At 55.7% G+C, this 112,265-nt stretch carries 114 protein-coding genes, 2 tRNA genes and 1 riboswitch (1 of these 117 running past the window's edge); of the genes, 85 read left to right on the forward strand and 31 right to left on the reverse strand.

Translation table 11 applies throughout. The annotated features are described in order from the left end of the window. Window positions 1-555: 555 nt before the first annotated feature. From rsmD to AB8996_RS05790, 16 genes are all read left to right on the forward strand, one after another. Window positions 556-1,101 (forward strand): 16S rRNA (guanine(966)-N(2))-methyltransferase RsmD, encoded by a 546-nt coding sequence (rsmD, locus tag AB8996_RS05715; protein WP_369298012.1) that lies wholly within the window; start codon window positions 556-558, stop codon window positions 1,099-1,101. Window positions 1,102-1,137: 36 nt separating this feature from the next. Beyond that, window positions 1,138-1,635, forward strand: coding sequence for a pantetheine-phosphate adenylyltransferase (gene coaD / locus AB8996_RS05720; protein ID WP_369298013.1), 498 nt, complete (start codon window positions 1,138-1,140; stop codon window positions 1,633-1,635). Between the two features lie 83 nt (window positions 1,636-1,718). Then, window positions 1,719-2,198 (forward strand): ATPase, encoded by a 480-nt coding sequence (locus AB8996_RS05725; RefSeq protein ID WP_369298014.1) that lies wholly within the window; start codon window positions 1,719-1,721, stop codon window positions 2,196-2,198. 320 nt (window positions 2,199-2,518) lie between these two features. Beyond that, window positions 2,519-2,938, forward strand: a complete 420-nt coding sequence (gene mraZ / locus AB8996_RS05730; protein ID WP_369298015.1) for a division/cell wall cluster transcriptional repressor MraZ — start codon at window positions 2,519-2,521, stop codon at window positions 2,936-2,938. A gap of 2 nt (window positions 2,939-2,940) precedes the next feature. Continuing rightward, window positions 2,941-3,876 (forward strand): 16S rRNA (cytosine(1402)-N(4))-methyltransferase RsmH, encoded by a 936-nt coding sequence (gene rsmH, locus AB8996_RS05735; RefSeq protein ID WP_369298016.1) that lies wholly within the window; start codon window positions 2,941-2,943, stop codon window positions 3,874-3,876. 114 nt (window positions 3,877-3,990) lie between these two features. Beyond that, window positions 3,991-4,509 (forward strand): hypothetical protein, encoded by a 519-nt coding sequence (locus AB8996_RS05740; RefSeq protein ID WP_369298017.1) that lies wholly within the window; start codon window positions 3,991-3,993, stop codon window positions 4,507-4,509. A gap of 155 nt (window positions 4,510-4,664) precedes the next feature. After that, on the forward strand, window positions 4,665-6,938 hold the full coding sequence (locus tag AB8996_RS05745; RefSeq protein WP_369298018.1) for a penicillin-binding transpeptidase domain-containing protein: 2,274 nt from the start codon (window positions 4,665-4,667) through the stop codon (window positions 6,936-6,938). 48 nt (window positions 6,939-6,986) lie between these two features. Continuing rightward, a complete protein-coding gene (gene mraY, locus AB8996_RS05750; protein ID WP_369298019.1) occupies window positions 6,987-7,988 on the forward strand; it encodes a phospho-N-acetylmuramoyl-pentapeptide-transferase in 1,002 nt (333 codons plus the stop codon). Window positions 7,989-8,157: 169 nt separating this feature from the next. Next, on the forward strand, window positions 8,158-9,435 hold the full coding sequence (locus tag AB8996_RS05755) for an FtsW/RodA/SpoVE family cell cycle protein (RefSeq protein ID WP_369298020.1): 1,278 nt from the start codon (window positions 8,158-8,160) through the stop codon (window positions 9,433-9,435). A gap of 33 nt (window positions 9,436-9,468) precedes the next feature. Beyond that, on the forward strand, window positions 9,469-10,602 hold the full coding sequence (gene murG, locus AB8996_RS05760; protein ID WP_369298021.1) for an undecaprenyldiphospho-muramoylpentapeptide beta-N-acetylglucosaminyltransferase: 1,134 nt from the start codon (window positions 9,469-9,471) through the stop codon (window positions 10,600-10,602). A gap of 125 nt (window positions 10,603-10,727) precedes the next feature. Beyond that, a complete protein-coding gene (gene murA, locus AB8996_RS05765) occupies window positions 10,728-11,975 on the forward strand; it encodes a UDP-N-acetylglucosamine 1-carboxyvinyltransferase (protein WP_369298022.1) in 1,248 nt (415 codons plus the stop codon). A gap of 24 nt (window positions 11,976-11,999) precedes the next feature. Further along, window positions 12,000-13,358 carry an FtsQ-type POTRA domain-containing protein gene (locus AB8996_RS05770; protein WP_369298023.1) on the forward strand — a complete coding sequence of 453 codons (1,359 nt, stop codon included), beginning with the start codon at window positions 12,000-12,002 and terminating at the stop codon, window positions 13,356-13,358. 278 nt (window positions 13,359-13,636) lie between these two features. Continuing rightward, window positions 13,637-14,785, forward strand: coding sequence for a cell division protein FtsZ (gene ftsZ, locus AB8996_RS05775; protein ID WP_369298024.1), 1,149 nt, complete (start codon window positions 13,637-13,639; stop codon window positions 14,783-14,785). A gap of 183 nt (window positions 14,786-14,968) precedes the next feature. Then, on the forward strand, window positions 14,969-15,367 hold the full coding sequence (locus AB8996_RS05780) for a VOC family protein (protein ID WP_369298025.1): 399 nt from the start codon (window positions 14,969-14,971) through the stop codon (window positions 15,365-15,367). Window positions 15,368-15,457: 90 nt separating this feature from the next. After that, window positions 15,458-15,985: a Fe-S-containing hydro-lyase gene (locus AB8996_RS05785; protein WP_369298026.1), complete on the forward strand. Its 528-nt coding sequence runs from the start codon at window positions 15,458-15,460 to the stop codon at window positions 15,983-15,985. Between the two features lie 165 nt (window positions 15,986-16,150). Further along, the gene (locus tag AB8996_RS05790; RefSeq protein ID WP_369298027.1) at window positions 16,151-17,320 is read left to right on the forward strand and encodes a cation diffusion facilitator family transporter; all 1,170 of its coding nucleotides are present in this window, start codon (window positions 16,151-16,153) and stop codon (window positions 17,318-17,320) included. A gap of 221 nt (window positions 17,321-17,541) precedes the next feature. On the opposite strand, the gene AB8996_RS05795 is transcribed toward AB8996_RS05790, so the two are convergent. From AB8996_RS05795 to mscL, 4 genes are all read right to left on the reverse strand, one after another. Beyond that, window positions 17,542-17,964 carry a VOC family protein gene (locus AB8996_RS05795; protein WP_369298028.1) on the reverse strand — a complete coding sequence of 141 codons (423 nt, stop codon included), beginning with the start codon at window positions 17,962-17,964 and terminating at the stop codon, window positions 17,542-17,544. A gap of 460 nt (window positions 17,965-18,424) precedes the next feature. After that, window positions 18,425-19,876 carry a TrkH family potassium uptake protein gene (locus AB8996_RS05800; protein ID WP_369298029.1) on the reverse strand — a complete coding sequence of 484 codons (1,452 nt, stop codon included), beginning with the start codon at window positions 19,874-19,876 and terminating at the stop codon, window positions 18,425-18,427. A gap of 40 nt (window positions 19,877-19,916) precedes the next feature. After that, complete coding sequence (trkA, locus tag AB8996_RS05805; RefSeq protein WP_369298030.1) at window positions 19,917-21,281, reverse strand: Trk system potassium transporter TrkA; 1,365 nt, start codon at window positions 21,279-21,281, stop codon at window positions 19,917-19,919. Window positions 21,282-21,430: 149 nt separating this feature from the next. After that, a complete protein-coding gene (gene mscL, locus AB8996_RS05810) occupies window positions 21,431-21,838 on the reverse strand; it encodes a large conductance mechanosensitive channel protein MscL (RefSeq protein WP_369298031.1) in 408 nt (135 codons plus the stop codon). Between the two features lie 146 nt (window positions 21,839-21,984). Here mscL and AB8996_RS05815 point away from each other — a divergent pair, with 146 nt between their 5' ends. Both AB8996_RS05815 and AB8996_RS05820 read left to right on the forward strand, forming a co-directional pair. Then, the gene (locus tag AB8996_RS05815) at window positions 21,985-22,158 is read left to right on the forward strand and encodes a hypothetical protein (protein WP_369298032.1); all 174 of its coding nucleotides are present in this window, start codon (window positions 21,985-21,987) and stop codon (window positions 22,156-22,158) included. A 16-nt stretch (window positions 22,159-22,174) separates the two neighbouring features. Then, the gene (locus AB8996_RS05820; protein WP_369298033.1) at window positions 22,175-22,426 is read left to right on the forward strand and encodes a spore coat protein; all 252 of its coding nucleotides are present in this window, start codon (window positions 22,175-22,177) and stop codon (window positions 22,424-22,426) included. A gap of 68 nt (window positions 22,427-22,494) precedes the next feature. Here AB8996_RS05820 and AB8996_RS05825 read toward each other — a convergent pair whose 3' ends face one another. Further along, entirely contained in the window at window positions 22,495-23,154 is a 660-nt protein-coding gene (locus AB8996_RS05825) for a sugar O-acetyltransferase (RefSeq protein ID WP_369298034.1), read from the reverse strand. A 250-nt stretch (window positions 23,155-23,404) separates the two neighbouring features. Here AB8996_RS05825 and AB8996_RS05830 point away from each other — a divergent pair, with 250 nt between their 5' ends. From AB8996_RS05830 to AB8996_RS05855, 6 genes are all read left to right on the forward strand, one after another. Continuing rightward, on the forward strand, window positions 23,405-23,884 hold the full coding sequence (locus AB8996_RS05830) for a DUF2975 domain-containing protein (RefSeq protein ID WP_369298035.1): 480 nt from the start codon (window positions 23,405-23,407) through the stop codon (window positions 23,882-23,884). Between the two features lie 41 nt (window positions 23,885-23,925). Beyond that, window positions 23,926-24,147, forward strand: coding sequence for a helix-turn-helix domain-containing protein (locus AB8996_RS05835; protein WP_369298036.1), 222 nt, complete (start codon window positions 23,926-23,928; stop codon window positions 24,145-24,147). Between the two features lie 17 nt (window positions 24,148-24,164). Then, window positions 24,165-24,332 carry a hypothetical protein gene (locus AB8996_RS05840; protein ID WP_369298037.1) on the forward strand — a complete coding sequence of 56 codons (168 nt, stop codon included), beginning with the start codon at window positions 24,165-24,167 and terminating at the stop codon, window positions 24,330-24,332. A 174-nt stretch (window positions 24,333-24,506) separates the two neighbouring features. After that, complete coding sequence (locus AB8996_RS05845) at window positions 24,507-27,089, forward strand: FAD-dependent oxidoreductase (protein ID WP_369298038.1); 2,583 nt, start codon at window positions 24,507-24,509, stop codon at window positions 27,087-27,089. A gap of 54 nt (window positions 27,090-27,143) precedes the next feature. Further along, a complete protein-coding gene (gene proC, locus AB8996_RS05850; RefSeq protein ID WP_369298039.1) occupies window positions 27,144-27,935 on the forward strand; it encodes a pyrroline-5-carboxylate reductase in 792 nt (263 codons plus the stop codon). 126 nt (window positions 27,936-28,061) lie between these two features. Next, entirely contained in the window at window positions 28,062-28,475 is a 414-nt protein-coding gene (locus tag AB8996_RS05855) for an EamA family transporter (RefSeq protein ID WP_369298226.1), read from the forward strand. Between the two features lie 279 nt (window positions 28,476-28,754). Here the strand turns inward: AB8996_RS05855 and pdxT are convergent, their stop codons facing one another. Together pdxT and pdxS are read right to left on the reverse strand one after the other, a co-directional pair. Next, the gene (gene pdxT / locus AB8996_RS05860; protein ID WP_369298040.1) at window positions 28,755-29,336 is read right to left on the reverse strand and encodes a pyridoxal 5'-phosphate synthase glutaminase subunit PdxT; all 582 of its coding nucleotides are present in this window, start codon (window positions 29,334-29,336) and stop codon (window positions 28,755-28,757) included. Continuing rightward, the gene (gene pdxS, locus AB8996_RS05865) at window positions 29,333-30,205 is read right to left on the reverse strand and encodes a pyridoxal 5'-phosphate synthase lyase subunit PdxS (protein ID WP_369298041.1); all 873 of its coding nucleotides are present in this window, start codon (window positions 30,203-30,205) and stop codon (window positions 29,333-29,335) included. Before pdxS ends, pdxT begins: the two co-directional genes overlap by 4 nt. A gap of 119 nt (window positions 30,206-30,324) precedes the next feature. Here pdxS and AB8996_RS05870 point away from each other — a divergent pair, with 119 nt between their 5' ends. The 10 genes from AB8996_RS05870 to AB8996_RS05915 all read left to right on the forward strand — a co-directional run bounded on the left by AB8996_RS05870 (window position 30,325) and on the right by AB8996_RS05915 (window position 38,303). After that, window positions 30,325-31,740 carry a PLP-dependent aminotransferase family protein gene (locus AB8996_RS05870; RefSeq protein ID WP_369298042.1) on the forward strand — a complete coding sequence of 472 codons (1,416 nt, stop codon included), beginning with the start codon at window positions 30,325-30,327 and terminating at the stop codon, window positions 31,738-31,740. 61 nt (window positions 31,741-31,801) lie between these two features. Continuing rightward, window positions 31,802-32,536, forward strand: a complete 735-nt coding sequence (locus tag AB8996_RS05875; RefSeq protein WP_369298043.1) for a YwaF family protein — start codon at window positions 31,802-31,804, stop codon at window positions 32,534-32,536. A gap of 55 nt (window positions 32,537-32,591) precedes the next feature. Next, window positions 32,592-33,122, forward strand: a complete 531-nt coding sequence (locus tag AB8996_RS05880; protein WP_369298044.1) for a GNAT family N-acetyltransferase — start codon at window positions 32,592-32,594, stop codon at window positions 33,120-33,122. Between the two features lie 38 nt (window positions 33,123-33,160). Beyond that, a complete protein-coding gene (locus tag AB8996_RS05885) occupies window positions 33,161-33,493 on the forward strand; it encodes a hypothetical protein (protein WP_369298045.1) in 333 nt (110 codons plus the stop codon). Beyond that, a complete protein-coding gene (locus AB8996_RS05890) occupies window positions 33,490-33,945 on the forward strand; it encodes an RNHCP domain-containing protein (protein ID WP_369298046.1) in 456 nt (151 codons plus the stop codon). Before AB8996_RS05885 ends, AB8996_RS05890 begins: the two co-directional genes overlap by 4 nt. Further along, complete coding sequence (locus tag AB8996_RS05895) at window positions 33,942-34,673, forward strand: histidine phosphatase family protein (protein WP_369298047.1); 732 nt, start codon at window positions 33,942-33,944, stop codon at window positions 34,671-34,673. The genes AB8996_RS05890 and AB8996_RS05895 overlap by 4 nt, the downstream gene beginning before the upstream one ends. 263 nt (window positions 34,674-34,936) lie before the next feature. Further along, window positions 34,937-35,146, forward strand: coding sequence for a ferrous iron transport protein A (locus tag AB8996_RS05900; protein ID WP_369298048.1), 210 nt, complete (start codon window positions 34,937-34,939; stop codon window positions 35,144-35,146). Window positions 35,147-35,254: 108 nt separating this feature from the next. Further along, window positions 35,255-35,482, forward strand: a complete 228-nt coding sequence (locus AB8996_RS05905; protein WP_369298049.1) for a ferrous iron transport protein A — start codon at window positions 35,255-35,257, stop codon at window positions 35,480-35,482. An 89-nt stretch (window positions 35,483-35,571) separates the two neighbouring features. Beyond that, window positions 35,572-38,070, forward strand: a complete 2,499-nt coding sequence (gene feoB / locus AB8996_RS05910) for a ferrous iron transport protein B (protein ID WP_369298050.1) — start codon at window positions 35,572-35,574, stop codon at window positions 38,068-38,070. A 23-nt stretch (window positions 38,071-38,093) separates the two neighbouring features. Then, the gene (locus AB8996_RS05915; protein ID WP_369298051.1) at window positions 38,094-38,303 is read left to right on the forward strand and encodes a FeoB-associated Cys-rich membrane protein; all 210 of its coding nucleotides are present in this window, start codon (window positions 38,094-38,096) and stop codon (window positions 38,301-38,303) included. Window positions 38,304-38,422: 119 nt separating this feature from the next. On the opposite strand, the gene AB8996_RS05920 is transcribed toward AB8996_RS05915, so the two are convergent. Beyond that, window positions 38,423-38,986, reverse strand: coding sequence for an N-acetylmuramoyl-L-alanine amidase (locus tag AB8996_RS05920; RefSeq protein WP_369298052.1), 564 nt, complete (start codon window positions 38,984-38,986; stop codon window positions 38,423-38,425). 123 nt (window positions 38,987-39,109) lie between these two features. Between AB8996_RS05920 and AB8996_RS05925 the strand changes: the two genes are divergently transcribed. From AB8996_RS05925 to dnaJ, 10 genes are all read left to right on the forward strand, one after another. Continuing rightward, window positions 39,110-39,781 carry a hypothetical protein gene (locus AB8996_RS05925; RefSeq protein ID WP_369298053.1) on the forward strand — a complete coding sequence of 224 codons (672 nt, stop codon included), beginning with the start codon at window positions 39,110-39,112 and terminating at the stop codon, window positions 39,779-39,781. 211 nt (window positions 39,782-39,992) lie between these two features. Then, window positions 39,993-40,067 (forward strand) — tRNA-Arg (locus tag AB8996_RS05930). A 511-nt stretch (window positions 40,068-40,578) separates the two neighbouring features. Next, window positions 40,579-41,337 carry a hypothetical protein gene (locus tag AB8996_RS05935; RefSeq protein ID WP_369298054.1) on the forward strand — a complete coding sequence of 253 codons (759 nt, stop codon included), beginning with the start codon at window positions 40,579-40,581 and terminating at the stop codon, window positions 41,335-41,337. 88 nt (window positions 41,338-41,425) lie between these two features. Continuing rightward, complete coding sequence (gene rpsT, locus AB8996_RS05940; RefSeq protein WP_369298055.1) at window positions 41,426-41,686, forward strand: 30S ribosomal protein S20; 261 nt, start codon at window positions 41,426-41,428, stop codon at window positions 41,684-41,686. Window positions 41,687-41,881: 195 nt separating this feature from the next. Next, window positions 41,882-42,031 carry a hypothetical protein gene (locus AB8996_RS05945; RefSeq protein WP_369298056.1) on the forward strand — a complete coding sequence of 50 codons (150 nt, stop codon included), beginning with the start codon at window positions 41,882-41,884 and terminating at the stop codon, window positions 42,029-42,031. 128 nt (window positions 42,032-42,159) lie between these two features. Next, window positions 42,160-43,077, forward strand: a complete 918-nt coding sequence (locus AB8996_RS05950; RefSeq protein ID WP_369298057.1) for an aldo/keto reductase family oxidoreductase — start codon at window positions 42,160-42,162, stop codon at window positions 43,075-43,077. Between the two features lie 342 nt (window positions 43,078-43,419). After that, window positions 43,420-44,436 carry a heat-inducible transcriptional repressor HrcA gene (gene hrcA / locus AB8996_RS05955; RefSeq protein WP_369298058.1) on the forward strand — a complete coding sequence of 339 codons (1,017 nt, stop codon included), beginning with the start codon at window positions 43,420-43,422 and terminating at the stop codon, window positions 44,434-44,436. A gap of 66 nt (window positions 44,437-44,502) precedes the next feature. Beyond that, the gene (gene grpE / locus AB8996_RS05960; protein WP_369298059.1) at window positions 44,503-45,060 is read left to right on the forward strand and encodes a nucleotide exchange factor GrpE; all 558 of its coding nucleotides are present in this window, start codon (window positions 44,503-44,505) and stop codon (window positions 45,058-45,060) included. A gap of 142 nt (window positions 45,061-45,202) precedes the next feature. Beyond that, a complete protein-coding gene (gene dnaK / locus AB8996_RS05965; protein ID WP_369298060.1) occupies window positions 45,203-47,047 on the forward strand; it encodes a molecular chaperone DnaK in 1,845 nt (614 codons plus the stop codon). Between the two features lie 125 nt (window positions 47,048-47,172). Continuing rightward, window positions 47,173-48,309, forward strand: a complete 1,137-nt coding sequence (dnaJ, locus tag AB8996_RS05970; protein ID WP_369298061.1) for a molecular chaperone DnaJ — start codon at window positions 47,173-47,175, stop codon at window positions 48,307-48,309. Between the two features lie 101 nt (window positions 48,310-48,410). Here the strand turns inward: dnaJ and AB8996_RS05975 are convergent, their stop codons facing one another. The 11 genes from AB8996_RS05975 to AB8996_RS06025 form a co-directional block, all read right to left on the reverse strand. After that, window positions 48,411-48,602, reverse strand: a complete 192-nt coding sequence (locus AB8996_RS05975) for an alpha/beta-type small acid-soluble spore protein (RefSeq protein ID WP_369298062.1) — start codon at window positions 48,600-48,602, stop codon at window positions 48,411-48,413. A gap of 188 nt (window positions 48,603-48,790) precedes the next feature. After that, window positions 48,791-49,627: a deoxyribonuclease IV gene (locus tag AB8996_RS05980; protein ID WP_369298063.1), complete on the reverse strand. Its 837-nt coding sequence runs from the start codon at window positions 49,625-49,627 to the stop codon at window positions 48,791-48,793. A 4-nt stretch (window positions 49,628-49,631) separates the two neighbouring features. Continuing rightward, a complete protein-coding gene (locus AB8996_RS05985) occupies window positions 49,632-50,018 on the reverse strand; it encodes an MmcQ/YjbR family DNA-binding protein (RefSeq protein ID WP_369298064.1) in 387 nt (128 codons plus the stop codon). Beyond that, window positions 49,997-50,491, reverse strand: a complete 495-nt coding sequence (locus tag AB8996_RS05990) for an NUDIX domain-containing protein (protein ID WP_369298065.1) — start codon at window positions 50,489-50,491, stop codon at window positions 49,997-49,999. The genes AB8996_RS05985 and AB8996_RS05990 overlap by 22 nt, the downstream gene beginning before the upstream one ends. Then, window positions 50,491-51,222: a glycerophosphodiester phosphodiesterase gene (locus AB8996_RS05995; RefSeq protein ID WP_369298066.1), complete on the reverse strand. Its 732-nt coding sequence runs from the start codon at window positions 51,220-51,222 to the stop codon at window positions 50,491-50,493. Before AB8996_RS05995 ends, AB8996_RS05990 begins: the two co-directional genes overlap by 1 nt. Window positions 51,223-51,280: 58 nt before the next feature. Further along, complete coding sequence (locus AB8996_RS06000) at window positions 51,281-51,820, reverse strand: hypothetical protein (RefSeq protein WP_369298067.1); 540 nt, start codon at window positions 51,818-51,820, stop codon at window positions 51,281-51,283. A gap of 161 nt (window positions 51,821-51,981) precedes the next feature. Then, complete coding sequence (locus AB8996_RS06005; protein WP_369298068.1) at window positions 51,982-52,818, reverse strand: hypothetical protein; 837 nt, start codon at window positions 52,816-52,818, stop codon at window positions 51,982-51,984. A 132-nt stretch (window positions 52,819-52,950) separates the two neighbouring features. Then, window positions 52,951-54,318 carry a 23S rRNA (uracil(1939)-C(5))-methyltransferase RlmD gene (rlmD, locus tag AB8996_RS06010; protein WP_369298069.1) on the reverse strand — a complete coding sequence of 456 codons (1,368 nt, stop codon included), beginning with the start codon at window positions 54,316-54,318 and terminating at the stop codon, window positions 52,951-52,953. A gap of 71 nt (window positions 54,319-54,389) precedes the next feature. Next, the gene (locus AB8996_RS06015) at window positions 54,390-54,716 is read right to left on the reverse strand and encodes a nucleotide pyrophosphohydrolase (protein WP_369298070.1); all 327 of its coding nucleotides are present in this window, start codon (window positions 54,714-54,716) and stop codon (window positions 54,390-54,392) included. Continuing rightward, window positions 54,713-56,110, reverse strand: a complete 1,398-nt coding sequence (locus AB8996_RS06020) for an MATE family efflux transporter (RefSeq protein ID WP_369298071.1) — start codon at window positions 56,108-56,110, stop codon at window positions 54,713-54,715. The genes AB8996_RS06015 and AB8996_RS06020 overlap by 4 nt, the downstream gene beginning before the upstream one ends. A gap of 36 nt (window positions 56,111-56,146) precedes the next feature. After that, on the reverse strand, window positions 56,147-57,490 hold the full coding sequence (locus AB8996_RS06025; protein ID WP_369298072.1) for a hemolysin family protein: 1,344 nt from the start codon (window positions 57,488-57,490) through the stop codon (window positions 56,147-56,149). Between the two features lie 148 nt (window positions 57,491-57,638). On the opposite strand from AB8996_RS06025, the gene AB8996_RS06030 reads away from it, so the two are divergent. From AB8996_RS06030 to AB8996_RS06060, 7 genes are all read left to right on the forward strand, one after another. Next, window positions 57,639-57,794, forward strand: coding sequence for a hypothetical protein (locus AB8996_RS06030; protein WP_369298073.1), 156 nt, complete (start codon window positions 57,639-57,641; stop codon window positions 57,792-57,794). A 4-nt stretch (window positions 57,795-57,798) separates the two neighbouring features. Continuing rightward, window positions 57,799-61,329 (forward strand): pyruvate:ferredoxin (flavodoxin) oxidoreductase, encoded by a 3,531-nt coding sequence (gene nifJ / locus AB8996_RS06035; RefSeq protein ID WP_369298074.1) that lies wholly within the window; start codon window positions 57,799-57,801, stop codon window positions 61,327-61,329. Window positions 61,330-61,523: 194 nt separating this feature from the next. Beyond that, a complete protein-coding gene (locus AB8996_RS06040; protein WP_369298075.1) occupies window positions 61,524-62,222 on the forward strand; it encodes a gamma-glutamyl-gamma-aminobutyrate hydrolase family protein in 699 nt (232 codons plus the stop codon). A 99-nt stretch (window positions 62,223-62,321) separates the two neighbouring features. Next, on the forward strand, window positions 62,322-63,392 hold the full coding sequence (locus AB8996_RS06045; protein ID WP_369298076.1) for a branched-chain amino acid aminotransferase: 1,071 nt from the start codon (window positions 62,322-62,324) through the stop codon (window positions 63,390-63,392). A gap of 184 nt (window positions 63,393-63,576) precedes the next feature. After that, a complete protein-coding gene (gene malQ / locus AB8996_RS06050) occupies window positions 63,577-65,079 on the forward strand; it encodes a 4-alpha-glucanotransferase (RefSeq protein ID WP_369298077.1) in 1,503 nt (500 codons plus the stop codon). A gap of 23 nt (window positions 65,080-65,102) precedes the next feature. Further along, window positions 65,103-67,379 carry a glycogen/starch/alpha-glucan phosphorylase gene (locus AB8996_RS06055; protein WP_369298078.1) on the forward strand — a complete coding sequence of 759 codons (2,277 nt, stop codon included), beginning with the start codon at window positions 65,103-65,105 and terminating at the stop codon, window positions 67,377-67,379. Window positions 67,380-67,430: 51 nt separating this feature from the next. Then, window positions 67,431-67,994, forward strand: coding sequence for a manganese efflux pump MntP family protein (locus AB8996_RS06060; RefSeq protein WP_369298079.1), 564 nt, complete (start codon window positions 67,431-67,433; stop codon window positions 67,992-67,994). A gap of 153 nt (window positions 67,995-68,147) precedes the next feature. Here the strand turns inward: AB8996_RS06060 and AB8996_RS06065 are convergent, their stop codons facing one another. After that, window positions 68,148-69,002, reverse strand: a complete 855-nt coding sequence (locus AB8996_RS06065; RefSeq protein WP_369298080.1) for a hypothetical protein — start codon at window positions 69,000-69,002, stop codon at window positions 68,148-68,150. Window positions 69,003-69,420: 418 nt separating this feature from the next. Here AB8996_RS06065 and AB8996_RS06070 point away from each other — a divergent pair, with 418 nt between their 5' ends. From AB8996_RS06070 to AB8996_RS06090, 5 genes are all read left to right on the forward strand, one after another. After that, window positions 69,421-70,167: a YebC/PmpR family DNA-binding transcriptional regulator gene (locus AB8996_RS06070; RefSeq protein ID WP_369298081.1), complete on the forward strand. Its 747-nt coding sequence runs from the start codon at window positions 69,421-69,423 to the stop codon at window positions 70,165-70,167. A 61-nt stretch (window positions 70,168-70,228) separates the two neighbouring features. Then, the gene (pyrB, locus tag AB8996_RS06075; RefSeq protein WP_369298082.1) at window positions 70,229-71,167 is read left to right on the forward strand and encodes an aspartate carbamoyltransferase; all 939 of its coding nucleotides are present in this window, start codon (window positions 70,229-70,231) and stop codon (window positions 71,165-71,167) included. 3 nt (window positions 71,168-71,170) lie between these two features. Beyond that, complete coding sequence (locus tag AB8996_RS06080) at window positions 71,171-71,590, forward strand: aspartate carbamoyltransferase regulatory subunit (protein ID WP_369298083.1); 420 nt, start codon at window positions 71,171-71,173, stop codon at window positions 71,588-71,590. A gap of 21 nt (window positions 71,591-71,611) precedes the next feature. Next, entirely contained in the window at window positions 71,612-72,493 is an 882-nt protein-coding gene (locus tag AB8996_RS06085; RefSeq protein ID WP_369298084.1) for an NAD-dependent epimerase/dehydratase family protein, read from the forward strand. A gap of 16 nt (window positions 72,494-72,509) precedes the next feature. Then, window positions 72,510-72,734 (forward strand): hypothetical protein, encoded by a 225-nt coding sequence (locus tag AB8996_RS06090; RefSeq protein ID WP_369298085.1) that lies wholly within the window; start codon window positions 72,510-72,512, stop codon window positions 72,732-72,734. 80 nt (window positions 72,735-72,814) lie between these two features. Here AB8996_RS06090 and AB8996_RS06095 read toward each other — a convergent pair whose 3' ends face one another. From AB8996_RS06095 to AB8996_RS06105, 3 genes are read right to left on the reverse strand one after another with little or no spacing between them, the layout of a single operon-like run. Next, complete coding sequence (locus tag AB8996_RS06095) at window positions 72,815-73,777, reverse strand: RluA family pseudouridine synthase (RefSeq protein WP_369298227.1); 963 nt, start codon at window positions 73,775-73,777, stop codon at window positions 72,815-72,817. Window positions 73,778-73,797: 20 nt separating this feature from the next. After that, a complete protein-coding gene (locus AB8996_RS06100; RefSeq protein ID WP_369298086.1) occupies window positions 73,798-74,277 on the reverse strand; it encodes a threonine/serine exporter family protein in 480 nt (159 codons plus the stop codon). Then, window positions 74,274-75,059 (reverse strand): threonine/serine exporter ThrE family protein, encoded by a 786-nt coding sequence (locus AB8996_RS06105; RefSeq protein WP_369298087.1) that lies wholly within the window; start codon window positions 75,057-75,059, stop codon window positions 74,274-74,276. Before AB8996_RS06105 ends, AB8996_RS06100 begins: the two co-directional genes overlap by 4 nt. Before the next feature lie 459 nt (window positions 75,060-75,518). On the opposite strand from AB8996_RS06105, the gene AB8996_RS06110 reads away from it, so the two are divergent. From AB8996_RS06110 to AB8996_RS06120, 3 genes are all read left to right on the forward strand, one after another. Then, window positions 75,519-75,734: a hypothetical protein gene (locus AB8996_RS06110; RefSeq protein ID WP_369298088.1), complete on the forward strand. Its 216-nt coding sequence runs from the start codon at window positions 75,519-75,521 to the stop codon at window positions 75,732-75,734. A 133-nt stretch (window positions 75,735-75,867) separates the two neighbouring features. After that, a complete protein-coding gene (locus AB8996_RS06115; RefSeq protein ID WP_369298089.1) occupies window positions 75,868-77,334 on the forward strand; it encodes a hypothetical protein in 1,467 nt (488 codons plus the stop codon). A gap of 465 nt (window positions 77,335-77,799) precedes the next feature. Further along, complete coding sequence (locus AB8996_RS06120; protein WP_369298090.1) at window positions 77,800-79,176, forward strand: hypothetical protein; 1,377 nt, start codon at window positions 77,800-77,802, stop codon at window positions 79,174-79,176. Window positions 79,177-79,235: 59 nt separating this feature from the next. On the opposite strand, the gene AB8996_RS06125 is transcribed toward AB8996_RS06120, so the two are convergent. Continuing rightward, entirely contained in the window at window positions 79,236-80,225 is a 990-nt protein-coding gene (locus AB8996_RS06125) for an ATP-binding protein (RefSeq protein ID WP_369298091.1), read from the reverse strand. Continuing rightward, on the reverse strand, window positions 80,226-81,236 hold the full coding sequence (locus AB8996_RS06130) for a DnaD domain protein (protein ID WP_369298092.1): 1,011 nt from the start codon (window positions 81,234-81,236) through the stop codon (window positions 80,226-80,228). Window positions 81,237-81,412: 176 nt separating this feature from the next. Between AB8996_RS06130 and AB8996_RS06135 the strand changes: the two genes are divergently transcribed. Continuing rightward, window positions 81,413-81,488 (forward strand) — tRNA-Thr (locus tag AB8996_RS06135). 125 nt (window positions 81,489-81,613) lie between these two features. Next, entirely contained in the window at window positions 81,614-82,120 is a 507-nt protein-coding gene (locus tag AB8996_RS06140; RefSeq protein ID WP_369298093.1) for a 2'-5' RNA ligase family protein, read from the forward strand. A 167-nt stretch (window positions 82,121-82,287) separates the two neighbouring features. Here AB8996_RS06140 and AB8996_RS06145 read toward each other — a convergent pair whose 3' ends face one another. After that, window positions 82,288-82,761, reverse strand: coding sequence for a BofC C-terminal domain-containing protein (locus AB8996_RS06145; RefSeq protein ID WP_369298094.1), 474 nt, complete (start codon window positions 82,759-82,761; stop codon window positions 82,288-82,290). Window positions 82,762-82,934: 173 nt separating this feature from the next. On the opposite strand from AB8996_RS06145, the gene AB8996_RS06150 reads away from it, so the two are divergent. The 7 genes from AB8996_RS06150 (at window position 82,935) to AB8996_RS06180 (ending at window position 90,546) form a co-directional block, all read left to right on the forward strand. Next, window positions 82,935-85,460, forward strand: coding sequence for a transglycosylase domain-containing protein (locus AB8996_RS06150; protein WP_369298095.1), 2,526 nt, complete (start codon window positions 82,935-82,937; stop codon window positions 85,458-85,460). 172 nt (window positions 85,461-85,632) lie between these two features. Next, window positions 85,633-86,073 (forward strand): ACT domain-containing protein, encoded by a 441-nt coding sequence (locus tag AB8996_RS06155; protein ID WP_369298096.1) that lies wholly within the window; start codon window positions 85,633-85,635, stop codon window positions 86,071-86,073. A gap of 73 nt (window positions 86,074-86,146) precedes the next feature. Beyond that, window positions 86,147-87,394: a homoserine dehydrogenase gene (locus AB8996_RS06160; protein ID WP_369298097.1), complete on the forward strand. Its 1,248-nt coding sequence runs from the start codon at window positions 86,147-86,149 to the stop codon at window positions 87,392-87,394. Between the two features lie 32 nt (window positions 87,395-87,426). Further along, window positions 87,427-88,323: a homoserine kinase gene (gene thrB / locus AB8996_RS06165; RefSeq protein ID WP_369298098.1), complete on the forward strand. Its 897-nt coding sequence runs from the start codon at window positions 87,427-87,429 to the stop codon at window positions 88,321-88,323. 14 nt (window positions 88,324-88,337) lie between these two features. Continuing rightward, complete coding sequence (locus AB8996_RS06170; RefSeq protein WP_369298099.1) at window positions 88,338-88,886, forward strand: dihydrofolate reductase family protein; 549 nt, start codon at window positions 88,338-88,340, stop codon at window positions 88,884-88,886. Between the two features lie 76 nt (window positions 88,887-88,962). Next, window positions 88,963-90,174: an aspartate kinase gene (locus tag AB8996_RS06175; RefSeq protein WP_369298100.1), complete on the forward strand. Its 1,212-nt coding sequence runs from the start codon at window positions 88,963-88,965 to the stop codon at window positions 90,172-90,174. A 165-nt stretch (window positions 90,175-90,339) separates the two neighbouring features. Further along, window positions 90,340-90,546 (forward strand): hypothetical protein, encoded by a 207-nt coding sequence (locus AB8996_RS06180; RefSeq protein WP_369298101.1) that lies wholly within the window; start codon window positions 90,340-90,342, stop codon window positions 90,544-90,546. Between the two features lie 44 nt (window positions 90,547-90,590). Here AB8996_RS06180 and AB8996_RS06185 read toward each other — a convergent pair whose 3' ends face one another. Continuing rightward, window positions 90,591-91,073 carry an AAA family ATPase gene (locus AB8996_RS06185; RefSeq protein WP_369298102.1) on the reverse strand — a complete coding sequence of 161 codons (483 nt, stop codon included), beginning with the start codon at window positions 91,071-91,073 and terminating at the stop codon, window positions 90,591-90,593. A gap of 6 nt (window positions 91,074-91,079) precedes the next feature. Continuing rightward, on the reverse strand, window positions 91,080-91,937 hold the full coding sequence (locus AB8996_RS06190; protein WP_369298103.1) for a patatin family protein: 858 nt from the start codon (window positions 91,935-91,937) through the stop codon (window positions 91,080-91,082). Between the two features lie 135 nt (window positions 91,938-92,072). Between AB8996_RS06190 and trmB the strand changes: the two genes are divergently transcribed. Next, window positions 92,073-92,723, forward strand: a complete 651-nt coding sequence (gene trmB / locus AB8996_RS06195; RefSeq protein ID WP_369298104.1) for a tRNA (guanosine(46)-N7)-methyltransferase TrmB — start codon at window positions 92,073-92,075, stop codon at window positions 92,721-92,723. A gap of 67 nt (window positions 92,724-92,790) precedes the next feature. Here trmB and AB8996_RS06200 read toward each other — a convergent pair whose 3' ends face one another. Continuing rightward, window positions 92,791-93,018, reverse strand: coding sequence for a hypothetical protein (locus AB8996_RS06200; RefSeq protein ID WP_369298105.1), 228 nt, complete (start codon window positions 93,016-93,018; stop codon window positions 92,791-92,793). Window positions 93,019-93,116: 98 nt separating this feature from the next. Next, window positions 93,117-94,268 (reverse strand): hypothetical protein, encoded by a 1,152-nt coding sequence (locus AB8996_RS06205; protein WP_369298106.1) that lies wholly within the window; start codon window positions 94,266-94,268, stop codon window positions 93,117-93,119. 87 nt (window positions 94,269-94,355) lie between these two features. Here AB8996_RS06205 and AB8996_RS06210 point away from each other — a divergent pair, with 87 nt between their 5' ends. The 10 genes from AB8996_RS06210 (at window position 94,356) to rhaM (ending at window position 103,660) form a co-directional block, all read left to right on the forward strand. Further along, complete coding sequence (locus tag AB8996_RS06210) at window positions 94,356-94,586, forward strand: YabP/YqfC family sporulation protein (RefSeq protein WP_369298107.1); 231 nt, start codon at window positions 94,356-94,358, stop codon at window positions 94,584-94,586. Between the two features lie 11 nt (window positions 94,587-94,597). Then, complete coding sequence (locus tag AB8996_RS06215) at window positions 94,598-95,836, forward strand: sporulation protein YqfD (RefSeq protein WP_369298108.1); 1,239 nt, start codon at window positions 94,598-94,600, stop codon at window positions 95,834-95,836. Window positions 95,837-96,137: 301 nt separating this feature from the next. After that, on the forward strand, window positions 96,138-97,067 hold the full coding sequence (locus AB8996_RS06220; RefSeq protein ID WP_369298228.1) for a PhoH family protein: 930 nt from the start codon (window positions 96,138-96,140) through the stop codon (window positions 97,065-97,067). Window positions 97,068-97,105: 38 nt separating this feature from the next. Continuing rightward, on the forward strand, window positions 97,106-97,609 hold the full coding sequence (gene ybeY / locus AB8996_RS06225) for an rRNA maturation RNase YbeY (RefSeq protein WP_369298109.1): 504 nt from the start codon (window positions 97,106-97,108) through the stop codon (window positions 97,607-97,609). Further along, complete coding sequence (locus tag AB8996_RS06230) at window positions 97,599-98,108, forward strand: diacylglycerol kinase family protein (RefSeq protein ID WP_369298110.1); 510 nt, start codon at window positions 97,599-97,601, stop codon at window positions 98,106-98,108. The genes ybeY and AB8996_RS06230 overlap by 11 nt, the downstream gene beginning before the upstream one ends. Before the next feature lie 141 nt (window positions 98,109-98,249). Beyond that, the gene (gene era / locus AB8996_RS06235) at window positions 98,250-99,170 is read left to right on the forward strand and encodes a GTPase Era (RefSeq protein ID WP_369298111.1); all 921 of its coding nucleotides are present in this window, start codon (window positions 98,250-98,252) and stop codon (window positions 99,168-99,170) included. A 258-nt stretch (window positions 99,171-99,428) separates the two neighbouring features. Continuing rightward, window positions 99,429-100,172, forward strand: coding sequence for a DNA repair protein RecO (gene recO, locus AB8996_RS06240; protein ID WP_369298112.1), 744 nt, complete (start codon window positions 99,429-99,431; stop codon window positions 100,170-100,172). 55 nt (window positions 100,173-100,227) lie between these two features. After that, on the forward strand, window positions 100,228-102,579 hold the full coding sequence (locus AB8996_RS06245; RefSeq protein ID WP_369298113.1) for an endonuclease MutS2: 2,352 nt from the start codon (window positions 100,228-100,230) through the stop codon (window positions 102,577-102,579). 52 nt (window positions 102,580-102,631) lie between these two features. Beyond that, window positions 102,632-103,306: an HD domain-containing protein gene (locus AB8996_RS06250; RefSeq protein WP_369298114.1), complete on the forward strand. Its 675-nt coding sequence runs from the start codon at window positions 102,632-102,634 to the stop codon at window positions 103,304-103,306. Window positions 103,307-103,348: 42 nt separating this feature from the next. After that, on the forward strand, window positions 103,349-103,660 hold the full coding sequence (gene rhaM, locus AB8996_RS06255) for an L-rhamnose mutarotase (protein ID WP_369298115.1): 312 nt from the start codon (window positions 103,349-103,351) through the stop codon (window positions 103,658-103,660). 50 nt (window positions 103,661-103,710) lie between these two features. Here rhaM and AB8996_RS06260 read toward each other — a convergent pair whose 3' ends face one another. Then, window positions 103,711-104,898, reverse strand: a complete 1,188-nt coding sequence (locus AB8996_RS06260; RefSeq protein ID WP_369298116.1) for an S-layer homology domain-containing protein — start codon at window positions 104,896-104,898, stop codon at window positions 103,711-103,713. Window positions 104,899-105,083: 185 nt separating this feature from the next. On the opposite strand from AB8996_RS06260, the gene AB8996_RS06265 reads away from it, so the two are divergent. From AB8996_RS06265 to AB8996_RS06290, 6 genes are all read left to right on the forward strand, one after another. After that, complete coding sequence (locus AB8996_RS06265; protein WP_369298117.1) at window positions 105,084-107,096, forward strand: FtsX-like permease family protein; 2,013 nt, start codon at window positions 105,084-105,086, stop codon at window positions 107,094-107,096. 202 nt (window positions 107,097-107,298) lie between these two features. Then, window positions 107,299-109,191 (forward strand): molecular chaperone HtpG, encoded by a 1,893-nt coding sequence (gene htpG, locus AB8996_RS06270; RefSeq protein WP_369298118.1) that lies wholly within the window; start codon window positions 107,299-107,301, stop codon window positions 109,189-109,191. A gap of 24 nt (window positions 109,192-109,215) precedes the next feature. Continuing rightward, window positions 109,216-110,493 (forward strand): CPBP family glutamic-type intramembrane protease, encoded by a 1,278-nt coding sequence (locus AB8996_RS06275; RefSeq protein WP_369298119.1) that lies wholly within the window; start codon window positions 109,216-109,218, stop codon window positions 110,491-110,493. Between the two features lie 7 nt (window positions 110,494-110,500). Then, window positions 110,501-110,962 carry a nucleoside deaminase gene (locus AB8996_RS06280; protein ID WP_369298120.1) on the forward strand — a complete coding sequence of 154 codons (462 nt, stop codon included), beginning with the start codon at window positions 110,501-110,503 and terminating at the stop codon, window positions 110,960-110,962. A 96-nt stretch (window positions 110,963-111,058) separates the two neighbouring features. Beyond that, window positions 111,059-111,291: riboswitch (cobalamin riboswitch) on the forward strand. A gap of 155 nt (window positions 111,292-111,446) precedes the next feature. Then, entirely contained in the window at window positions 111,447-111,893 is a 447-nt protein-coding gene (locus tag AB8996_RS06285) for a DUF4430 domain-containing protein (RefSeq protein WP_369298121.1), read from the forward strand. After that, a protein-coding gene (locus AB8996_RS06290; RefSeq protein WP_369298122.1) for a hypothetical protein crosses the window boundary here: on the forward strand, window positions 111,893-112,265 show its 5' portion. Its footprint extends 140 nt past the window's final position; the window shows 373 of its 513 coding nt (coding positions 1-373); it begins with the start codon at window positions 111,893-111,895; its stop codon lies beyond the right edge, outside the window. The genes AB8996_RS06285 and AB8996_RS06290 overlap by 1 nt, the downstream gene beginning before the upstream one ends.

Raw genomic sequence — 112,265 nt, forward strand, 5'->3', positions numbered from 1 at the left:
TCCAGACCGTCACCGCCATCAGCGAAGCCGACCTGAAAGAATTGGAGGAGGCTCCGGGCATGACGAAGCCTGCCGCCTTGTGTGTGTATCGGTATTTCCATGAGGATTTTGCCGAAAATCAGGAAAATTCAGGAGAAATTGCGCCGAACAGTTGACAGATTGCCGGAAAGATGGGATAATGTTCGCAAGCGATCATCCAGAAGAAAGGCTGAGGTGTGAAACACCTCTCTTTTCTCGCAAGTTCGAAAAGCACCGCCTTTCTTCCAAGTGGCTTTCAGGATAATGATTGTAAGCAATCATCTTAGCCGTTAGATATTAGTTGTTAGTCGTTAGATGTTAGATGTTTAGAAAGGGCAAAAAGCTGCGGTCGGGTGATTTTCCTGTGGTTTGTACAGAGAGGCTTCACGAGTGCCCACGGTGCAACCGCGGTCGGGTCGCAAGGTTATTTCCTGTACAGAGAGGGTTCGCGAGTAAAAAGAGGTTTCTCGATTGCCGCACAGTTGCGGTCGGGTCGCAAGGTTATTTCCTGCACAGAGAGGTTTCACGAGTAAAAATATGAGGATCATTACGGGAACGAAACGGGGAAAAAAGCTGATCGCTCTGGAAGGAATGCAGGTGCGCCCTACTACCGACCGGGTAAAGGAAGCGCTGTTCGACATCGTGCAGTTTTCCGTGGAGGGCAGCAGGTTTTTAGACCTTTTTGCCGGTTCTGGTCAGATCGGGCTGGAGGCGCTTAGCCGCGGCGCGGCGGAAGCCGTGTTCGTGGACGTGCTGCGGGATTCTATCAGGGTGGTGGAAAAGAATGTGACCGCCACCGGGTTTTCCGACAGGGCAAAGGTGGTGCAGGCGGACTTTGCTGCCTTTCTCAGCAGGGAGCGCGGCGTTTTCGACATCGCTTTTCTTGACCCGCCCTATGAAACCGGGCTGCTGCAGCAGGCGCTGCCGCTGACAGCGGAGCATATGTCGCCGGAGGGCGTCATCTTCTGCGAGCACCCCCTCCGGGAAGAACTGCCCGATACGGCGGGCGGGTTTTCTAAAAGCAGGGAGTACCGTTATGGAAAGATCCTTCTCACGGCGTACCGCAGGGAGCGTACCGCGTAGCGCCGGGAGCAAATTTGCCGGAAAGGGAGAACCAGTATGAGGATCGCAGTGTGTCCGGGCAGCTTTGACCCTGTCACCTTGGGACATCTGGATATCATCAGCCGTGCCTGCCGCATTTTTGACAAGGTCATTGTGGCTGTGCCGGTGAACCCCAGTAAGACGGCAAGCTTCTCTGTGGAGGAGCGCATGGAGCTGCTGCGCATTGTGTGTGAGGAAGAACATCTCGACAATGTGGAGATCGACCGGGTCACAGGGCTTTTGGCGGACTATGCCAGGGAAAAAGGCGCTATGACCATTATCAAGGGGCTTCGAGCCATGTCGGACTTTGAGTACGAGTTCCAGCAGGCTCTGACCAATAAAAAGCTGAATCCGGAGCTGGAAACCATGTTTATGGCGACCAGCGCGGAGAATATGTTCTTGAGCTCCAGCATGGTGAAGCAGGTAGCGGGTTTCGGCGGGGATATTTCCCATTTTGTGCCGTCCTGTATCCTGCAAACCATCAAAGACCGACTCTGTGTCCACAGAGAATTTTAAGATTCCCGCCTGTCAACAGGGGCGGAGCATCGCCGCGGCGAAGGGAAAATCGGCACGGCGAAAGAAAGGAACGGGTTTTGAGTATGAGCAATAATCAATCCACCATCGAAGACCTGATCGAGGAAATGTACGACGTGCTGGATAAGGGCTGGAAAATGCCTTTGTCCGCCGGAAAGGTGTTTGTCGATGGGGAAGAGGTCCGTCAGATATTGGACGAGATCAAGGAAGAGATCCCCACAGAGGTGCGCAAGGCAAAGGCTATCGTCGCGGACCGCACCCAGATTATCGAGGAAGCCCATCGGGAAGCCGATTCCATTCTGCGCGTTGCCCAGGAAAAGGCGGACGCTCTCATAGAGCAGGACGAGATCGTGCGCCAGGCGCAGGTCAAGGCAAACGAGTTGTTGGCGCAGGCTCAGGCAAAGTTCAAGGAAATGCGGAAGGCAAGCAACGATTATGTGGAGGATCTGATGCGCAGAACAGATGAATCCCTGTCGGAAAGTCTCGCAGAACTGCGAAAAACCAGACAAAATATCAAAGCTTCTCAGAGAAATTCACAAATTTAATTCATAATTTTTGTTGAATCCTCACAAACCAAAAACAAACAGATGTTTTCCCCACACAAGATATTGTGTGGGGAATTTTTGTTCCCTTTGAAGTAGTAGCGAACATAGATTCTGCCTGGCTTTTCCGCCCATTCCCCAAAGTATTTTTCGGTTGCTTTTCCCCGGGGGGTGGGCTATAATAATGCTGTCAAGTGGTGGAAAGTGGGTAAAAGTTCCACATAGTGGTTAAAAAGTGGTGGAAACGGACTGGTAAGACGCCCGGTTCCCCCAAAAGTGACCTTCCGCCGGTTGAACTCTATTCGGAAAAGGACAAGCGCTTTATGTTGATGGGTGAATATCAACATAATATGGACTTAAAAGGGCGCGTGACCGTGCCCTCAAAGTTCCGGGAAGACCTTGGTGACAGGTTCTATGTCAGCAGGGGCTTAGACGGTTGCCTTTTCGTGTTTTCCGCTCAGCAGTGGGAGCGCATGATGGAGAAGATCGCCGCCATGCCGCTGGTACAGGGCAAAAGCATTCAGCGGTACTTTTTCTCCGGCGCTGCCGAGGTAGAGCCGGACAAGCAGGGACGTATCCTCATTCCCCAGAGCCTGCGGGAGCATGCCGCGCTGGAAAAAGACGTGACCGTGATCGGCGCAGCCACCAGGGCGGAAATATGGGATACCGCCCGTTGGAACGAGTACAACGCCCAGCAGACGGAGGAGGATGTGGAAGCCTCCATGAATTTCCTGGAGTTCTAAGCATGGAATTTTATCACAAGCCGGTGCTGTTTCAGGAAACCATTGATTCTCTCAATATCCGTCCCGATGGGCTGTACATCGACGGCACGATGGGCGGGGGCGGTCATTCGGAAGCCATTTTGCGGCGATTGACTACAGGGACGCTTCTCTCTATCGACCAGGACCCGGACGCCATCAAAGCCGCGGGGGAAAGATTAAAGCCCTATCCCAATTCCCGTATCGTGCAGGGCAATTTCTGCCGTATGGACAAGCTGGCGAGACGGCAGGGAATGGACATGGTAGACGGCATACTGCTGGATATCGGGGTTTCCTCCTATCAGCTGGACGCCCCGGAGCGGGGCTTTTCCTACCATAACGACGCGCCGCTGGATATGCGCATGAGCCGGGAGGGCGTCAGCGCCAGGGATTTGGTCAATACCCTGTCTCAGAAAGAACTGGCGAGTATCATCTTTCGGTACGGCGAAGACAAAAACGCAAACAGGATCGCAGGCGGCATCTGCCGGGCACGTGAGGAAACTCCCATCGAAACCACCGGGCAGCTTGCCGAGATCATAAAGACCTCCGTTCCCGCGGCGGTGCGGCGGGAGCAGGGGCACCCCGCAAGGAAGACTTTCCAGGCGCTGCGCATCGCCGTCAACGGCGAGCTGGACAGACTGCAGGAGGGGCTGGCAGCCGGGTTCTCTATCTTGAAGCCCGGAGGGCGCTTTGCCGTGATCACCTTCCATTCCCTGGAGGACAGGATCGTCAAGCAGCAGATGAACGATTGGTGCCAGGGCTGTATCTGCCCCAAGGATTTCCCGGTCTGTGTCTGCGGCAGAAAACCACAGGGAAAGCTTTTGTACAAGCGTGGGCTGACCCCCTCGCCGGAGGAGCTGGAAGAAAATCCCAGAGCCAGAAGCGCCAGACTGCGGGTCATTGAAAAACTTCAAACAAGCTAAGATGGTTTTCCGGGGAAGCGAGCTTCGGCGGGCAGCCGAAGCAGCCGGGTAGCGCCGGACGCTTCCCCGGAGAACAGACCAAAATAGATCACAGGAAAGAAAGGGGAACTCTCTATGGCAAGCCGTGCGGAAGCTTACGATTTTTCTTTGTTCGAGCCTCGATATGACAATACGGTGCCTGCCAGGGAGCCTCGGCGGGAGCAGCCGGTAAAAGCGCCCAATGTGGTGGAGCTTCCCAAAAAGGAACTGGAAAAAAACGCGAAACCCAAGCGCCACCCTCTCCGGGCGGCAATGATGGTCCTGAGCTTTTCCGCTTTTATGGTGATCGCCGTCGCCATGGTGTACAGCCAGGAACAGCTCGCCATGCTGACGGAGCAGATCAATTCCGCCACACAGGAGCTGGCGGAAAGCCAGAGTTTAGAAGTGCAGCTCAACATGCGGGCTGCCCGGAAAATGAATGATTCCGAGGTGGAAAAATACGCCGCCGATGAGCTGGGACTCAGCAAGATATCCAGCCGTCAGATCAGCTATATCAACGTTGCCCAGCAGGACAAGGGAAAGGTCATGCAGAATATCGAGGGCGGCTCGATTCTCGACAGGCTTTTGTCCGCTATCCGCAGCTGGTTCGCGTGAATACAAAAGGGAAACCACGATCCGCCTTTCCGGGTGGAGGCGGTTTTTCTTTGATTTTACAGGGTTCTTTTCCTGCGGCTTTCCCGCATATAAATACCAGAAACTTGGACCGCGCCCGTGCTGCGCGGAGACCTTTCACAGATTAGGAGACGATCATGGCAAAAGGCAATATGGAAAAAATGACAAAGCGTACCAAATGGCTGACGGGGCTGATGATCTTCGTGGGCTTTGGCTTTGTTTTGGTCAATTTGTTCCGCTGGCAGATCGTCCGGGGAGAGGAGCTCAGCGCCCGCGCCATCGACCAGAGCCTGCAAAGCACCTCTGTCCCCGCCATGCGCGGCACGATCTACGACGCCACCGGCACGAAAATCTTGGCGCAGAGCGCCAGTGTGTGGACGGTCGTGCTGGAACCCAACTATTTGAAGGACGACGAACAGCTTCGGCGCACAGTGTCCTCCGGGCTGGCGCGTATTTTGGAAATGGACGAAAATGAAATTTACGAGAAAACGGGGGAAAGCTCCTATTTTTCCTATCTGAAATGGCGCATTGAAACCAATGTCCGGGACGAGATCAACGAATTTCTGGAGCAGAATGAAATCGAAAACGGCGTCCGCATGATCCCCGATTATAAGCGCTACTACCCCTACGGTACGGTAGCTTCCAACATTCTGGGCTTTACCGGGTCGGATTCCCAGGGCTTGGAGGGCTTGGAGCGCTACTACGACCAGGAGCTCCGCGGCACGGCGGGCAGACTGGTAGCGGCGAAGAACGCGCTGGGCACGGATATGCCCTTTGAATACGAGCAGTACAACGGCGCCCAGGACGGCAACAATCTGGTGCTTACCATTGACGAGACCGTGCAGAGCATTCTGGAAAAGTATCTGGCGGAGGGCGTGGAAAAGTACAAGATCAAAAACGGCGCGGTCGCCATCATGATGGACGTGAACACCGGCGGTATCATCGGGCTTGCCGTCAACCCGAATTATGACCCCAACGAGCCCTTCACCATTCAGGACGAAAATATCCTCAAGGAGATCGAGGCTCTGCCGGAGGAGAAGCGGGAGGAAGCCACCACCGCGGCCTGGTACAAGCAATGGCGGAACAAGGCGGTCAGCGACACCTACTATCCCGGCTCCGTGTTCAAAATGTGTACCGGCGCCATGGGTCTGGAAGAAGGCGTCATCACGGAGGACAGCGAATTTACCTGCACCGGCAATATGCTGGTGGAGGGCGTAAAGGACGGTATCAGCTGCTGGAAGCATGGCGGTCACGGTTCTGAGACCTTCCGGGAGGGTCTGTACAATTCCTGCAACCCGTGGTTCATTCATCTGGGCGACCTGCTGGGCGCGGAGACCTTCTGCAAATACCGGGAAGCCTTTGGCTTCACGGAGCAGACGGGGATCGACCTGCCCGGCGAATCCGGCAGCCTGTACCACAGCGTGGAGGATATGGGACCTGCCGAGCTTGCCACGGAAGCTTTCGGGCAGAACTTCAGTATCACCCCCGTGCAGATGATCACAGCCTGCGCGGCAGTGGCAAACGGCGGCTATCTGGTAAAGCCCCATGTGGTGGACCGCATTGTGGACAGCGAGGGCAATATCGTCAAGACAGCGGACACCGGCTACCGGCGCCAGGTGATTTCCGAAAAGACTTCGGAATCCATCACCTCTATTTTGCAGTACAACGCGGCTTCCGGCACGGCGAACGGCGGCTATGTGGCAGGCTACCGTGTCTGCGGCAAGACGGGCACCTCGGAAAAGGTCGCGAAATACAACGAAGACCCCAGCGCCGGAATGCAGTATATCGCTTCCTACTGCGGATATGCCCCGGCGGAAGACCCCCAGTACGCGCTGCTGGTGTTCTTTGATGAGCCGGACGGCGCCGCGAACGGCGGGCTGACCGGCGGCAACGCCGTGGCAGGACCCATTTTCTCCAAGATCATGGGAGAGGTGCTGCCCTATCTGGGAATTGAAGCCGAATATACCGATGAGGAATATGACAATCTGGATTTGGTGTCTCCCACCGTTACCGGGCTCAGCCTGACGGAAGCCTACGCGCAGCTGGAGGACATGGGCTTGTCCTACAGCGTGATCGGTTCCGAGGAAGACGGGGACGCCGTGGTCACCCAGCAGATCCCCGAAAGCGGTTCTCCCGTGCCCAAGGGCGGCAAGGTGGTGCTGTACACCAAGGATTACAGCGAATCCGACACCCTGGTGGAGGTCCCGAATTTCCGGGATATGGATTTGGCGAACGCCAGCTATATGGCAGGCGTCAGCCAGCTGCAGATCAGCGTTTCCGGCGTTGCCTCAGATTCCGCCACCGTCAGCCTGCAGGATATCCCGGAGGGGACAATGGTGAAGCAGGGGACTGTGATCTCCCTGACCTTCCTGGATAATGTTCGTACGGATACCTTTGTCCATCTTGAATAAAGAAAATTTTCAGATTGTGGAACGATAAAAGGAGAAGAGGGGTTCAGCATGAACAGCAACATTCTGTACATTGGCGTATCAATAGCGGCGTTTGGTATCACAGCGCTGCTGGGAAAGTGGATGATCCCGTTTCTGCACAGGCTTCATTTTGGGCAGACCATTCGGGAGATAGGTCCCAGCTGGCATAAGGAAAAGCAGGGCACCCCAACCATGGGCGGCTTGATGTTCATTCTCGGCATTGTCATAGCGGTGTGCGCGGGAATCCCTCTGTTCTATACCTTTGGCGCTTCTGAGACCACGCTGATGATGGTAAAGGTTTTTGCGGGTTTGGGTATGGCAGTGGCGTTTGGCGCCATCGGCTTTATTGACGACTACATCGGTGTGGTGAAAAAGCGGAATCTGGGTCTGACCGAACGGCAGAAGCTGATCTTGCAGTTCCTCGTCGCCGCAGCCTATCTTGGCTCCCTTGCGCTGGCAGGCGGCAATACCGTGACCACCATTCCCTTTGTGGGCAGGATCGACCTGGGCTTTGGTTACTATATCTTAGCAGCTGTTTTGATCGTGGGGCTTGTGAACGCGGTAAACTTTACCGACGGTATCGACGGGCTGAACTCCACCGTGTCCTTTTTTGTGTTCCTTGCGCTGGGGCTGTGCGCGGGGATCCGCTCCATGACCGGGCTTTCCGCCATGGGCATGGCTTCCGCCGGCGCCTGTATCGGCTTCCTTGTCTGGAATTTCCACCCCGCCAAGGTGTTTATGGGGGATACGGGCTCGCTGTTTTTAGGCGGCATGGTAGCGGCGCTGGCGTTCGGTATTGATATGCCCATTTTGCTGCTGCCCATGGGGATCGTGTATTGGCTGGAGATCCTTTCCGTGGTGCTGCAGGTCACTTATTTCAAAGCGACCCACGGCAAGCGCCTGTTCAAAATGTCGCCGATCCACCACCACTTTGAAATGTGTGGGTGGAGCGAAGTGAAGATATGCACCGTGTTCGGTCTCATCACCCTGCTGGGCGGCGCGCTGGGCGTTGCCTGCGTGATGTTTGGCTGATAAGACCCGCCCTCACGGGAATTTTTCAAATTTTTGCACCAGGGAAGCTTAGGGAATGCGAACAAGCCGGACGGGAAGAGTTTTCCCGTTCCGGTATTTCCTGTCTCATAACCGAATACTTTTCGAGCAGACTATCTTTATGATTTTTAGAAAGAAAAGGGGGAATCAAATGGCTTCCATCGGAAAAACCGCAGGAAAAGTAACGGGCGGCGCCGCCAGAGGGCTGCGCAGGCTGCCCCAGTATACCCCGCCGGAGGACGAGCGGAACCAGCCGAAGCCCACCCGGGAGGAGCGCCGTCAGCGCAGGGCGAAAAAGTACAGCCTGTTTTCCCTGGGTATGGGTCTTGATATGCCCCTGTTCATTTTCATCATGGTGCTGCTGGCGATAGGGCTTGTCATGCTGTTCTCCGCAAGCTATGCCTACAGCTACTATAACGAAGGTGGGAACAGCTATTATTATATCCAGCGGCAGGGAATGTTTGCCGTTGTGGGCGTGATCGCCATGCTGGCGATCTCCACCTTCGACTATCACCGCTTCCACCGCATTGCGCCGCTGCTTTACGGCATTTCCGTTCTGCTGCTCATCATGGTGCTGGCGTTTAAGGGCACGGCTCTTGCCCCTATGGAGGGCGACGCCAACCGCTGGCTCAAGCTGGGCATTCGGTTCCAGCCGTCGGAGGTCGCCAAGTTCGCCGTCATCACCCTGTGCGCCCATTATATCTCCCAGCATATTGACGAGATGGGCACCTTCCGCCACGGCGTCGCGCCGTTCTTATTGATGATCGGTCTGCCGGCGGCGCTCATCTATCTGGAGAACCACCTTTCCGCCACCATCATCATTTTCCTGCTGGGCGGGATACTGATGTTCCTGGGCGGCACCAAGTTCCGCTATTTTGGCGCTGTTATCATTCTGGCAGTGGCGGCGCTGGGGATCCTGGTGGTATCCTCCGGCGGTTATCAGCTGGATCGCATTTATGGCTGGCTGGACCCCTTCAATCCCCCGGAGGGGATCGACACATGGCAGACCCGGCAGTCGCTGTACGCCATCGGCTCCGGCGGATTGCTGGGGGTAGGGCTGGGGCAGTCCCGCCAGAAGTACCTGTATCTGCCGGAGCCCCAGAACGATTTCATTTTCGCCATCGTCTGCGAGGAGCTGGGCATGGTGGGGGCGCTGGTGGTCATTATCCTGTTTAGCCTGCTGATCTGGCGGGGAATGTACGTGTCCCTTCACGCCAAGGACAAATTCGGAATGCTGCTGGGGCTGGGCATCACGTTCCAGGTCGGCATTCAGGCGGTGCTGAACATCTGCGTGGTGACAAACACCCTGCCCAATACGGGCATCAGCCTGCCCTTCTTCAGCTATGGGGGCACGGCGCTGCTGATGCTGTTGGGCGAAATGGGCGTGCTGCTGAATATTTCCCGCAGCGCTTCCGTGGAGAAGACATAAGCCCCCCAGGGGTTATTTTGAAAGAATAAGGTGATGGTCATGAAAGTCCTGTTTACCGGGGGAGGCACCGCCGGGCACATCAATCCCGCGCTGGCAGCCGCCGGGTACTTAAAGCAAAAGGAGCCGGACGCCGAGATACTCTATGTGGGGAACAGGGGCGGCATGGAGGAGCGGCTGGTGGCACAGGCTGGCTACCCCATAAAAACCGTGCATATTTCCGGCTTTCAGCGCAAGCTTACGCCGAAAAACCTGGTGAGGAACTGCCAGACCGTGGTCAAAATGTTCACGGCCACGGCGGAAGCAAAGAAAATCATCAGAGAATTTCAGCCGGACGTGTGCGTCGGCACGGGGGGCTATGTCAGCGGACCCGTGATCCGGGAAGCCGCAAAGCTGGGGGTACCCTGCGTGATCCACGAATCCAACGCCTATCCCGGCGTTACCACCAAGGCGCTGGCGCACAGCGTGAAAACCGTCATGCTGGCGGTGCCGGACGCACAGAAATATTTTGCCGAGTCCGTCCACTGCGTCATCACCGGCAACCCCGTCCGCGGGGAAGTGCTGGCGGCGCAGCAGGAGGAAGCCCGGCAAGCCCTTGGGCTGGACGACCGTCCCGTGGTGCTGTCCTTCGGCGGCAGCTTGGGCGCTTCCGCCCTGAACCGCGCCGCCGCCTATATGCTGGCGGAAAGCGCCAAAACAGGCAGGTACCAGCATATTCACGGCTACGGGGCCCACGATGAGAAATTCCTGGATGAAGTGAAGGAGCTGGGGCTTTCCCCGGAAAAGAACCCGCAGATACGCCTGCTGGAATATATCGACAATATGCCCCAGTGCCTGGCGGCTGCCGATCTGGTGATCGGCAGGGCAGGGGCGATGACGCTGACAGAGATCGAAGCCAAAGCGAAGGCTTCCATTTTGATCCCTTCTCCCAACGTGGCGGAAAACCACCAGTACCACAACGCCATGGCGCTGGTACGGCGGGGCGCAGCGGAGATCATTGAGGAAAAGGACCTGACCGGAGAGCTTCTCTGGAAAAAGGTCCAGAAAATTTTAAGCGACCCCGACCGCCTTGCTTCTCTGGGAGAAGGCGCCGGGAAAATGGAGATTCTGGACGCCAACGAGCGCATTTACCGCGTCATCAAAGAGGCGGCGCTGTCCGGCAAAAAGTAAAACGGAACATCCTGCTTTCCGGCAGAAATCCCGGGGAACAGCCTCCATGGGACAAGCCCCTGACCAGAACACATTTGGGAACATTTCATAAGATAATAACATCTCATACTGACGAGGTGTTCCCTATGATACTTATTGACGGTCCCGCTGAGCTCAGCGGGGAGATAGACGTCCAAGGGGCGAAAAACAGCACCCTGCCGCTGCTGGCGGCGGCGCTGCTCTGCAAGGGGCAGACCGTGCTGCACAACTGCCCGGATTTGACCGATGTGGACACGGCGGTGCGGATATTGGAGCATTTGGGCTGCCGCTGCGCGCGGGAGGGGGATACCCTGATCGTGGACAATGCCGTCAGCTGCTGTGAGGTCCCTCATGAGCTGATGCGGGGCATGCGTTCCTCCATCGTGTTTTTGGGGGCGATCGTCTCCCGCTGCGGGGAAGCAAGGCTCTGCTTTCCCGGCGGCTGCGAGCTGGGACCGCGCCCCATCGACCTGCACCTGTCCGCTTTGGAAAAGCTGGGCGTGGAGATCACGGAATCCGGCGGCTGCCTGCACTGCAAGGCTCCCCATGGCATTCGCGGCGCGTATATCTCCCTGGCGTTCCCCAGCGTGGGCGCCACGGAAAACATCATGCTGGCGGCTGCATGCTCCGAAGGGACGACCGTGATAGCCAACGCCGCCCGGGAGCCGGAGATCACCGACCTTGCCGAATACCTGAACCGCTGCGGCGGCAGGATATACGGCGCGGGGGAAAGCTGTGTCATCATCGACGGCGTTTCCGAGCTTTACGGCAGCGAGCACCGCGTGATGCCCGACCGCATCGTTTCCGTTACTTATATGGCGGCGGCGGCGGTCACAGGCGGCAGCGTTACCCTGCGGGGCGTGGAAAATTCCCATATCCTGCCCATGCTTTCGCCCTTTGAGGAGTCGGGCTGCCAGGTGCGGCAGCTGGGCGGCGCGCTGAGCATTCTGGCGCCCCGGCGCCTGGACGCTGTAAAGCATATCAGGACCATGCCCTATCCCGGCTTTCCCACAGACGCGCAGCCCCTGGTCATGAGCATGGCGGCAGTGGGAAAAGGCACCAGCATTTTTGTGGAAAACATTTTTGAGAACCGCTATAAACACGCTTTCGAGCTGCAGCGCCTTGGCGCAAATATCAAAGTAGAGGGCAAGGTGGCAGTGGTAGAGGGCGTGGAAAAATTGACCGGCGCTCCCGTGCAGGCAGCGGACCTGCGTGGCGGCGCGGCGCTGGTAGTCGCCGGGCTGGCGGCTTACGGCAGAACAGAGGTCAGCGGCACGGAATATATCCACCGCGGCTATGAGGATATCGCCGGGAAGCTGGCAGATTTGGGCGCAAGGATCCAGGAAGTACCGTAAAAAGTCAGGAAAGGAGGCGGCAGAATGGCGAAAAAGCCGGGACCAAAAAAGAAAGATTCCCGCAAAAAGCAGGATATGTGGGAAAGGGAGTTTGAAGATATCAGCTCCTTTTCTCCCGGCGCCATGGAGCGCCGCCCCCAGCCCGTGCAGGGAAGCCGTTCCTCCCGTCAGCGGGAGGAATGGCAGCCTGCCCGGCAGATCCGCCCCGACAGGCCTTCGCGCCCCCCGGAGCCGAATAGACCTGCCCGTCAGACTAACTCTACAAGGCAGCCCGTCCGGCGACCAGCTCCCGATTGGGAGATCCCGGAATGGGAGCTGAACAGCCGCCGCAGACCGCCTGTAGAGGAGCGGACAAGCTCCACCCGCCAAAGGCGCCCCGCCTCGCCGGAGCGCCGTCCGCCGCCCGCCTCGAAAAAGCGGCCCGGCAAAAAGGGAAAGTCCGGGGTCGGGCGCGTGGTGAAATTCCTGCTGGTACTGACGATGACGGCGGCAACTGCTTTTTTTGCGGTCTTTCTGCTGTTCAAAATATCTGTCATAGAAATTACCGGCGACACGATCGAGGGCTATGGGGAAAATGAGATTTTGAAAATCTCCGATTGTAAACCAGGGGATAATCTGGTGTTTCTCCCTACGGGAAACGCCGAGAACACCCTGAAACAGGAAATCCCCTATATTGAGGACGTGAAATTTATCCGCCATTTGCCCAATACACTGGAAATTCGCCTGACCGCCGCGAAGGTAGCGGCATGCGTTTCCTGTGATAACGGCTGGCTCTATGTCAACGGCGAAGGAAAAATACTGGAGAATCAGGCAGTCCCCCGGGACGGCATGCTGCAAATTCTGGGGCTTACCCCCCTTGACACTGAGCCGGGCGCGTATTTAAGGTTGGAGGACAGCGACGCGCAGACCGCCTGTGACAGCATTCTGAAAACTGTGGCAGACCTGGAAATGACCCAGGATTTTACCCGCGTGGATATTTCTGATCTTTCCGATATCCGTCTGGTGTATCAGGACAGGATCGAATTCCAGCTGGGCAATATCCTGAAGCTGGATTACAAGATAGAGCTGGGCTGCCGTGCTCTGGAAGAACTGGGAGCGGGGAAGAAGGGCGTAATGAACCTTGCCTATGCGGACGAAACGAAGCGTGCGGTATTCACTTCCGGCGATATCGGTCTCGCTCCGGCACAGACCCCAGCCCCCTCCGCCGCTCCGAAAGACGGCAATGTAAGCTCTGACCCCGGGTCTTCCGGCGATGACGGGGATACTTCTTCCGGCGGCGATACCGGCGATGGGGATACGGATACCGGCGACGGCGACGGGGGAGACTCTTCCACAAACTATCGGACGGACGGGATCCCCGATGAGATTTTCACGGGAGAATAGCGCGGAACACAGCCGGAAAACACGGGAAAAGGTGGAAGATTTTACAGAAATCTGCCGGAAATATTCAAAAAAAGCGGGATCTTTTGATTTTTAGGCGGCTTTTTTGCAGATTTTCCTTGAAATTTCCCACGGAAAGTGATAGATTATAGTATAAGGTTATTTGTGCCCAAATGAAAAACAATGGGTGGACCCAGCCGAAAGACAGGCTGGCAATTCGGGATTTAGGAAAAGCGACAGTGAAAGTAATAGATTCCGGGAAAAGCCAAGGAGGAAATCATATGCCTTTTGAAGTTGACAATCTGCTCGATGATACGCCGCAGACCATCAAGGTGGTGGGTGTCGGCGGCGGCGGCGGCAATGCCGTGAACCGTATTGCCAGCGCCGGAGTACGCAGCGTGGAGCTGGTGTGCATGAATACGGACAAGCAGGCGCTGCAGCGCTCTCAGGCTTCCGTCAAGGTGCAGCTGGGCGAAAAGCTGACTCAGGGCAGGGGCGCAGGCTCCAAGCCGGAAATCGGCGAAAAGGCGGCGGACGAAAGCCGCGAGCTTATCGCCAATACCTTAAAGGACGCCGATATGGTCTTTATCACTGCCGGTATGGGCGGCGGCACCGGGACGGGCGCTGCTCCCAAGGTGGCGCAGATCGCCAGAGAACAGGGCGCCCTCACTGTCGGTATCGTTACAAAGCCCTTTGCCTTTGAGGGGCGCCGCCGTATGGAGCAGGCGGAGGAGGGCATTGCCGCCCTGCGGGAGCACGTGGACTCGCTGGTGGTCATTCCCAATGAGCGCCTGAAGCTGGTCAGCGACGAGCGCATCACCCTTGCCAATGCCTTTATGGTGGCGGACGATGTGCTGCGTCAGGGCGTGCAGAGCATTTCCGACCTGATCCAGCTGCCCGGCATTGTCAATCTGGATTTTGAAGACGTGAAATCCGTCATGCAGGACGCGGGCTATGCCCACATGGGCGTGGGTCATGCCGCCGGCAAGGACAAGGCGGAGCAGGCTGCTATGGCTGCCGTTTCCAGCCCCCTGCTGGAGACAAAGATCGCCGGCGCAAGAGGCGTTATTATCAATATCACTTCTTCTCCCGACATTGCCCTGGACGAGATAGACACCGCTTCTCAGATCGTGACAGAGCGTGCCCATGAGGACGCCAACATCATCTGGGGCGCTACCTTCGACGAGACCATGGAAGACGAAATGACCGTTACCGTTATTGCCACCGGGTTCGAGGGCATGAACGGCGAACGCGCCAAGAGCAATCTGGACCTGGTAGACTTGGAGGACGACGATTTCCTCAGCAGCTCTTCCATGCCTGCTGTTTCCTCTTCCACCGCCGTCCGCGCGGAAGAGCCCAGAGTGGACCCTGCCGTCATTGACGACGACGATACCTTCACCGACATCATGTCTATTTTCAACCGCAAGTGAGGTCGAACACTTAGAAACAGGGAGGATACTGCGTTTGCGGTGTCCTCTTTTCTGTAAGAAGGGCTATTGCGGTCTGATAAAGCATAAGGTTTGGGAGAAAGCTTTGCGTTCCAACAGAAAAAACGGCTTGACCGCGGGAAGCGCAGAATATTTCCCCGGAAAAGAAAGGAAAATGGGGTTGTTATGAGCGGTAAAATTCAAGGCGTACATCACATTGCCATCAAGCCCACGGCGGAGCAATACGATAAAACGGTGGACTTCTATACCCGTCTGCTGGGCATGAAGATCGTAAAAAGCTGGGGAGACCCTCAGCGCCCCTGCCTGATGGTTTCCTGCGGCGACAACAGCTGCATGGAGATTCTCGGCAGCGACAGCGAGCCTGCGCCCGGCGGACCTCTGGCGCATATTGCCTTTGCCACCGACAAGGTAGACGAGCTGGTGGAGGCTGCCCGCAGCGAGGGCTATGAGATCACCGACGAACCCAGGGACGTGGATCTGGGCGGAATGCCGATCCGCATCGCTTTCCTGTACGGTCCCACCCAGGAGCATATCGAGCTGTTCTGGGAGAAGGGCAGTCGTTAGAGAAGGGCAAGGAATGTGTACCGAAAATTTCAAGCTCTTAATAGGAGAGCTCTATTGTTTTGAAAAGGGTAGCTGCCAAAGGAGAACGCCATGGAAGAACTGAAGCTGAATACCGCGGAACTGGAAGAAAAGGCTGCTTCCCTCCGCGCGGGGCGGCGGGTACTGCTTTCCGGCACGGTCTACACCTCCCGGGACGCCGCCCATAAGCGCATCACAGAGCTTTTGGACAGGGGAGAGCCGCTCCCTTACGATTTGAAGGGCGCTGCCATTTACTATGCCGGACCCACCCCCGCCCGGTCAGGAAAGCCCATCGGCTCCTGCGGACCCACCACCAGCGGCAGAATGGACCCCTACACGCCCCGGTTCCTGGATTTAGGGCTGAAGTGCATGATCGGCAAGGGCAAGCGCAGCCCGGAAGTAATAGAAGCCATGAAGCGCAACGGCGCGGTATACCTCTGCGCCATTGGCGGCGCGGGCGCGCTGGCGGCGCAGTGTATCGAAAAGGCGGAGGTCATCGCCTTTGAAGACCTGGGCTGTGAATCCGTCAAGCGCCTGACTTTGCGGGATTTCCCGCTGATCGTCGCTATTGACAGCACCGGGGACAGCATTGTGCGCTGACCGGCGCGCTTTAATAGCTGCAAAGCAGCCGTCACGGAGCAGCTCGGAGCAAAAAAGCGCTTCTCTTTTGCAAACGGTTTTAGATGGAATAATTTTTTGGAAATCAGCGGGCGGCTTGCCCGCGTTTCTTTATGAAAGGTTGAAATGACTATGTTTGACGCAATTATGCGATTGCTGGTAAAGGATTACCAGCACCCGGAGCGCCCGGAGGTTCGGGAAAAAAGCGGGCGCGCCGCCGGGGCGGTGGGTATTGCCACCAACCTGCTGCTGTTTGCCATCAAGCTGGCGGCGGGGTTCCTTTCTCACAGCGTTGCCATTATGGCGGACGCGATCAACAACCTGACGGATTCCGGCTCCTCCATCATTATGCTGGTGGGCTTCAAGCTGGCGGGCAAGCCCGCGGACGAGAAGCACCCCTACGGTCATGCCCGTATCGAATATCTCTGCGGCGTGATCGTGTCTTTTATCGTGCTGTTTTTGGGCTTCCAGCTCGGCATGACCTCTGTAGACAAGATATTCCACCCGGAAGCCGCGGATTTTTCCCTGCTGTCCTTTGCCATTCTGGGCGTTTCGATCCTCATTAAGCTGTGGCAGTTCTTTTTCTACCGCAGCGTGGGGAAGAAGATCAGCTCGGAAGCGATTTTTGCCACCTCTGCCGACAGCCGCAACGACGCCATCACCACCGCCGTGGTTTTGGCAGGCGCGGTGTTCACCAGGTTTACCAATATAAATCTGGACGGCTATCTGGGGCTTGTCGTGGCGATGTTCATCGTGGTTTCCGGCGTGAAGCTTATCATGGAGACCGGGGACCCGCTGCTGGGCGTCGCCCCCGACCCGGAACTGGTCAAGTCCATTTATACCAAGATACTATCCTATGACGGCATTATCGGTCTGCACGATCTGGCGGTACATAATTACGGCGTAGGCCGCTGCTTTGCTTCGGTCCACTGCGAGGTCCCGGCGGAGGAGGACATTCTCAAAAGCCATGATATCATCGACAATATCGAGCGGGATTTCCTTACGGAAGAGAATATTCACCTTGTGATACACCTTGATCCTGTCATCACAGGCGACGAGCGCACCAATGTCCTGCGGGAGCAGGTGGTGGACTGCGTCCACAGCCTGTACCCGGAAGCTTCTATCCACGATTTCCGCGTGGTATGGGGCGTGACCCACTCCAATGTGGTCTTTGATATCGCCGCGCCCTTTTCCGTAAAGGACAGCGACAGCGAGATCGTTCAAAAGGTTTCCGCGGAGATCACAAAGCTTGACGCTGCGTACCGTTCTGTCATCACAGTTGACCGGGAGGGCGTGGTCAATGCGCTGGAAAGCTGAAACGATGAGTAGTTAGTCATTAGAAAAAAGGAAGCGCTCTGCGCTTCCTTTTTTTACGTCTATAGATAATTTTGTTCTGTTTCATCAAGACAAAAAAAGGAACCTGAAATTTCATCATTTCTCTTCTGAATGTCTTTTAAGATCATGGGTTTTATCTTGTCCTGCAAGGTTTGGAAATATGGCAGCTTCAGCATATTTCGTTTGAAATAGAAAACGGAGATTTATCGCTCTGTCTGCTCGGTCATAATTCCCCAACGAATGCCAAACTTATCAACAAAAACAACTCGGCATGAGCTGTATGGAGTAGCCTCCAGTGGATATATTGTCTTACTGCCTTCCTTCATGATTTCATATGCCCTTTGTACTTCTTCTTTTGTATCGTACATAATAGTGAGGAAATTTGAATAGCACGTTTGAAATTCAATATCCACATGGTCGCTCATAATGATTCTTTGATCGCCCAATACAAGCTCCGAGTGGTAGATATACTCTTTTTGATTTTCTTTCAGCAACGGATCATATGCAGGGTCATTCGCTTCTCCGTATGTAATCAGGCAGCTGATCTTTCCGTTAAATGCCTTTTTATACATGGGAATTGCTTCCCGGCAATTCCCTCCAAAATTCAGTGTAGGTACGATCTGCATTTCTATCTCTCCTTGATATTAAAATGATAACACACGCTTGTCAAAAGGAAAGCTTTCTTCTCGAATTGACAGAAGCGGCACGCTAACTTCTAAAATTTCACCGGCAGAAATTTTCAGTCGGGTTGTGCGTTTGCCAAACAGAAAAGCTTTCTTCTCGAATTGACAGAAGCGGCACGCTAACTTCTAAAATTTCACCGGCAGAAATTTTCAGTCAGGTTGTTCGCTTGCCAAACAGAAAAGCTTTCTTCTCGAATTGACAAAAGCGGCACGCTAACTTCTAAAATTTCACCGACAGAAATTTTCAGTCGGGTTGTTCGCTTTCCAAACAGAAAAGCTTTCTTCTCGAATTGACAGAAGCGGCACGCTAACTTCTAAAATTTCACCGGCAGAAATTTTCAGTCGGGCTGTTCGCTTGCCAAACAGAAAAGCTTTCTTCTCGAATTGACAAAAGCGGCACGCTTTAGCTCTTTTTCCAAGCCGAGGGGAGAAACAGGATCAGCACGGGGAACAGCTCCAGCCGCCCGGAGAGCATATTGAAGGAAAGCACCAGCTTGCTGAAGCCGGAAAAATGGGCGTAATTGCTCATGGGTCCCACCAGGTCCATGCCGGGACCGATGTTGTTGAGGCATGCCAGCACGGCAGTGACGTTGGTTTCGACAGAGGCTTCGTCTATGGAGATCAGCAGCATGGACACCACCGCGGTCAGGGCGTATACCGCCAGATAGCTGTAGGTGTTCTGGATCACGTCCTCGCTGACTACCTGATCGTCCATATGCACCACGGAAACGGAGCGGGGGCTCAGCATTCGCTTGATGCTCCGCCCGCTCGCCTTGCACATCAGCAGCACTCTGGCGGATTTGATCCCACCGCCGGTAGATCCGGCGCAGGCGCCGAAGATCATCAGCCCGATCAGCAGCATTTTGGAGAACGCGGGCCAGAGGTTAAAGTCCGTGGTGGAAAAGCCTGTCGTAGTCATAATGGAGGAAACCTGAAACGCCGCGTGGTGCAGCGCGTCCCTGATGCTGCCCTGGAACAGGGGAAGAATGTTCCAGGTGATCAGCGCGATAGAGCCGATCATCACACCCAGATACAGGCGCAGTTCCTGGTTGCACAGCGCCCGGGAAAACTGCCGCAGAAGCAGCAGATAGAAAATGCTGAAATTCATGCCGAACAGTGCCATAAACACCGTGCAGACCGTCTGCAAATAGGGGCTGTACCCGGCCATGCTGTCATTTTTTACGCCGAAGCCGCCTGTGCCCGCCGTGCCGAAGGCGGTGCAGAGACTGTCAAACAGCGACATTCCGCCAAGCAGCAGGAACACGATCTGGACCAGCGTCAGGCAGATATAGATGGTGTAGAGGATTTTTGCGCTTTTTTGCAGCGTGGGCACCAGCTTGTCTACCTGAGGACCGGGGCTTTCCGCCCGCATGACGTGCAGAAGGGAGTTTTTTCCCTTGCCCATGGGCACCACCGCCAGCAGAAAGACCAGCACGCCCATGCCGCCCAGCCAGTGGGTAAAGCTGCGCCAATACAGAAGCCCCCGGGGCAAGCCCTCCACATTGGTGAGGATACTCGCCCCGGTGGTGGTGAAGCCGGACACGGTTTCAAAAATGCAGTCGATAAAGTTGGGGATTTCCCGGCTGATAAAGAAGGGGAGAGCGCCTACCAGCGAAACAGCGATCCAGCACAGCGCCACGCTGATGAAGCCCTCCTGCGCGCCGATCTCCCGGGTTTTCGGCGGAACAAGGAATGTCACCAGGCTGAGCAGCGCCGCCACGACCACAGCAGCGCTGAGCCCCAGCACAGCGGACCATTCTTGCAGGAACAGGGAGATCGCGAGAGCGGGCAGCATACACACGGCAGCCACCCGGAGAATATAGCAGATCAGCCGGAGGATCATTTTATGGTTCATGGTTTGCAGAGTCGTCCTTTCCTGGCGGAATTGGGCTGTATCAGCCCTCCAAAAAGATATCGCTCAAATCATTTATCACGCGGTCGGAATTGGCTACCACGATCACGGTGTCGTCCTTTTCAATGGTGTCGCTGCCCTGGGGGATAATAATGCGCCCCTTCCGGGTCAGGCAGGTGATCAGGATATTCGGCTTCAGCTTGATATCGGCAAGGCGTTTTCCAAGCTGGGGCAGCGCTTTGTTTACCTGGAATTCCAGCGCCTCCACCTTGTCTCCGACAATGCGGTGAAGGGTCAGAGCAGATTCTCCCTTGCGGTTGCCCATTGCCCGCACATACCGCACGATGTCGTTGCAGCACAGGTCCTTGGGGCTGACCACGCAGTCGATGCCCTTCCCGTTCAGCACCTCGCTGTATTCGGTGCGGTTTATCTTGGTAATGACCTTGAACGTTCCCAGAAAATTGGCGTACATGGAAACGATAAGGTTCTCCTCGTCAATGTCTGTCAGCGTGACCACCGCGTCCGCCTGAGCGAGACCTTCGGAGTCCAGCACTGTCTTGTCGGAGCCGTCCGCGTGGATAATGGTGGCCTTCGGCAGCAGCTCCGCCAGCTCCTGGCAGCGTTCCTCGTCGATCTCCACCAGCTTCACGCTGGCGCCGGTATTCAAAAGGCTTTCCGCCAGATAAAAGGCAATGCGGCTGCCGCCGATTATCATAACGTCCTTCACCTTTTTCTGTGCCAGCCCCAGGTTGCGAATGAGCTTTGCCAGATCGCTGGAGGAAGCGGTAAAGGACAGCCTGTCCCCAGGCGCCAGACAGAAATTGCCGTCCGGGATAAAGGCTTCGCCGTTCCGCTCCACGGCACAGATCAGCACCTTTACTTTTACTTTTTTCTGCAGATCCATCAGGGCGGTGCCCGCCAGGGGGCTGCCGTCCCGCAGCTCCACCTCCACGATCTCCACCCGCCCCTTGGCAAAGGAATCCCGCTTCAGGAAGGAAGGGAACTGCAGCAGCCGGAAAATTTCATGGGCGGTGGAATATTCGGGATTGATGACCAGGCTCACCCCCAGCTCTTCCTTCAGAAGGAACAGCTGATGGTAATAATCGGGGTTCCTTACACGGGCAATGGTGTGCTTGCACCCCAGCTTTTTTGCCAGGATGCAGCAGAGAATATTGGTCTCATCGGCGGAGGTGGCGGCGATCAGCAGATCGCTGTTTTCCACATTTGCCATTTTCTGTATCTTCATGGACGCCCCGTTGCCGTGCATCACGCTGACGTCCCAAAACTGCTGGGTTTCCTGCAATACTACTTTGTTGCTGTCGATCACAACGATGTCGTGCCCCTCTCTGGAAAGCTGTACCGCCAGAGCGGACCCCACCTTGCCGTCTCCTACAATCACGATTTTCATAATTTCAATTTCCCTCGGCTCTGTTTAGAAAATGAAGCTTCCAAAAAGCGGAACGGCGGCGAATCCTGCCGCTTTTTCAGATGTCCCGCTAACTGCATATCCTATCATAAATGCCGCCGGTTTTCAGCAGCGCTCAGGATTTTTTTCTTTTATTCCTCCAGCTGGGAAGTGCAGTGGGGGCAGCGGGTGGCGTGCAGGTCGATCTCAGTCTTGCAGAAGGGGCAGGCCTTCGTGGTGGGCTCGGCGGGCTTTTCCTCCGGCTTCCTGCGGAGCTTGTTGATTCCCTTTACCAGCAGGAACAGCACCAGCGCGATGAGCAGGAAGTTGATGACCGCGGCGATAAAAGAGCCATAGCAGAATTGGGCGTCCCCAATGCCGAAGGAAAGGGTGGAAAAGTCCATGCCGCCGGTCAAAAGCCCCAGCAGGGGAGTCAGCATATCGTTGACCAGCGAGTTGACAATGGCGGTAAACGCGCCGCCGATAATAACGCCCACAGCCATGTCCACCACATTGCCGCGCGAAATAAATTCCTGAAATTCCTTTGTGATTTTTTTCATGACAGAAAGCCTCCTTCAATTCCTCGGTTTACGACCATTTTCTCATGCCGCCTCTGGAAAGTCAAGGCAAAAAGCCTATTTTCTGTATAATTGTGAAAAAGAGCCTTATACTAAAAGCAAAACCCAATCAGAAAGGAGCGCGCGATATGAGCCCGAAGGAATTGCTGTATATTGAAGATGCTTTGGGACATGAGAAATTTTTCATGACCCAGTGTCAGGAGGCGATGGGGAAGCTGCAGGATCAGGAGCTGCAGCAGACCGTCCGCCAGATGTACGACAAGCACCAGAAGATTTTCAGCCAGTTTTTCAGCTTAGTCTGAGGAAAGGAAATAAGCAATGGACGATAAGAACATCATGGAAAACCTGCTGCTGACGGAAAAAGGCGTGTGCGACCTGTTCCTTCACGGCACTATCGAATCCAACACGGCAAACGTTCACCAGACCTTTAACTCCGCTTTGAACGATTCCCTGTGTATGCAGGACGAGATCTACAAGACCATGTCCCAAAAGGGCTGGTACCCCACCGAGCAGGCGCAGGAGCAGCAGATCCAAAAGGTCAAGCAGAAGTTTTCCCAGCAGGGAAACTGAGCAAAGGCATAATTTGAAAAAGGGCTTCCGGGAAATCGGAAGTCCTTTTTCTGTCCTCTTCTGATTTGTCAGGGCTGTTCCCCCGGCAGGTAGGGGGTGCAGCCGCCGGCGATTTCCGGCTTGTTTGCCATGCTGTCCGCTTCCGTGATCTCCCGAATGACCCGGCAGGGGTTCCCGGCGGCAAAGGAGCGGGGCGGTACGTCTCTTGTCACCACGCTGCCCGCGCCGATGACGCAGCCGTCTCCAATGGTCACGCCGGGGCAGACCACCACGTTAGCGCCGAACCAGCAGTCGTTTCCAATGACCACAGGCTTTGCGTAGCAGAGGTGCCCAGGCTGACCGTCCTGCTTCTTCATTGCCCGCCGTTCCTCCGGCAGCATGGGGTGGACGGGGGTGACGATGGTCACGTTGGGACCAAAATTGCAGTTGTCCCCGATGGTCACCAGCGCGTCGTCCTGCACGGTGAAATTGAAATTCGCAAAAAAGTTTTTGCCGATTTTCGTATGCTTCCCGTAGTGAAAAGCGATGGGACCCTGAATGCGCCCATTTTCCCCGAACTCCCCGATGATCTCATGGAGGATTTGGTCCCGCTTTTCATATTCGTTCTCATGGGTGGCGTTAAAATCCACATTCAGGTTGTGGGTCTTCAGCTTGATCGCCACCAGCTCCGGGTCGCCGGGGGAAAAGAGCTTCCCCGCAAAAATTTTTTCTTCTTCTTTCACCGCCATTGTAAAACTCCTCCTTTGACAGCTTGATTATGGTACGAATGAAAACTGCTTTAGAATTTTTCCAGATAGTAGCAGCTTCGCTGTTGCCATGATAGCATAGGCGCGTGGAAATGACAAGTGCGGACAGGGCTTTTTTCAAAACGGTGCTGCAATTTCAAAAGGCAAAAATTTATTGTAAAACGATAAATTTTTATTGACAAATTGGGACCAGCGTGGTATACTCTCCTTAAAACAGCAAGGAGGTTTTTTTATGAAGCTGAAAACTTTGTCTATTCGCTTAAAGGTGGTTCTGGTCGGCGTGGCTCTGTGCGGGCTCGTGGTATACGGGTGGTTCTTTCCACAGCTCGGTCGTTCCATCGTCCATAGCATGCCGGAATTTTCCTACTGCTATTACCCCTGGCTGATCTTGTTGTGGGTCACGGGCGTGCCGTGCTACGCGGCGCTGGCGCTGGGCTGGCGGATCGCCTGCAATATCGGGAAGGGCTGCGCCTTCACCCTGGAAACCGCCGGGCTGCTGCGTTGGATATCCCGCCTTGCGGTGGCGGACGCGCTTTTCTTCCTGGCAGCGAATGTTGTCTATCTGTTCCTCAATATGAACCACCCCGGTATTGTGCTGTGCTCCCTGCTGGTGGCGTTTGCCGGAGCCGCCGTGTCCGTGGCGTGCGCCGGGCTTTCCGATTTGGTAAAGCGGGCGCACGAGCTTCAGGAGCAGTACGATCTGACGATTTAATGGGGCAGAAGGTAATATCAGAAAGGGAAGTGGTTATCCATATGGAAGACGAGATCATTTTTAATATCGACGTCATGCTGGCAAAGCGGAAAATGAGCGTGACAGAGCTTTCAGAGCGGGTGGGGATCACCATGGCGAATATCTCCATTTTGAAAAACGGCAAGGCAAAGGCGCTGAAGGTCTCCACTCTGGCAAAGCTGTGCAGGGCGCTCCAGTGTCAGCCGGGAGATTTGCTGGAATACCGGCAGAAAGAAGGCGGCTGAAGGTGCATTTTTCCTTTATGATGTTCTTTGTCCCCCTTTTCGCCCTTTTGCTGGTTGGGGCGGTCCTGTGCCTGGTGATTGGTATTCGGAAGAAGAGAGAGGGCTTGCTGATCCTTTCGGTCTGCGGGTTCCTGCTTCTGCTGGCGGCATGGGTGCTGCTGGGGTACTTCCTCACAAGAATGTAAAATCGGATATGGCGATAGGAAAAATATGTTCCCCGGTCTGGCGGGGGACATATTTTTTCTCTTTTTCCCACGCCGAAATTTATTGACAGTGATGGTCTGGTCTTTTATAATATTTTACAAGAAATCCTGCTGGGAAACGGGAGCGGGAGGGAAGAAAGGAAAGTGGTCAAGCGTATGAAATTGCTGGTGATCGGCGGTGTTGCCGCCGGAACGAAAGCGGCGGCAAAGTTTAAGCGGGAGAACCGCGCGGCACAGGTGACGCTGCTCTCGAAAAGTGAAGATATTTCCTATGCCGGCTGCGGCTTGCCCTACTATGTGGGCGGCGCGATCGAGGACAGGAGTGAGCTGATCGTCAACACGCCGCAGAAGTTTCAGGCTCTCACAGGGGTGGAGGTGCTGACACGCCGGGAAGCGGTGAAGGTGCACCCTCAGAAAAAGCAGGTGGAAGCGAAAAACCTTGCCACCGGCGAAACGGAGCTCTATGAATATGACTCCCTGGTGATTGCCACAGGCGCTTCCCCGGTAGTTCCGCCGGTAGAGGGCATAAACCTGCCCGGCGTGTTCCAGGTGCGCACCCCGGAGGACGCCGTTTCCATGCGGGACTATCTGGACGCGAACAACGTCAAGAAAGCCGTGGTGGTGGGCGGCGGCTTTATCGGGCTGGAAATGGCGGAAAACCTGCTGGCGAAGGGCATTTCTCCCACCGTGGTGGAATTTACCTCCCAGGTAATGCCGGGTGTGCTGGACCCGGAAATGGCAGCCTACGTGAAGAAGCATCTTCAGTCTGCTGGCGTGCGGGTGCTGACCGGCACGAAAGCCGAAGCCGTTCTAGGCGAGGGCAAGGTGGAGGCTGTCCGTACCAGCGGCGGCAATCTGCCCTGCAGCGCGGTGGTTTTCTCCGTGGGCGTTCGCCCCAATACAAAGTTTTTAGAGGATTCCGGCATCGCTATGGAGCACGGTGTCATCATGGTAGACGAGCGGCTGCGCACCAATGTGGCGGATATCTATGCCGCCGGGGACTGCGCCATGGTGAAGAACCGGCTCACGGGTAAGCCCCAGTGGTCCCCCATGGGCTCCTCCGCCAATCTGGAGGGGCGCACGCTGGCTCAGGCGCTGGCAGGGGAGGACAAAACCTATCCCGGCGTGCTGGGCACGGCGGTCTGCAAGCTGCCGGGCTTGAACTGCGGCAAAACAGGTCTTACCGAGCAGGCGGCAAAGGACGCGGGCTACGACGTGGAGACCGCTTTGATGGTCACCGATGACAAGGCTCACTATTATCCCGATTCCTCTTTCTTCATCATCAAGCTGATTGCCGACAGGAACACCCGCACCCTGCTGGGTGTGCAGGTTTTGGGACCCGGCGCGGTGGATAAGCTCGTTGACCTGGGCGTGCTGGGAATTTCCGCGAACCTGAAGCTTTCCGATTTTGAAAATCTCGATCTGGCGTATGCGCCGCCGTTCTCCACCGCGATACACCCCTTTGTGCAGGCGGTGTACGTGCTGGAAAATAAGCTGGACGGCGTGATGACCAGCATGACCCCCGCTCAGTACGCCGCCGGAGCGGCAGATGGTTACACTGTGCTGGACGTGAACCCCCAGCCTGCCATTCGCGGCGCAAAATATATCGACCTTGCCTCTGTGAACGGACCCATCGAGGGCATTGGCAAGGACGAAAAGCTGTTGCTGGTCTGCGCCAAGGGCAAACGGGCGTATTTCCTGCAGAACCGCCTGAAGAACTTTGGCTATACCAATACCGTGGTGCTGGAAGGCTCCACCTTCTTTAACGACGTCCGGGTCAAATCCCAGGGGGCGGCGGTGCCGCCGGAGGAAGTCACCCGGGTGAAAGGGCTGGGCTTCCTGTGGGATAAGCGCACGCCCGATTGCTTCAACGGACGCGTGATTACCAGAAATGGCAAAATCACTGCCGACGAAATGCGCGCTATCACCGAAGCCGCGGAGCAGTTCGGCAGCGGCGAGGTCGCCATGACCTCCCGCCTTACCATGGAAATCCAGCACGTGCCCTTTGACAATATCGAGCCCCTGCGGGAGTATCTGCAGGCGGCTGGCTTGGAAACCGGCGGCACCGGCTCTAAGGTCCGCCCCGTGGTGTCCTGCAAGGGCACTACCTGCCAGTACGGCCTGATCGACACCTTCGCCCTCAGCGAAGAAATACATGAGCGCTTCTTCCACGGCTATGCGGGTGTCAAGCTGCCCCACAAGTTCAAAATTGCCGTGGGCGGCTGCCCCAATAACTGCGTCAAGCCCGATTTGAACGACCTGGGCGTCATTGGTCAGAAAGTGCCGGAAATCGATTTTGACAAGTGCCGGGGCTGTAAGGTCTGCCAGGTGGAGAACGCCTGCCCCATCAATGTGCCCGTGATAAAGGACAGCAAGGTGGTCATCGACGATACCGCCTGCAACCACTGCGGACGCTGCGTGGGCAAGTGCCCCTTCAAGGCGGTGGAGGGCTTCACCTCCGGCTACCGCATCTATATCGGCGGCCGCTGGGGCAAAAAGGTTGCCCACGGTCGGTATCTGGATAAGGTCTTTACCGATAAGGACGAGGTGCTGGACGTGATCGAAAAGGCGATCCTGCTGTTCCGGGAACAGGGCGTCACCGGCGAGCGCTTTGCCGACACCATTGCCCGGCTGGGCTTTGAAAACGTACAGGAGCAGCTGCTTTCCGACGACCTGCTCAGCAGAAAGCAGGAAAACCTTTCCGCCCAGAAGCACATGAAGGGCGGCGCGACCTGCTAAATCAAGCCAGATGGCGCAAGCTTGAGCCGCGCTGTCCGGCAAGGAGGGACTTTTATGACCCAAAGCACAATAGGCTTTCTCGGCGCGGGGAATATGGGCGGCGCGCTGGCTCGTGCCGTTCGCCGTGCCCAGCCGGACGCGGATATCCTGCTCTGCAACGCCCACCGGGAGACCGCACAGGCGCTGGCGCAGGAGATCGGCGGCAGGGCGGCTGCCATGGAGGACATTGCGCGGACCTGCGAGACCATCTTCCTGGGCGTAAAGCCCAACCTGATCGCTGACCTGCTGGACAGTTTGGCTCCCCAGCTTGCCCGGCGGGATACGCAGCCGCTGCTCATTTCCATGGCGGCAGGCGTTTCGCTGGAGGAAATGGAACAGCGGGCGGGCGGCGCCCCAGTTATTCGCATTTTGCCCAATACCCCCGTGGCGATTGGAAAGGGCGTGACGCTGTACACGTTGGGCAGTAAAGCAGACGGCAGGGGCAGGGAAACCTTTGCCGGGCTGTTATCCGCTTCGGGCAGCCTGATCGAGGTTCCCGAAGCCCAGATGAAAGCGGCTGGCGTGGTTGCCGGCTGCGGTCCCGCCTTTGTGGACCTTTTTCTGGAAGCTCTGGCGGACGGCGGGGTATACTGCGGCTTGCCCAGAAGCTTGTCGCTCCGTCTGGCGGCGGAAATGACCGCCGGAGCGGCGGCGCTGGCAGTGGAAACAGGCGCCCACCCCGGCGCGCTGAAGGACGCGGTCTGTTCCCCGGGGGGCAGCACCATTCGCGGTGTGAGAAAGCTGGAGGAAAAGCAGCTCCGCAGCGCTGTGATGGAAGCGGTGCTTGCAAGCGCCGGGAAAGAATAAAAGACAAGAAAGCAGAACGGAGCGGTCACCCGCTCCGTTTTTTGTAAAATTTTATTTACAATTTGGGAACCGCCGTTGAAAACCTCTTTTGAAGCCGATATAATGATGGCAAAGGGAGTGAAGCTCATGTGGATGGTTTTTGCGTTATTGTCCGCCGTATTTGCGGCCCTTACGTCGATTTTAGCCAAGGTCGGCATTGACGGGGTAAATTCTCACCTTGCCACGGCGATCCGCACGTTGGTCGTAGTGGGAATGTCCTGGGGCATGGTGTTTTTGACCCATTCTCAAAGCGGGCTTTCCGAAATCAGCAGGAAAAGCTGGATTTTCCTGATCCTTTCCGGCTTGGCGACAGGCGCTTCCTGGCTGTGCTATTATTACGCGCTCCAGCAGGGGGACGCCTCCAAGGTGGTGCCCATCGACAAGCTCAGTGTGGTGATCACGCTGGTGCTGGCGTTCATTTTTCTCCACGAGCAGTTTACCTGGAAATCCCTTCTGGGCAGCGTCCTTATTACAGGCGGCACCCTGCTGATGGTGCTGTAAATCTTGATAACAAATAAAACCCCAGCCGTTCGCACTCTTGTCGGACGGCTGGGGTTTTTGTGCCCGCGAAAGAAAACGGCGGCGCCGGAGCTTTGCCTAAAAATAAAAAAAGAAAAATTTTTTTTATTTTTGAGGGAACGAACTCTCTCATCTGCGTTCCAATAGGGAGTCAATCTATATTATTGAGCCGGAAAGAAGAATAGCGCGCCGCTCCCAAGAAGCGCCGCCATATCGCCGCCGTATCAAATCAAAAAGCCACCGATTGCCCGGTGGCTTTTCTCATCTCGTTTTCAGGCTTTCCTCGATCATGCGGAGAAAATAGCGGTGCACCGTCGTGTCCTCTGTCAGCTCCGGGTGAAACGATGTTGCCAGCTGGTTCCCCTGCCGCGCGGCGACAATATTTCCCTGCACCGTGGAAAGAGGCTCCGCCGCGCCCCATACCCGTTCGATATAGGGCGCGCGAATGAACACCATGGGGATTTTCCCAGCGTCCGCGAATGCTTCCTCTGTGCGGAAGCTGCCCAACTGCCGCCCGTAGGCGTTCCGTTTGGCGCAGATTTCCATGGTGGCAAGGTGCTTTTCCTCGTCCCCTGAGATTTCCTGCGCCAGCAGGATCAGCCCCGCGCAGGTGCCGAACACGGGCAGCCCCTGTTCGATTTTTTCCCGCAGCGGGGAAAACAGCCCCAGCTCCCGCAGCAGCTTGCCCATCACCGTGCTTTCCCCGCCGGGCAGGATCAAGCCGTCCATGGGCTGCTCCAAATCCCGGCTCTGCCGAAGCTCGAACCAGTCCACACCCAGCCGGGACAGCACCTGCTCGTGCTCCAGAAACGCCCCCTGCACTGCCAGAACGCCGACCCTCATTGTCCGCGCTCCGACATGAGCATCGCGATCTCCTGCTCGTTGATGCCCACCATGGCTTCTCCCAGATCCTCCGAAAGCTCCGCCAGCAGCTTCGGGTCCTGATAATTTGTCACCGCCTGTACGATAGCGGCTGCCCGCTTTTCTGGGTTGCCGGACTTGAATATCCCCGACCCCACAAACACGCCCTCCGCGCCCAATTGCATCATCAGCGCGGCGTCCGCCGGGGTCGCCACGCCGCCGGCTGCAAAGTTCACCACCGGCAGCTTGCCGTTTTCGTGGACATACTGTACCAGCTCATAAGGGACCTGCAGCTGCTTGGCAGCTTCATACAACTCATCAGCGCTCATGGAAACAAGACGGCGGATCTCGCTCTGCATTTTCCGCATGTGCCGCACCGCCTGCACCACGTCTCCCGTGCCGGGTTCGCCCTTGGTGCGGATCATGGAAGCGCCCTCCTGAATGCGCCGCAGCGCTTCGCCCAAATCCTTTGCGCCGCAGACAAAGGGCACCTGAAATTTATTTTTGTCGATGTGGTACACATCATCGGCAGGGGAGAGGACCTCGCTTTCGTCGATGTAATCTATCTCGATGGCTTCCAATATCTGCGCCTCCGCGAAATGCCCGATCCGGCACTTTGCCATGACGGGAATGGACACCGCCACCTGAATGCCTTTTATCATTTTCGGGTCGCTCATGCGGGAAACGCCCCCTGCCGCCCGAATGTCGGCAGGAATGCGTTCCAGCGCCATCACGGCGCAGGCCCCGGCTTTCTCAGCGATCTTTGCCTGCTCCGGCGTGGTGACGTCCATAATGACGCCGCCCTTCAGCATTTGCGCCAGGTTCCTGTTCAACTCTGCTCTGTTTTTCATGTACAGCCCTTCTTTCTGCAAATTTTTCTTGACAAAGCCTCTGTTTTTTATCATACTCAAATCTGAACTGATGGAAATATCCATTTTGCGAAAAAAAGACCAGACCAGATGGAGGGACTATGCTGACTTATTCTCTGGGGGACCGGGGCAGGCTCCCGGTTTACGAATTTTTATACCGCAGCATTCGGGAGGATATTCTCTCCGGCAAGCTGCGGGCAGGGGAAAAGCTGCCGCCGAAGCGGGGGCTGGCGGAGCACCTGGGCGTCAGCGTCATGACCGTGGAGAATGCCTACGCCCAGCTTTTGTTGGAAGGCTATCTTTATGCCGAACAGCGCCGGGGCTATTATGTCTGCGCGTTGGAGCAGCCCGCGAAAAGCCGCCCCCCGCAGCCGGTTCCCCGGAGCACCCCGTCCCCGGAGCAGGAAGAAAGAGCATGGTTTGCCGATCTGAAAACAAATTACACCCCCCAGGGACAGTTCCCTTTTTCCGTCTGGGCAAAGCTCATGCGGGAGGTGCTGACCGAGCGGGACCGTTCCCTTTTGAAGCCCATGCCGGGGCGCGGGCTGCTAACGCTGCGGAAAGCCATCGCCGGATATCTGGATTCCTTCCGCGGCATGACCGTCCTCCCGGAGCAGATCGTCATAGGCGCGGGCACGGAATTCCTTTACAGCCTGCTGGTGCAGCTTCTGGGCAGGGAAAGGCGCTTTGCCGTGGAGGACCCCGGCTATGCCAGGATTTCCCAGGTCTACCGGGCAAACGGCGCCGATTGCGTTGCCGTCCCGCTGGACGGGCAGGGGCTTTCCGTGGAGGGGCTGCGGCGGCAGGGGGCGGAGATCGCCCATCTGTCGCCCAACCACCATTTTCCCACCGGCGCGGTGACCCCGGCCTTCCGGCGGCGGGAACTGCTTTCCTGGGCGGAGGAAAGCCCCAGCCGGTACCTCATTGAAGACGATTACGACAGCGAATTCCGTTTTTCCGGCAAGCCCGTGCCCACCGTCCAGAGCATTGACCGCGCCGGGAAGGTCATCTATATCAACACATTTTCCAAAACCCTGACCCCTGCGATCCGTATCAGCTATCTGGTGCTGCCCCCGGCGCTTTCCCGGCGGTTCACGGAACAGCTTGGCTTTATATCCTGCACTGTGCCCAGCTTTGAACAGCTGACGCTGGCAAAATTCATTTCAGGCGGATATTTTGAATCCCATCTTGCCCGCACCCGGCATTTTTACCGCCGCCAGCGGGACGCCATGATCCGGGCGATCCGGGAAAGCCCGCTGGGCGGCAGGTGCGGCATTCGGGAAGCCGACGCCGGGCTGCACTTCCTGCTGGAAACCGATTCGCCTTACTCCGACACGGAGTTGACCCGCCGCGCCGCTACGCTGGGCGTGCAGGTCTCCTGCCTGTCCCAATACTATCTTCACAGGGAGGACGCGCCTTCCGGCTGTCTGGTCATCAATTATTCCGGCGTGGAGGAAGCCGTCATGGGGGAAGCTGCCCGGCGGCTGGCACAGGCGGCGTTTGGCGCGAAAGCATGAAAAATGCGGGGAAAACAGGGAAGACTAGCAAAGATTCTATAGGCGGAAAGGAGGAAGCGTCATGACGCATTTTTGGGACACCGGGTTTACCATTCCGGCGGGCATGGGCTTTTCGCTGTTCGGCGCGGGGCATTTTGCGTGGCTTGTTCTTTGGGTCGTTTTGTGCGCCGTGCTGGGGGCATTTTACCGGCGCTGGAACGACCGCAAGCGGCTCACCTGCCGCCGGGTTTTGGCGGCGCTGCTTTTACTAGACGAGCTGTTCAAGGTGGTCTCTACCACGGCGACAGGGCGTTTCCGCCCGGATTTTCTCCCCCTGCACCTGTGCAGCATCAATATTTTCCTGATCCTATGGGACGCGATCCGCCCCTCGGAATCCCTTTGGGAAATTCTTTACGCGGTCTGCCTGCCAGGCGCGTTTTTCGCCCTGCTTTTTCCCGGCTGGGCGTATCTGCCCCTGTGGAACGGCTTGTGTATCCACAGCTTTACCGCCCATATCCTGCTGTTCCTTTATCCGTTCCTGCTGATATGTGGCGGCTTCCAGCCCAGGTTTTCCCGTTTTTGCAGGCTGCTGCCCCTGTGCCTTTTGGCGGTGGCTGGGGTCTATTGTTTTAACCAAAAGTTCGGCACGAATTTCATGTTCCTCAGCTATGCCGGCACGGGGAATCCCCTGTCCCTCTTTGAAAGCTGGCTGGGGAACCCCGGCTATCTGGTGGGCATTCCCGTTCTCTGTGCCCTTTGCTGGGCGGTGCTCTATGGGGGAAGGGCGGTGCTGCTGCGCTGCCTTTCCCGGAAATAGCGCTGGACAACCCCCGCTTCCTCGTGTACAATAAAAAAGGATCGGAGGAGCGTGCATGAAGATTTTTTATCAGGGTCTGTGTGTCAGAAACGCGGAAAGCGCCGACTGCCCACAGCTTGCCAGCTGGTGGAACGACGGCAAGATCATGGCGCACGCCGGGTTCCCCAATGGGCTGGGGACAACAGCAGAACAGGTACAGGAGCAGATCAAAAGCGACAGCGACAGGACGAAGCGACGGCGGATGATCGAGAACAACGGCTTTGCCATTGGCGAGATGTCTTATTATGACCGCGGCGGTCAGGTGGCGGAAATCGGTATCAAAATATGCGATACCCGGTACCGGGAAAAGGGCTTGGGCAGGGTCGTTCTGAGTATGTTAATGAAAGAACTGTTTTCCATGGGCTATACAAAAATTATTCTGGATACGAACCTGAAGAACACCCGGGCGCAACACGTGTATGAGCTGCTGGGCTTTCAAAAGGTCAGGGTGAATGTGGATTCCTGGACAGATCAGGTGGGGGAGCTGCAATCCTCGGTAGATTACGCCCTGACCCGGAAGGATTTTGTGGACTGGACGATGGAATAGACGCGGCGCAGGTATTTACCGAAGAAAGAGGGAGAAAAATGGAATGGTACCAGGATTATTCCTTTGTCCTAAAGCTTTTTGAAAAGGGCGAAAGCGTCGATGAGTCGACCTTCTATTTTGAGTCCGACCCGGAGCAGACAGTGCACTATCTCGGCTATCTTCCGCAATACGAAAAGCCCTATTGGGCGGGCTATTGCGATGTGCCGGACGGGTGCGAGTTTTTCACGGCAAAGGAACTGTTCGAGGCAAAAATTTATGATGGAAAATCGCTCAAAGACAGATGGGACGATGTGGTTTTGACAGAGCTGGGCATGGTGCCCGTGGAAATCTTGTCTTTTGCGGAATATGAAACATCGGAGGGGACAGTATGAATCGGGAAAACAAACGCAGACAGTACGAAAAGGGTTATTATCAGACCCACGCCTGCAACGAGACCTTTACCTGCAAGAACTGCGGGCGGGAGGTGGTGCCGGGCGGGGCGGGCAGCGACCACAGGAACCACTGCCCCAACTGTCTCCATAGCCTGCACGTGGACAACGAGCCGGGGGACAGGGAGTCCGACTGCGGCGGGATCATGGAGCCCATCGCCGTCTGGGTGCGCAATAACGGCGAATGGGCGATCATTCACCGCTGCCGCCGGTGCGGGCATCTCAGCTCCAACCGTGTCCTGGCGGACGACAACCCCATGAAGCTCATGTCCATTGCCTTAAAGCCCCTGACGAATCCGCCCTTTCCGTTGGAGCGCATTGAAGAGCTGACCGCCTCCATGGGCGGCGAGGGCAGCCTGCCAAAACGCTCAAAGCAGGAGGACGAAACATTATGAAGCTTTTATTCGTTCGTCACGGCGACCCGGATTATTCCATCGACTCCCTGACCGAAAAGGGGAAAAGAGAGGTCGAATACTTATCGGAGCGGCTGGTGAAGATCCCTGCCGCCGCCTATTTCTGCTCGCCGCTGGGACGGGCAAAGGATACCGCCCGCCCCACGCTGGAAAAGCTGGGGCGCACCGCCACGGAATGCCGGTGGCTCCGGGAATTTGAGGGCAGGATCGAGCGCCCTGACCGCACCAGGGAAAATTTTCTCTGCTGGGACTGGCTCCCCCAGGACTGGATCCGGGACCCCAAGCTGTTTTCCCAGCGCGAATGGCTGCAAAATGAGGTCATGGCGGCGGGGAATGTTGCGGAGGAATACCGCTGGGTAATAGAAAACTTCGATGAGCTTCTGAGCCGTTATGGTTACCACCGGGACGGTGAGCTTTACCGGGCGGAGCAGGGAAACAACGATACGCTGGTATTCTTTTGCCATTTCGGTGTGGAATGCGTGCTGCTCAGCCATTTGCTGAATGTGTCGCCCATGATCTTGTGGCACGGCTTTGTAGCTGCGCCCTCCTCGGTGACCACCGTGATCACAGAGGAGCGCCGAAAGGGGATCGTCAGCTTCCGGGTCAATGCGTTCGGAGATATTTCCCACCTCTATGCCCACGGCGAACCCCCGGCATTTGCCGCCCGGTTCAGCGAATGCTATGAAAACGAGGGAGAACGCCTGGACTGACCTTTTCTAAAATTTTGCCACGCTGTGCCGATGTGCCAGCGTGGCTTTTCGTTTCTTGAAGCGGAGGTTATACAAAACTAACTAAAAGAAAAAAGAGCTTTTGTACGCTCTGCTGAAAATACGGCAGGAAGAAAAAATTCCGGGAAAATCTCTTGACAGAAGCTGACAACGGGAATAAAATATCCTTGAAAGTTAGCAAAAGCTAACTGGTTTTTGAGCCGTTGGTTAGCGATAACTAATCCGAAAAGAAAGGAAGACCTTGTATGCCATTGACCCTGGCGGCAGTTGGAGAGAAAAATATCATCAAAAAGGTGGGGGGCAGCCCCAATGTGAAAAAGCATTTGGAGAACCTCGGCTTCGTGGCAGGCAGCCCGGTCACCGTCATCACCGCGCTGGGCGGCAGTGTGATCGTCAATGTCAAGGAAGCCCGTGTGGCGATCAGCCGTGAAATGGCGCAGAAAATCATTGTTTGAAGCGGGGGTTTTACAGGGTTGGCTGCAATTTTTAGATCGGCGCAAAGGCAGAGCGTCCATTCCGGCGCCTGCCATGCAATCATATCATTCCATAAAGGAGGGAATCAGATGAACACGTTGCGGGAAGCAAAGGTCGGCGATACCGTACGGGTGCTGAAGCTCCACGGCGAGGGCGCCGTCAAGCGCAGGATCATGGATATGGGGATCACCAGGGGCGTGGAGGTACATATCCGCAAGGTCGCTCCCCTGGGGGACCCGGTGGAGGTCACCGTCCGCGGATACGAGCTTTCCATTCGGAAAGCCGATGCGGAAATGATTGAGACCGAAGCTCTGTAAATCATTGCGCAAGCGGGGGAGACCCTGCCAATTTTTGAACCGTCAGTTAGTCTTGACTATCTGATTTTGAGGAAAGAGAGGAACCCAGCATGAAACTGAGAATCGCCCTTGCGGGCAATCCCAACAGCGGAAAAACCACGCTGTTCAACGCGCTCACCGGCTCCAACCAGTTTGTGGGAAACTGGCCCGGCGTTACCGTGGAGAAAAAGGAAGGCAAGCTGAAAAAGCACGAAGACGTGATCATCACGGACCTTCCTGGCATTTACTCCCTGTCTCCCTATACGCTGGAGGAGGTAGTGGCAAGAAATTACCTGATTGGCGAACGTCCCGACGCGATTTTGAACATCGTGGACGGCACCAATCTGGAACGCAACCTGTACCTCACCACCCAGCTGACCGAGCTCGGCATTCCCGTGGTCGTTGCCATCAATATGATGGACCTGGTGAAGAAGAACGGGGACAAGATCGATCTTTCAGAGCTTTCCAAGGAGCTGGGCTGCAAAATTGTGGACATCTCCGCCCTGAAAGGGACAGGTATTTCAGAAGCCGCGGAAGCAGCCATTGCGGCGGCGCGCTCCGCGAAAACCGTGCCCATGCACACCTTCTCCGGCGCGGTGGAGCACGCCCTTGCCCATATCGAGGAAGCGGCGGTGCACGAAATGCCCGCCGAGCAGCAGCGCTGGTACGCCATCAAGATATTTGAGCGTGACGACAAGGTGCTGGAGCAGCTGAAGATCCCGGAAGCCGCCCGCAAGCATATCGAAGAGGATATCCAGGCGGCGGAAACGGAGCTGGACGACGATGCCGAAAGCATTATCACCAACGAGCGCTACCTCTACATTTCTTCTCTGCTGAAGGGCTGCTACCACAGGAAAAACGCAGGTCAGCTTTCCGTGTCCGACAAAATCGACAAGGTGGTCACCAATCGGTTTTTGGGTCTGCCCATTTTTGTGGCAGTCATGTTCCTGGTGTACTACCTTGCCATGGTGACAGTGGGCACGGCTGCCACAGACTGGGCAAACGACGGTCTGTTCGGCGACGGCTGGCACCTGTTTGGGATCGGCACCTCCGCTTATGAGGAAGCAGCCGAAGCCTATGGCGACAGCGACCAGATCATAGACGCTTTTGCAGCCGAATACGGCGACGGTTCTATTTCCGAAGCGCTGGACGCGGAAGCTGAGAGCTACACCGAAGAAGGCGCGAAAGCGTCGCTGGAAGCCCTGGTGACCGCCACCCCGGAGGACGCCAGCGTGACCTATGAAATAGAAGACGAGGAAACGCTGGAGGTCACCGAAATATCCGGCACCGGCAAGGCGGAGCTGACTGCCGCCGTAAATGAGTATCTCAACACGGACTACAAGGAAGCTTACGGCGCTCCCGATACCGCCGCCTATGGCGTGTGGGTGCCCGGCATTCCGACTTTGGTGGAAAGCGGGCTTGTCTCCCTGAACTGTGCGGATTGGCTGCAGGGGCTGATTCTGGACGGCGTGGTGGCAGGCGTTGGCGCCGTGCTGGGCTTTGTGCCCCAAATGCTGGTGCTGTTCCTCCTGCTGGCGTTTTTGGAAGCCTGCGGCTATATGTCCCGTATCGCTTTCGTGCTGGACAGGGTGTTCCGCAAATTCGGGCTTTCCGGGAAATCCTTTATCCCCATGCTGATCGGCTCCGGCTGCGGCGTACCCGGCATTATGGCGTCCCGAACCATTGAAAACGAGCGAGACCGCCGTATGACCATCATGACCACCACCTTTATCCCGTGCAGCGCCAAGCTGCCCTTTATCGGCATGATCGCCGGGGCGGTGTTCGGCGGCTCCGCCTGGGTGGCAACCTCCGCTTACTTTATCGGCATAGCTTCCATCATCGTATCCGGCATTATGCTGAAGAAAACAAAGATGTTCGCCGGGGACCCCGCACCCTTTGTCATGGAGCTGCCTGCCTACCATCTGCCCACGGTGGGCAATGTGCTGCGCTCCATGTGGGAGAGGGGCTGGTCCTTCATCAAGAAAGCAGGCACGATCATTCTGCTGTCCACCATTCTGGTGTGGTTCACCACTTATTTTGGCGTGGTAGACGGCACGTTCCGCATGCTGTCTGAGGAGGAGATCAACTATTCGATCCTCGCCGCCACCGGCAACGGGATCGCGTGGGTCTTCGCGCCCCTTGGCTGGGGCAACTGGCAGGCGGCTGTGGCGTCTATCACAGGGCTGATCGCAAAAGAGAACATTGTGGGTACGCTGGGCATTTTGTACGGCGGCTCCGGCAATGTGTGGGCAGCCTTTGCCGCCGCCTTTACCGGCGTGGGCGCCTATTCGTTCCTGGCGTTCAACCTGCTGTGCGCCCCTTGCTTTGCCGCCATCGGCGCCATCAAGCGGGAAATGAACAGCGCCAAATGGACATGGTTTGCCATCGGCTATCAGTGCGGCTTTGCCTATGTGGTATCGCTGATGATCTACCAGATCGGCTCGGCGTTTACCGGGAATTTGAATGTGATCGGGCTTGTCGCCGCTCTGGCGCTCCTTGCCGGAATGCTGTACCTGCTGTTCCGTCCCTATCGGGAATCCAACCGCTTGACTGCCGTCAAGGCAAACTGATATCAGGAAAGGGGGATTTTTCCATGCTGAGCTGGCTTGCCGCAAACTGGGGAACGCTTCTCGTCGGCGCTGTTTTACTGCTGATCGTCGCTGCCGTTCTGGTTTCCCTGAGAAAGCAGAAGCGGGCGGGGGGCTGCGCCGGTTGTTCCGGCTGCTCCGGCGGCTGTTCGGGCTGTTCGTCCTGTGGCGGCCGTCCCGTGCAGTCAAAAAAGCCTTTCCCAAAGCGTTCTTAAAAATAAGTGCATTGCATTTTCTCCTGATAAGATTTTTACAAAAACGACCGAAAACCCGGGGACACTTGCCGTCGCCCGGGTTTTCGGTCGCTTTTTGATTGAGAAATAGTTCAGGAGGATCAAAACCCAAAATAGCTCAGCATTCCGTTGTAGATCCCCTGCGCAAAGCCCCTGGGGTCGTCCCGCAGCTTCTGGGCGTCTGCGGCGTTGCTCAGATAGGCGAGCTCCACCAGCACGGCGGGCATTCGGGTACGGCGCAGCACATAGAGGGAGGGGTTGACCCGCACGCCGTTGTCCCGTGTGCCCACCTCGGCGACCAGCCCGTTTAAGATATGCTGCGCCAGCCAGTAGGACTGTGTGTTTTCCTGATAAACGTACACCTCACTGCCATTGATGGCGGGGTTTGTGTTGGAATTGCAGTGAATGCTGACGAAATAATCGGCGGGCCAGGAATTTGCCGCATTTACCCGTGCCTGCAAACTGGTGGAATTGTTGGTGCCCAGGATCGTGTCCGGCGTAGGGCGGGAGAGCCGGGCGATGAACCGCGGGTCGTCGTTCAGGAGCTGGGCAAGGTAGAGTCCCACCTCAAAGTTTACGTCCTGTTCCACAAGCCCGTTGCCCACTGCCCCGGTGTTGTGCCCTCGCGGGTTGTGTCCCTGATCGACATAAATACGGATTGGCATGGCGACCGCCTCCTGATAGTCTTTCTTTCATAGTATGTTGCCGGGCGAATCTATGTGAAATCCATTTTCAGAGCTTGATTTTTCTCTCTGCCCTCCGTATACTGAACTCAAGGGGGGAGCGTTGTGGAACGATCTGTTGTCTCGCTCGAAACGATGGCGGAACTGGTGCTGAAATTCGGCTTTCTGCCGCTGCTGAAAAATGATATCCCGGGCTTTTCTGTGGAGGAGCACACGCCGCGGGAATACTGGTTTGCCGAGGACAGGGACGGACCGTGGGAGTGGAAGGGTCCCGTCATTCAGCGCACAGGCTGCGCCTATGGGAAGTTTTTCGGAGGGAAGGCGGGGTTCATCACCAGAGAATGGTACCCGGACTTTGCCAATTACCGCCGGGACGGCTATGATTTTGACGCCCGCTTTGAGGACGGGCTTGCTTCCATGGGGGACAAGCTGACCTATGACATTCTGGAAAGCTGCGGCAGCCTGCTGTCCGGCGAATGGAAAAAGGCGGGCGGCTTTGGCAAGCACGGGCGCAAGGGCTTTGACACCATACTGACCCGCCTGCAAATGCAGGGCTATGTCGTCACTACCGACTTTGAATACCGCCATGACGCCAACGGTCGCCGGTACGGCTGGGGCGTGGGCAGGTATTCCACCCCGGAAGCCCACTTCGGCACGGAGTTTACCGACAAGGTCTATGCCCGCACCCCGGAGGAATCCGGGCAGCGCCTGATGGAATATCTTTCCAGCCTGCTGCCGGAGCTTTCCCCCCAGCAGATGAAGAAGCTGATTCGATAGGGACGAGCCGCCCTCTGTCTTGCGCTCCGACTGTCTTTTCCGCCAGCCCCACGGCGGAAAAAGCGTCTTCCTGTAGCAGCCTGTGAAATTACGCTCACATTTCAAATTGACAAACCGCGCTTTATGAGATAAAATAGTTCTTGGACGTTATCGCTTCCGTGGGAAAGGCTTGCAGGAAAGCCAGGCGCACCATACCGAAACGTCCCTGTATGCCTCCATAGTTAAACGGATATAACAGCCCCCTCCTAAGGGGCAGTTATCGGTTCGATTCCGGTTGGGGGTGCCACACCTGCGGTGAGCAAATCGCGAACCGCAGGTGTTTTCTGTGTTTTTACTATGCGGCTCGCGCTGAAAATATCTATTTTAGACTGGAACCACAGCGGCGTGCCGCTGCACCCAAGTCGCGTACCTACCTGGTGCGTGACTTTCTTTTTTTGCTCGCGCCTTACACGCAAAATGCGGCACGCTGTGACCTGACGGTGAGCAAATCGCGAACCGCAGGTGTTTTCTGTGTTTTTACTATGCGGCTCGCGCTGAAAATATCTATTTTTGACTGGAACCACAGCGGCGTGTCGCTACACCCAAGTCGCGTACTATTGCGTGCTCCCGCTTTTTCCCTTGAGGTATCCCGTGGGCTGTGCTATACTGGAATACACAGCAGGGGCTTTCCAATCATATGGATATGGTTCGGACAAGCCTCCGCGGGTCAAGGCGCGGTCGGCGGCTCATTGGCTTTGTAAGCTCTTTTGCCGGGGGGCGTGACCGCAGGAAAACCGGGAAAGGAAGGGGTTTGCGAAATGAAAAGGGAAAAGCAGTATGTGCCGCAAACGCTGGTATACCCGCAGGTCGCTTCCCATAATGTCGCAACGCGGCTTTTGCTTATTTTTTCCATCGCATCTCTGTTCGCGGGGCTTGCTCTTGCTGCGCAGCTGGGTATTCCAGACAAAATGTGGGTGCTGTTCCTGTTTACGCCCGTCCCTTTGGCTTCCATCATTTACGGCGGGTACCGCTGTTCCCACGGCTTCCGCTGCGTGTCCAATATCGTGGTCGGCGCGATCATGCTGCTCTTACTGTGCGTTTATGGCAGCTTTGCTTTCGTTTTTGGCGGCGCAAGCCCGCTTGGAACGACCCAGCGGTCAGGTGATATTTCCGTGGTGCGGGAATACGAGGAGCTTACCGGCGTGGCTCTGCCGGAGGAGGGAACCGTTTCCGCCACCTCATACGGCGACCGTTCCATGAGGTTCGGCGGCACAAAACTGCGCCAACATATCTCTGTGAAAATGGATCACAGCGCTTTCCATGATTTTTTAAGCGATATTTTCATGGAGGAGCTCTGGCTGGAAAAGAAACAGACCCCCACCGTGCTTTCCGCTGCGCTGCCAATCACCAACAGCATAGAATACGACCATATGCTGCTCTATAATGTGACGACAGGGGAATATAACGCGCTGCCGGACGATTCCGGCACCTATCAATATGTGCTGCTTGGGGTGTCGAGCAGCGAGAATATGCTGACCATCATGGATTACGACAAAGAATGGGTCGCCGCGCCCTGACTTCCGAAACGTAAAAAAAATCTTGCTTTTTTCAAAGCTTCGTGCTATGATAGTTATCGCGTTATTGGACAGCAAGGAGGTGTAACTCATGCCAAACATCAAATCGGCGAAAAAGCGTGTTAAGGTGATCGCTACCAAGACCCTGCAGAACAAGGCGATCAATTCTGAGCTGAAGACAGAGATCAAGAAGGCAAACGCCGCCATTGACAGCAATGCGGAGAACAAGGCTGCTGCCGTGCGCGTTGCGATTAAGAAGATCGATCAGGCTGCCGCTAAGGGCATTCTGCATAAGAATACCGCTTCCAGAAAGAAGGCTGCGCTGGATAAGAAGCTCAGCGCCAATGCCTGAGTTTTCCCAAAGGGGAAATTTCAGAACGGTTTCAAAAAAATCGGAGGGCGGTCGCCCTCTGTTTTTTTATACAAAAGTGTGCCGGCTTTTGCGGTGGGTTTTCCCCGGAAAGCCCTTTTTGTGGTTGACTTTTTTTCTGAGATTGGGTATCATATTCTCAGGAGACAGACAAATGCTATTTTCGGAGGTGTTCGTATGAAAAAAGGAAGCAAGCTGGCTATTCTCATCGGTGTGATCGCGGCGGTCGCGGCTGTGGTGGCTTCTGTATCCGCCCTGCTTCTCTATCTTGACAAAAAGCGGGACGAAGAGGAACTGGAACACTATCTCGATTGCTCGATCCAATAAACAAAACTATTTTGGAAAGCAGTGTGGCTTACCCGGCGGCAAAAAGCGGAGAGCTTTTGAGCTGTCCGGTGTGTTCATACTGCTTTTTTCTCAGTAGATAGCTTTCTTGGCAGAAAGGAAATTCTCTTATGAAAACAATGGATATCGGCGGCAGCGGCATACAGGCTTCCGTCATCGGGCAGGGCTGTATGCGCATTGCTTCTCTCAGCGGGAAGGAGCTGTCCGCTTATCTTCACACCGCGTTGGACTGCGGCGTCAATTTCTTTGACCACGCCGATATTTACGGCGGCGGGAAAAGCGAGGAGCTGTTCGGCAGCGTTTTGCAGCAGGAGCCCGGTCTCCGGGACAGGCTGGTGCTGCAAAGCAAATGCGCCATCCACGATGGAATGTATGATTTTTCCAGAGATTACATTTTGCGCAGCGTCGACGGCATTCTGCGCCGCCTGCACACGGACCATCTGGATTTTCTCCTGCTCCACCGCCCGGACGCTTTGATGGAGCCGGACGAGGTGGGGGAGGCTTTCGCGCAATTGGAGACTTCCGGCAAGGTGCGCCAGTTTGGCGTCAGCAATTTCAATGCCCGCCAGTTTGCCCTGCTCCAGTCCGGGCTGAAGCAGAAGCTCCGGGCGAACCAGATGCAGTTCGGGCTGATGTGTACGGGCATGATCGACCACGCTATCCAGACCAATACCGGCTTCCCCAATTCCAGTGACCGCGACGGCGAGGTGCTGGACTACTGCCGCCTGCAGGGGATCACGTTGCAGGCGTGGTCGCCTTTCCAGTACGGCTTCTTTGAGGGCAGCTTTCTGGATAACGAATCTTTCCCGGAGCTGAACAAAGCGCTGGGAGAGCTGGGGGAAAAGTACGGTGTGACCAAGGCTGCCATTGCCGCCGCGTGGATCCTCCGTCACCCGGCAAAGATTCAGGTCATCACCGGCACCACAAATCCCCGGCGATTGCAGGAGATCGCCAAAGGCGCGGATATCGAATTGACCAGAAGCGAGTGGTACGGGCTGTACCGCGCGGCAGGGAATGAGCTGCCGTGATAGATACTAGATACTGGATTCTGGATATTAAAGATTCAAGCAGAACAAAGCACAGGCTTTTGCCTGTGCTTTTTTTGCGTGCAGAAGCTCATTTTCCGATTGCCCTCGGTGGCTCACCGTAAGCGGAGTGATAAACTGCACAGACCCGCGGTCGGGTCGTCTGTTGGCTCATAGAAAAAAAGCAGCTTCCCGATTGCCCCCGGTGGCTCACCGAGAAATTCATATTTAATTTACAAATTGGTATCTTGACTTTTTCTGACCTACGTGGTAAATTATAGTCAATGGTTAGCACTCGACTCAAAAGAGTGCTAAAACCAAAAAAACAGAAAGGACTGTCAGGGCATGGAAATGACTCCACGGAAAGAAAAGATACTTTCCTCCGTGGTTCGGGACTTTGTAAAAAGCGGCGAACCCGTGGGGTCAAAGGCGATTGCCGAGGAGATCGGCGTTTCCTCCGCCACCGTCCGCAGCGAAATGGCTGACCTGATCGCCATGGGTCTGCTGGAACAGCCCCACACCTCAGCGGGCAGGGTGCCCTCTCAAAAGGGCTACCGGGAATATGTGGACCGGCTCATGCAGGTCCCGCAGCTCCGAGAAGAGGAGCGGAGGTATTTTGATTCCATGCTGCTGGGCAGCGCTTTCGAGCCTGAGCAGCTTTTGCGCCGGGTCAGTAAGGTGCTGGCGTCCGCCACGCGGTACGCGGCGACTGTGACCACCCCCAGCGGGCTGCTGGCAACGGTGAAGGCGGTGCAGTTCGTGCAGACCAGCCGCCGGACCGCCATGCTGGTGCTCATCAGCTCCGCAGGAACCATGAAAACAAAGGTCTTCCATTGTGACTTTGACCTGACCGGGGAGATCATGCGGGTGCTGTTCCGCATTTTCAATGAGCGCGTCACGGGAAAAGAGGTCTCGGAGATCACTCCTGCGTTCCTCCAGACCATGGGCGCTTCCCTGGGAGAAATGTACGCGCTGGTCGGTTCGGCGCTGCAGGCGCTGCTGGAAACCGCGCAGGACACGGTGCAGACCGAGACTCTGATCAGCGGGCAGATGAACCTGCTGTTTTATCCTGAGCTGGAGCACCGCCGCATGATGGACCTGCTGGAGAGAAAGGAAGATGTGGTCTCTCTTCTGCGCAGGAAGCCCGGAAAAATTTCCGTGCTCATCGGCAGCGAGATCGACCGCCCGGAACTGCAAAGCGCGTCTCTGCTGGTTTCCCGTTACGCGGTGGACGGGCAGGACATGGGCGCCCTGGCGCTGCTGGGACCCACCAGAATGGATTATGCCGGAGCTATTGCCGTTTTACAGTATTTGACAATCGAGGTCAGCCGAATGCTTACCGTGCTCATGCGGGAAGAATAAGGAAAACTCTGGTTCCAATTTAAGCTGTCTGACTAAGGAAATGATCGAAAAGGAGATGTCATAAAGATGGATCAGGAAAACGAAAAGGAGCAGGAGCTGGAGACAGAAGCTGCCGTGCAGCCGGAAGAAGCCGCCCCGCCCCCCAAAGAGGAAAAAAAGAAAAAGAAGCAGTCTCCCGAAAAGGAGCAGCTCCAAAAGCTGCAGGAAGAATTTGAGACCCATAAGCAGCAGCATTTGCGGGTGCTCGCCGAGTATGACAATTTCCGAAAGCGCAGCCAGAATGAAAAGAACGCCGTTTACAACAACGCCGTGTCCGATACGGTGCAGGCGCTTCTGCCCATTGCCGATAATATTGAGCGGGCGCTGGCACAGGAAAGCGCCTCTGCGGAGGATATGCGCAAGGGCGTGGAAATGATAGAAGCGGAGATTTCCGCCGCCTTTGAAAAGCTGGGCATCACCGCTGTGGGAGAAGTGGGGGAGACCTTCGACCCCAACCTCCACAATGCCGTTGCCCATATCGACGATGAGAGCATGGGCGAGAACGTCATTTCCGCTGTCTACCAGAAAGGGTATCTTTTGGGAGACAGGGTGGTGCGCCACGCCATGGTGCAGGTCGCAAACTAGATGCTGGACGCTAGATGCTAGATCCTGGAAAAGGTCTTTTCTCTAGAATCTAGAATCCAGTATCCAGAATCTAAAGAAAAAAGCACTGGCTTTATTGAGAATCCACAAAGTATAAAAATTTATCAAAGGTAGGTAATTCAGTATGGCAAAGACAATTGGTATTGATTTGGGTACGACAAACTCCTGTGTGGCTGTGATCGAGGGCGGCGAGCCCGTGGTCATCGCCAACGCAGAGGGCGCCCGCACCACTCCCTCCGTGGTGGCTTTCTCCAAAACGGGGGAGCGCATGGTGGGTCAGGTGGCAAAGCGCCAGGCAGTCACCAATCCCGAGCGCACCGTTTCCTCCATCAAGAGGGAAATGGGCTCCAACTACAAGGTGACCATTGACGACAAGAGCTACACCCCCCAGGAAGTTTCCGCAATGATCCTGCAAAAGCTGAAAGCCGACGCGGAAGCCTATCTGGGCGAGACCGTCAGCAGCGCCGTCATCACCGTTCCCGCCTACTTTACCGACGCCCAGCGGCAGGCGACCAAGGACGCCGGCAAGATCGCGGGTCTGGACGTAAAACGTATCATCAACGAGCCCACCGCCGCGGCTCTTTCCTACGGCGTGGATAAGGACAACGACCAGAAGGTCATGGTCTACGACCTGGGCGGCGGCACCTTCGATGTGTCCATCATTGAAATGGGCGATGGCGTACAGGAGGTTCTGGCGACTGCCGGCAACAACCGTCTGGGCGGCGACGACTTCGACCAGCGTGTTATCGACTGGATCGTGCAGGGCTTCAAGGCGGAGCAGGGCGTTGACCTGTCCGGCGACAAGATGGCAATGCAGCGCATTAAGGAAGCGGCGGAAAAGGCAAAGATCGAGCTGTCCGGCGTGACCAGCGCTGCCATCAACCTGCCCTTCATCACGGCGGACGCTTCCGGTCCCAAGCATTTGGATATGACCCTCAGCCGCGCCAAGTTCAATGAGTTGACCGCCGATCTGGTGGAGAAGACCATGGGTCCCGTGCGCCAGGCGCTGCAGGACAGCGGGCTTTCTATCAACGACATCAGCAAGGTGCTGCTGGTGGGCGGTTCCTCCAGAATTCCCGCCGTGCAGGAGGCTGTGAAGAACTTCATCGGCAAGGAGCCCTTTAAGGGCATCAACCCCGACGAGTGCGTTGCCATCGGCGCCGCTATCCAGGCAGGCGTGCTGGGCGGCGAGGTGCAGGGTCTGCTGCTGCTGGACGTTACGCCCCTGTCTCTGGGCGTAGAGACCATGGGCGGCGTGATGACCAAGATCATTGACCGCAACACCACCATTCCCACCAAGAAGAGCCAGATTTTCTCCACTGCCGCCGACGGGCAGACCCAGGTGGAGGTCAACGTCCTCCAGGGCGAGCGCGAATTTGCCAGGGATAACAAGCAGCTGGGTCTCTTTAAGCTGGACGGCATTGCTCCCGCTCCCCGTGGCATTCCTCAGATCGAGGTCACCTTCGATATCGACGCAAACGGCATCGTGAACGTCTCCGCAAAGGATTTAGGCACGGGCAAGGAGCAGCACATCACCATCTCTTCCAGCTCCAACATGAGCAAGGAGGACATTGACGCGGCTGTAAAGGCAGCGGAGCAGTTTGCCGAGGAAGACAAGAAGCGCAGGGAAGAGGTAGACACTAAGAACAACGCTGAAAACCTGTGCTATACTGCGGAGAAGCTGGTCAGCGACAGCGGCGACAAGCTTCAGGAAGCGGATAAGACGGAAATCAACAACAAGGTCGCGGCTCTGCGGGAGACCATGCAGAACGGCACGGTGGACGCTATCAAAGCCGGTATGGACGAACTGCAAAAAGCAGTCTATGCTGTCAGCGAGAAGCTCTACCAGCAGGGCAATCCCGGCGGCGGGAACCCCGGCGACCAGCAGCCTCCCTATGACGGCGGCAACGGCGGCGGTCAGGGCGGCGACGGCAACGTGTACGACGCGGACTACAAGGACGTAAACTAAAGTAAGAAGAACCGGCAGGCAGCCGGGAACCGTGATACCAGGGCGCAGGGGAGAACACCCCTGCGTTTTGGGTGCAACGGCAGGTTTTCCAGAAATCGGTGCCGACCGAAGAGGGAGTGACGCGCATGGCGGATAAAAGGGATTATTACGAGGTGCTGGGTGTTCAAAAGGGCGCTTCTGAAGATGAGATCAAAAAAGCGTACCGGGCGCTGGCAAAAAAATATCACCCGGACCTGAACCCCGGCGACAAGGAAGCGGAAGCAAAATTCAAGGAAGCCAATGAAGCCTATGAGGTGCTTTCCGACAGCGATAAGCGGGCAAGATACGACCAGTTCGGGCACGCGGGCGTCGATCCCAATTTCGGCGGCGGCGCAGGCGGCGCGGGACCGTTCCAGGGCGGCTTTGACTTTACGGATATTTTTGACAGCTTCTTTGGCGGCGGCTTTGGGGGCAGCGCCCGCAGAGCCAACCCCAACGCTCCCCGGCGCGGCAGCGATGTGCAGGCGAATATCGTCATTTCCTTTGAGGAAGCGGCAAAGGGCTGCAAAAAGACCATCACCTATCAGCAGATAGAGGATTGTGACGACTGCCACGGCACAGGCGCAGCCCCGGGCACTTCTCCCAAAGCCTGTCCCAACTGCAACGGCACGGGACAGGTGCGTATCAGCCAGCGCACACCCTTCGGCGTGGTGCAGTCCTCTCAGACCTGCGACCGCTGCCGGGGCTCCGGCAAGATCATTGACACCCCCTGCAAGACCTGTGACGGGAAGGGGAAGCTCCGGCGGAAAAAGACGCTGGAGGTCACCGTCCCCGCCGGGATCGAGGACGAGCAGATCTTGAACGTGGGCGGCAAGGGGAACGCCGGGGCAAACGGCGGTCCCTCCGGCGACCTGCACGTGTATGTTTCCGTCCGACCCCACCCGATTTTTGAGCGCCGGGGCAACGATGTGTGGTGCGATATGCCCATTACCTTTACCCAGGCGGCTTTGGGTGCGGACGTAGAGGTCCCCACGCTGGACGGCAAGGTCAGCTACCATATCCACGAGGGCACCCAGCCCGGCGACGTGTTCCGGCTGAAGGGCAGGGGGATACAGAGCCTGCATTCCAGGGCGCGGGGCGACCAGTACGTGCAGGTGGTCGTGGAGATTCCCAAGAACCTGAACGAGAAGCAAAAGGACCTGCTCCGCCAGCTGGATTCCGATACCGGCGACAAGAACTATCAAAAGCGCAAAAGCTTTTTCTCCAAATTCAAAGGAGAGTAAGCATTTCCCAAATCTCCCGCTCCGTTTTGGCGCGGGAGATTTTTTGTGAGAAAAAGCGCCCTGCCGGTTGCCCGGCAGAGCGCTTTTCGGGAGGAAGCTTCTTACTTCATGCCCTTTTCATAGCTCTCGATCATTTTCTTTACCATCTGGCCTCCAATGGAACCAGCCTGGCGGGAGGTCAGGTCGCCGTTGTAGCCCTGCTTCAGAGAAACGCCCACTTCAGAGGCAGCCTCGTTCTTGAAACGCTCCATGGCGTCCTTTGCTTCGGGAACCATAACAGAATTGCTCTTCATCGTTCTCTCTCCTTCAAAAAAAGTTTTTTCGTTTGCGTTTGCACTAAGTATTCTGACTCGAACGCCGTCTCTTATGAATGACAATTTTTTCAAAAATTCGGAAAAATTTTCCCCAGGGCTTTTTCCAGAAAAAACGCCCTGCCGAAAGCGCTGACAAGCCCGGCAGGGAGTTCCTTTTATGATGTGCTTCAGATTTCCCGATAAACGTCTTTCATCGTAGCGATCTCCCTGGCGTATCCGTCCAGCTCGTTGGGCGTTTCCAGATAGAAAGGCAGCTCCCGCAGCGCGGGGTGGTTGACGATTGCCGTCAGCGCCGCCAAGCCGATACTGCCCTCGCCCAGCTTTTCGTGGCGGTCCTTGTGGCTTCCCAGCGGATTTTTGCTGTCGTTCAAATGAACGGCGCGCAGCCGGGAAAGCCCGATGACCCGGTCAAATTCCTCCAGAACCGCGTCCAACTGCCCTACAATGTCATAGCCGCCGTCAAAAACGTGGCAGGTGTCAAGACACACGCCCATTTTATCGGACAGCTTTACCCTGTCCAGAATTTCCCGCAGCTCCGCAAAGCTTTTGCCGATCTCCGAGCCTTTTCCCGCCATGGTTTCCAGCAGCACGGTGGTGGACTGCTCCGGCGTAAGAATGGCGTTCAACTGCTCCGCGATCAGGGAAATGCCCACATCGGCGCCCTGTTTCACATGGCTGCCGGGGTGGAAATTGTAGAGGCTGCCGGGCAGATGCTCCAGCCGGGCAAGGTCGTCCGCCATGGTGTTTTGGGCAAATTCCCGCAGCCCCTCGTCGGCGGCGCAGGCGTTCAGCGTGTAGGGGGCATGGGCAAGAATGGGGAACAGCCCATGCTCCGCCGCAAAGCTTTTGTACTGCTCCACGTCCTGCAGGTCAAGCTCCTTCGCTTTGCCGCCTCTGGGATTTCTGGTGAAAAACTGGAGCGTGTTCGCCCCGATCTCCACCGCGGTCCTGCCCATTGCAAGAAAGCCCTTGGAGCTGGAAAGGTGGCACCCGATTTTTAACATAAGCTCAGTCCTTTTCTTTCTGAGATTTTTTCCGTTTCGGCATGGGGCGTGTCAGCGAATAGCTGTCGGACAGCATGGCTTTTACGTCCGCGTCCGGCACGGAGCCGTCCAGCACGATGGTGTTCCAGTGCGCCTTGTTCATGTGATAAGCGGGCAGAACGCCGTCAAAGCTGTCCCGCCAAAAGCTGATGCCCGCCGGGTCGCACTTTACATTGACCTGCAGCCGTCCCTGATATTCGTATAAAAAGGCGAAACCCTTCTTGTTTCCCCGGTGGCGCATCACCGTCCAGTTGTCGTCGTCAAAGGGATAATCCTCGTATACAGCTTCCCCCAGAGACAGGCAAAATGCAATGACTGCCTGCCGTGTGGTCAATTTTCCTGTTCCAGACATTCCATCACCCTGATTTCCCTCAGTACCCACGGGTTTTTGTTTTCCTTTGCCGCTTCCCGGTTTTTGCGCAGTGCCTCCGGCAGCGCGACCCATTCTGCCCGAAATTCTTCCTCCGCCTCGTAATCGTCCAGCGAAAGGGGGACAGGCTCTCCCTGGACCTCACAGAAATAGTACAGGTTTTCCATTTCCAGAATATCGGCGGTCAGCCCCTTGCGCAGCTCCTTGACAGCGGCGTACTGCCGCAGGGAGCCGGGAACCATTTTGTAGCCGGTTTCCTCCCAAATCTCTCTGGACAGGGTCTCCTCGGGCGTTTCGCCGGGTTCCATACCGCCGCCGGGGAATTTGTAATCTCCGAATTTGTTGGTGACCAGCAAAAACAGCCCGCCGTTTTGCACGATGCCGCGCACGGCGGTTCGGTGGAACACCGTGCCACCCGCGGGGTAATCCTTCAAATCCACACTGAACTGCTTCATCAGGCTTCGCCCTCCAAAATGTTGGAGGTGATAAAATCCACGCCCCAGCCGATGAGCCGCTGTGCGTCCTTCTGTTTGTCCACCGTCCAGCAGTTTACCAGCACATTGTTTTCATGGCAGAGCTCTATGATGTCCTTTGTCAAGACGGGGTAGTAGATGTCCAGGTCGATATCGTCTTTCACCAACAGCGTCAGCAGGTCGCGGGAAAAATGCTCCACCAAAAACTGGCAGGGCTGCCGGGGCTTGACTTTCCGAACCTTGAGGAGGTTCTCATAGCCGAACGCAATGAAGACCACCCGGTCCAGCCATTGCAGCTTTTCGATGGAAGTGATGATCTCCCTGATTTCTCCGTCCGAAAAATCACTTTTCAGCTCCAGCACGCAGGTCTTTTCATAGCGTTTGCAAATGCCGATGTATTCCTCCAGCGTGGGGAGACGCAGGTCTGCACGTTTTTTGCCGCTGTCCCTGTCATAGAGCGTGAGCTCCCGCAGGTCGGCAAAATCGCTCTGCTCCACCACCAGTTTTTCCCTGCCCACCCGGGAGGTGTCCGGGTCGTGATGAAGGATAAAATGCCCGTCGCCCGTGCGGTGGATATCCGTTTCCACCCCAAAATAAGAGGCGCGGTTCCCTGCCGCCACAAACGCCGCGCAGGTATTCTCCGTTTCCAGCCCGCTCAGCCCCCGGTGGGCGATCATTTTCGTGCTTCCGTTTTTTATTTTGATAGTATCCATAAGCAGAACCTCTTTTCTGCAAAGCTTTCTTTCGTTATACCGCGGTTTCCCGGCAAAATCAAGAGGGTTTTTCCCTTTCTATCAGATGTATGACCCGCGGGCGGTTATAGCGCTGTAACATTACAAACAGCCCGTCAAAAGCGGCGCTGCCCAGGGAAGTCAGTAAAAACGTGGGAAACGAGCCGAACAGGGGAACGAACGCCAGCGGCAGGAAGCTCAACACGATGATGGTCTCGTGAACCAGCTCTGCCTGGCACATCGCCTGAGCGATCTCTTCCCAGGTGTGCAGGCGCGGGTCGAACAGTTCCGGCTGAAAGGTGGGAAGATGCGCTTTCCATTTTTTGACCCGCAGCTTTTCGTAGAGCCGCTTTTCCCAATGATGAAGCCTGTACCAGCGTCGGTGGTAATCCGCCCGGTTTTTCAGGAGCACGCGGAAAGCCCCGCCCACCAGCAGCCGCATACACAGATGATAGCTGATGGTCCCGGCGGTAATGGCAAGGGTCAGCAGAACACCGGCAGGAAAGAACCGATAGCTCACCGCCAGCACAAGGGTCAGCGCGAGGAAAATCCCCGCAGCCCACTTCATCGTTTTTGCCACCGTATGTCACCTCCGCTCTAATAGGCACGCCGTTTCCGCATAGGCTGAAACAATAGGTTAAATGCCTTTGCTAATTTTACAATTGAGGGAAGCATATCAACTGCCGTTTTCTTGTTTTAGACATTTGTGAGAACATATCAACCCAAGAGCACCACGAAAATTTAATTTTCAAGTTTTACTTCTGACCATAATATATTGTGGTCAGACAGGTTGTTTTCAATAATTCCACTACTTACATATGTTAGCCCTTTAACAAAAATATGGTCGTTATGAATTAAATGCTTATATGTCCAATCATTTTCTTTCTCGCATAGTTCTAAACCATTCTCCTTTAATAAATCTTTTATTATATGCAAATTATAATTGTATTGGGCAACTGGCAGAGAGGGTCCTTCATATCTATTTTTTGCGTTATTCCATTCCTGTTTCTTGTATTTTTCTTTTACTTCTTCAAATGTTTTTTCTAATTCCCCGTAATATTTTGCATTATTAAAGTCACCACATAAAATGTGCAAATAGTTATGTTCTATAGACTGAATAGTAGGAATTAGAATATTCTCAAAATGCTCCTTTTCTAAATTATACTGTTCTTCAAGAGAACCTCTTCCACCTGTTTCCATTCTACAACCTATAACACAAAGATTTTTTCCACATACTAGCGGGACAATAACTCGCAAAATGTTACACCCATCTACTACCGATGAAATAATGTCTTTGTTATATACTCGGTCTATTAATTCCTTATCCTTTATAAGTTCTCGTTTTAGCGCAATAAGAATTCCATTTTTTCCACTCCGGCTTTGTTGAAACCAAATATATCCTTCGTTTTGGAGGCTTTCAAACAGATAATCTATACCTTTTGCAATAACAAATGCGGTTAGTACGATAACATCAGCTTTTTGTTCCATTACTTTATCGACTAATTCTCTCTTTATCTCATACAGATTATTCCAACCTAAAGAAGCTTCACCTTTAATATTCCACGTCATTATTTTCATCAATAGCCCTCTTCTATCCATTTTTTCAACTCAGCCTATGGATTTTACGATTATTACCTTGATTCCCTCTTACTAAAAATCCTTCTCAAAGTCGAGTAGACCGTGTTGTTAACACTCACAATCCAAGTAAAATCAAGCATTTTTTCGTGACATCAACACTACCGTCTCCACATGGCTCGTAGCCGGGAACATATCCACCGGGGTGGCTTCTACCGGGGGATAGCCCAATTCCGCAAAACGCTTCAGGTCCCGCGCCAGGGTCGCCGGGTCGCAGGAGACGTAAACGATCCGCCGGGGTTGAAAATTGACTACGGTTTCGATCAGATCCCCGGCGCAGCCCTTTCGGGGCGGGTCAAGGACGATCACGTCAGGGCGCTCGCCGCGGCGGGAAAGCTCCGCTGCCGCCTGCGCCGCGTCGCCGCAGAGAAACTCGGCGTTGGAAATATGGTTGTCGGCGGCGTTCTGCCGGGCGTTTTCCACGGCTTCCGGCACGATCTCCACACCGATGACCTTCCTTGCCTTTTTTGCCATGGAAAGCCCGATGGTCCCCGCGCCGCAATACAGGTCCAACAGCAGCTCCCGCCCTGTCAGCCCGGCGTATTCGGCGGCTTTTTCGTATAAGCGCTCCGCCTGGCTGCGGTTGATCTGATAGAAGGACAGGGGAGAGAGCCGGAAGCTCAGCCCGCACAGCTGGTCCTGAATGGTATCGCTGCCCCAGACCGTCCGGCACTGTTTTCCCAGCGCCACATTGGTGCGCTCCCGGTTGGAATTGACAATGACGCTGGCAAGCCCCGGCACGGCAGTCCTCAGCGCGGAGACCAGCTCCTGCTCGTGGTGCAGCCCATTGCCGTTTACCACTACGCACGCCATGATTTCTCCCGTTTTCTCACCCTTGCGCAGGTACAGCCGCCGCATTCTCCCGGTGTGAGCTTCCTCCTGATATACGGGATCGCCGTATTGCTCCGCCCACTGCCGGAAAGCGCCCATGGCGGCGGAAAATTCCTCCGGCTGCAGCAGGCAGCTCTCACAGTTTACAATGCGGTGGGAATTCACCGCGTAAAAGCCCATGGTCAGAGAGCCGTCGGCGGCAGCGCCCAAGGGCAGCAGCGCCTTGTTGCGGTAGCCGTTCCGCTCCGCCGCGCCGAGAATGGGGCGCAGGGGCAGGTCTTCCAGCCCGCCGATCCTTGTCAGCGCGTCCTGCACCTTTGTCCACTTGATCTTCAGCTCCGCTTCATAGCTGATATGCCGATAGCAGCAGCCCCCGCATTGGGAAAAAACCGGGCAGTCCGGCTGAATCCTATCCGGGGAGGGGGACAGCAGGCGTTCCAGCCTGCCGTAAGAAAAATTCTTCAGCACCTTGACGATTTTTACCTCTGCCGTATCTCCCGGGGCGGTCAGGGGAACGAACACCGCCATGCCGCCGTGGTGCCCCACGCCCATGCCCTCCGCCGTCATGCCGGTGATGGAAAGCTCGATCAGGTCATTCTTTTTCAGGCTCATGCCGCGCACCTCCTCTCCGTAAGCAGCCCCGAAAAAAGCGGGAAAGAAGCCCTTCCCGCCGTTTTCAGCTTTTACCAGCGTTCCATGTTCCGCCGGTGCTTTTCCAGATAAATTTTTTCCACGTCCTCCGGGGAAATGGAATAGCAGAGCAGCAGGTCGTTCAAATACATCATGGTATCGCAAAATTCCTCAATAAAGTGCCGTCTTGCTTCCTCGTCCTCCATGATGGCGCTGTCGCCCTGCTTTTTGATGATATCCGCCATTTCTCCGGCTTCTATGATCGCCCACAGCAGGGTGTCCCGCCCCTTTTCCGGGGACAGCCCGCCCCAGATGTCCTCATAATGGGCTTGCAGCTCCTTTTGAATTTCCTGCATTTGGGTAAAACCAAAATTGCTCATGAAAGGCCCTCCTTTTTATTTGACTCCTCCGGCTTTTTTCTCAGGTTCTTTTTTGCCCACACAAGGAAGGAAACGGTGGTGACCGCAGCGGCAAGGATATCCGCGATAGGCTCCGCCACAAATACGCCGAACAGCTTATCCGCAAAGAAGAGGGGCAGGATATAGATAAGGGGGATCAGCAGAACGATTTTTCGCAGCAGTGCCAGCAGCAGGGAGGACTTTGCCTGCCCCAGCGCCAGAAAAGACTGCTGGAAGCTCATCTGCGCGCCGGAAGCAAAGCAGCCGAACATAAAGATCCTGGTCGCCCACACGGCGGTCTCCATCAGCTCCGGGTCATTGGAGAAAATGCCCACAAACACCTGGGGGAACAGCTCCAGCGCCAGCCAGAACAGCGTGCAGTAGACCATACAGCAGGTCACCAGCAGCCGCACGGATTTCCGTACCCGCTTGTAGTCTCCGGCGCCGTAATTATAGCTCGTGATAGGCTGCGCACCTTGAGCGAACCCCTGCAGGGGAAGGTTTACGATCTGCAGAATGCTTGCCAGCACCGTATAGGCGCCCACTGCGATATCCCCGCCGTATTTCAGCAGCGAGGTGTTCAGCACCACGCTGAGCAGGCTTTCCGTGCTCTGCATGATAAAGGGGGAAACGCCCAATGCCAGCACGGGCAGCAGGATATCCCTCCGTGGGAGCATGTAGCTCCTTTTGATTTTAATAGTGGTTTTCTTTCCACAGAGGAAGAAAAGCACCCACACGGCGGAAACCGCCTGGGACAGAATGGTCGCCAGCGCCGCGCCCTGTACGCCCATGCTGAATACAAAGATGAACACCGGGTCCAGCGCAATGTTCAGCGCCGCGCCGATGATGACAGTCAGCATACTGGTGGTGGCGAAGCCCTGGGAGGTGATAAACATATTCATGCCCAGCGCGATCTGTACGAACACCGTGCCGCACACGTAAATGCGCATATAGCTGTTGGCATAGCCTATAGTGTTGTCACTGGCGCCGAACGCCCGCAGGATCGGCTCGGAAAACACAAACAGCACTACGGTCAGCACTGCGGAGATCAGGAGCAGAGCGGTGAAGCAGTTGCTTAAAATGCGCTCCGCTTCTTCCTTGTTCTGCTTTCCCAGCGCAATGGAGGCTCTGGGCGCGCCGCCCATGGCGATGAGCGAGCTGAACGCCATGATGAGAATGATTACGGGGAATGTAACGCCTACGCCGGTCAGGGCGGCTGTCCCGGTTTCGGGGATATGCCCGATGTAAATGCGGTCCACAATATTATAGAGCATATTGACAAGCTGCGCCGTAATGGCGGGCACAGCAAGAGAAAACAACAGCCTGCCGATGCTGCCGTGCCCCAAATCAGGTTCGCGGCGCGTTTTTTCTTTCATGGGACAGTTTCCTTCTTTCTGTGAGATAAAGCCGCTTTACTCCTCGTTTTCTTCTGCCTCTTCGCCGGGCAGGTTCTTGACCAGCAGCAGCCGTGCCAGCCGCTGGTCCTCCACAGACAGCACGGTGATGGTCAGTCCGCTGACTTCGATGCTGGGGTGCTCGTCCTCTTTGGGAATGCGCCCCAACTGCTCCGTGACAAAGCCAGCGATGGTGTCGTAGTCGCCCTCCGGCAGCTCGATCCCGGTCAAATCGGAAATTTCGTCGATGGAAGCGGTGCCGTCCACGGTAAATTCCGTTTCACTGACCTGCTGAATCTCTTCTTCCTCGTTATCGTACTCGTCCTGAATATTGCCCACGATGGATTCCACCAGGTCTTCCAGCGTGATAAGCCCGGCGGTGCCGCCGTATTCGTCCACCACAATGGCGATCTGCACTTTGCGTTCCGTCATTTCTGTGAACAGCTGGCTGCATTTTTTCGTTTCGGGGATAAAGTAAGCGGGGCGCATCATATCCGTCAGGCTGACGAAATCCGGCAGCTCCTTTCCCACATAGGGCAGCAGGTCCTTCACATAGCAGATACCCACCACGGAGTCGATGTCCTCATGGTACACCGGGATACGGGAGCAGCCGTTCTCCACGGCGACCTCCACCGCTTCCCCGATGGAAGCGTCGTCGGCAACCGCCAGGATATCCGTCCGGTGGGTCATGGTCTCGCCGACGGTGGTGTCGTTAAAATCCAGGATATTGGCGATCATGTCCTTTTCCGTTTCTTCGATGACGCCCTTTTCCTCGCCCTCGCCTACGATCTGCAGGATCTCTTCCTCTGTCACCGCGTCTTCCAGGGATTTGGGGTCAATGCGGAACAGCCGGAGAATGCCGTTGGAAATGCGGGCGCAGAGGAGCAGGAAGGGCTTCGCCAGCTGGGAAAGCGCCCAAATCAGCCCCGCGTGGCGCATGACAAAGCGCTGGGGATTTTTCCGCACGCCCTTTTTCGGCAGCAGGTCGCCGAATACGGTAAAGAGCAGCAGATAGCACAGGGCGGACAGCAGGCAGGCAAGCACGCCCCGCAGGGGCGCGGGCTTGAGGGCGGAAAAAGCCCCGCACAAAATGGGGGACAGCCCGGCGCTCCACAGGGCGATGCCTAAAAGCCCCGCGAACAGCAGCCCGTACTGAATGGGGAAAACGATGCCGGTTTGAGCGTCCAGCGCCTTTTGCAGTTTTTTTGCCCGTTTCTCTCCGGCTTCCGCTTCCTTTTTCAGCTGGGAGGGGGAGAGAGAGTCCAGGGCGGAATCCGCGGCGCTGTAGAAAGCGGCGAGGATCAGCAGCAGGACAGAGAATAAGATACATAAAACAGATGAGCCGTCAGGTTCAGCAGGCATTTGAAAAGAACTCCTTTTTCATTTTTTCCGCAGGCGAAGCTTCGCCCATAATAATATAAGTATTGTACTCAAGAAGCGTTCGGTTGTCAAATCCGCCCGAAACGCCGCTTTTCGGAAGAAACCGGGATTTTCCGAAGCCTTTTTCAAAATGGAAGAAAACATTCAAAAAAATTTTACTTTTCCTGTGAGAATTGCTAATTTCCCTTTGACAGTCGGGGAAAAGAATGGTAAAATAAAGCAGAACGGGCAGCAAACTCAGTTTGCCCGTCCACCGATTATAGACTATCCTAAAAGGAGGAAATAGTTCAATGGCAAGAAAAATGAAAACCATGGATGGCAACAACGCTGCCGCGCATGTTTCCTATGCGTTTACCGACGTTGCCGCCATCTACCCCATCACGCCTTCTTCCGTGATGGCGGACGAAACGGACAAGTATGCCGCCGCCGGCAGAAAGAACCTGTTCGGCAGAGAGGTACGTGTCACGGAAATGCAGTCTGAGGCTGGCGCCGCCGGCGCGGTACACGGCTCTCTGGCTGCCGGCGCACTGACCACCACTTATACGGCTTCTCAGGGTCTGCTCCTGATGATTCCCAACATGTATAAGATGGCTGGCGAGCTGCTGCCCAGCGTGATCCACGTTTCCGCCCGTACACTGGCGACCCACGCTCTGAACATTTTCGGCGACCACTCCGACGTGTACGCCTGCCGTCAGACCGGCTATGCCATGCTGTGCTCCAACTCTCCCCAGGAGGTCATGGACCTGGGCGCTGTCGCTCATTTGTCCGCCATTAAGGGCAAGGTTCCTTTCCTCCATTTCTTCGATGGCTTCCGCACCTCTCACGAGATCCAGAAGATCGAAGTCTGGGATTATGAGGACCTGGGCGAAATGCTGGACTGGGACGCTGTGGACGCGTTCCGCCGCCATGCTTTGAACCCCGAGCATCCCGTGCTGCGCGGACAGGCTCAGAACGGCGACATCTTCTTCCAGGCACGCGAAGCCTGCAACAAGTATTATGACGCCATTCCCGAGGTCGTCGTGGAGTACATGAACAAGGTCAATGCCAAGATCGGCACCGACTACAAGCCCTTCAACTACTACGGCGCGCCCGATGCCGAAAAGGTCATCATCGCCATGGGCTCCGCCTGCGAGACCATTGAAGAAGTGGTCGATTACATGAACGCGGCAGGGGAGAAGGTAGGTCTGGTGAAGGTCCACCTGTACCGTCCCTTCGTTGCCAAGTACCTGCTGGACGTGCTGCCCGATACGGTGAAAGCCATCTCCGTTCTGGACCGCACCAAGGAGCCCGGCTCCATCGGCGAGCCCCTGTATCTGGACGTTCTGGCTGCCATCAACGGCACCCAGTTCGGCGCCTGCCCCGTGTATACCGGCCGTTACGGTCTGGGCAGCAAGGACACCAAGCCCAGCGACATCATCGCCGTGTACCGCAACATGGAATCCGCTTCTCCCAAGAAGCGCTTCACCATCGGCATTGTGGACGATGTGACCCACCTGTCCCTGGACGTAAAGGAAGACCCCGATACCGCTCCTGCCGGCACCACCTCCTGTAAGTTCTGGGGTCTGGGTTCCGACGGCACTGTGGGCGCCAACAAGAACTCCATCAAGATCATCGGCGACCACACCGATATGTACGCCCAGGGCTACTTCGATTACGACTCCAAGAAGTCCGGCGGTCTGACCATCTCCCATCTGCGCTTTGGCCATACCCCCATCAAGTCCACCTACTACATCAGCAAGGCTGATTTCGTCGCCTGCTCCAATCCTGCTTACCTGGACACCTATGACATGGTGCAGGATTTGAAGAAGGGCGGCAGCTTCCTTTTGAACTGCGCCTGGGACGCCGCAGAGCTCAACGAGCGCCTGCCCGGCAAGGTGAAGAAGTACATTGCCGACAACGACATCAACTTCTATACCATCGACGGCTTCAAGATCGGCAAGGAGATCGGTCTGGGCACCCGTATCAACACCGTGCTGCAGTCCGCCTTCTTCTCCATCGCCAAGATCATTCCTGAGGAAGACGCCATCAAATATATGAAGGACGCCGCTCAGAAGTCCTACGGCAAGAAGGGCGAAGCCGTGGTCAAGATGAACCACGACGCTATCGACGCCGGTGCTACCGGCTACACCAAGGTCGAGGTTCCCGCCGACTGGAAGAACGCTGTAGACGATTCCAAGAAGAAGGTCGCCACCGGCACCCGTCAGGAGCTGGTGGACTATGTGAACAACGTGGTCTATCCCGTCAACTCCTTCCACGGCAAGGACCTGCCCGTTTCCACCTTTGAAAACTATGCCGACGGCACCTCTCCCCAGGGCACTGCCGCCTATGAGAAGCGCGGCGTGGCTGTGGACGTTCCCGAGTGGATCGTGGACAACTGCATTCAGTGCAACCAGTGCTCTTATGTCTGCCCCCACGCGGTCATTCGTCCCATCGCTATGACCGATGAGGAATTGAAGAACGCGCCTGCCGGCACAAAGGCAAAGCCCATGACCGGCGTACCCGGCATGAATTTCGCCATGGTCATTTCCACGCTGGACTGCACAGGCTGCGGCTCCTGCGTGACCACCTGCCCCGCCAAGGAAAAGGCATTGAAGATGTCTCCCATCGACTCTCAGCGTCCCCAGCAGGCAGTGTTCGATTACGGCATTGACCTGCCCCAGAAAGCGGAGGTCGCCGAAAAGTTCAAGGAGACCAGCGTCAAGGGCAGCCAGTTCAAGCAGCCTTTGCTGGAGTTCTCCGGCGCCTGCGGCGGCTGCGGCGAAACTCCTTACGCCAAGCTGGCTACCCAGCTGTTCGGCGATAAGATGTATATTGCCAACGCTACCGGCTGTTCCTCCATTTGGGGCGGCTCCGCTCCCGCTACGCCTTACACCGTGAACAAGCAGGGTCACGGTCCCGCCTGGCAGAACTCCCTGTTCGAGGACAACGCCGAGTTCGGTTTGGGCATGACCCTGGCTCAGAACGCTGTGCGCGGTCGTTTGCAGGAGCTGACCGAAAACCTGATCGCCGGGGAGAACACCCCTGCCGACGTGAAGGAGACCGGCAAGGCCTGGATCGACACCATGAGCGATTCTAAGACGAACGGTCCTGCTGCCGAGGCTTACATCGCCGCTTTGGAGAAGTGCGGCTGCGATAAGGCAAAAGAGATTTTGAAGGATAAGGATTTCCTTGCCAAGAAGTCCATGTGGATCCTGGGCGGCGACGGCTGGGCTTATGACATCGGCTTCGGTGGTCTGGATCACGCCATTGCTTCCGGCGAGAACATCAACATCCTGGTGTTCGATACCGAGGTGTATTCCAACACTGGCGGACAGGCAAGTAAGTCCACGCCCACCGGCTCCGTGGCGCAGTTTGCCGCTACCGGCAAGGCTCAGAAGAAGAAGGACCTGGCAGCTATCGCCATGAGCTACGGCTATGTCTATGTGGCTCAGGTCGCTATGGGCGCCGACATGAACCAGTGCATCAAGGCGTTCGCTGAAGCGGAAAGCTACAACGGACCTTCTCTGATCCTGGCGTATGCCCCCTGTATCAACCACGGTATCAAGGGCGGCATGGGTATTTCTCAGTTGGAGGAAAAGAAGGCGGTCACCGCCGGCTACTGGCACAACTTCCGTTTTGATCCCCGCCGTGCAGAGGCTGGGGAGAATCCCTTCCAGCTGGACAGCAAGGAGCCTTCCGCTTCTTACCGCGACTTCATCATGGGCGAGGTCCGTTACAACAGCCTGACCCGTTCCTTCCCGGAGCGTGCCGAAAAGCTGTTCGCCGATGCGGAGCGGTTCGCCAGCGAAAAGTATGCCAAGCTGAAGAAGATGGCAGAGTAATTTTTGCTTTTTCATTATTTTTCTCCTTTCTATAAAAGAGGGGCGGTCTGCCGGGCAACCGGCAGACCGCTTCTCGCATTTTCAGGGGCTGTCCTTTTTCACTCCAAATTGCCGAAAAGAATTTGACAAGCGGTTTTGCCTTGTGGTACTATTTTTTGGAAACGCTTACTTCTATAAAATCAGGAGGAATTGCGATGAAGCCTCTCATTGGTATCGTGTCCCTGTACGATGAAACAAAGGAAAGCTATTGGATGCTGCCCGGCTACGTGGAAAGCCTGGAGGAAGCGGGCGCGGTCCCTGTTATCCTGCCCCTGACAGTGGATCGGGAAGCGCTGTCCCGGTTTGCAGACCTGTGCGACGGGTTCCTTTTTCCGGGCGGGCACGATGTGGAGCCCGCTTTCTATGGCGCGGCTGCGGAAAAGTGCGGCGTTATCTGCCCGGAACGGGACAATATGGAAAAGCTGTTTTTCCCCATGGCGCTGGAAACGGGTAAACCGCTTTTGGGCATCTGCCGCGGCACACAATTGTTCAACGTCCTGCTGGGCGGCAATCTGTATCAGGATCTGCCCACAGAGCTTCCCAGCAGCGTGAACCACCACGAGACCCCGCCCTATGACAAGCGGGCGCACCTTGTTCAAATCGTCCCGGATTCCCCGCTGTTCCAGGCGGTGCAGGTGGAAGAAATGTGGGTGAACAGCTACCATCATCAGGCTGTGAAGGAGCTGGGGGAGGGCGTGCAGATCGCCGCCACCGCCCCGGACGGCGTGGTGGAATCCATTTTCCTGCCCGACCACAAATTTGCCCTTGCAGTGCAGTGGCACCCGGAGTTTTCCCATAAAACCGACGAGAACAGCCGGAAAATTTTCCGTGCCTTTGTTTCCGCCTGCCGGTAAATTTTGACGGAGTACGCCGCACTGCTTGCATTTTTTGAACGACCTGTTATAATAAAGTCATGTAGCAATGGTGCAATTTTTGAAAAGAGGCTGAATAGTATGCAGGAAATTAAAATTGAACTGACAAAGAGTCCCAAGGAGAAGCCGGCGCACGGCGCGAAGCTGGGCTTCGGTAAAATATTCACCGACCATATGTACATCATGCCCTACAGCCCGGAAAAGGGCTGGCACGACCCCCGTATCGAGCCCTATCATTCCATCGAGCTGGACCCTGCCGCCATGGTGTTCCACTATGGGCAGGAAATGTTCGAGGGCTTGAAGGCTTACCGTACTGAAGACGGCAGAACGCTGCTGTTCCGTCCCAATAAAAATATCGAGCGTGCCAACCGTTCTAACCGCCGTCTCTGTATCCCCGAGATCCCGGAGGACGACTTCCTGAACGGCTTAAAGACGCTGGTCGATCTGGAAAAGGACTGGATCCCCACCGACCCCGGCACGTCCCTGTACATTCGTCCCTTTGTCATTGCCACGGACCCGTTTTTGGGCGTACGCCCGGCGGATAATTACCTGTTCATGATCATTTTGTCTCCCTCCGGCGCCTATTATGAAAGCGGGCTAGACCCGGTGAAAATTTGGATCGAAGACGATTATGTCCGCGCTGTCCGCGGCGGTATCGGCGAAGCCAAGACCGGCGGCAACTATGTTGCCAGCCTGAAAGCCCAGATGAAAGCCCATGACGAGGGTTATTCCCAGGTGCTGTGGCTGGACGGCGTGGAGCGGAAATATATTGAAGAGGTGGGCGCGATGAACATCTTCTTCAAGATAAACGGCAAGGTGGTCACGCCCATGCTCAACGGCAGCATTCTGCCCGGCGTCACCCGCGCTTCCTGCGTGGAGCTGTGTAAGCATTGGGGAATGGACGTGGAGGAGCGCCGTATTTCCGTGGACGAACTGGTGGAAGCCGCCAAAACAGGCGCACTGGAAGAATGCTGGGGCAGCGGCACGGCAGCGGTGATTTCCCCCGTAGGCGCTTTGCGGTACGAGGATACCGTGATGGAAATTGCCGGCGGCGGGATCGGTCCCGTCAGCCAGAAGCTGTACGACACCGTTACCGGCATTCAGACAGGCAAGGTGAAGGACGAGATGGGCTGGACCGTGGAAGTAAAATAAAAGGTGCAAAACCGGCGGCAGGGATATCCTGCCGCTTTTTGCTTGTCCATTGGAATTGGAAAATTTATCTAAGAATCAGTTGCGGGTTTGCCCGGAAAAGTGTTATACTATATTTTATCTGAAATCGGCATTCGGGGGAAACAGCTTCCTGCTGTTTTCACAAGGAAAGGAAGCGGTCAGAAATATGGCAAATAAATCAACTTGGCTCAGCAGGTCCGCGGGCATTTTGCTGCCGGTCAGCAGCCTGCCCTCAAAATACGGGATAGGCACTTTTGGAAAAGCTGCCTACCGCTGGGTGGATTTTCTGGCACAGGCAAAGCAGAAATACTGGCAGGTGCTGCCCCTGGGACCCACCAGCTATGGCGACAGCCCCTATCAGAGCTTTTCCGCTTTTGCGGGGAACCCTTATTTTATCGACCTGAACCTTCTCTGCGAGCAGGGCTTGCTGGACAGGGAAGACTGTAAAGCCATTACTTGGGGCAAAAGCAAGCGCCGGGTGGATTACGACACCGTTTATGAGCACCGGGCGGCGGTGCTGCACAAGGCGTTTGAGCATTTCCTGGATACGAAGGCGCTGGACCGCTTCCGCCGGAAGCACAGGGCGTGGATAGAGGATTATGCCCTTTACATGGCGGTAAAGGCAAAAATGGATTTGAAGCCCTGGAACGAGTGGGACGAGGACATTCGTATGCGCCGCCCGGAAGCCCTGAAAAAATGGCGGGCGCAGTGCAGGGAAGAAATCGACTACACGATTTTTGTACAGTATTTATTTTACGACCAATGGGGCAAACTGAAAAAGCACGCCAATAAAAAGGGCGTGAAGATCATCGGCGATGCGCCCATCTATGTGGCGATGGACAGCGCCGACGTCTGGGCAAACCCGCAGCTGTTCCAGCTGGACGAGAACAACGTGCCCACAGAGGTGGCGGGCTGTCCGCCGGACGCTTTTTCCGAGGACGGTCAGCTCTGGGGGAACCCCCTGTACCGCTGGGAGGTCATGGAAAAGGACGGCTTCTCCTGGTGGCTCAAGCGGCTGAAAGCCAATCTGACCACCGTAGACGTGCTGCGCATTGACCATTTCCGGGGCCTGGAGAGCTACTACGCCATTCCCTATGGCGATACCACCGCGCGGAACGGGCGCTGGAGAAAGGGACCGGGCAAGGCGTTTGTAGACGCTGTGAACCGGGAGTTCGGCGGCGCCGCCATCATTGCCGAGGATCTCGGCTATCTGACCCCGGCGGTGCACCGGCTGCTGAAAAGCAGCGGCTATCCCGGCATGAAGGTGCTGGAATTTGCCTTTGATTCCCGGGAGGAGAGCGACTATCTGCCCCACAATTATCCCAAAAACTGCGTTGTCTATACCGGCACCCACGATAATGAGACTGTCCGCGGCTGGTTCTCCACTGCCGACCCGGCGGACGTTGCCACCGCCAGAGAATATCTGGGGCTTTCCAATGACAAGGACGGCAACTGGGCGTTTATCCGCGCAGCTCTGGGCAGTGTGGCCGATCTGGCAATCGTCCCCATGCAGGATTATCTGGATTTGGGCAGCGAAGCCCGCATCAACACGCCCTCTACCCTGGGCGGCAATAACTGGCGCTGGCGCATGACAAAGAACCAGCCCACAGAAGAACTGGCAAAGAAGATCGCCCGGCTGACAGAGCTTTACGGGCGGGCAAGAAAGTAAGACAGACGACAGGAGGTTTTTCCATGGCGGTCAAAGAAGAGCTGGAGCAAAAGGTCAGGGAGCAGGGGGCGGAAAGCCTGTCCGCTGCCACTGACAGGGAAATTTACAATGGGCTGCTGTCCCTGACAAAGGAGCGGCTGGCACAGGCACAGAGAATTTCCGGGGACAGGAAGCTGTACTATATCTCCGCGGAATTTCTGGTGGGCAAGCTGCTTTCCAATAACCTGATCAATCTGGGGTTATATGGGGAAGTGAAGGCGGCGCTTAAAGAAGCGGGGAAGAGCTTGGCGGAGATCGAAGAAATCGAGCCGGAGCCCTCTCTGGGCAACGGCGGTTTAGGACGCCTTGCCGCCTGTTATCTGGACTCCGCCGCCACGCTGGGGCTTTGCGCCGACGGCGTTGGGCTGCTGTACCATTTCGGTCTGTTCCGCCAGAGCTTTGCGGAGCACAAGCAGCAGGAGACCCCCGATTTCTGGCTGACAGAGCAGAGCTGGCTTTCTCCCACGGACGTGCGATTCAGCGTGCCTTCCCCTGCCGGGGAGCTGCAGGCGGTCATGTACGACATTGACGTGTCCGGCTATGAAAACGGCACGAACCGTCTCCACCTGTTCGATTTATCCACTGTGGACGAAGCCCTCGTCAAGGGCGGTATCGACTTTGACAAGACCGATATCGCCCATAACCTGACGCTGTTCCTTTACCCGGACGACAGCGACAGAGCCGGGCGGCTCCTGCGGGTATATCAGCAGTATTTCATGGTAAGCTGCGCAGCCCAGCTGATCCTCAGGGAACTGGCAGGGAAGGGCTATGCCCTGCGCGACCTGCACAAGCACGCTGTCATTCAGATCAACGACACCCACCCCTCCATGGTCATTCCCGAGCTGATCCGGCTCATGCAGCAGGACGGCATTTCCATGGACGAGGCAATTTCCATCGTCAGCCAGACCTGTGCTTACACCAACCACACCATTTTGGCGGAAGCGCTGGAAAAGTGGCCCATGGATTATCTGGAAGAAGCGGTGCCCCAGCTGGTCCCCATCATTCGGGAGCTGGATCGCCGTGTGCGGGAAAAATTCCACAATCCTGCCCTTGCCATCATCGACGAAAACAATTTGGTCCACATGGCGCGCATGGACATTCACTATGGCTTTTCCGTCAACGGCGTGGCGGCGTTGCACACGGAAATCCTGAAAAGCTCCGAGCTTTCCGATTTTGCCGCTGTCTATCCCGAAAAATTCAACAACAAAACAAACGGCGTTACCTTCCGCCGCTGGCTCATGCACTGCAACCCGGAGCTGTCCGATTTCATCACGGAGCTGATCGGCAGCGGCTGGAAAAAGGACGCGATGGAGCTGGAAAAGCTGCTGGCATATCGGGAGGACGAAGCTGTCCTCCGCCGCCTGCTGGACATCAAAAACGGCAAGAAGGACGCTTTGAAGACGTATTTACAGAAGCGTAGCGGCATAGAAATAGACAGCGAGTCCATCTATGATATCCAGGTCAAGCGGCTGCACGAGTACAAGCGCCAGCAGATGAACGCCCTGTATATCATCTGGAAGTACCGGCAGATCAAGGCGGGGAACAAGCCCCGGCGCCCCATCACCTTCCTGTTCGGCGCAAAGGCGGCGCCGGCGTATATCATTGCAAAGGACATCATTCACCTGATCCTCTGCCTGCAGGAGATCATCGCTAACGACCCGGAGGTCAGCCCCTGGCTGAAGGTGGTCATGGTAGAAAACTACAATATTACATGGGCGGAGCATCTGATCCCTGCCTGTGACATTTCCGAGCAGATCTCGCTGGCTTCCAAAGAGGCAAGCGGCACGGGCAATATGAAATTCATGCTGAACGGCGCGGTCACCCTGGGCACGATGGACGGCGCCAACGTGGAGATATGCGATCTGGTGGGACAGGAAAATATCGCGATTTTCGGCAGGTCCAGCGACGAGGTCATTCACCTCTATGAGGAGGGGAAGGACCGCTATACGCCGAAGTCTTATTATCCCGCGGACGAAGAGATCGCCTCTCTGCTGGACTTCCTCATCAGTCCCCAGCTCATGCGGCTGGGCGACCCGGAAAGCCTGGGCAGGCTCTACAAGGACATGACCCGGAAGGACTGGTTTATGGCGCTTCTGGATGTAAAGGACTATATCCGCGTGAAGGAGCAGCTTTTTGCCGACTACGAAAACCGGACCGATTGGGCGAAGAAGATGCTTACGAATATTGCGAAAGCCGGATTCTTCTCCTCCGACCGCGCCATTGCCGAATATGACCGGGATATCTGGCGCCTTAGTTGTTAGCTATTAGTTGTTAGTAGTTAGTTGTGAGATTTTAGGGAAGGGCACGATGAAATGGGCATTTTGGAGCTGTTTTTGCTGGCAGTTGGGCTTTCCATGGACGCCTTTGCGGTAGCGGTCTGCAAAGGGCTGGCGCTCAAACAGGTGAAGCCTGCGCAAATGGCGCTGGTAGGGCTGTGGTTCGGCGGCTTTCAGGCGCTGATGCCGGTAGTCGGGTATTTTGTGGGTGTGCAGTTTAAGGACGCTATCACCGCCATAGACCACTGGATCGCCTTTGTGCTGCTGGCAATTATCGGCGGCAACATGATTCGAGAAGCTTTTTCCAGGGAGGAGGAAGAGGCGGACGCTTCGCTTTCCTTCCAAAAAATGCTGCCCCTGGCAGTGGCGACCAGTATCGACGCCCTGGCGGTGGGGGTGAGCTTCGCCTTTCTGGACGTACAGATCGGCATTGCAGCGTCCTTTATCGGCGTGGTCACCTTCCTGCTGTCCGCGGCAGGGGTCAAGGTGGGCAGCCTGTTCGGGGCGAAATACAAGCAGCGCGCAGAGCTGGTCGGCGGCGCGATCCTGGTCCTGCTGGGTGTAAAGATTTTGCTGGAGCATTTGGGCTTTTTGCCCTGATGTTGATTTACAAATGAGCAAAGCAAAGAAAAGGTGGAGAAAGGCATATGCCTTTCTCCACCTTTTTAGAATATGCTTCCGCGCGGGAAAGCCATGGATTTTGAGAAGATTTTTAGAACTTCAAAGCAAAAAGCCGTTCGCGCTGCATTAAGCTTATTTTCCGAATGCCGCCTGATTCTGGTTGGGGCTGGAGCGTTTTTCCAGGTCCGGGAAGCGGTGCTCGATGGCAGCGAGGGAAATCTCGATATCCTCTTCCGCTTCCTCCGGGGTAAACGCGCCCACCGTCACCATGTCCTGGGGGCGGATCACATTCCAGTTGAAGGTCAGCCCCACATAGGGGGAGCAGCGCCCGGCAGCCATGGATTTGATGGTCATGACCGGCTTTTTCGCGGACTGGATATTGGCGGCGACCGTCTCAATTTCCACCTGCATCAAAAAGCCCATGCAGTTAAAGATTTGAATATAGGCTTCCACATCATAGCCGTTCTGGTCGGAGTAAACGAGCAGCTCCGGCATATGGGCGGATAAGCCCGGCACCATGCCCGCGTCCCGTATCATTTTGGTGTAATCGTCCAGCCGGACGATCTGCCCCAGGTTTTTGTTCACCAGCTGCTCTGCCGCCCAGTGGTGGATCAGGCAGATCTTTGCTCCGTTTTTCGCGGATTCCCGGAAGGTTTCCTCCGCCTCCCTGCGCCCCTGGGGGTTGTCGTCCACATTGGGCGTGGGGGTGTCGATCATGATGATCTCCCTGCCGGTTTTCTGCTCCGTTTCCTTGATAGCACGGACCAGCTCCGGCGATTTGCCAAAGGGCGCCATGATGGAATCCACGCCGTGGCGCAGATACGCTTCCAATACGGGTTGAAAGGCTTCGGCGTTGTCATAGCGGCGGCGGATCATTTCATCGGCGGAAACGCTGGTGTGGCTCCAGCCAAGGAGCCAGTTGGTGCCGATCAGCATGCGGGAAAGGGAGACCCCTCCCACATTGGTGCGGGGGAATTGCTGTTCCATAAGTATGACCACGTTCCTTTCTCTGCAACATGAAAAACAGCGGTGTTTTCAGGGCTTTTTTCTGCGGAAATCGCCCGCTGGTTCCAGCCTAACATTTTTTCCAAAAATTTGCAAGGGAACAGAGAAAATTTGTAAAGGTCCCGTTGTGGGGAAGATACTTGAAATACGGCAGATTTTATGATACACTAGACACTGGATTCTGGATTCTAGATGTTAGAAAGGGCAAAAAGCCCGTGGTCGGGTGATTTGTCTGCGGTTTGTGCAAGGACGCTTCACGAGGGCTCGCCGTAGGCGAGGTATCGTATCTGCAAAGCTGCGGTCGGGCGGAAAAGATGTGATTTGTCCCAAGCAGCTTCACGAGTGCCCACCGCAGGTGTGTTATGATGACCAAAGAAATTTTTGTAAGGCGGGTAAGGATATGTCTGGACATTCAAAATGGAACAACATCAAACGGAAAAAGGAAAAGGCGGACGGCGCCAGAGCTAAGATTTTCACGAAAATCGGTCGTGAGCTGGCAGTGGCGGTCAAGGAGGGCGGCAGCGCCGACCCCGCGGCAAACTCCCGCCTGCGGGACTGCATTGCCAAGGCGAAAGCGGCGAACGTCCCCAACGACAACATTGACCGTATTATCAAGAAAGCGGCGGGCGACGGTTCTGCCGACAATTACGAAGACGTTACTTACGAGGGGTACGGTCCCTCCGGCGTGGCGGTGATCGTGGAGGCCCTTACCGACAATCGGAACAGAACGGCAGCGGACGTCCGCCACGCGTTCGATAAATTCGGCGGCAATCTGGGCACCACAGGCTGCGTGTCCTTCATGTTCAACAAAAAGGGCGTGATCGTCATTGAGCGGGAAGGTCTGGACGAGGATACCGTCATGACCGACGCTTTGGAGGCAGGCGCTTCCGACTTCGCCGCGGACGAGGACGTGTTTGAGATTTCCACCGAAGCCTCCGATTTCAGCGGCGTGCGGGAGGATTTGGAAAAGAAAGGGTACGAATTTGTTTCCGCCGAGGTGGAAATGGTGCCCGATACCTACACCGCCATCGAGGATCCCGAGGTCGCCGAGAAAATGCAGAAAATGCTGGACCTGCTGGAGGACAGCGACGACGTGCAGAACGTCTGGCACAACTGGGACGTTCCCGAAGACGAAGAAGAGGAATAAGAAACGAAGCCTTTCTGAACCTATGGTGCGGAAAGGCTTTTTTACAGGAAGGAGAATTTCCATGCGCCATTTGATAGACCCCCTGGATTTCAGCAGGGAAGAAACGGACAGGCTGTTGGGTCTGGCGGAGGAGATCATCGCCCGCCCCGCGGACTATGCCCATCTCTGCGACGGCAGGATACTTGCCACCCTGTTTTACGAGCCCAGCACCCGCACCAGACTGAGCTTTGAATCCGCCATGATGCGTTTAGGCGGCAAGGTCTTGGGCTTTGCCTCGGCGGACAACAGCTCGGCGGCAAAGGGGGAAAGCGTTGCCGACACGATCCGCATGATCTCCGGCTATGCCGATATCGCCGCCATGCGCCACTTTAAGGAGGGCGCGCCCTTTGTCGCGTCCCGCTATTCTCAGATTCCCGTCATAAACGCCGGGGACGGCGGTCACCAGCACCCTACCCAGACGCTCACCGATATGCTCACCATTCGCCGGAGCAGGGGAGAGATCAGCGGCGTGACCATCGGGCTTTGCGGCGATCTGAAATTCGGGCGCACCGTCCACTCTCTGGTAAAGTCCCTGGTGCGCTATGAAAATGTCCGTTTTGTGCTGATCTCCCCGGAGGAGCTGCGAGTGCCGGGCTATATTTTGAAGGAGGTCATTGAACCCTCCGGGCACCCCTATGAGGAGGTGCGGGACATGGAGGACGTGATGGGCTCCTTGGACATTCTTTACATGACCCGGGTGCAGCGGGAGCGGTTTTTCAACGAGGAGGATTACGTCCGCCTGAAGGATTCCTATATCCTCACCCCGGAAAAGCTGGCGCTGGGCAAAAAGGACATGGCGGTGCTGCACCCCCTGCCCAGAGTGAACGAGATCGCCCAAGAGGTGGACAGCGACCCCCGGGCAATGTACTTCACCCAGGCAAGGAACGGCGTGTTTGTCCGCATGGCGCTGATCCTCTCCCTGTTGGGGCTGGCTGAAAATATTCTGGAAAAGGGGGAATGAGGTGTGCTGAATATTGACAGTATCGAAAACGGTATCGTGATCGACCACATCACCGCCGGCAGGGGAATGCGTATTTATGAGCTGCTGGAGCTGCAAAAGCTGGATACCTGCGTGGCGATCATCAAAAACGCGAAAAGCGAGAAATTCGGCAGAAAGGATATCATCAAGATCGAGGGTATCATGAACATCGATCTGGACGTGCTGGGCTTTATCGACGACAACGCCACCGTCTGCGTCATTCGTGGCGGCAAGCTGGTGGAGAAAAAGAAGCCCTCTCTGCCCAAAGAGCTTGTGAATATCATTTCCTGCAAAAACCCGCGCTGCATCACCAGCGTGGAGCAGGTGGACCAGGTGTTCCTGCTTTGCGATGAAGCGGCGCACCGCTACCGCTGCAAATACTGCGAGCAGGAGTATAAAAAGTAAGCTTTGTAAAGGAGGTCTTTTATGAACGTTCTGGTACTTGGCGGCACCCGCATGATGGGCAGGCACCTGCTGACGGAGCTGCTCGCCCGTGGGCACAGCGTCTCTCTGGCGAACCGGGGAAGGACGCCGGACGATTTTGGCTCGTCCGTGCACCGTATCACGCTGGACAGGACCGACGAAAAAAGCCTGAAAGAAGCCCTTTCCCACCGCCGCTTCGACGTGGTGTTCGACAGCCTTGCCTACTGCTCCAACGATATCCGGCGGCTAATTCCCCAGCTTTCCTGCGGGAAGTACGTGTACATTTCCAGCACGGCGGTCTATCGGAAGCATTGGGACACCAAAGAGCCGGATTTTGACCCCCTGACCGAGCCTGCCAGCTGGGGCGACCGCCCTGATTTTCCCTATGACGAGGGTAAGCGCCAGGCGGAGCGGGCGCTGTTCCAGAGCTTCCCTTACCTGCCTGCCACGGCGGCGCGGTTCCCCTTTGTCATCGGGGAGGACGACTACACCCGCCGCCTGACCTTCTATATCGAGCACACCCTCAGGGGCGCCCCCATGCAGATAGATAACCTGGACGCGCAGATGGCGTTCGTCCGTTCTGATGAAGCCGGAAAATTTCTGGCATTTCTCGGCGAACAGCCTGCCCAGAACACCATAAACGGCGCCAGCCCCGGCACAATATCCCTCCGGGAGATTCTTGCCTACGTGACCGACAAAACCGGGAAACGCCCCATTTTCTCCGATTCCGGCGACCCCGCGCCCTACAACGGCGAGGGGGATTACAGCATCAATACCGACCGGGCGGAGCAGCTGGGGTTCCGTTTCTCTCCGCTGAAAGACTGGATCTTTGCCCTGCTGGACAGCGAGATTGCGACCTTGCAGACCGCGCAAACTCAAAAATAGGGAAGAAGGTAATTTTATGGCAGCAAAAAAGGGCGGCGCAGGGCGCGCCGCTTCTCCGAAAAATAAGACAAAGAAAAAGAGCGGCACAGGGGGAAAGCTTATCCTTGCGGCAGTGACCTTCCTCAATCTCCTTCTGTCCCTGCTCTTAACGCTTCTCCGCCGTCAGGAAGTCCTCCACGCCATCAATACCGACGAGGGCGTAAAGCTCCTTTTGACGGAGCGGAAAAGGACAAAAGAATAAACAGAACCCGCCGGGAATGAACAGCCCCCAACGCGTCCAGCGTTGGGGGCTGTTCAACAAAAGCCGGCCTGCGGCGGATTTTATTTTGGGAACTGTCGGAATTCCGGCAGGAACCAGATCTGTCCGGCGGTAAATTCTTTCCCGTTCAAGCCGTCCAAAATGCCCGCGTCGGTGGTAAAGGTAAAGCACAGCTTGTAGGAATACAGCGCCTGATAGGGGAAGCCGGAGCGCTTGTTCAGCGTGTTTTTGCCGTATTTGCCGTCCCCGGCAAGCGGGTGACCGATAGAAGCAAAATGCGCCCGGATCTGATGGGTGCGCCCGGTGAGAAGCTCCACCTCCAGCAGCGAGAAATCCCGCCGTTCCTCCAGCACGCGGTAACGGGTGCGAATGCTTTTTGCGCCCTCCGAGGGTCTGTGGGAAATATAGACCCGGTTCTGGGCTTCATTTTTTTCCAGATACCCGGTGAGGGTGCCCTCCTTTTCCGCAAGCTGCCCGCATATCACGCAGAGGTACAGTTTCTGAAGCTCCCGGTCCTTCACCTTCTGGTTCATAATGCGCAGCGCTTCAGCGTTTTTTGCCGCCATTACAATGCCGCCGGTGTTTCGGTCAATGCGGTTTATCAGCGCGGGGGCAAAGGCGTTTTCTTCCTCCGGGCGGTACTCGCCCTTGTCATACAGGTAGTGCTGCACCCGGGCAATAAGGGAATCAAAATGATAGTTTTCGTCCGGGTGGACGATCAGCCCCGGCTTCTTGTCCAGCAGCAGTATATTTTCGTCCTCATACAGTACGGACAGGGCGGAGGGGGCTTTCAGGAAATCGTATGCCCGCTCCTCCTTCTGGAAAAATTCCTCCTGCCAGTACAGGGACAGCACGTCGCCCTCCCGCAGACGGTCGGAGATCTGGCAGCGCTTGCCGTTTAATTTCACGTCCTTCGTGCGAATGCACTTGTATAAAACAGACTGGGGCAGGTTGGGGTAGGCTTTCGTCAGAAACTTATCCAGCCGCTGTCCCTCGTCATTTTTGGCAATGGTGACCTTTCTCAAAGGCATTTCCTTGCCTCCTCTCAGGGCTTTTGCTGTGTGACCTTCGGCGCCTTGCGGAACGTGAACAGGAACCGGGGCAGCGACAGCACAATGCCGATCCCCAGCGCGATGGCGATGGCGATTTTAATGGTTTCCAGCCCCTTGCTCAGCGCCAGGGAATTGTCGCTCATAAAGAAATGGTAGCCTGTGTAATAGATCCCCGCGCCGGGCACCAGCGGAAAAATGCCGCAGATCAGGTATACCGTGACAGGGGCTTTGTGGGCAAAGGAGAAAATTCTCGACAGCCACGCCAGCGCTACCGTGGCGAAGAAAGACGCCGCCACCGTGCCGCAGCCGAAGTGCATGGAAATGAGATATACCAGCCAGCCAACGCCGCCGGTAATGCCTGTCAGCAGGTATTCCTTGGAGGGCGTGTGAAAAATAATGGCAAAAGCAATGGTAGCCACAAAGGCGACCAGGGTTTGGAACAGCCAGTTTGCCAAAAGCGGAAAATCTATCATAGCAGCATACCTCCCAAAAGCGGCGACAACAGCCGCGTCACAACGCCCACGCCCACGGCAATGCAGCCGCCAACAAGCACGGCGTCTATCATGCGAATGGTGCCGCTGAGGTAATCCCCGTTGAAGAAATCACGGATAGAGGTGGTCAGCGCCACGCCGGGCACCAGGCGGATAATGGAGCCGATGATGATTTTGTCCAGATTCTGTCCCAGCCCGCAAAGCAGCAGCAGAGCCCCGCACAGCGTGACAAGGGCGCTGGCGGAAAGGTTCGTCAAAAATTTGGAGAATTTCCGTTTCCCGGTCCAGTGTAAAAACGGCTCCAGCACCAGCCCGCAGCAGAAGGCGGTCAGGGCGTCCCAGCCGCTGCCGCCGAACAGGAAGCTGAACGCCGCGCTGCCCACGGCGCAGGCAAAAATGGAAAGGGGGAGGGAGGAATAGGGCAGCGCCCGCACCTTTTCTAAAATCTCCATTGCCTCGCCGACCGTATGCTTGCCCTCGGCAATTTCCCGGGAAAGCTGGTTCACGGCGCAAATACGCCCGAAATGGATACTGCTGGACGGTACGTGCTTCAGCTCCATTCGCTTTTCCACGCCGTTTTCCACCCCGCCGGCAAACACGGCGTTGGTCAGCACGTATACGTTAAATTCCTCGGCATGGTAAGCCTTCGCCACGCGCTCCATCGTTTCCTGCACCCGGGAAATTTCTGCGCCGTTTTCCAGCAGGGTTTCGCCCATCTGGAAAGAAAGCTCCAAAATGCTGTCGGTATTGCCTGTGTCGCTCATAGCCTAACCTCTTCTCTTTCGTATCCTTTGATAGGATAATCGAAGCCCAGCGCCTTGTCAATATCCAGCCAATAAAATCCGCAAAATCTTGTGGAAAAATATGGATAATTTATGTTGCATAACTTTTCCAGATGTGATATAATAAAAAATAAGTTGTTTAGGAATCATAACTGTAACTTGGAAAAAATTTTTTTGCACCTTGATAAGTGAATCAGAAAAGGAAATAAAATTGATCTCGCTGTTTTTCTGCAAAAAATATGCAGTGTGGTATTGACAAGAAAAGAGCATTGTATTAAAATGGAAATCACAGAGAGATAACGTCATTTTTATGCACTGCATATCAGCGTGTAACTCCTGCTTCTTGAAATGCGCAGGGAAGCAATGTTTATGATGGTATCTCCCTGCGTGTGAAATGAATTCATTCACCCAAAAAATTTAATGAGGAAAGGAGATGAAAACATGAAAAAAGCACTGTCTCTGCTTCTGGTGCTGGCGCTGGCTCTGGCGATCTTCGCCCTGCCCGCCGCCGCAGAAACCCACGACCATGACGGGTGCTGCGAGAGCACGAGCATCCAGCCGCGCATAGTGTCACCGCAATGTCCATATTGCAGTGCCCCAAGCGTCAAGGAAGGAAAGGGCTATAGATGTTCTAACGGTCATTTCTTCTATGCTTGACCCCAGCAAAAAATCATAGACAGGAGCAGGATTTTTCTGGTCATGAAAAATCCTGCTTCCTCCTTTTTGGAATGGATTGATACTTATGTTGAAAAGAATGTGCGCTCTTTTTCTTGTATTCGGAATACTTTTTGTGTTTTCCTCTTGTGGCAAAAAAGAATATGCGGAGCAAAAGCTTCACATTTTAGTAGACCTGCCCGTAAAACTGAATGTACTGGGATTATTCGCAACGTATGACGACGTCAAGGGTGAGGACAGCGCCCATTTGAAAAATTATTTGAAAAAGTATATGGGCGTTACGGAAGACGTTGAATATGAATTTCTTCCGGAAGACAAGGCAGAGCGCGAGGTCAGAATACAAGCACTGCGCACGGAGATCATGGCGGGTGGTGGACCTGATATCTTTCTGGTGGTTTCCGACCCACCCGGCGGGGCAAGGGGAAGCTCTATTTGGAACGTTCAATTTCCTGCGCCGTATGAGCGGGAAATGCTTTTTGCAAATCCTGAAACCGCGATGGAATCCAAGCTGTTTCTCCCGTTGGATGACTATTTGAAGGACAATGACGCTGTCGACACTTCATTGATTTTTCCGGCAGTGTTGGAAGCCGGAAAAACTGAGGAAGGGCAAATGATACTTCCCATCACTTTTACCTTTCCCGTTGCTACTTGTTTAGAATCGTTTGTTCCGAAGCAGCTGCCGGAAAATTGGGAAAGCGGGATTTCCAATGAAAACCCCGCTGTAAGAAATGCCTACACGGCAGGGGCGTGGCACAGGTTCAGCGATTCTTTTGAATCCATGGTGAAAGAGGGGAGCCTTGCTTTTTCAAAATCAGAGCTGCTTCAGAGGGTAAAATCGGCGCTGGCTTCCACAGACATGGAACTGATAGATACATTGTCAAACACGAATGTATTTGTATCTCCTGATACGAATACCGGGGAATTGAACCCGGGAATCAATTTTGCCCATGAATTTAACAATGCTCCCATTCCGTTTCCGGCAGACAGCTTTGGCGGCTTTTTGTCGATACGTTCCCTGCATTACCGGGATACGGTTGAATGGGACAGAAACCATTATGACCACCGCTGGGCGAAAAATAATGGTCGGCAAAGCCTTTTCGCCCTACAGAATGAAAAGGGCGGGGTAACGGCAGATATTACGGCGTATGCTGCGGTAAACCGCAATTCAAAGCATACAGAAAGCGCTTTTCAGGCGTTAGATATGATGTTGAGCACTCCCACTCTAACTGGCTGGGGTATGAATGAAAGTGAAAAGGGAGACCCATACAGCTATCAACTGTTTACCCTTTGCTCCTGCTTTGGAGTCCCGGCAAGAGGCGATTTATTGGGGACGGGAGATTTGCCCTTTTTTCAAGCGAGAATTTCCAAAAATGCGCCCGGTGTATTCGGCGAAAACGTCGAAGTCTTCTCCGAATACACTGCCCTGCGGAACGAGGTGACCCACGCGCGGTTCTACGGCACGTTAGATCAGGAACTGCAAACGATGTACGAAGCCTGTCTGGAAGCGGAGAGCGACGAAGAAATCGAAAAAATCGTCTCCAAAGCCTACGACACCATGCTGATGATTTTAGCGGAAAGCTAAGCTGGATAGTAGATGTGAAGTTGTTTACTTGACAAATTTCAGATTGCTTCTTATAATACTAAATAAGAAATGTGTTGTGAATTTTCGGTAAATAAAATTTTGTTGTATCTGTTTCAATAAAAAACGCTCCTGTTCCGGCGATCTTCGCCCTGCCCGCCGCCGCTCAGACCCACGACCATGACGGCTGCGCCGATTGTGCTGCTGAAAGCGTCATTCTCCGCAGACCGCCGGTTGGCAATATTTATTGTCGTAGTTGCGGTACTCTGTGTACTTTTGAGGGCGTTAAGAAGCTTGCGAATGGAAAAACAAGGTATTATTATACCTGCCCGAAGTGCGGATTATCTAATGATATAGATATCTGACATTTAGCATTTGGTTTTGTGCAAAGCAGGGGCACACCTTCACAGAGGGCGTGCTCCTCTTGTTATATTGCAGGCTTCTATTACATTCTGAGGGGAAATGATTATGAATCGTAATTTCAAGTTCAGAATTGGCGTTTTCTTTCTCGGCTTGGCTTTTCTTGCCTTTACGATTACCTCCTGCCGAAAAGCAGAGGAAAAGAAGCTGTGGATTCTCTGCGACTGGGACACTACATATCCGCTCCTTACGCCATATGGCTCGTCAGAAAGGAAAGATTTTTCAAAATATGTACACTATCTGACTGGCTTGGAGTCGGAGCAGGTGGAGTTTGAGTTTCTGCCTGTCAAGGATGCTGAGCGCTCCACACGCCTGACTGCCCTGCGTACAGAGATCATGTCCGGCGGCGGACCTGATGTGTTCCTGCTTTCCTGTTGGTTGCCCGGCATTGACAATGCAGATGTCGGCGGTTTTCGGGATTATTACCGCAATCACGAGCCGCTGTTTCCAGACGTTCGAGCTGCAATGGAAAACGGTGTGTTCCTACCCTTGGACAGCTATCTGGAGAATTCCTTGTGGCTGGATATTTCCCTGTGCAATTCCGTGGCGGTAGAAGCGGGACGTACGCAGAAAGGGCAGATGGTTTTGCCCGTCACTTATACCTTTCCCGTGTCCGTTTTCCGGCAGGACAGTTGTGATTCAGAAATAGTGAATGAACGTTCCCGTGCTATTGCCGCACGACAACAGTTTTCTGATGTTTTCGGAGAATTAGCAGATTATTCTGACGAAAGGCTGCTGTTTTCCAAAGATGAGCTTTTGGAAAGCGTCCAGTATTATCTAAGACTTTCTTCTGAGAATCAAAACTCCGCTTTGGAGGGTGTAGCATCTGTTTTTCATCTGACAGCTGCAGACGCCTCCTCGTGGGATTGGGACTATCACTCCGACAAGCTTTCGTTCGGTGAGTTTCCGGGGATTTCAGCGCAGGATTCCCAAGCAATTGCAGCAGTTCCAAATATGGAAAACGGCGTAACGGCTGCAATTGTCGCTTACGCCTGTATCAATCGCAGCACGAGATACCCTGAAGAAGCTTTCCGTACCGTCGATCTGGTTTTCCATGACGATATTCAGAGCGCGATACACAAGGATTCTGCCGCTGTGCGGTTTCCCGGATTCCATGTGCCTGAAACGGGAATGCAAACGTTTCTGTTGACCGGTTGCGGTGGCTGTCCTGTCCGAAATGATTTGATGAAGGATCAGATACACAGCTTTCAGCAGCAGTGGTTTTACGACTCTGATGATGGTGTGCTTTTCTCCGAATACACTGCCCTGCGGAACGAAGTGACCCACGCCCGGTTCTACGGCACGTTAGATCAGGAGCTGCAAACGATGTACGAAGCCTGTCTGGAAGCGGAATCTGACGAAGAAATCGAAAAAATCGTCTCCAAAGCCTACGACACCATGTTGATGATCTTAGCGGAAAGCTGAATCAAATAAAAAACCAGCGGCAATACGTCTGCCGCTGGTTTTGCTTCTCTCAAAAAATATCACTGCCGTGCAGCGTTTTTCTGCTTTCTTGCCTCAATGCGTACATCGCTGCCCAAAAATTCCAGCTTGCCGTAGTACCCGGTGATCCGGGAAGCGAAGCGTTCGCTGTAGCGGCTTTCCAGTTCCTTCATGGAAAGGTTGGTGCTGATGATGGTGGGCTTGTCCGCCAGCATACGGCTGTTTACAATGTCGTACAATGCCGCGTTGACATAGGAGGAGGAAAATTCCGTCCCCAGGTCGTCCAGGATCAGCAGATCGCAGGAAAGCAGCTGGGAATGGGTGTCGTCCACGTCCTCCTGCTCCCGGCGGTCGAAGCGTTCTTTCTCCAGGGCGACGGCAAAATTTTGAGCGGAGCCGTAAATCACGCCGAAGCCCTTCCCGATGACCTCTCCGGCAATCGCCAGAGAGAGGTGGGTCTTGCCCAAACCAGTGCCGCCCTTAAAGAGCAGGCTTGAGGAGCTTTTCCGAAACTTTTCCGCATAGGTCTTGCAGGTTTCCAGAATTTTCTCCATCTGTCGGTATGCCTGCGGGTCGTTTTGATAGTAGGAGAGGGAAAAGGAGGAAAAGGTGCATTTTTCCAAGGGCACGTCCATGCTCAGCTTCTCATAGGCAAGGCTTCTTTGCAGCTGCCGGAAGCATTCGCAGAGCTTCCCGTCCACAAAGCCGGTGTCTTTGCAGACAGGACAGCTGTACCGGGGGGTGACGTCCTCCCGGGTCAGCCCAGCCTGTGCCAGCAGACGGTCGTATTCATCGTTCAGCTCGTTGGCTCGGGCGTGCAGCTTTTCCAGCTCCGCCCGCACATCGCCGCCCTGTACCACCGCCTTTGCCGCTCCGGCGGCGTTTCTCGAAATAGCTTCCCGAATGTCTCTGGCTTCCGGGCATTGCCGGTAAAAGCGTTCCAGCCGTTCTTCGGCGGCGTTCTCCGCGTTCTGGCGGCGGCGCTCCAGCTCCGCTCTGGCGTCCTCATAAATTTTTTTCCCGTATCCCATTTATAATTCCTCCGGCAAATCGAAAAAGCTCAGCCGTTCCACCTCGTCGATGTCGTAGCTGGAAGGCTTTTTCGTTTCTTCCTGCCTGCTCTGTTCCTCGGCAGTTACCTGTTCCATGGTTTTGATTCCCTTTTTGTACCACCGCTCCAAAATGCGGTTCATATAAGCGGCGCTGAATTTTCCCGTGTTGTCCACACAGCGCTCATAGGCGGCGGACAGCAGCTCCGGCAGAAAATTCCACTCATACACCCAGCGGTAGGCGGCTTCCTCCTCTTTTTTCGAGGGGGAGCGCTTTGGCAGCCCGGCGGCAATGGAGACCTTCCCCCAGGCAAGCCGTTTTTCGCTGAGCTCCTGCAATTTTGCCTCGGCGGCTTCCAGCGTGAAAACGCCGCTTTCCGCCCAGTCCCTGGCGACAGAATCAATGTAGGCGGTGCCGGTTTTGCCCACTTCCTTGGCGTAGTGAAGCAGCATGGCCACGACCTCGACAGGCAGCCCGTAGTCGTCACAGCTGGCGAGCAGCACGGCGGTCATGGCGGGGGAGAGGATCCCCAGCGTGGCTTCCGCTTCCTGCAGCAGGGAACGGATGGCGTCCGATTCCCGCGCCCTTGCGGCGAGATAGGAAGCGTCCGGCTTTGCCATGCGCTTTTTGGGCGGCAGGGGTTTTGCTTCCGGCGCGGGCTTTTGCTCTGTTTCCGGCTCTGTCGGCTCTGAAGCTGCCATAGCTTCAGGATTTTTCGGAGCCGCAGTCTGCGGAACAGGCAGCAGCTTCCCGAATTTCTCCGCGACCAACCCCCGGTCTATCCAGTAATCCAGCGCGTCCAGCACGCTATCCCGGCTGATCCCCAGCGCTTCTGCCAGCCCCTCGGCGGAAACGCTTTCGCCCCCGTGCCGCAGCAGCCATAAAATGACTTGCAGCTGTTCCTTGCCGGCAAGCTTGATGTGCTTGTCTACTAAAGCGCAGGGCACGGCAAAAACCGTGTTCCACGCGCCAATGTCCAAACTGTATTCCATTCCGCTGAATCTCCTTACCCGGCGAGCTTCCACTTGTTTTGATAAAAGTATAGCATAAAATTCCCTTGAGGGAAAGACAGAGTTTCCGAAAAAAGAAATTTCGGGAAAAGGGGCAGAATGAGGATTGACAAATCTCCGCGCCTTAGCTATAATAGGGAAGCACGTGAGAAGGATTTGCTACTGTAGCTCAGTTGGTAGAGCAGCTGATTCGTAATCAGCAGGTCGTGTGTTCGAGTCACATCAGTAGCTCCAAGCATCTGCGAAGAAGGCTCAGCATATTTGTGCTGAGCCTTCTTCAAGTCGCGACCGCAGGATTTTCTTATTTTGCAGATCTGTAAAATAAGTTCCACCACATCTTTTGAAACGGGGAAGAAATTATGGCAGAAGCGCGTCTCTATGTGCTGGCGCAATTTGACAGCGGCACCAATGAAGCCCTTGCTAAAATCTATGATAAGCTCCTTAATACAGGGCTTACCGGGGAGCAGACAAAGGGGATACCATACCACTTTACTTTGGGCAGCTTCGAGCTGTCGGAAACCGCGCAGATATTGGAACGTGCCAAAGCTGTTGCCGCCCGGACAAAGGCGTTTCCCATTGGGCTGAACCATATCGGGCTGTTCGGGCAGAAGGTGCTGTTCCTGACCCCGGCAATGAACAACCAGTTGCTTTCCCTCTGCCGGAGCATTGACCCCGCAGCCACTCTTGACGGCGTACACAACTGGATCGCTCATGCCACCCTGCTGATAGACAGCCCCGAGCATATCTGTGCCGCGCTCCCCATCGTTGCAGAGAACTTTTCACCCATGACTGCCGTGGTTCACAGTTTAGGCGTCTATGAATTTTTTCCCAAGAAGCTCATTGCGGAGTTCCCACTGCAAAAATAAATTTTTCCACCAAAAGGGCGCGCCGCAATACTGCGGCGCGCCCTTTCTATGGCTCCGATCCGATGCGAAAAAGCAATTCTCCGCTGCTTCTCTGTTAAAATGCGGCTTTCAGGAGAAACTAAGCATGGTCTTTTTCTATCTCATTGCAGCAGAATTGCTTTGTGCCGCTATTCGTAGTCTTCCAAAATCGTTTTCGCTTCGGAAAGGGTCCGGGCGGCAATGCCCTGCTTCAAGAGAGAAATATCTTCCTCCGGCAATTGGGCAATGTCTATCTCCGTCAGAAGCACCGGCGTCAATCCGCCTTTCCGAAAGACGGCGATCTTACCGTCGGATACCGAAACCAGATATTCGCTTTCCTTTGTATCTGTTTTTGCCGGGGTGGAAGAAATGCCGGTATTTCCATTTTCTTGACTTGCGGCTGGCTTTGGGCTATAATGACTATTGTACACCTGCTCGGAGCTCTCCCGGGGCTGTACGGCAGCGTCTGCCGGCAAAACAGTGTCCCGTTTCAAAGCGAAAGCGGCGGTGCAGATCACCAGAGCGGTCACCGCGACGATGAGCAGGAGCATGGTGTATTTTTTGTACGTTCGGGAGCTTCTTCTTTCCATCATAAAGATCACCTCCGGCTTAGTATGTGCCATTTTTTGCCTGTTATGCCGTAGGCGGCTTTTTTGAGGAAAAGAAGGAACATAAGAGAAAATTTGAGAAGCTTGCTTCCTGTAATTGATGATAAAGCTGCGGCTGGGATATGGGGAACACCTGTACAGGCAGTGTTCCGGGCAGCCCGCCGCAGGTGGAGAAAGAAGGTTACCATATGCGTGAAGACATGAACAAATATAACACCAGTGTGAACCGCATTCCCGCCCAGCGGACGGAGGGCGAATTTTCCAAGTCCGCCGGGGCAACCGCCAAAACGGTGGGGGGCATGGTATGGAAAGCCATCAAGACGCTGTTCTGGGTAGGGGTCATCAGCGGCGTGCTGGTGTTCCTGTCGGTCATGTCCTTTATCCTGAGCTTCCGCAATGTGGAGCCGCCCAATATTTCCTCCATGAAGCTCAACTATTCCAGCTTTATCTATCTGGACGACGAAACCGGGAACTCCACCGAATATATGCCGCTTTACAGCAATGAAAACCGTGTTTGGGTGGCTCTCGATGAAATCCCCCTTTATATGAAGACCGCCCAGATCGCCATTGAAGACCATCGCTTCACCGAGCACAAGGGCGTGGACTGGAAGGGGACGGCGGGCGCTGTGCTCCGGCTGGTAGGCGGCGGAGAAGGTCGTGGCGGCTCCACCCTGACCCAGCAGCTCATCAAGAATATCACCGGGGAAAACCAGGTGAGCATTCTCCGAAAGGTCAAGGAGATTTTTACCGCCCTGAATCTGGAGGGCGGCTATACCATGGCGGACGGCACCAAGCGGGTGGGCTACAGCAAGGAAGAAATCCTGGAAGCCTACCTGAACGTGGTCAACTACGGCGGGCAGTGCCAGGGTGTGGAAGCGGCCGCAAACTATTATTTTGACAAGCCCATCGCGGACTGCTCCCTGGCGGAGTGCGCCCTGATCGCCGGGATCACCCAGAACCCCTATCAGTTCAACCCCATGATCTTCCCGGAGGATTCCAAGGACAGGGCAAAGGTCGTGCTGAAGCGTATGATAGAGCTGTCCGAGGAAGGCGAGCTGGTTTCCGGCTTGACCGCCCCCATCACCAGAAGCGAGTATAACGACGCGCTGAAGGAGCTGGAAACCATGGACTTTGTCGGCGCGGAGGCAGAGGATACCAGCGCAGCCGATGAGGAAAAGCAGGACACGGAAAAGTGGAACTGGTATATCGACGTGATGTTCGAGGACATCGTGCAGGACCTGGTCGCCAAAGGGTATTCCTATGACACTGCCGAAAGCATGATGTACAACGCGGGTCTGGAGATCCACGGCGCAATGGACCTGAAGCTTCAGACCGATCTGGAAAATTACTTTTTGACCAATCAGGAAATGCTGCCGGAGGATCAGGCAATCGAGCTGGGTTTCTTTATGATGGACCCCTATACCGGCAGGGTCATGGGCGTGATCGGCAACCGGGGAGAGAGAAAGGGTACCCGCCTGCGGAACAACGCCACCGGCGCCGGCGGCACCGGGCGGCAGTCCGGCTCCTCCATCAAGCCCCTCAGCCCCTATATCGTGGGCTTGAATGAGGGCGTGATAAGCTATGGCACAGTGCTCCAGGATAAGCCCATTCCCAATTATTTCGGCGAGGGCGATCCGACTGAGGGTCCCCAGAACTTTGACCGCCACTATCGGGGCACCATGAATGTGGACAAGGCCATCGAGGTGTCCCAGAACGCCCCGGCGGCATGGCTGGCAAAGGAGCTTTCCCCCGAAACGTGCTATGACTGGCTGGTGAACAAGCTCCATTTCACCACGCTGACAGAGGAGGATTCCCACAATATCGGTATGTCCCTGGGCGGGCAGGAATACGGCGTGACCGTCCGGGATATGGTGGCAGGCTATCAGATATTCGCCAACGGCGGCATTTATCACAAGCCCATCACCTACTATTATGTAAAAGACCATGAGGGCAACGTGATCCTGGACAACCGCCCGGAGGTGAACCCCGGCGAGCGCGTGACCAGCGAGGAAAACGCCACCATCATGAATAAGCTTCTCCACGGACCCATCTACAATCCCGAAGGCACCGCAGTGGGCTGGATGTCCGATATCGACGCGGAGATCATCGGCAAAACCGGCACCACCGACGACGGCTACGACCTGTGGTTCATCGGCGCTACCAAATTCTGTGTGGCGGGCATCTGGAACGGCTATGAGTACCCCGATGAGCTGGGAGATACCGGCATAGCCAAGGATACCTGGAAGGCTGTCATTGAACACCTTCTGGCAAATTACGACTGGTCCGGCAAGAATTGGGTGCTCAGCGACAATGTGGTAGAGCGCCGCTTCTGCCGTGACAGCGGCAAGCTGGCGGGAACGAACTGCTTTGATACCGCCACGGGCTGGTACGATCAGGAAAAGGTGCCGGGCACCTGCAACGGCGGCACGGACCATATTTCCGGGAAAAACACCATGTCTCCCTCTCCGTCGCCCTCGCCCAGCCCGTCCCCATCGCCATCACCCAGTCCTTCTCCGTCTCCCTCGCCCTCCACAACGCCGGACGTGACTCCTTCCTTCTCACCCGGACCTACCGACGGACCGACCATCGAGCCGCCGCCCGGTCCCATAGATTCGCCGACCCCAACGCCGGTGCCCACCCCGTCGCTGGAGCCTCCGCCGGACGAATCCTCCACCCCGGACAATCCCGGTGATTTCTGGACTCCCGTGGGTTAGCCGCCCGGAAACGCAGAAGGGGCTTAAACTGAATTTCTAAAAATTGCCGGAAAGGGCGCGCTCTTTTCGGCAATTTTTTTGGCAATTTTTTGCTTCCCAGCGTCTTGATTTTTTCAGGGAACTGTGGTAAACTGTTCACTGCAACAAGACAATCGTATTTTGCAGGTGGACAATGGAAAAGGATTCTTATTTGGTGGTAAACAGCGAAGCGCTGCCGGAGGTCTATCAAAAGGTGGTGTACGCCAACACTCTGCTGGAAAGCGGAGAGGCGTCCAGCACCTCCGAAGCGGTCCGCATGGCGGGGATATCCCGCAGCGTCTATTACAAATATCGCGGCTCTGTGTTTCCGTACACCAGGCAGAACCCGGCAGGGATTTTGACCGTGCAGGCGGTGCTGACCGACCGCGCCGGGGTGCTGGTGAGCCTGCTCACGGTCTTTTACCGGGCAGGGGCAAATATTTTGACGGTGAACCAGAATATTCCCGTGATGGGCAGAGCCTTCGTGTCCGTTTCGGCGCGTATCGCCCACATGGGCATCACCGCCGATGAGCTGATGGAAAGCCTGAAGCTGGTAGACGGCGTAATAAAGATCGACAGCATTTTGGACAGATAGAAAGCTATCATGCATTCCGCTGGGAAAAGCGGGAAAATAAGCTTTTATCTTTCAGGAAAGGAAAGTATTCGCTATGGCAGAAATTGCAGTGATGGGGCACGGCGTAGTGGGTTCCGGCGTACTGGAGGTACTGACCGAGCATAAGGACAGCATTGCCCGCCGCGCCAAGGAGGAGATCCACGTCAAATATATTTTGGATCTGCGCGATTTCCCCGATTTGCCCTACCATGATAAATTTATTAAGGATTTTACCACCATCTTGAACGACCCCGAGGTAAAAATCGTGGTGGAGACCATGGGCGGCTTACAATTTGCCTATCCCTATGTAAAAGCCTGCTTGGAGCACGGGAAAAGTGTGGTCACCTCCAATAAAGAGCTGGTGGCGGCAAAGGGAGCGGAGCTGCTCTCCATCGCCCAGAAAAATAACCTGAATTTCCTGTTTGAAGCCAGCGTCGGCGGCGGCATTCCCATTATCCGCCCTATCAGCCAGTGCCTGGCGGCGAATGAGGTCAGCGAGATCGCGGGCATTTTGAACGGGACCACCAATTTTATCCTGACAAAAATGATCCGGGACGGCATGGGCTTCGGGGAAGCCCTGCAGCTTGCCCAGCAGCTGGGCTATGCGGAGCGCGACCCCTCCGCCGATGTGGAGGGCGCGGACGCCTGCCGGAAAATCTGTATTCTGGCTTCTCTGGCATTTGGCACCCATGTGTACCCGGAAAGCGTCCACACCGAGGGGATCACGAAGATCACCCTTTCCGACGTGGGCTATGCCAGGGCCTGGGGCGGCGTCATTAAGCTCATCGGCGAAGTAAAGCTGCTGGAAAACGGAAAAATACATATTATGGTAGCGCCCATGTTTGTCAGCAGTGAAAGCCAGCTCTCCAACGTGGACGATGTTTTTAACGGCATTCTGGTGCGGGGGGACGCCACGGGAGACGTGGTGTTCTACGGCAAGGGCGCTGGCAAGCTGCCCACCGCCAGCGCCGTGGTGGCAGACGTGATCGACTGTGTAAAACACTTCAAAGCCAGAAAATATCTGTTCTGGGAGGACGCGAAGCCGGACTATGTCACTCCCTTTGAAGACGTTCCCCAGGACGTGTTCCTGCGGGTGCGGGGCGGGGGGGATTCCGATTCCGTCTTCCATCAGGCGGAAACCGTGTTCCCCAGCCTTGTGCGCCTGATCCGTAAGGACGAAGAACCCGGCGAGATCGGTTTCACTGTGTCCGGCATGACCCCCCGGGAGCTGGAAGAGCCCCTGCGCAGGCTGGAACAGCTGGGCGTAACGGTGGAGAACCGCATCAAGCTGTCCGATTATTGAGAAGAATTTAGCTGAAAGGAAGGCGCCGTCCTATGATTCGCATTGACGTTCCCGCCACCAGCGCCAATCTTGGCTCCGGCTTTGATTCGCTGGGCATTGCCCTCACCATGAAAAACCGGGTGTGGATGGAGGAATCGGATTCTCTGGAGATCACCTGCGTCGACGACGTAAAGGTCCCCACAGACAGCAGCAACCTGATTTTCTGGGCGGCAAGCCATCTTTACGAAATTTGCGGTAAAAAGCTGCCGGGGCTGAAGATCGTGCAGGAAAACAACATTCCGCTGGCGCGGGGGCTGGGCAGCAGCTCCGCCTGTATCGTCGCCGGGATTTTGGGCGCGAACCGCTTTATGGGCAACCCCCTTTCCCAGCAGGATTTGATCCATCTTGCGGCAAAAATTGAAGGGCACCCGGACAATACCAGCCCGGCGCTTTCCGGGGGTCTGGTCGCCTCCGCCATGGAGGGGGAGCGGGTGTACAGCGTCAGCGTGCCTGTCAGCGATAAGATACGCTTTGCCGTGATGATCCCGCCCTTTGAGCTGAAAACAGAGCAGGCGAGAGCCGCCCTGCCGAAAGAGTATTCCAGGGAAGACGCGGTGTACAATCTGTCCCGTTCCGGGCTGATGACGGCGTCCCTCTTCTCAGGGGAGCTGCATAATCTGAGAGTGGCGGTACAGGACAGGATACACCAGCCCTACCGCTCCGGCTTGATCGAAAATTACGACAATGTGTTCCGCATGAGCTATGAGCTGGGGTCCCTCGGCACCTATGTCAGCGGTGCGGGACCCACCATCATTGCCATGGTGGAAACCGACCATTCCGAAGAATTTGTAAAAAACTGTGTCGCCCATCTGGAAGAAAAGGGCATTGCCGACTGGCGGGTGGAGCTTCTGAGCGCCGACCCCCACGGCGCGCAGATCGTGATAGAATAGCGCGGGGAACAGGCATGAGGACTGTAGAGCTTTTCATTGCCGCCAGCGTGGACGGCTTCATCGCGGATCCCTCCGGCGGTGTGGGCTGGCTGGAGGGGCAGGGGGAGGAAGCGGCGGAAAGCGACAGCTATTCCCGCTTTATCCAGAATGTGGACACCGTAGTGATGGGGTGGAATACCTATCGGCAGATCGTCACGAAGCTGTCTCCCGGCGCCTGGGTGTACCACGGTCTCACCACCTATGTCATCACGCATAGAACCCTTCCCAATGTAGAAGAGGAAAAAATATTTTTTACACCCCAAAGCCCCTGCGATTTGATCCGCAGCCTGCGGCAGGAGCCGGGGAAGACCGTCTGGGTCTGCGGCGGCGCGTCTATCGTGCAGCAGCTTGTCCGGGCGGACCTGATCGACCGTTACTACCTCACCGTGATCCCCACCCTGCTGGGAAGCGGCATCCGGCTGTTTGAAAACGGCGGCGCGGAGAAAAAGCTGCGCCTTGTGGAGACCTGCCAATGCGACGGCATGCTGGATATCCTGTATGAGCGCAGAAAAGCAGGGTGCTGATAATTTTTTGCTTTCCTGTTTTCCGGGGTGTGATCCGGGAAATTGAGATAGATTGCTTGGAAGGAGCAGATAACATATGGCACTGATCGTGCAGAAGTTCGGCGGCACCTCCGTGAGGGACGCCGAGCGCATCAACAATGTGGCGGATATCGTCACCACCGCCTACCGGCAGGACAACGACGTGGTGGTCGTGGTCTCCGCCCAGGGCGATACCACCGACGACCTCATCGCAAAAGCGGAGGAGATCAATGACCGTGCGTCCAAGCGGGAAATGGATATGCTGCTGTCCGCGGGTGAGCAGATTTCCGCCGCTCTGCTGGCTATGGCAATCGAGAAGATGGGGTATCCCGTGGTTTCTCTGCTGGGCTGGCAGGCGGGCTTTGACACCTCCTCAGATTACGGCAACGCCCGTATCAAAAAGGTGGACGCTTCCCGTATCCGCAAGGAGCTTGACAAGCGGCGCATCGTGGTGGTCACGGGCTTTCAGGGCGTGAACCGCTATGGCGATATGACCACCCTGGGCAGGGGCGGTTCGGACACCAGCGCCGTGGCGATCGCTGCCACCATGCACGCGGACCTGTGCCAGATCTATACCGATGTGGACGGCGTCTACACCGCCGACCCCCGGAAGATTCCCGGCGCGGTGAAGCTTTCCAGCATTTCCTACGATGAAATGCTGGAGCTGGCGACTTTGGGCGCGCAGGTGCTGCATAACCGTTCCGTAGAAATGGCAAAAAAATACAACATTGAATTAGAGGTGCTTTCCAGCCTGACGCGGGAAAAGGGCACCATTGTAAAGGAGACGAGCAACGTGGAGAAAATGCTTATCAGCGGTGTGGCAAAGGACGACAATATCGCCAGAATTTCAATTATCGGTGTACCGGACAGACCCGGGCTTGCGTTTAAGATTTTTTCCAAGCTTGCTTCCAAGGGGATCAACGTGGACATCATTTTGCAGTCCATCGGCAGAAACGGCACCAAGGATATCAGCTTTACCGTGGAGAAGAATAAGATGGAGGAGACCATTGAGCTGCTGAAGTCCTACGAGGAAACATGGGGCGCTTCGGGCATCGTGTCGGACGATAATGTGTCCAAGGTCTCCATCGTGGGCGCCGGCATGGAAACGCACCCCGGCGTGGCGGCAGAAATGTTTGAAGCGCTGTTCAGCCGCAATGTGAATATTCAGATGATCTCCACCAGCGAGATCAAAATTTCCGTCCTGATCAATAAGGCGGACGGCGAGCGCGCCGTGGAAGCGATCCACGATAAATTCTTTGAAGCTCGCTAGAGCTTCGTATGCTCGCTAGAGCTTCGTATGCTTGCTGGAGCTTTGAGTGCCGGCGCAGCGTTCATTATAAAAAATTTGTCAACCTGAAAAATCTGTCAGATTTTCCAGCGTGCAAAAAGCGGCTAAATCACCCTTTGGCGGTCAAACTAAGCTGGGGGTGATTTTTTGTTTCCTTATTATTGGGGCGGGCTGCCCATCGGCACGCCGAACAGTATGCCCATGGGAATGCTGCCGTTTTTGGACTGGAACGCGGACAAGGACTTCCGGGAACTGCCGGAAGAGGTGAGGGAAGCGCTGGAGTATCATCAGGACGAGATACACAGCGCTTCCGACCTGCACCATCTTGTCGATGAGCTGAAGCTCAAAAGCTAAAAACAAGGGACATTTCTTCCTCCGAGGAAATGTCCCTTGTCCCGTTATTTTTTCAGTTCGTTCCGATACCAAATATCTATTTCCTCCGGCTGGGGCGCTTCAAATAAGCTGCTGCATTTTTCCGTAAGCCTTTCGTCAACATAGTAGGAGCCGGCGGCGCCGGAGGCGTTCCGCTTGGCGATGTTGCGCCGCCACATTTCTTCCGAGACCTCCACATAGTGCCATTCCACGGGAATGCCTTTTTCTTGGAAAAATTTATTTGCCGCAAGCCGGCTTTCCCTTGTCCAAAAGCCCCATTCCAGAATGACTGAAATGCCCAGCTCCGCAAGCTGTACCGCCATCTGGTACAGATAAGCCTGGGCTTTTTGGGTCACCCGTTCATGGCTGTCGCCCAGCTGTTCGTCAAATATGGCGAGGGTCAGGTCGTCGCAGGAGAGGATCGGGGCGCGCGTTTCCTCGCTGAGTTTTTTCGCATAGGTGCTTTTCCCGCAGCAAAGCTTGCCGCAGATACAGTAGACTTTTGCCATATTGCCTTATTCTTCCTCCCAATAGGCGGCAAACGCTTCCTGAAGCTTGCGGAAGGTCTCCGCACCCTCGTCATACAGCGCCTGCAGCTTTTCCAAATCCTTTTCCGTCCGGGAAACCGTCACCGGCTTGGGCGGGCGGATCACAAATACTCTTTTCTCCGCCTCCAGCCGGTCCAGCTCGATCAGCTCTTTGTTGTAGCGCCGGGGCGTATTCAAAATAGACCGCACCAGCTCCGGGTACTTCCGATAATGGTGGGCGTACAGCTTTGCGGCGGTATGGGGGACGGGCTGCTTTTGATAGCCGTGCTCTCTGGTGGTGACCACCAGGATTTTTTCATATCCCTCGTCTATCGCCTTTTGATAGGGAATGGAAACGGAGACCCCGCCGTCCAGGCAAGGCGTGCCCTCCACCAGCACCATGGGCGCAAGCAGCGGCAGGCTGGCGCTGGCACGGATAGCGGGGTAGATGTCCTCGCAGCGGCTCTTTTCATAGTACATGGGGGCGCCTGTCAGGCAGCTGGTCGCCACGGCGGTGTACTCCATCGGGGAGCTGTGAAAGGCTTCCCGATCCAGCGGCACCAGGGTGTCGCAGACCTCGCCAAACAAAAAGTCAAAATTGAAAATGCTCCTGTGCAGCAGCAGGTTCCGCAGCCCCAGGTAGCGCTTATCGTTCACATAGTCCAAATTCACCTTTGCCGTCCTGCCCGGCTGACCCGACACGATATTTACGCCTGTCAGCGCTCCGGCGGACACGCCAAACAGCCCGTCGGCAGTGAACCCTTCCTTCATGAAAATATCCATTGCTCCGGCGGAAAACATACAGCGCAGGGAGCCGCCTTCCAGCACGATCGCTCTTTTTTTCACGGAAAAACCTCCTGAAAACAGAAAACTGACTACACGTTTATTTTACAGGAAAATCCCATCTTTCGCAAGTCTTGATTTCACGGGAAAAAGCTGATAAAATAGCTTCATTCCGTTTGAAAAGCAGGGGAGAAGCATATGAGAATGCGAAAAAAGGCGTGGGCAAAGCCGGAGCTTTCTGCCTGCCCTTATTACATTGCCGACCCGAAAGCGCTTCGAGGGCATTGGCAGGAACAGTTTGGCGCCCACCGCCCGATCCACCTTGACCTGGGCTGCGGCAAATGCGTCTTTTTGGCGGAGCTTGCCGCGGGGCAGCGGGAAGTAAATTTCGTGGGGATCGACCTGAGCTACGATATCCTCGGGGTGGGGCGCAGGAATATCCAGTCCGCTTTCGGCGAGGAGGAGCCGGACAACGTCCTGCTATGCTATTACAATATTGAGCGGCTGCCGGAGCTTTTCGCGCCGGAGGACAGGGTAGAGCGGCTTTATATCAATTTCTGCAACCCCTGGCCCTCAGCCGGGCACCAGAAGCGCCGCCTGACCCATACCCGCCAGCTGGAAGCCTACAAGACCCTGCTCAGCGACACCGGGGAGATCTGGTTCAAAACCGACAACGACGACCTGTACCTTGCCACAAAGCGGTATTTTGCCGAAGCGGGCTTCATCATTTTTTTCGACACGCAGGACCTTCACGCCGAACAGGACGCGGAAAATATCCTGACCGAGCACGAGATCATGTTTTCCAATCAGGGGATCAAAACAAAAGCCCTTCGGGCAAGGAAAGCATGATATGAAAAGCACAAATAGCAAAAAAGCAGCGGGACAAAGCCGCTGCTTTTTTATACGGTTCCTTATATTACAGCTTAAAATCTTCCTCGTCGTACGCGCCCCGCAGAGGCGGCGCTGTCTGGGGCTCCCGCCGCAGGGGGTCGTACTCATACTTTTTGCATTTGCCGTTTTTCAGCGCCAGGCGCAGCGTGCAGATTGGCGGTTCCCCGCTTTTCCCGCCATTGTGCAGGCAGTATTCGCAGCTCAGGGCCACATTGCTTCCGAACAGCTTTTTCCGTTTTTTCTTTCCAAACATATGCTCTCCTGAAAATATCCATGAATATATTTTCTCAGCGTCCAGCATCTAGCATCTAGCATCCAGTATAGCATACCTTTGCTTTCACCGCAATCAAATCATTCGATTTTTTCTTCCTTGGTGGAGATCACTAAAAATGCCATGCACATCAAAAGCAGCGAAAGTCCTCCTGCAGCCGTGCCGGAAAGGGCGGCGATATTCTGCACGGCTCCCGCAGGGGCGAGAGCTGTCACCGGGTCGCTGGGCAGCAGCCTAATGAGCAGCAGATAGCACCCTGCCGCAGCGATCCCGTGGAGAAAGCGGAAAACGTAAAAAATCCACTTTTTTGCGGGGAATTTCCCGAATACGGAAAACACCTGTAAATGCACGCAGAACCCTCCGAACGCCAGCCCAAAGGCAAAGAACGGCGGGCTGACCCGCAGCTTTGACGCCGCTCCAACGCCCTCTGTCACCTCCAGCAGGAAGGATACCAGCGCCGAGGATTCCATGGGCGTAAAAAGCCCGGAAGAAGCCAGCAGGCGGCTGCAAAACTGAAATGCCCCGCAGCAGTGCAGCAGGGCGCTGATCCCGGCGAACAGCACGATACACCCGCACATTTTCATCACGGAGGAAGAAGCGTCGGCAGCGGAGCGGATCAGCGCGTCTCCCTGCGGCTTTTCAGGCATACCATTCTCTTTCGGCGGGACGGGGGAAAACAGCCCGGAGAAAAGGCCCAGCAGAACGCCGGAAGCTGTCACCGAGAAGAACAGCAGCCAGCCCACACGGAAGCTGCCCAGCACCGCCCCTCCCAGAAAGGTCACTACAAAAGCAATGCCGGGGTTTACGCAGAACAGCATCATTCTGCCCGCCTGCTCTTTTGTGATCTTCCCCTGCCGAAGCAGCAGCTCCGCGCCCTTTGCGCCAGCGGGATATCCTCCGACAAAGCTCATGAAAATAGGCACGGCGCAGGCAGCGGGCAGGCGGAACACATATCGGGTGAGAAAGCCCAGCCGGTTCCCCAGAATATCGCCTGCCCCGGAATACATGGCAAAGCTGGTCAGCGCCAGAAAGGGGAAAAGGGAGGGCGCCAGCACGGTGAGACAGTACAAAATACTGTTTTTGACGCTGCTCTGCACCTCCTTTGGAAACGCCAGCAGCGCCCATGCGGCGCAGAGGAACAGAAGGACGGCGGCCCCGGTAAAATTGTCCCTCAATCGCCGGGCTTTCCATCGTCCTATGGCAGATTTGATTTGTCCTGAGTTCCATTTCATAAGCATGACCGACCTTTCCATACAGGAATATGAAGCTGCCCGGTGATACATTCGGGCGGCAGAACATAAACTTTTCGAAAAGGGGGAATGGCAGTGGAACAGCGGGGAGCAGGAAATTCCGTCATCGAGCTGACAGGGAACAGGTGCGCCGTCATAGACGGCTGCGACGGCATCGTGGATTACAACGACGAACGGGTGATCCTCCGCACCGGCAGGCTGACGGTGCATTTTTCGGGAAGAAACCTGAAGCTGAAGCGGCTGACAGAAAATTCGGCAGTGGTAGAGGGCTTTATCAGCAGCCTGGAATACACCTATTGAGGAGGGCGCACGTGCTGGAAAAAATCTTTCATCTTCTGACAGGCTACGCGCAATTTGAGATCAAAGGGGATTCCCCCCGGTTCCTGAATGTGACTGCAAAAAGCGGGTTTGGCTTCTGGAATTTTACCCATCACGAAAAGAACGCCTGTGTCAGCTGCCGGGCAAGAGATTACCGCCGGCTGCTGCCCTATGCCCGGCGCTGCAGGGTGCGCCTTCGCTGTGTGAAAAAAGCGGGGCTTCCCTTCCTTTTTCATCGGGCCTGGAGACGCAAGGGGCTGCTGGCAGGCGCGGTCTGCGGCGTGGCGCTGTATGCCTTTCTCAGCGGTTTTGTATGGGGCGTCAGTGTCAGCGGCACGGAAACGCTCAGCGATAGGCAGGTTTTGGCAGCCGCCGCACAAAACGGCGTGTTTGAAGGGGCATGGAAAGCGGGCTTTACCCCGAAGCTTGCAGCCCACGGCATCGTTTCCGACCTGCCCCAGCTGAAATGGGTTTCTGTCAATACCGACGGCTGCTTTGCAGAGGTTGCCGTAGGCGAGAGAGAGGAAAAGCCGGAAATCACCGACGATACCCGATGGTCCAATATCGTGGCGGTACGGGAGGGGAAGATCCTCGCCATCGAGCCGGAGCACGGCAGACCCGAGGTCGCCATCGGCGATGTGGTGGCAAAAGGCGACCTGCTGATATCGGGGCTGTATCAGGAAAAGATAGACCCCTGGAGCCCGCCGCCGGAGCAGCCGCTGGAGACCCTGGGCGCCGCAAGGGGAAGCGTTGTCGCCGAGACGTACCGGGAATTTACCGTCCAGCTTTCCGCGGAAAAGAAAGAGCTGCTGCCCAACGGAAAAAAGCAGGTGAATTCCACCCTCCACTTTTTCGGCTTGCAGCTTCCCTTGGGCTGGAATGCCGCCCCCACGGAAAAATGCCGCGCTTACCGGGACGATTCCGTACTGACTGCGCTGGACACCCCGCTGCCCCTGTGGGTACAGCGGGACGTGTATGAAATTTTGGAGGAAACTGCCTGTTCCATGGGGGAAGAAGAATTAAAGGAAGAGGCGCTGTTCAAGCTGCGGGAAGCGCAGAAGGCGAGCCTCCCTGCCGGCAGCAAAATTCTCAAGGAAGAGCTTACCTACAGTTTCCCTGACGGAATGTGCATTTTAAGCGCCCGGTGCCGCTGTATGGAGGAGATCGGCGAAGTGCGGGAGATATTGGTGACCCCTTTGGAATCGGAGGAGAATGGGGAAGAAGATTTTTAGACGGCTTCTCCGCGCACAGGTTGGAAAATAGATTTTTAGCAAATCCGCCGAAATCAGGCGAAAATTTTTAGGCAAATAACATAGACTTTTCTCTTGAAGAAATCGGCGGAATTGTGCTATAATAGACACTAGATTCTAGATACTAGACGCTGGAAAGGGCAAAAAGCTGTGGTCGGGCGGAAAAGATACGATTTGTCCGAAGCTGCTTCACGAGTGCCCACCGCAAGGTGCAGTGCCCGCATAAAAAATTGAAGATCAAATATAGGAGAAAAATTTGGAGCAGAGAATCAATTTAGACAGAATGGAGCAGGCGGCGGAGCTGTTCGGCAGCTTTGACGAGAACATGAAGCTGATCGAAAGGGAATACGGCGTCAGCCTGATTTTCCGGGATTCCGAGCTGAAGATAACCGGGGAGGACGCCGAGGCGGTGGACAAGGCTTCCCGCACCGTCCGCAGCCTTATCACCCTTGTGGGCGGCGGCGAGACCCTCAACGAGCAGAACGTGCGGTACTGTATGCGCATGGTCGCCGAGGACAGCGAGGAAAAGGTCATCAAGCTGGCGGGGGACTGCATCTGCATCACCAGCAAGGGAAAGCCCATCAAGCCCAAAACCGTAGGGCAGCGGACCTACTGCGACAATATCAAAAAGAATACCATCACCATCGGCGTGGGTCCTGCCGGAACGGGCAAAACCTATTTGGCGGTGGCGATGGCGGTGTCCGCTTTCCGCGCCCAGGAGGTCAACCGCATTATCCTGACCCGCCCTGCCGTGGAAGCCGGGGAAAAGCTGGGCTTTCTGCCCGGCGACCTGCAGCAGAAGGTGGACCCCTACCTGCGCCCTTTGTACGACGCCCTTTTCGATATGCTGGGCGCGGAGACGTACCAGCGCTATGTGGAGCGGGGCAATATCGAGGTGGCGCCCCTTGCCTATATGCGCGGGCGCACGCTGGACGACAGCTTTATCATTCTGGACGAGGCGCAGAACACCACCAACGAGCAGATGAAAATGTTTCTGACCCGTTTGGGTTTTAACTCGAAAATGGTCATCACGGGAGACGTGACCCAGATTGACCTGCCCGACGGCAAGCGCTCCGGCTTGAAGGACGCCGTCCGCATTCTGCGGGGCGTGGACGATATCGCGATTTTCCGTTTTACCGAAAAAGATGTTGTGCGCCACAGGCTGGTGCAGGATATTATCAAAGCCTATGAAAAGGCGGACCGCCCCAAATAATTTCTTCAAATTTTTCAAAGGAAGGAACGGGAACAGTCATGGAAAAAATCAGAGTCATCATTTCCAATCAGCAGAAGCAGGTGAAGATTCCCACCGGGCTGAGAATGCTGATCCGCCGCTGCTGCCATGCGGTTCTGCAATTGGAGGGTTTCCCCGATCCCGCTGAGATCAGCGTGTCCTTTGTGGATAACGACCAGATCCGGGAGATGAACCGCCAGTATCGGAACAAGGACTCCGCCACCGACGTGCTTTCCTTCCCTCTGGGAGAAAATGGGGAGTATGATACAAACCATGAAACCGGGGCAAAAATTTTGGGGGACGTTGTCATTTCCATGCCCAAGGCGGTGGAGCAGGCGAATACCTACGGGCACACGCTGGAGCGGGAGGTAGGTTATCTCACCGCCCATTCCGTGCTGCACCTGCTGGGCTACGACCACGAGCAGGGCGGGCTGGAGCGCGTTCGGATGCGGGAAAAGGAAGAGCGCGTCATGCAGGAGCTTGGGCTTCCCGCCAGCAGCAGCTACGCTCCCGATGGCGAATAGCGGCGGACAGGGTGGCAAGCGCACCCTGATAGACAGCTTTGCCGATGCGTTCCGGGGAATATGGGATTGTATCCGCTCGGAGCGGAATATGAGAATACATCTTTCTGCCTGCTGCGGCGTGCTGTTTTTCGCCGTCCGCATGGGGCTTTCCCGTGGTGAGCTTGCCTGCCTGGCGCTGACCATCGGCATGGTCGTTTCCGCGGAAGCCATGAACACCGCCGTGGAAAAGCTCTGCGATTTTACCCAAAAGCACTGGAACCCCCGTATTCGCGTGATAAAGGATATTGCCGCGGGCGCGGTGCTGCTCACCGCTTTGGCGGCAGTGCTGGTGGGTGCGGTGCTGTTGTTCCGTCCCGCGCTCTGGCAGGCGCTCTGCGAGATCTGCCGCAAGCCTCTGTCGCTGGCGGTTTTCCTGCTGGTGGTCGCTGCCGATCTGGTGTTCATTTTTGCAGGACCGCAGCGTATCGCGGACTGGTTTTCGGGAAAAAAGAAACGGTAAGCTCTGTCCGGGCAGAAGACCTCCCGCCCGTGCAGCCGTTTGTTGCGCGAGGCTGAAAGGGCGAACTTTGTACGCGCCCTTTCTCTAACGACTAACATCTAACAACTAATAACTAATTACTACCAAGCGAAAGGAACAGATATGGATTACAGTACGATGCAGGAGGGGCTGTCTGCCTTTCTTGCCATTGTCGGCAGACCGAATGTGGGAAAATCCTCCCTGTTGAACCGGCTGATCGGGCAGAAGATCGCCATTGTCTCCAGGAAGCCCCAGACGACCCGTACCCGGGTCATGGGTGTTCTCACGCAGGGAGAATACCAGTTGGTATTTCTGGACACGCCGGGGCTGCTAAAGCCAAGAAATTCTTTGGGAGACTATATGGTAAAGTCTGTAGTTTCCGCCGTAGAGGGCGTGGACGCCTGCCTGCTGGTGACGGAAGCCGGGGCAAAGGTATCGAAAGCGGACGAAGACCTGATCGCCCGGTTCCGCTCCGGGCATATTCCGGCAGTCCTGGCGATCAATAAGATAGACCTGCTTTCCGACAAGACGAAGCTCATGGAGCAGATCGCCGCCTATTCCGCCCTGTATGAGTTCCGGGCGGTGGTGCCTGTTTCCGCCAAAACCGGCAGCGGTATGGACGGGCTTTTGGAGGAATTGAAGCTCCTCGCCGAGCCGGGCGGGCATTTCTTTTCCGAAGATGTTCTCACCGACCAGCCGGAGCAGACCATCGCTTCCGAAATGGTTCGGGAAAAGGTGCTGCGGCTGCTGGACAAGGAGGTGCCCCACGGCGTGGCGGCAGTGACGGAACGCATGGTGGAGGAAAAGGACCTGCTCCACATCGACGTGACCATTTACTGCGAACGCCAGAACCACAAGGGGATACTCATTGGCAGGGGCGGCGCCATGTTGAAGCGCATCGGCACGGACGCCCGGCAGGATTTGGAACGTTTCTTCGACTGTAAGGTGGACCTGCAGCTCTGGGTCAAGGTCAAGGAGGACTGGCGGCAGCGCCCGCAGGTGCTGCAAAGCCTGGGCTTTTCCGAAAAAAATCTGGAGCTTTGAGCCGCGCCCTAACACAGATCGTTTGAAAAGTCTGTCACACGGGGTCAAACAGACAATTATTTTCCAGTCATATGCGGGGGAAAGTCTGCAAATACTTTTCTTAGGGAAGGATTATGCCTTCAAAGGGGGAAGCAGTTGTGGACGAAAAACAGGCATGGAGCAATTTTGCCCGGACAGGGAAAATAGAGGATTACATCAAATATACACAGGTCAAAAACCAGATAGGGCTGCAAAACGCCCTTTCTGGGGAGGTTTCCCGTGCAGATAAAAACCCAGGGACTGATTATCCGGGAACAGACGGTGGGGGAAAGCGACAGGCTGGTAACGGTTTTGACCCAGGATGAGGGGGTAGTCCGCGCCTTTGCCCGCCGGGCGAAAAACCTGAAGGACAGCAAAAATTCCGCCACAGGGCTGCTCTGCTATTCCCGCCTGAACCTTTACAAGGGGCGGGATAAATACATTATAAACGACGCCTTTCCCATCGAGGTGTTTTTCGGCTTGCGGCAGGATATTGTGCGTCTGGCGCTGGCGCAGTATTTCTGCGGGCTTGCCTTTGAAGTGGTGCCCGATGGGGTAGAGTCCGGCGAATATCTCCGTCTGGTGCTCAACGCCCTGCACTTTTTGAGCGAGGGGACAAGACTCCCGGAGCTCTTAAAGCCCATCGTAGAGCTGCGAATGCTGTCCCTTGCGGGATATATGCCGGATCTGATCTGCTGCGCCCAGTGCGGTACATATGAAGCGGAACGGATGTTTTTCAAGGTCAACCGGGGCGCCCTCTATTGTCAGGACTGCTATCTGGACAACGGCGACCCCTGCGCCGTGTTGTCCCCCTCGGCGCTTACCGCCATGCGGCACATTATTTACTCCGACTTTGAAAAAATTTTTTCCTTTTCCCTTACGGGAACGTCCCTGCAGGAGCTTTCCACCGCCGTGGAAGCCTATACCGTGCACATTCTGCAAAAGCGCCCGAAAACGCTGGATTTTTACCAGAGCCTTTTGTAAGCAGTTTTCTGCCCGGGTTCCGGGCAATGGTTTTGTAACATAGGAAAGGACAGATATGGACAAAAACTACAGAGCCTTAGAGCTCGATAAAATTTTGGAAATGGTGGCGAACGAGACCACCTGTGAGGACGCCGCGGAGCAGGCAAGGAGCATAAAGCCCGTGTTTACCGCGGCGGAAGCCCGCTATCTGCTGGAGGAGACCGACGCCGCCTTTGTGCTGATGGCGAAATTCGGCGCGCCCTCCTTTTCCGGGCTGAAAAATGTGACAAACGCCCTGCGCCGGGCGCAGGCAGAGGGCGGTTTGGGGTTCCGGGAGCTGCTGGATATTGCCGAGACCCTTCGCGCCATTCGCGCCCTTTCCCAGTGGCACGGGAAAAGCGGCGGGATACAGAACGCCCTGTCCGGGCGGTTCACTATTTTAGCCCCCAACAAATATCTGGAAGAGAAAATTTTTACCTGCATTTTGAACGAGGAGGAAATGGCGGACAGCGCATCTCCTGCGCTCGCCACGATCCGCCGGAAGATACGCAACGCTTCCTCCCGCGCCAGGGACCAGCTGGACAAGCTCATTCATTCCCAAAGCCACCAGAAGCATTTGCAGGAGAGCATCGTCACCCAGCGGGGCGGGCGGTACGTTGTGCCGGTGAAAGCGGAGTTCCGCAGCGAGGTGCCCGGCTTGGTGCACGACACCTCCTCCAGCGGCGCGACGGTGTTTATCGAGCCCATGAGCGTGGTGGAAGCCAACAATGAGATCAGGGTGCTGCAATCGGAGGAGCAGGACGAGATTCACCGCATTCTGCTGGAGCTTTCCGCAGAAGCGGGCGAGTTTGCCGATTCCATCATCGAAAGCTATGAATATGCCGTACAGCTGAACGTGATCTTTGCCAAGGCGCAGGTGGCGTACCGCATGAAAGCCGTTGTTCCCACGATTGACGAGCGGGGGCGCACCCTGCTGGAAAAAGCCCGCCACCCGCTGATAGACAAGGACAAGGTCGTGCCCACCGACATTTCTCTGGGCGAGGGCTTTGACACCCTCATCATTACGGGACCCAACACCGGCGGCAAGACCGTAGCCCTGAAAACGCTGGGGCTCCTCACCCTGATGACCATGTGCGGTCTGATGATCCCCGCCGGGGAAAACAGCCGGGTCGCGATTTACCGTTACATTCTGGCGGATATCGGGGACGAGCAGAGTATCGAGCAGTCCCTTTCCACCTTCTCCGCCCATATGACCAATATCATTCATATTCTGGAGCTTGCCGGGGAAAACAGCCTGGTCCTTCTGGACGAGCTGGGCGCGGGCACCGACCCGGTGGAGGGCGCCGCCCTGGCGGAAGCCATCATTGAAGAATTGCGTTTTAAAGGCGCAAAGCTTGCCTGCACCACCCATTATGCCGAGCTGAAAGCATACGCGCTCCAAACGGAGGGCGTGGAAAACGGTTGCTGTGAATTTGACGTGGCGACCCTGCGCCCTACCTATCGGCTGCTGATCGGCGTGCCGGGCAAATCCAACGCTTTTGCCATTTCCGCCCGCCTGGGCATGGAGGAACGCATCGTCAGCCGGGCAAGGGAACTGGTCTCTCAGGAAAGCAGCGCCTTTGAACAGGTGGTGGGCAGGCTGGAGGAAAGCCGCCGGAAGATGGAAGACGAGCTGGAAGCGGTGAAAGCCTCCGCGGCACAGGCGCAGCGCAACGCCCGGCAGTCGGAGGAGGCTAAAGCGGAAGCGGAGGAAGCGGCAAAGAAAGAAATGGAAAAAGCAAGGCAGGAAGCCGCACTGATCGTCCAAAAGACCCGCCAGCAGGCGGACGCCCTCTTAAATGAGCTGGACGAAATGCGCCGCCGGAAAAACAAGGCGCTGTCCGCCGAGGAAAAAGCCAGGCTGCGTTCCGGCATGAAGAATCTGGAGCTCAGCTCCGACCCGGTCCATAGGCGCACCAACGAGGGCTATGTCCTGCCCAGACCCCTGCAGCCCGGGGACAATGTGCTGATTTTCGACATCGACAAGAACGCCACCGTTCTGGAGGAGCCGAAAGACGGTCAGGTGCTTGTGCAGGCGGGGATCATCAAAACGCGGGTGGAGCTTTCTAACCTCCGCCTGCTGGGAGAAAAGCAGAAGCAGAAGCAGCGGGGCAGGACCGTGACCCGCTCCCTGTCCGCCGCGGATACCTCTACCAGCCTTGATTTGCGGGGCATGAACACGGAGGAAGGGCTTATGGAGGTGGATTCCTTTTTGGACCGTGTCTCCCGCATGAACCTGACCCAGGTCACCATCATTCACGGCAAAGGTACCGGCGTGCTGCGCACCGCCGTGCAGCAGCACCTGCGGAAATGCCCCCAGGTGAAAAGCTTCCGGCTGGGTACTTACGGGGAGGGCGAAACCGGCGTAACGGTGGTCGAATTGGAATAGGCTTTGCTGCCTGGAAGCAGCCCGCCTTTTGGAAAGAAGAAAGGGAAGCGTGATGAAACGGGAAAAGTACGAAGAACTTGCAGCTTATATGCAGGAGTGTATGTCTGACGCCGCTCACGACAGGGAACACGTCTGGCGGGTTTTGGGATATGCCCTCAGATTGGCGGAAGAGATGGCAGAGCCCGTGAACTATGACCTGCTGATTGCTTCCTGTCTGCTTCACGATATCGGGCGCACCGCTCAATTTAAGGACCCGTCCTTAGATCATGCCGCGGTGGGAACTGATATGGCTGCTAAATGGCTGGCTGACCACGGTTATTCCCCGGATTTTTGTCAAGCTGTCCGTTCTGCGATCCGTTCACACAGGTACCGTACCGGCGGCAGAGCGGAAAGCATAGAAGGGCAGTTGCTGTTTGATGCAGATAAACTGGACGTATGCGGCGTCATGGGGCTGTTTCGCACCATTTCCTACTGCGACCATGTAGGCGAGCCCTATTACACTGTTGGGAAGGACGGTCTGGTGGACTTCACCGCCGACACGGAAGCTTCCGTTATACAGGAATACTGCTATAAGCTGTGCCGTGTGAGGGAGAGGCTTTATACCGATGGAGCCAAACATCTGGCGGACGAGCTTTCCCATCAGCTCGATGCGGCGGTCAATTTTGTGGTACAGCAGACGAATCATGCCCGTACAGGTCTTTTTGATCTGGAAAAGCACCTGTACTGATGTGCCGCTGTGCGGCGGAAAAAACAGGAAAGGAAACAAGATATGCGCCTTGGCTTTAAGATGAAGCTCTATCCCGGCATGGAGGCGGAATATGAGCGCCGCCACAGGGAACTGTGGCAGGAAATGAAAGACATGATCCATGAGTACGGCGGAAAAAACTACACCATCTTTCTGGATCAGGAGACCCTGACCCTGTTTGGCACGCTGGAGGTGGAAAGCGCCGAGCGCTGGCAGGAAAGCGCCAATACCGCCATCTGCCGGAAATGGTGGGACTACATGGCGGACATTATGGAGACGAATCCTGACAACAGCCCTGTTTCCATCGACCTGCGCCCCGTGTTCCATTTGGACTGAAAAACAGCCCTCCGATTCTCACAGGAATCGGGGGGCTGTTTTTGCTTATCTTACTTGGGATACCTGGTGATGTACAGGACGCCGCCGCTGTTTTCCAACTCGCGTCTGCTGAGCCTTCTGCCCCAGGAGATACGGCAGGAGGAATAGTCCGCGTTTACTTCCGCCACGGCGATGGAGTCCCTGCTTTTTTCAATGACCACCATGGAATGTTCCGCCGACAGCAGCCGGATCTGGTCGCCGATCTGCAATTGGTCGAAGTCCCGGAAGGTCCGCACAGGGGCGTTTTTGCCGAAAAGCTGGTCGCTGAGCATGCTGGCAAAGCCAAGGCACTGCCAGCTGCAGGTGTCGCCGATGACGGGCACCGAGGACACGCCGTAATAGGTATTGCAGTAAGTAATGCCGTTTGCGGCATGGTTGCAGGGAGTGTTCGTCACGGTCTCCCAGCTTTCCCTGCCGTCGGTGATCCCGGCGGAACGATGGTTCCAGTATTTCCCGCTGGGGAACCTTTTTTGCAGTGCCGCCAGCTTTTGCCGGATCTGATAGTATGGGTCGGGCGGGGCGGGAATCTCATTTTTTGGCAGCGGTTCCACCTTTAACAGCCTGCACAGCATGACGGCGGCGTCGCTCCGCAGCGCTCTGGCTTGCGGGCGGAAAGTGCCGTCGGGATATCCCAAAAGGACCCCGACCTGCTGGCAGGTATACACGTCCTCCATTGCCCAATCGGAAATTTTTTCCTCGTCCGCAAACGTCACAGGCCCCGTTTCTGCCGACTGTTCTTCCTGCCACAGGTATTTTCCGGCGAACCGCACCAGGAACACGGCGGCTTCTTCCCGGGTCACCGCCTGCTCCGGGGCAAATTTCGTTTCCGAAACGCCCTGGGTAATGCCGTTCGCAACGCCCCAGCTTACCGCCGGAGCGTACCATTTTGTTTCAGGAACGTCCTCAAATCCGACCTCCCCGCCAAACTCCGCCAGCTCGTCCTTTGACAGCACGGAAGCAGCCAGCATCTGGAGAAATTGCGAGCGGGTCACCACGTCGCCGGGAGAGAACAGGTTCTTGTCCGTGCCGTTTAAGATTCCCGCGTTCACCAGCGCGTAGACCTGCCCGGCATACCACGCGGTCTGGGGAATGTCGTTAAACGCCAGCCTTGTGGCGGCTCCCGCCATAGGCGCGCTGCAGCAAAGCAGCGAGAGCGCAAGCACAAACGCAAGCACCTTGGAAAACAGACGCTTTTTCACAAAATTCACCCTTTGCAGTCTTTTTCATTGCTTTTAGTATACTGTACCGCTGGGAATTTTGCAAGATTCCCTCGGGTTCCCTCCGTAAAAATTCCATAGTAATTTTTTTGAAAATTTTCATTTTCCGGGAACCAAACCCGCGGCTTGCCCGTCTAATAAGTAAAGGGAAGAGGGAGGGGACAGCTATGAAGCTCAGCTTGAAGCAGCTTTTCCGCACGCCGGGGAAAGCGCTGCTGCTGGTTCTTTTGACCGCGGCAGGCACGGTGCTGGTGACAGTTTCCACGACGCTGTATCTGGGCGCCCGGCAGCGGCTGGAGGTGATGGAGCGGGAATTTACCACCATCGGCAGGGTGGAGCAGGTGCCCGTTTCCACCTCCTGGGATATCGTGGAGAACAGCTGCCTGGGCAGGCACACCAACGTGTATGCGGTGTTCGATGAAATGCTCTCGCCGGACGACCTGCTTTTCGAGGGGGCTGGATATCTCCGCCAGCCGGAGAACAGGAATTACTACCTGACCTACCTGCCGGAGCTGAAGCTGCTCCGCGACGGCGACAGCCGTTTCCGCAACGCGGTGGTGCTCTCGTTTACCGCGCTGGAGGACAGCGACGGCACAGAGCCGGCACAGGCGCAGGTGCGCTCTGTCTTCCTCCATGAGCTGGACTTCAGCCAGAAAGTGAATATCCTGCGGAACAGCCCCGGCGCGGAGCGGCGGGTCTCCGAGGGGGAGCTTATCACCATCTGCCAGCATTTTGCCGGCGTAAAGACCGCTCTCCGGCAGGGGGATACTTATATTATGGGCGCGGTAAAACGGTACTGCGCGGAGCACGGGCGGCAGGAGTTCATTGCCTGCGTTTCTCCCTACACCTCACAGTGCGGCAGCGATGGCACTCCCGTAGCAGGCAGCGTTCCCGGCTTTCCCGCCATGAGAAAGACAGGGGACAGGTTTTTCCTCCGTACCGATGTGGTGGGCGGGGTCCCCGATTATCTGAACCCGGTGCCGCCTGTGGAAGCGCTGGACGCTTCCCGGCAGCTCCCGGAAAAATGGTCCGCCTTTTTGCTGGCGCAGCGGGAACAGGCAGCGTATTTTCCGATTTTAGGCACGGACAGCACCCGGCTGCTTCCCACCTTCCACAGCGGGAACGCCTTTATTTCCCAGGGCAGGAATATTACGGAGGAGGAATTTTCCAGCGGCGCAAAGGTCTGCCTGATCCCCCAGGAGTGGATCGCGCTGGACGAATACTGGGATTCTCCGTTTCAGGGCTTTCTGGGGCGAAAGCTGAACCTCTCTCCGCTGTGCACCTTGTCCGGCTTTTCCCCGGAACGGCAGAAATACGGCAGCGACGCCATTCAGCAGAGGTACAGCCTGCTGGACGCCGATGGGAAGCGGTATTCCAGCTTCTTTTCCGGGGGCTATGAGGTGGTGGGGGTATACGCGCTGACAAATTCCACCCTGCGCGCTGCCGGGAAAACGGAGCTTTCCCCGGATACGATCATCATTCCTCAAAGGTCCCTGCCGGAGCATGTGGAAAATTATGCTTATGTGGCACCGATGAATGCCTTCACCGCGTCCTTTCAAATCAAAAACGGCACGGTCGAAGATTTTGGCAAAAGGCTCCGGGAAGCGGTGCCCGGCGCGGATCAGCTGCGGATCACCTATGACGACAACGGGTATGAGGAGATGAAAAGCTCCTTTTCCGAGCTGAAAAGGTCGGCAATGCTGCTGTTTTTGGGCGGGATCTTTGCGGCGTTTGGAACAACGGCGCTGCTGGTCTACTTCTTTGTAGTGCGGAAGAAGCGGCAGGCGGCCATTGCCCGGAGCCTGGGCGCGACGAAAAGACAGTGCCGAAGGTTTTTCCTGTCGGGGCTGTTCCTATTGGTCGCCACGTCCTGCGCATTGGGCAGCGTGGTGGGACGCGTTTTGCTGGAAAAAAGCGCCCCGTTTTCTTCCGGGCAGGAAACGGAGGTCGTGGAAGAGGGCGTTACCCATCGGTATTTCGGCTATGATATCGCATTCAGCGCATGGGCGGAAAAGCTGAAAAACCCGGATCTATTGGAACAGCGGACGCAGGAATCAAATCTGCCGTATCTGCTGGCGCCCCTCTGCCAGTTCCTCCTCACAGCCGTTCCGGCTCTGCTCCTGCTGGACAAAGCCATGAGGTCGGACCCGCTTCTGCTCCTGAGCCAGAAGCAGGAATAGCGTGGAGAATTGCCGACGTTCAAAATTAAGACGGAAAGCGGTCTGAGAGGCGTTCTCAGACCGCTTTTCTCATGGAAAACTTCCAGAATATTGCAAATTTGTTAAGAAATGCCCCTGCGCCTTGCAAGTGAAGCGGATTTGTACTAAAATAAAGGGCAAATGAAATCTGCTTTTACAGGAACAGGAAAGGAAGTCTTTTTTCATGGCTCTCAAGCAATTTAAGGCGGAATCCAAGCGGCTGATGGACTTGATGATAAACTCCATCTATACCCATAAGGAGATTTTTCTGCGCGAGCTGATCTCCAACGCCAGCGACGCCATCGACAAGCTGTACTACCGCACGCTGGAGGACGGCGACACTGGATTATCCCGCAGCGATTTCTTCATTCGGCTCGACCTCGACAAGGAAGCCCGCACCCTGACCATTACCGACAACGGCGTGGGCATGACGAAGGAGGAACTGGACAACAATCTGGGCGTTATCGCAAAAAGCGGCTCCCTGCAATTTAAGAGCGACAACGAGCAAAAGGAAGACGTGGACATCATCGGGCAGTTCGGCGTGGGCTTTTACTCCGCTTTTATGGTCAGCGACCGCGTCACCGTGGAAAGCAGGGCTTACGGCAGCGAGGAAGCGTGGACATGGGAATCCAGAGGTCTGGAGGGCTACCAGATCAAAGCGGGGAATAAGGCGGAGCGCGGCACCACCATCACTCTGCATTTGAAGGACGATACCGAAGACGAGCGCTACAGCGAATTTCTGGAGCAGTACCGCGTCACGGAGCTGGTCAAAAAATATTCCGATTACATTCGCTACCCCATTCGCATGGAGCTGCAAAAGTCCCGCCGGAAGGAGGGGACGGGGGAGGGCGACAGCACCCCCGAGTACGAAACCTATTACGAGGTGGAGACCCTGAACTCCATGACCCCCATCTGGAAGAAAGCAAAAAGCGAGGTTTCCGACGAGGAGCTGAACGCCTTCTACAAAGAAAAATTCTATGACTGGCAGGACCCTCTCCGGGTGGTGCGCACCTCCACAGAGGGTGCCGCGACCTACAGCGCCCTGCTGTTCTTCCCCAGGTCCGCCCCCATGGACTACTACACCAGGGAGTATGAAAAAGGCTTGCAGCTCTACGCCAGCGGCGTGCTCATCATGGAGAAATGCCCCGACCTGCTGCCGGACTGCTACAGCTTTGTCAAGGGTCTGGTGGATTCCCAGGACCTGTCCCTGAACATTTCCCGGGAAATGCTGCAGCACGACCGGCAGTTAAAGCTCATTGCCGCCCGGCTGGAAAAGAAGATCACCTCCGAGCTCACCGCCATGCTGAACAACGACCGGGAAAAGTACGAGGAATTTTTCCGCAGCTTCGGCTTGCAGCTGAAATACGGTCTCTATGACAATTACGGCGAAAAGAAGGACGAGCTGAAGGACCTGGTGCTGTTCACCTCCTCCGAGGAGAAGAAGCTCGTCACCCTGAAGGAATACGTTTCCCGCATGAAGCCGGAGCAGAACGTGATCTATTACGGCTGCGGCGAAACGGCAGAGCGCATTCTCAGCCTGCCCCAGGCGGAAGCCATTCGCGAGAAGGGGTATGAGCTGCTGTGCCTGACGGACAATGTGGACGAATTTGCCCTGAAGATCCTGGAAAAGTACGACGACAAGGAGTTCCGCAATATTTCCTCTGACGAGCTGGATTTGGAAACCGAGGAGGAAAAGGAAAAGACCAAGGAGACCGCTGAAAGCAGCAAGGATATGCTTGCCGCCATGAAAGAAGCTTTGGGGGACAAGGTCAAGGAGGTAAAGGTTTCCGGCAAATTGAAGTCCCACCCTGTCTGCCTGTCCACCGACGGCATGATTTCCACGGAAATGGAAAAGGTGCTCAATTCCATGCCCGCCCGGGAAAAAATAAAAGCCCAGCGCGTGCTGGAACTGAATCCCAGCCACCCCATATTCCAAAAGCTCTGCGGGCTTTATGAGAGCGACAGGGAAAAGCTGAAGCTTTATGCCGAGCTGCTTTACGATCAGGCTCTTTTGATCGAGGGGATTTCCATTGAAGACCCGGTGGCGTTCTCTCAGAAAATATGTGAAATTATGTAAACCTTTTTAGGAAAGGAACAACCCATGAACCAGTATCAGTACCCGCCCTATCCCGGGCAGGGGCTTCCGCCCCAGCCCCAGCCGCAGTTCCAGCCCCAGCCTCAAACTCAGCCGGTTTACGGCTGGCAGGAAGCACAGCCCAACCCTCAGTGGGCGGCTGCGTCCAACCCGGCAGCCGTCTATCCCGGCTATTATTCCCAGCCCGCTGCGTTTTCTCCCTCTCAGCCGCCCGCGTACCACTCTCCGGCGCCCTGCGCGCCGCAGGTCTATGTGCCCCCGGCGCAATATGTCCAGCCGGTTTACGCGCCGCCGGCATATCCCCAGGGCAGTTATCCGCCGCCCTTTGCGCTGCGGCAGGACAAAAACCCTGCCGTTACCCAGGCGTCTAAGGTCCTGAACCGCCTGTGCCTTGTGCTGCTGCTGCAATCCGCTGCTGCCATGGTGATCGGTTTTATTATCGCGGCGGTCTCAGTGACCCGGCAGGTCGATTTTCTCAGCGGCGATATAGCGTTCCAGTGGCTGGAAACAGGTCTGGTGCCCCTTTCCACAGCGCTGCCGTTCCTGATTTACCTGATGATAGGGAAGAAGGACGTCACGGAATACCTGCGTTTTGAAAAGGTAGGCTTCCTTACGGCGCTGCTTTGTGTGCTGGGCGGGCTGGCAATTTGCCTGCTGGGAAATTACCCTGCCTTTGCCATTCAGGATTTCTTTGGACAGTTCGGCTATGAGCCTACCTCGTCCATCTCTCAAACCAACCAGAGCATGCCCCTGTTTGTGCTGGAGCTGCTGTCTACCGCCGTTCTGGTGCCGGTGATGGAGGAGTTCGCCTTCCGCGGGGTCATGCTGTCCGCGCTGCGGCGGTACGGGGCGGGCTTTGCCATTTTCGGCTCGGCGCTGGTCTTTGCCTTTGCCCACGCTGAATTTTCCAACGTGGTCTTTGCCTTTACCGCTGGGCTGGTGTTCGGCTTCCTTTATGTAAAAACCGGGAATTTGTGGATTTCCATTTGGATCCACGCCCTGAATAACGGTATCGCCGTGGTAGAAAGCTACAGCGGTTTCCTGTTTGGGGAAAGCTTGGGAAACGTCATTACGAACGCCACCATGCTTGTCCCGGTGGCAGTAGGTGTCCTCGCTCTGCTTTTGCTGCTTATCTTCAAGCGCAGCATGTTATTCCGGAAGAATGAGCCCGGCGCGGTCTGCACCCTGTCGGGCAGCGAGGCGGCGCTGGCGATCGTCCGCGCGCCGCTGTTCTGGGTGGTGTTCAGCTTTGTGGTGCTGTATACGGCGCAGCTGTTTTTCTAACGTGTAAATGATGAAACTCGCTTTTTTACCTGAGAAAAAATTCATGCTCCGCGCGTTGGAGCTGGCGCAGGAAGCCGCCCAAATGGGAGAAGTCCCGGTGGGCGCGGTGGTGGTGCGAAACGGCAGGATCATCGGCGAGGGCGGCAACCGCAGGGAGGGGGCGCAGAACGCCCTTGCCCATGCGGAGCTTCTCGCCATTTCCCAGGCCTGTGAAGCTCTCCACAGCTGGCATTTGCCTGATTGCCAGCTCTATGTCACTTTGGAGCCCTGCCCCATGTGCACCGGGGCGATCATCAATGCCCATATCGGCACGGTGGTGTTCGGCGCGGAAGATGACAGGGCTGGCTGCTGCGGCACGGCATCAAATCTTTTCACATTGCCCTACAGCCATAAGCCGGAAGTGTATCCCGGTTTTCTGGAAGCGGAAAGCAAGGCTCTTTTACAGGATTTTTTCCAAAAGCTCCGCTGAAAAAGCTTCCAAAGAAGCAGCATATTTTTCCAAAAGGCGGCAGCCGAAAAGCTGCCGTTTTTTATAGTTGACTTTTCATTTTCTTTGGGGTATCATACTGCCGTTGGGACTCCAAGTGTCTGCGGGTAACGCCGCAGCCGAACATAGGAACGGGGTGAGATTCCCCAGCGAACCCGTCGCCGTGATGGCGGAGCGTTTCTTTATTTGGGGGGCAAAAGCAAACCAGGAGCGGCTTTTGTCCTGCTGACCACTGGCGGTTTTCCGCTGGGAAGGGGAAGGGACGCGTATACGCCTAAGCCGAAAGACTTGCTTGGAGGGCCGTACAAATCGCCACGGGTTCTTGGCGTTTGTGCGGAAGCCGTACCGGCTTCCGCCCGGAATGGACGCACCGGGCAGGCGGGGCTTTACAGCCCCATGCTGTCATGCGCTTTCTATTTCGGACGACCTCTTTCCTGAACGACAAAAAAAGAGAGGTACAAAAAACATGAAAACAACAAAAATCATTTCCCTGCTGCTGGCACTGCTTCTGGTATGCGGCATTTTTGCCGGCTGTGCAGGGCAGAACACATCTTCTCCCGCTTCCGGCGCCAACAGCTCCGCTGTGGATTCCACAACTGGTTCTACAGTCGATTCCGCCGCTGTGAAGAACATCACGGTCACCGTGGTGCATAAGGACGGCAGCTCTAAGGATTTCCCCATCGCCGCTTCCGGCGAGACCCTGCGGGAAGCCCTGGAGCAGGAAAAGCTGATCGAGGGTGAAGAAAGACAGTATGGTCTTTTCATCACAGCTGCGGACGGCGAAACCGCCAATTCTGATAATCAGGAATGGTGGTGTGTGACAAAAGGGGGAGAACAGGTCAACACCGGCATCGACGGTGTGAAGATCGCCGACGGCGACACGTATGAGCTGACCCTGACCGTAGGCTATTGATGAAATCGAGACTGGTTTCCATCTGCCTGATGGCAATGATGGGCGTGGTCATGGTGGTGTCCAAGGAAGTGCTGGCGTTTCTGCCGAACGTGGAGCTGCTGACCCTGCTCATTATCCTGTTTACGCTGGTGTTCCGCAAGATGGTGTTGGGAGCGCTGGGCGTGTTTCTGCTCCTGGAAGGGCTGCTGTACGGCTTCGGTATCTGGTGGATCATGTACCTGTATATCTGGCCGCTGCTTGCCCTGCTTACCTGGCTGTTCCGCTGGATGAAGCGTCCCTGGCAGTGGGCGATTTTCGCCGGACTTTACGGGTTGGCGTTCGGCTCGCTGTGTTCGCTGGTTTACTGGCATATGTGGACGCTTCCCGCAATTT

This window comes from uncultured Neglectibacter sp. (assembly GCA_937958185.1).
In the GTDB taxonomy this organism is placed as follows: Bacteria; Bacillota; Clostridia; order Oscillospirales; family Acutalibacteraceae; genus Acutalibacter.

Excerpts from the sequence above, each read along its gene's own strand:
- AB8996_RS06040 (WP_369298075.1), top strand. The coding sequence starts at position 61,524 with ATGAAGCCTCTCATTGGTATCGTGTCCCTGTACGATGAAACAAAGGAA.
- rlmD (WP_369298069.1), bottom strand. The coding sequence starts at position 54,318 with ATGAGCCTGAAAAAGAATGACCTGATCGAGCTTTCCATCACCGGCATG.
- pdxS (WP_369298041.1), bottom strand. The coding sequence starts at position 30,205 with ATGAAAAACAGAGCAGAGTTGAACAGGAACCTGGCGCAAATGCTGAAG.
- AB8996_RS05785 (WP_369298026.1), top strand. The coding sequence starts at position 15,458 with ATGGAAGAACTGAAGCTGAATACCGCGGAACTGGAAGAAAAGGCTGCT.
- AB8996_RS05815 (WP_369298032.1), top strand. The coding sequence starts at position 21,985 with ATGAGCCCGAAGGAATTGCTGTATATTGAAGATGCTTTGGGACATGAG.
- AB8996_RS06160 (WP_369298097.1), top strand. The coding sequence starts at position 86,147 with ATGGCAGAAATTGCAGTGATGGGGCACGGCGTAGTGGGTTCCGGCGTA.
- AB8996_RS05920 (WP_369298052.1), bottom strand. The coding sequence starts at position 38,986 with ATGCCAATCCGTATTTATGTCGATCAGGGACACAACCCGCGAGGGCAC.
- AB8996_RS05820 (WP_369298033.1), top strand. The coding sequence starts at position 22,175 with ATGGACGATAAGAACATCATGGAAAACCTGCTGCTGACGGAAAAAGGC.
- AB8996_RS06185 (WP_369298102.1), bottom strand. The coding sequence starts at position 91,073 with ATGGCAAAAGTCTACTGTATCTGCGGCAAGCTTTGCTGCGGGAAAAGC.
- htpG (WP_369298118.1), top strand. The coding sequence starts at position 107,299 with ATGGCTCTCAAGCAATTTAAGGCGGAATCCAAGCGGCTGATGGACTTG.
- AB8996_RS06025 (WP_369298072.1), bottom strand. The coding sequence starts at position 57,490 with ATGCCTGCTGAACCTGACGGCTCATCTGTTTTATGTATCTTATTCTCT.
- AB8996_RS05905 (WP_369298049.1), top strand. The coding sequence starts at position 35,255 with ATGAACACGTTGCGGGAAGCAAAGGTCGGCGATACCGTACGGGTGCTG.
- AB8996_RS05880 (WP_369298044.1), top strand. The coding sequence starts at position 32,592 with ATGAAGATTTTTTATCAGGGTCTGTGTGTCAGAAACGCGGAAAGCGCC.
- AB8996_RS05900 (WP_369298048.1), top strand. The coding sequence starts at position 34,937 with ATGCCATTGACCCTGGCGGCAGTTGGAGAGAAAAATATCATCAAAAAG.
- AB8996_RS06090 (WP_369298085.1), top strand. The coding sequence starts at position 72,510 with ATGGCAGCAAAAAAGGGCGGCGCAGGGCGCGCCGCTTCTCCGAAAAAT.
- AB8996_RS05895 (WP_369298047.1), top strand. The coding sequence starts at position 33,942 with ATGAAGCTTTTATTCGTTCGTCACGGCGACCCGGATTATTCCATCGAC.
- AB8996_RS06230 (WP_369298110.1), top strand. The coding sequence starts at position 97,599 with ATGGCGAATAGCGGCGGACAGGGTGGCAAGCGCACCCTGATAGACAGC.
- AB8996_RS05985 (WP_369298064.1), bottom strand. The coding sequence starts at position 50,018 with ATGTCTGGAACAGGAAAATTGACCACACGGCAGGCAGTCATTGCATTT.
- AB8996_RS06065 (WP_369298080.1), bottom strand. The coding sequence starts at position 69,002 with ATGGAACAGCAATTCCCCCGCACCAATGTGGGAGGGGTCTCCCTTTCC.
- AB8996_RS05890 (WP_369298046.1), top strand. The coding sequence starts at position 33,490 with ATGAATCGGGAAAACAAACGCAGACAGTACGAAAAGGGTTATTATCAG.
- AB8996_RS05755 (WP_369298020.1), top strand. The coding sequence starts at position 8,158 with ATGGCTTCCATCGGAAAAACCGCAGGAAAAGTAACGGGCGGCGCCGCC.
- mraY (WP_369298019.1), top strand. The coding sequence starts at position 6,987 with ATGAACAGCAACATTCTGTACATTGGCGTATCAATAGCGGCGTTTGGT.
- AB8996_RS06175 (WP_369298100.1), top strand. The coding sequence starts at position 88,963 with ATGGCACTGATCGTGCAGAAGTTCGGCGGCACCTCCGTGAGGGACGCC.
- AB8996_RS05945 (WP_369298056.1), top strand. The coding sequence starts at position 41,882 with ATGAAAAAAGGAAGCAAGCTGGCTATTCTCATCGGTGTGATCGCGGCG.
- pdxT (WP_369298040.1), bottom strand. The coding sequence starts at position 29,336 with ATGAGGGTCGGCGTTCTGGCAGTGCAGGGGGCGTTTCTGGAGCACGAG.
- AB8996_RS06020 (WP_369298071.1), bottom strand. The coding sequence starts at position 56,110 with ATGAAAGAAAAAACGCGCCGCGAACCTGATTTGGGGCACGGCAGCATC.
- rsmD (WP_369298012.1), top strand. The coding sequence starts at position 556 with ATGAGGATCATTACGGGAACGAAACGGGGAAAAAAGCTGATCGCTCTG.
- AB8996_RS05885 (WP_369298045.1), top strand. The coding sequence starts at position 33,161 with ATGGAATGGTACCAGGATTATTCCTTTGTCCTAAAGCTTTTTGAAAAG.
- AB8996_RS05770 (WP_369298023.1), top strand. The coding sequence starts at position 12,000 with ATGGCGAAAAAGCCGGGACCAAAAAAGAAAGATTCCCGCAAAAAGCAG.
- feoB (WP_369298050.1), top strand. The coding sequence starts at position 35,572 with ATGAAACTGAGAATCGCCCTTGCGGGCAATCCCAACAGCGGAAAAACC.
- AB8996_RS06055 (WP_369298078.1), top strand. The coding sequence starts at position 65,103 with ATGGCGGTCAAAGAAGAGCTGGAGCAAAAGGTCAGGGAGCAGGGGGCG.
- era (WP_369298111.1), top strand. The coding sequence starts at position 98,250 with ATGGATTACAGTACGATGCAGGAGGGGCTGTCTGCCTTTCTTGCCATT.
- pyrB (WP_369298082.1), top strand. The coding sequence starts at position 70,229 with ATGCGCCATTTGATAGACCCCCTGGATTTCAGCAGGGAAGAAACGGAC.
- AB8996_RS05740 (WP_369298017.1), top strand. The coding sequence starts at position 3,991 with ATGGCAAGCCGTGCGGAAGCTTACGATTTTTCTTTGTTCGAGCCTCGA.
- AB8996_RS06220 (WP_369298228.1), top strand. The coding sequence starts at position 96,138 with ATGGAGCAGGCGGCGGAGCTGTTCGGCAGCTTTGACGAGAACATGAAG.
- mraZ (WP_369298015.1), top strand. The coding sequence starts at position 2,519 with ATGTTGATGGGTGAATATCAACATAATATGGACTTAAAAGGGCGCGTG.
- AB8996_RS06275 (WP_369298119.1), top strand. The coding sequence starts at position 109,216 with ATGAACCAGTATCAGTACCCGCCCTATCCCGGGCAGGGGCTTCCGCCC.
- AB8996_RS05795 (WP_369298028.1), bottom strand. The coding sequence starts at position 17,964 with ATGCAGATCGTACCTACACTGAATTTTGGAGGGAATTGCCGGGAAGCA.
- AB8996_RS05950 (WP_369298057.1), top strand. The coding sequence starts at position 42,160 with ATGAAAACAATGGATATCGGCGGCAGCGGCATACAGGCTTCCGTCATC.
- nifJ (WP_369298074.1), top strand. The coding sequence starts at position 57,799 with ATGGCAAGAAAAATGAAAACCATGGATGGCAACAACGCTGCCGCGCAT.
- AB8996_RS06150 (WP_369298095.1), top strand. The coding sequence starts at position 82,935 with ATGCGTGAAGACATGAACAAATATAACACCAGTGTGAACCGCATTCCC.
- murA (WP_369298022.1), top strand. The coding sequence starts at position 10,728 with ATGATACTTATTGACGGTCCCGCTGAGCTCAGCGGGGAGATAGACGTC.
- AB8996_RS06120 (WP_369298090.1), top strand. The coding sequence starts at position 77,800 with ATGAATCGTAATTTCAAGTTCAGAATTGGCGTTTTCTTTCTCGGCTTG.
- AB8996_RS05790 (WP_369298027.1), top strand. The coding sequence starts at position 16,151 with ATGCGATTGCTGGTAAAGGATTACCAGCACCCGGAGCGCCCGGAGGTT.
- AB8996_RS06105 (WP_369298087.1), bottom strand. The coding sequence starts at position 75,059 with ATGAGCGACACAGGCAATACCGACAGCATTTTGGAGCTTTCTTTCCAG.
- AB8996_RS06060 (WP_369298079.1), top strand. The coding sequence starts at position 67,431 with ATGGGCATTTTGGAGCTGTTTTTGCTGGCAGTTGGGCTTTCCATGGAC.
- ftsZ (WP_369298024.1), top strand. The coding sequence starts at position 13,637 with ATGCCTTTTGAAGTTGACAATCTGCTCGATGATACGCCGCAGACCATC.
- AB8996_RS06285 (WP_369298121.1), top strand. The coding sequence starts at position 111,447 with ATGAAAACAACAAAAATCATTTCCCTGCTGCTGGCACTGCTTCTGGTA.
- AB8996_RS06170 (WP_369298099.1), top strand. The coding sequence starts at position 88,338 with ATGAGGACTGTAGAGCTTTTCATTGCCGCCAGCGTGGACGGCTTCATC.
- AB8996_RS06005 (WP_369298068.1), bottom strand. The coding sequence starts at position 52,818 with ATGAAAATAATGACGTGGAATATTAAAGGTGAAGCTTCTTTAGGTTGG.
- AB8996_RS06250 (WP_369298114.1), top strand. The coding sequence starts at position 102,632 with ATGAAACGGGAAAAGTACGAAGAACTTGCAGCTTATATGCAGGAGTGT.
- hrcA (WP_369298058.1), top strand. The coding sequence starts at position 43,420 with ATGGAAATGACTCCACGGAAAGAAAAGATACTTTCCTCCGTGGTTCGG.
- AB8996_RS06145 (WP_369298094.1), bottom strand. The coding sequence starts at position 82,761 with ATGGCACATACTAAGCCGGAGGTGATCTTTATGATGGAAAGAAGAAGC.
- rpsT (WP_369298055.1), top strand. The coding sequence starts at position 41,426 with ATGCCAAACATCAAATCGGCGAAAAAGCGTGTTAAGGTGATCGCTACC.
- AB8996_RS06210 (WP_369298107.1), top strand. The coding sequence starts at position 94,356 with ATGGCAGTGGAACAGCGGGGAGCAGGAAATTCCGTCATCGAGCTGACA.
- proC (WP_369298039.1), top strand. The coding sequence starts at position 27,144 with ATGACCCAAAGCACAATAGGCTTTCTCGGCGCGGGGAATATGGGCGGC.
- AB8996_RS05725 (WP_369298014.1), top strand. The coding sequence starts at position 1,719 with ATGAGCAATAATCAATCCACCATCGAAGACCTGATCGAGGAAATGTAC.
- AB8996_RS06280 (WP_369298120.1), top strand. The coding sequence starts at position 110,501 with ATGATGAAACTCGCTTTTTTACCTGAGAAAAAATTCATGCTCCGCGCG.
- AB8996_RS05855 (WP_369298226.1), top strand. The coding sequence starts at position 28,062 with ATGTGGATGGTTTTTGCGTTATTGTCCGCCGTATTTGCGGCCCTTACG.
- dnaJ (WP_369298061.1), top strand. The coding sequence starts at position 47,173 with ATGGCGGATAAAAGGGATTATTACGAGGTGCTGGGTGTTCAAAAGGGC.
- rhaM (WP_369298115.1), top strand. The coding sequence starts at position 103,349 with ATGCGCCTTGGCTTTAAGATGAAGCTCTATCCCGGCATGGAGGCGGAA.
- trkA (WP_369298030.1), bottom strand. The coding sequence starts at position 21,281 with ATGAAAATCGTGATTGTAGGAGACGGCAAGGTGGGGTCCGCTCTGGCG.
- AB8996_RS05825 (WP_369298034.1), bottom strand. The coding sequence starts at position 23,154 with ATGGCGGTGAAAGAAGAAGAAAAAATTTTTGCGGGGAAGCTCTTTTCC.
- coaD (WP_369298013.1), top strand. The coding sequence starts at position 1,138 with ATGAGGATCGCAGTGTGTCCGGGCAGCTTTGACCCTGTCACCTTGGGA.
- AB8996_RS05830 (WP_369298035.1), top strand. The coding sequence starts at position 23,405 with ATGAAGCTGAAAACTTTGTCTATTCGCTTAAAGGTGGTTCTGGTCGGC.
- thrB (WP_369298098.1), top strand. The coding sequence starts at position 87,427 with ATGATTCGCATTGACGTTCCCGCCACCAGCGCCAATCTTGGCTCCGGC.
- AB8996_RS05845 (WP_369298038.1), top strand. The coding sequence starts at position 24,507 with ATGAAATTGCTGGTGATCGGCGGTGTTGCCGCCGGAACGAAAGCGGCG.
- AB8996_RS05780 (WP_369298025.1), top strand. The coding sequence starts at position 14,969 with ATGAGCGGTAAAATTCAAGGCGTACATCACATTGCCATCAAGCCCACG.
- AB8996_RS06085 (WP_369298084.1), top strand. The coding sequence starts at position 71,612 with ATGAACGTTCTGGTACTTGGCGGCACCCGCATGATGGGCAGGCACCTG.
- AB8996_RS06030 (WP_369298073.1), top strand. The coding sequence starts at position 57,639 with ATGGAAGAAAACATTCAAAAAAATTTTACTTTTCCTGTGAGAATTGCT.
- AB8996_RS05935 (WP_369298054.1), top strand. The coding sequence starts at position 40,579 with ATGAAAAGGGAAAAGCAGTATGTGCCGCAAACGCTGGTATACCCGCAG.
- AB8996_RS06045 (WP_369298076.1), top strand. The coding sequence starts at position 62,322 with ATGCAGGAAATTAAAATTGAACTGACAAAGAGTCCCAAGGAGAAGCCG.
- ybeY (WP_369298109.1), top strand. The coding sequence starts at position 97,106 with ATGGAAAAAATCAGAGTCATCATTTCCAATCAGCAGAAGCAGGTGAAG.
- AB8996_RS06205 (WP_369298106.1), bottom strand. The coding sequence starts at position 94,268 with ATGAAATGGAACTCAGGACAAATCAAATCTGCCATAGGACGATGGAAA.
- malQ (WP_369298077.1), top strand. The coding sequence starts at position 63,577 with ATGGCAAATAAATCAACTTGGCTCAGCAGGTCCGCGGGCATTTTGCTG.
- AB8996_RS06125 (WP_369298091.1), bottom strand. The coding sequence starts at position 80,225 with ATGGGATACGGGAAAAAAATTTATGAGGACGCCAGAGCGGAGCTGGAG.
- AB8996_RS05835 (WP_369298036.1), top strand. The coding sequence starts at position 23,926 with ATGGAAGACGAGATCATTTTTAATATCGACGTCATGCTGGCAAAGCGG.
- AB8996_RS05980 (WP_369298063.1), bottom strand. The coding sequence starts at position 49,627 with ATGTTAAAAATCGGGTGCCACCTTTCCAGCTCCAAGGGCTTTCTTGCA.
- AB8996_RS06200 (WP_369298105.1), bottom strand. The coding sequence starts at position 93,018 with ATGTTTGGAAAGAAAAAACGGAAAAAGCTGTTCGGAAGCAATGTGGCC.
- AB8996_RS05915 (WP_369298051.1), top strand. The coding sequence starts at position 38,094 with ATGCTGAGCTGGCTTGCCGCAAACTGGGGAACGCTTCTCGTCGGCGCT.
- AB8996_RS06130 (WP_369298092.1), bottom strand. The coding sequence starts at position 81,236 with ATGGAATACAGTTTGGACATTGGCGCGTGGAACACGGTTTTTGCCGTG.
- AB8996_RS06245 (WP_369298113.1), top strand. The coding sequence starts at position 100,228 with ATGGACAAAAACTACAGAGCCTTAGAGCTCGATAAAATTTTGGAAATG.
- AB8996_RS06015 (WP_369298070.1), bottom strand. The coding sequence starts at position 54,716 with ATGAGCAATTTTGGTTTTACCCAAATGCAGGAAATTCAAAAGGAGCTG.
- mscL (WP_369298031.1), bottom strand. The coding sequence starts at position 21,838 with ATGAAAAAAATCACAAAGGAATTTCAGGAATTTATTTCGCGCGGCAAT.
- dnaK (WP_369298060.1), top strand. The coding sequence starts at position 45,203 with ATGGCAAAGACAATTGGTATTGATTTGGGTACGACAAACTCCTGTGTG.
- AB8996_RS05840 (WP_369298037.1), top strand. The coding sequence starts at position 24,165 with ATGATGTTCTTTGTCCCCCTTTTCGCCCTTTTGCTGGTTGGGGCGGTC.
- AB8996_RS05745 (WP_369298018.1), top strand. The coding sequence starts at position 4,665 with ATGGCAAAAGGCAATATGGAAAAAATGACAAAGCGTACCAAATGGCTG.
- AB8996_RS06155 (WP_369298096.1), top strand. The coding sequence starts at position 85,633 with ATGGAAAAGGATTCTTATTTGGTGGTAAACAGCGAAGCGCTGCCGGAG.
- AB8996_RS06100 (WP_369298086.1), bottom strand. The coding sequence starts at position 74,277 with ATGATAGATTTTCCGCTTTTGGCAAACTGGCTGTTCCAAACCCTGGTC.
- AB8996_RS06070 (WP_369298081.1), top strand. The coding sequence starts at position 69,421 with ATGTCTGGACATTCAAAATGGAACAACATCAAACGGAAAAAGGAAAAG.
- AB8996_RS05800 (WP_369298029.1), bottom strand. The coding sequence starts at position 19,876 with ATGAACCATAAAATGATCCTCCGGCTGATCTGCTATATTCTCCGGGTG.
- AB8996_RS06140 (WP_369298093.1), top strand. The coding sequence starts at position 81,614 with ATGGCAGAAGCGCGTCTCTATGTGCTGGCGCAATTTGACAGCGGCACC.
- grpE (WP_369298059.1), top strand. The coding sequence starts at position 44,503 with ATGGATCAGGAAAACGAAAAGGAGCAGGAGCTGGAGACAGAAGCTGCC.
- AB8996_RS05875 (WP_369298043.1), top strand. The coding sequence starts at position 31,802 with ATGACGCATTTTTGGGACACCGGGTTTACCATTCCGGCGGGCATGGGC.
- AB8996_RS05870 (WP_369298042.1), top strand. The coding sequence starts at position 30,325 with ATGCTGACTTATTCTCTGGGGGACCGGGGCAGGCTCCCGGTTTACGAA.
- murG (WP_369298021.1), top strand. The coding sequence starts at position 9,469 with ATGGTCATGAAAGTCCTGTTTACCGGGGGAGGCACCGCCGGGCACATC.
- AB8996_RS06265 (WP_369298117.1), top strand. The coding sequence starts at position 105,084 with ATGAAGCTCAGCTTGAAGCAGCTTTTCCGCACGCCGGGGAAAGCGCTG.
- AB8996_RS05975 (WP_369298062.1), bottom strand. The coding sequence starts at position 48,602 with ATGAAGAGCAATTCTGTTATGGTTCCCGAAGCAAAGGACGCCATGGAG.
- trmB (WP_369298104.1), top strand. The coding sequence starts at position 92,073 with ATGAGAATGCGAAAAAAGGCGTGGGCAAAGCCGGAGCTTTCTGCCTGC.
- rsmH (WP_369298016.1), top strand. The coding sequence starts at position 2,941 with ATGGAATTTTATCACAAGCCGGTGCTGTTTCAGGAAACCATTGATTCT.
- AB8996_RS06110 (WP_369298088.1), top strand. The coding sequence starts at position 75,519 with ATGAAAAAAGCACTGTCTCTGCTTCTGGTGCTGGCGCTGGCTCTGGCG.
- AB8996_RS05995 (WP_369298066.1), bottom strand. The coding sequence starts at position 51,222 with ATGGATACTATCAAAATAAAAAACGGAAGCACGAAAATGATCGCCCAC.
- AB8996_RS05990 (WP_369298065.1), bottom strand. The coding sequence starts at position 50,491 with ATGAAGCAGTTCAGTGTGGATTTGAAGGATTACCCCGCGGGTGGCACG.